This is a genomic window from uncultured Polaribacter sp. (assembly GCF_947497125.1).
In the GTDB taxonomy this organism is placed as follows: domain Bacteria; phylum Bacteroidota; class Bacteroidia; order Flavobacteriales; family Flavobacteriaceae; genus Polaribacter.
The window spans coordinates 1-115343 of record NZ_CANMFI010000003.1 but is presented as its reverse complement, the minus strand read 5'-3'; the positions used below and the strand labels follow the sequence as shown (position 1 = coordinate 115343).

At 32.1% G+C, this 115343-nt stretch carries 96 protein-coding genes, 3 tRNA genes and 2 riboswitches (1 of these 101 running past the window's edge); of the genes, 40 read left to right on the top strand and 59 right to left on the bottom strand.

Going from position 1 to position 115343, the window contains the following annotated elements; translation table 11 throughout:
• Positions 1-280, top strand: partial view of a porin family protein gene (locus Q0678_RS05840; protein ID WP_299055243.1) — the end only. 425 nt of this gene lie to the left of the window's left edge; the window shows 280 of its 705 coding nt (coding positions 426-705); the start codon falls outside the window, past its left edge; the stop codon is at positions 278-280.
• Positions 281-285: 5 nt separating this feature from the next.
• Here the strand turns inward: Q0678_RS05840 and Q0678_RS05835 are convergent, their stop codons facing one another.
• On the bottom strand, positions 286-1014 hold the full coding sequence (locus Q0678_RS05835) for an RNA methyltransferase (RefSeq protein ID WP_299055240.1): 729 nt from the start codon (positions 1012-1014) through the stop codon (positions 286-288).
• A 69-nt stretch (positions 1015-1083) separates the two neighbouring features.
• Between Q0678_RS05835 and Q0678_RS05830 the strand changes: the two genes are divergently transcribed.
• The 7 genes from Q0678_RS05830 to Q0678_RS05800 all read left to right on the top strand — a co-directional run bounded on the left by Q0678_RS05830 (position 1084) and on the right by Q0678_RS05800 (position 11483).
• A complete protein-coding gene (locus Q0678_RS05830) occupies positions 1084-3573 on the top strand; it encodes a BamA/TamA family outer membrane protein (protein WP_299055238.1) in 2490 nt (829 codons plus the stop codon).
• Positions 3574-3671: 98 nt separating this feature from the next.
• Entirely contained in the window at positions 3672-4739 is a 1068-nt protein-coding gene (gene fbaA / locus Q0678_RS05825) for a class II fructose-bisphosphate aldolase (RefSeq protein WP_299055233.1), read from the top strand.
• 232 nt (positions 4740-4971) lie between these two features.
• On the top strand, positions 4972-5832 hold the full coding sequence (gene accD / locus Q0678_RS05820) for an acetyl-CoA carboxylase, carboxyltransferase subunit beta (protein ID WP_299055230.1): 861 nt from the start codon (positions 4972-4974) through the stop codon (positions 5830-5832).
• 183 nt (positions 5833-6015) lie between these two features.
• A complete protein-coding gene (gene rpsO, locus Q0678_RS05815) occupies positions 6016-6285 on the top strand; it encodes a 30S ribosomal protein S15 (RefSeq protein WP_299055228.1) in 270 nt (89 codons plus the stop codon).
• A gap of 181 nt (positions 6286-6466) precedes the next feature.
• Complete coding sequence (locus Q0678_RS05810) at positions 6467-8713, top strand: polyribonucleotide nucleotidyltransferase (RefSeq protein ID WP_299055226.1); 2247 nt, start codon at positions 6467-6469, stop codon at positions 8711-8713.
• A 103-nt stretch (positions 8714-8816) separates the two neighbouring features.
• Positions 8817-9944, top strand: coding sequence for a 2-amino-4-hydroxy-6-hydroxymethyldihydropteridine diphosphokinase (folK, locus tag Q0678_RS05805; protein ID WP_299055223.1), 1128 nt, complete (start codon positions 8817-8819; stop codon positions 9942-9944).
• A 57-nt stretch (positions 9945-10001) separates the two neighbouring features.
• Positions 10002-11483: an OmpA family protein gene (locus Q0678_RS05800; RefSeq protein WP_299055220.1), complete on the top strand. Its 1482-nt coding sequence runs from the start codon at positions 10002-10004 to the stop codon at positions 11481-11483.
• Positions 11484-11576: 93 nt separating this feature from the next.
• Here the strand turns inward: Q0678_RS05800 and gldC are convergent, their stop codons facing one another.
• Both gldC and Q0678_RS05790 read right to left on the bottom strand, forming a co-directional pair.
• Positions 11577-11912, bottom strand: coding sequence for a gliding motility protein GldC (gldC, locus tag Q0678_RS05795; protein WP_299055218.1), 336 nt, complete (start codon positions 11910-11912; stop codon positions 11577-11579).
• On the bottom strand, positions 11912-12877 hold the full coding sequence (locus tag Q0678_RS05790; protein WP_299055215.1) for a gliding motility lipoprotein GldB: 966 nt from the start codon (positions 12875-12877) through the stop codon (positions 11912-11914). The genes gldC and Q0678_RS05790 overlap by 1 nt, the downstream gene beginning before the upstream one ends.
• Before the next feature lie 53 nt (positions 12878-12930).
• Here Q0678_RS05790 and nadE point away from each other — a divergent pair, with 53 nt between their 5' ends.
• On the top strand, positions 12931-13719 hold the full coding sequence (nadE, locus tag Q0678_RS05785; protein WP_299055212.1) for an NAD(+) synthase: 789 nt from the start codon (positions 12931-12933) through the stop codon (positions 13717-13719).
• A 52-nt stretch (positions 13720-13771) separates the two neighbouring features.
• Here the strand turns inward: nadE and Q0678_RS05780 are convergent, their stop codons facing one another.
• The 9 genes from Q0678_RS05780 to Q0678_RS05740 form a co-directional block, all read right to left on the bottom strand.
• A complete protein-coding gene (locus tag Q0678_RS05780; protein ID WP_299055210.1) occupies positions 13772-13903 on the bottom strand; it encodes a hypothetical protein in 132 nt (43 codons plus the stop codon).
• A gap of 94 nt (positions 13904-13997) precedes the next feature.
• Entirely contained in the window at positions 13998-16019 is a 2022-nt protein-coding gene (gene dnaG / locus Q0678_RS05775) for a DNA primase (protein WP_299055206.1), read from the bottom strand.
• 199 nt (positions 16020-16218) lie between these two features.
• On the bottom strand, positions 16219-17457 hold the full coding sequence (gene clpX / locus Q0678_RS05770; protein WP_299055202.1) for an ATP-dependent Clp protease ATP-binding subunit ClpX: 1239 nt from the start codon (positions 17455-17457) through the stop codon (positions 16219-16221).
• Positions 17458-17528: 71 nt separating this feature from the next.
• Positions 17529-18191, bottom strand: coding sequence for an ATP-dependent Clp endopeptidase proteolytic subunit ClpP (clpP, locus tag Q0678_RS05765; RefSeq protein WP_299055200.1), 663 nt, complete (start codon positions 18189-18191; stop codon positions 17529-17531).
• A 153-nt stretch (positions 18192-18344) separates the two neighbouring features.
• Positions 18345-19667 (bottom strand): trigger factor, encoded by a 1323-nt coding sequence (gene tig, locus Q0678_RS05760; RefSeq protein ID WP_299055197.1) that lies wholly within the window; start codon positions 19665-19667, stop codon positions 18345-18347.
• Positions 19668-19810: 143 nt separating this feature from the next.
• Positions 19811-20158, bottom strand: a complete 348-nt coding sequence (locus Q0678_RS05755; protein ID WP_299055194.1) for a phage holin family protein — start codon at positions 20156-20158, stop codon at positions 19811-19813.
• Positions 20159-20347: 189 nt separating this feature from the next.
• Positions 20348-22156 (bottom strand): lysophospholipid acyltransferase family protein, encoded by a 1809-nt coding sequence (locus tag Q0678_RS05750; protein WP_299055191.1) that lies wholly within the window; start codon positions 22154-22156, stop codon positions 20348-20350.
• 52 nt (positions 22157-22208) lie between these two features.
• A complete protein-coding gene (locus Q0678_RS05745) occupies positions 22209-23462 on the bottom strand; it encodes an aspartate kinase (RefSeq protein WP_299055187.1) in 1254 nt (417 codons plus the stop codon).
• A 2-nt stretch (positions 23463-23464) separates the two neighbouring features.
• The gene (locus Q0678_RS05740) at positions 23465-23944 is read right to left on the bottom strand and encodes a GNAT family N-acetyltransferase (protein WP_299055184.1); all 480 of its coding nucleotides are present in this window, start codon (positions 23942-23944) and stop codon (positions 23465-23467) included.
• A 210-nt stretch (positions 23945-24154) separates the two neighbouring features.
• On the opposite strand from Q0678_RS05740, the gene fbp reads away from it, so the two are divergent.
• From fbp to lipB, 3 genes are all read left to right on the top strand, one after another.
• Entirely contained in the window at positions 24155-25165 is a 1011-nt protein-coding gene (gene fbp, locus Q0678_RS05735; RefSeq protein WP_299055181.1) for a class 1 fructose-bisphosphatase, read from the top strand.
• Between the two features lie 109 nt (positions 25166-25274).
• Entirely contained in the window at positions 25275-25883 is a 609-nt protein-coding gene (locus tag Q0678_RS05730) for a superoxide dismutase (protein WP_299055178.1), read from the top strand.
• A 127-nt stretch (positions 25884-26010) separates the two neighbouring features.
• Positions 26011-26712, top strand: coding sequence for a lipoyl(octanoyl) transferase LipB (gene lipB, locus Q0678_RS05725; RefSeq protein ID WP_299055176.1), 702 nt, complete (start codon positions 26011-26013; stop codon positions 26710-26712).
• 46 nt (positions 26713-26758) lie between these two features.
• Here lipB and Q0678_RS05720 read toward each other — a convergent pair whose 3' ends face one another.
• Positions 26759-27811, bottom strand: a complete 1053-nt coding sequence (locus Q0678_RS05720) for a nucleoid-associated protein (protein WP_299055174.1) — start codon at positions 27809-27811, stop codon at positions 26759-26761.
• 153 nt (positions 27812-27964) lie between these two features.
• Positions 27965-28564, bottom strand: a complete 600-nt coding sequence (locus Q0678_RS05715) for a ribonuclease HII (RefSeq protein WP_299055171.1) — start codon at positions 28562-28564, stop codon at positions 27965-27967.
• Between the two features lie 156 nt (positions 28565-28720).
• Here Q0678_RS05715 and Q0678_RS05710 point away from each other — a divergent pair, with 156 nt between their 5' ends.
• Entirely contained in the window at positions 28721-30691 is a 1971-nt protein-coding gene (locus Q0678_RS05710; RefSeq protein ID WP_299055168.1) for a putative porin, read from the top strand.
• A gap of 36 nt (positions 30692-30727) precedes the next feature.
• Positions 30728-30964, top strand: coding sequence for a hypothetical protein (locus tag Q0678_RS05705; RefSeq protein WP_299055165.1), 237 nt, complete (start codon positions 30728-30730; stop codon positions 30962-30964).
• A gap of 9 nt (positions 30965-30973) precedes the next feature.
• On the opposite strand, the gene nhaC is transcribed toward Q0678_RS05705, so the two are convergent.
• A complete protein-coding gene (gene nhaC / locus Q0678_RS05700; protein ID WP_299055163.1) occupies positions 30974-32458 on the bottom strand; it encodes a Na+/H+ antiporter NhaC in 1485 nt (494 codons plus the stop codon).
• Between the two features lie 98 nt (positions 32459-32556).
• On the opposite strand from nhaC, the gene Q0678_RS05695 reads away from it, so the two are divergent.
• Positions 32557-33579 (top strand): metal-dependent hydrolase, encoded by a 1023-nt coding sequence (locus tag Q0678_RS05695; RefSeq protein WP_299055161.1) that lies wholly within the window; start codon positions 32557-32559, stop codon positions 33577-33579.
• A 103-nt stretch (positions 33580-33682) separates the two neighbouring features.
• Here Q0678_RS05695 and Q0678_RS05690 read toward each other — a convergent pair whose 3' ends face one another.
• The 5 genes from Q0678_RS05690 to rsgA all read right to left on the bottom strand — a co-directional run bounded on the left by Q0678_RS05690 (position 33683) and on the right by rsgA (position 37181).
• On the bottom strand, positions 33683-34321 hold the full coding sequence (locus tag Q0678_RS05690; protein ID WP_299055157.1) for a YceI family protein: 639 nt from the start codon (positions 34319-34321) through the stop codon (positions 33683-33685).
• A 78-nt stretch (positions 34322-34399) separates the two neighbouring features.
• The gene (locus Q0678_RS05685; protein WP_299055154.1) at positions 34400-35113 is read right to left on the bottom strand and encodes a tRNA threonylcarbamoyladenosine dehydratase; all 714 of its coding nucleotides are present in this window, start codon (positions 35111-35113) and stop codon (positions 34400-34402) included.
• Positions 35110-35754 (bottom strand): TatD family hydrolase, encoded by a 645-nt coding sequence (locus Q0678_RS05680; protein ID WP_299055152.1) that lies wholly within the window; start codon positions 35752-35754, stop codon positions 35110-35112. The genes Q0678_RS05685 and Q0678_RS05680 overlap by 4 nt, the downstream gene beginning before the upstream one ends.
• 5 nt (positions 35755-35759) lie before the next feature.
• The gene (gene dtd, locus Q0678_RS05675) at positions 35760-36212 is read right to left on the bottom strand and encodes a D-aminoacyl-tRNA deacylase (protein ID WP_299055150.1); all 453 of its coding nucleotides are present in this window, start codon (positions 36210-36212) and stop codon (positions 35760-35762) included.
• A 3-nt stretch (positions 36213-36215) separates the two neighbouring features.
• Entirely contained in the window at positions 36216-37181 is a 966-nt protein-coding gene (rsgA, locus tag Q0678_RS05670) for a ribosome small subunit-dependent GTPase A (RefSeq protein WP_299055147.1), read from the bottom strand.
• A gap of 204 nt (positions 37182-37385) precedes the next feature.
• Between rsgA and Q0678_RS05665 the strand changes: the two genes are divergently transcribed.
• Positions 37386-38027 (top strand): hypothetical protein, encoded by a 642-nt coding sequence (locus Q0678_RS05665; protein ID WP_299055145.1) that lies wholly within the window; start codon positions 37386-37388, stop codon positions 38025-38027.
• A 232-nt stretch (positions 38028-38259) separates the two neighbouring features.
• Here the strand turns inward: Q0678_RS05665 and Q0678_RS05660 are convergent, their stop codons facing one another.
• The 28 genes from Q0678_RS05660 to Q0678_RS05525 all read right to left on the bottom strand — a co-directional run bounded on the left by Q0678_RS05660 (position 38260) and on the right by Q0678_RS05525 (position 70783).
• Entirely contained in the window at positions 38260-39342 is a 1083-nt protein-coding gene (locus Q0678_RS05660) for a bifunctional 3-deoxy-7-phosphoheptulonate synthase/chorismate mutase type II (protein WP_299055143.1), read from the bottom strand.
• A 20-nt stretch (positions 39343-39362) separates the two neighbouring features.
• Entirely contained in the window at positions 39363-40214 is an 852-nt protein-coding gene (locus tag Q0678_RS05655; RefSeq protein ID WP_299055141.1) for a prephenate dehydrogenase, read from the bottom strand.
• A gap of 60 nt (positions 40215-40274) precedes the next feature.
• A complete protein-coding gene (locus tag Q0678_RS05650) occupies positions 40275-41417 on the bottom strand; it encodes an aminotransferase class I/II-fold pyridoxal phosphate-dependent enzyme (protein ID WP_299055138.1) in 1143 nt (380 codons plus the stop codon).
• Positions 41410-42240, bottom strand: a complete 831-nt coding sequence (locus Q0678_RS05645) for a prephenate dehydratase (RefSeq protein WP_299055135.1) — start codon at positions 42238-42240, stop codon at positions 41410-41412. The genes Q0678_RS05650 and Q0678_RS05645 overlap by 8 nt, the downstream gene beginning before the upstream one ends.
• Positions 42241-42535: 295 nt before the next feature.
• Positions 42536-44032, bottom strand: a complete 1497-nt coding sequence (locus tag Q0678_RS05640; protein ID WP_299055133.1) for an aminotransferase class V-fold PLP-dependent enzyme — start codon at positions 44030-44032, stop codon at positions 42536-42538.
• Positions 44033-44062: 30 nt separating this feature from the next.
• Positions 44063-46027, bottom strand: coding sequence for a cytochrome c biogenesis protein CcdA (locus Q0678_RS05635; protein WP_299055130.1), 1965 nt, complete (start codon positions 46025-46027; stop codon positions 44063-44065).
• A gap of 161 nt (positions 46028-46188) precedes the next feature.
• A tRNA-Asp gene (locus Q0678_RS05630) sits at positions 46189-46262 on the bottom strand.
• Positions 46263-46520: 258 nt separating this feature from the next.
• Positions 46521-46838 carry a thioredoxin gene (gene trxA, locus Q0678_RS05625; protein WP_299055128.1) on the bottom strand — a complete coding sequence of 106 codons (318 nt, stop codon included), beginning with the start codon at positions 46836-46838 and terminating at the stop codon, positions 46521-46523.
• A gap of 294 nt (positions 46839-47132) precedes the next feature.
• Positions 47133-48086 carry a methylenetetrahydrofolate reductase [NAD(P)H] gene (gene metF / locus Q0678_RS05620; protein ID WP_299055125.1) on the bottom strand — a complete coding sequence of 318 codons (954 nt, stop codon included), beginning with the start codon at positions 48084-48086 and terminating at the stop codon, positions 47133-47135.
• A gap of 291 nt (positions 48087-48377) precedes the next feature.
• Positions 48378-51080 (bottom strand): methionine synthase, encoded by a 2703-nt coding sequence (gene metH / locus Q0678_RS05615; protein ID WP_299055121.1) that lies wholly within the window; start codon positions 51078-51080, stop codon positions 48378-48380.
• 3 nt (positions 51081-51083) lie between these two features.
• Positions 51084-51437: a four helix bundle protein gene (locus Q0678_RS05610; RefSeq protein ID WP_299055119.1), complete on the bottom strand. Its 354-nt coding sequence runs from the start codon at positions 51435-51437 to the stop codon at positions 51084-51086.
• Between the two features lie 87 nt (positions 51438-51524).
• A complete protein-coding gene (locus tag Q0678_RS05605; RefSeq protein WP_299055117.1) occupies positions 51525-52520 on the bottom strand; it encodes a homocysteine S-methyltransferase family protein in 996 nt (331 codons plus the stop codon).
• Between the two features lie 121 nt (positions 52521-52641).
• Positions 52642-52736, bottom strand: a riboswitch (SAM riboswitch).
• Positions 52737-52809: 73 nt separating this feature from the next.
• Positions 52810-53703 (bottom strand): cysteine synthase CysM, encoded by an 894-nt coding sequence (gene cysM / locus Q0678_RS05600; RefSeq protein ID WP_299055115.1) that lies wholly within the window; start codon positions 53701-53703, stop codon positions 52810-52812.
• Between the two features lies 1 nt (position 53704).
• Positions 53705-54463 (bottom strand): serine O-acetyltransferase EpsC, encoded by a 759-nt coding sequence (gene epsC / locus Q0678_RS05595; protein ID WP_299055112.1) that lies wholly within the window; start codon positions 54461-54463, stop codon positions 53705-53707.
• 7 nt (positions 54464-54470) lie between these two features.
• Positions 54471-54803: a 2Fe-2S iron-sulfur cluster-binding protein gene (locus tag Q0678_RS05590; RefSeq protein ID WP_299055109.1), complete on the bottom strand. Its 333-nt coding sequence runs from the start codon at positions 54801-54803 to the stop codon at positions 54471-54473.
• A gap of 284 nt (positions 54804-55087) precedes the next feature.
• A complete protein-coding gene (locus Q0678_RS05585; protein ID WP_299055106.1) occupies positions 55088-56143 on the bottom strand; it encodes an NAD(P)/FAD-dependent oxidoreductase in 1056 nt (351 codons plus the stop codon).
• Between the two features lie 25 nt (positions 56144-56168).
• Positions 56169-56744: a bifunctional precorrin-2 dehydrogenase/sirohydrochlorin ferrochelatase gene (locus tag Q0678_RS05580; protein WP_299055103.1), complete on the bottom strand. Its 576-nt coding sequence runs from the start codon at positions 56742-56744 to the stop codon at positions 56169-56171.
• A 9-nt stretch (positions 56745-56753) separates the two neighbouring features.
• Positions 56754-57521: a uroporphyrinogen-III C-methyltransferase gene (cobA, locus tag Q0678_RS05575; protein ID WP_299055101.1), complete on the bottom strand. Its 768-nt coding sequence runs from the start codon at positions 57519-57521 to the stop codon at positions 56754-56756.
• Positions 57514-59619: a nitrite reductase gene (locus tag Q0678_RS05570; RefSeq protein ID WP_299055097.1), complete on the bottom strand. Its 2106-nt coding sequence runs from the start codon at positions 59617-59619 to the stop codon at positions 57514-57516. Before Q0678_RS05570 ends, cobA begins: the two co-directional genes overlap by 8 nt.
• Before the next feature lie 13 nt (positions 59620-59632).
• Positions 59633-60880: a GTP-binding protein gene (locus tag Q0678_RS05565; protein WP_299055095.1), complete on the bottom strand. Its 1248-nt coding sequence runs from the start codon at positions 60878-60880 to the stop codon at positions 59633-59635.
• A 58-nt stretch (positions 60881-60938) separates the two neighbouring features.
• Positions 60939-61844: a sulfate adenylyltransferase subunit CysD gene (gene cysD, locus Q0678_RS05560; RefSeq protein ID WP_299055093.1), complete on the bottom strand. Its 906-nt coding sequence runs from the start codon at positions 61842-61844 to the stop codon at positions 60939-60941.
• Positions 61845-61855: 11 nt separating this feature from the next.
• Positions 61856-62464 (bottom strand): phosphoadenosine phosphosulfate reductase family protein, encoded by a 609-nt coding sequence (locus tag Q0678_RS05555; RefSeq protein WP_299055091.1) that lies wholly within the window; start codon positions 62462-62464, stop codon positions 61856-61858.
• A gap of 4 nt (positions 62465-62468) precedes the next feature.
• Positions 62469-62732 (bottom strand): DUF2061 domain-containing protein, encoded by a 264-nt coding sequence (locus Q0678_RS05550; RefSeq protein ID WP_299055089.1) that lies wholly within the window; start codon positions 62730-62732, stop codon positions 62469-62471.
• A 223-nt stretch (positions 62733-62955) separates the two neighbouring features.
• Positions 62956-63369: an Rrf2 family transcriptional regulator gene (locus Q0678_RS05545; RefSeq protein ID WP_299055086.1), complete on the bottom strand. Its 414-nt coding sequence runs from the start codon at positions 63367-63369 to the stop codon at positions 62956-62958.
• Positions 63370-63401: 32 nt separating this feature from the next.
• Positions 63402-64607, bottom strand: coding sequence for a polysaccharide lyase family 7 protein (locus tag Q0678_RS05540; protein ID WP_299055084.1), 1206 nt, complete (start codon positions 64605-64607; stop codon positions 63402-63404).
• A 78-nt stretch (positions 64608-64685) separates the two neighbouring features.
• A complete protein-coding gene (locus Q0678_RS05535; RefSeq protein ID WP_299055081.1) occupies positions 64686-65855 on the bottom strand; it encodes an O-succinylhomoserine sulfhydrylase in 1170 nt (389 codons plus the stop codon).
• A 155-nt stretch (positions 65856-66010) separates the two neighbouring features.
• Positions 66011-69412 (bottom strand): bifunctional aspartate kinase/homoserine dehydrogenase I, encoded by a 3402-nt coding sequence (thrA, locus tag Q0678_RS05530; protein WP_299055079.1) that lies wholly within the window; start codon positions 69410-69412, stop codon positions 66011-66013.
• A gap of 96 nt (positions 69413-69508) precedes the next feature.
• Positions 69509-70783: an O-acetylhomoserine aminocarboxypropyltransferase/cysteine synthase family protein gene (locus Q0678_RS05525; protein WP_299055076.1), complete on the bottom strand. Its 1275-nt coding sequence runs from the start codon at positions 70781-70783 to the stop codon at positions 69509-69511.
• A 123-nt stretch (positions 70784-70906) separates the two neighbouring features.
• Positions 70907-71031, bottom strand: a riboswitch (SAM riboswitch).
• 393 nt (positions 71032-71424) lie between these two features.
• On the opposite strand from Q0678_RS05525, the gene metK reads away from it, so the two are divergent.
• The 9 genes from metK (at position 71425) to Q0678_RS05480 (ending at position 82963) form a co-directional block, all read left to right on the top strand.
• Positions 71425-72681: a methionine adenosyltransferase gene (gene metK, locus Q0678_RS05520; protein ID WP_299055074.1), complete on the top strand. Its 1257-nt coding sequence runs from the start codon at positions 71425-71427 to the stop codon at positions 72679-72681.
• A gap of 126 nt (positions 72682-72807) precedes the next feature.
• Positions 72808-75189 (top strand): chondroitinase-B domain-containing protein, encoded by a 2382-nt coding sequence (locus Q0678_RS05515; RefSeq protein WP_299055072.1) that lies wholly within the window; start codon positions 72808-72810, stop codon positions 75187-75189.
• Positions 75190-75570: 381 nt separating this feature from the next.
• A complete protein-coding gene (gene gndA / locus Q0678_RS05510; RefSeq protein WP_299055070.1) occupies positions 75571-77484 on the top strand; it encodes an NADP-dependent phosphogluconate dehydrogenase in 1914 nt (637 codons plus the stop codon).
• Positions 77485-77527: 43 nt separating this feature from the next.
• Positions 77528-78802, top strand: coding sequence for an Nramp family divalent metal transporter (locus Q0678_RS05505; RefSeq protein WP_299055068.1), 1275 nt, complete (start codon positions 77528-77530; stop codon positions 78800-78802).
• A gap of 25 nt (positions 78803-78827) precedes the next feature.
• Positions 78828-79529, top strand: coding sequence for a FadR/GntR family transcriptional regulator (locus Q0678_RS05500; protein WP_299055066.1), 702 nt, complete (start codon positions 78828-78830; stop codon positions 79527-79529).
• 12 nt (positions 79530-79541) lie between these two features.
• The gene (locus Q0678_RS05495; RefSeq protein WP_299055064.1) at positions 79542-80642 is read left to right on the top strand and encodes a polysaccharide lyase family 7 protein; all 1101 of its coding nucleotides are present in this window, start codon (positions 79542-79544) and stop codon (positions 80640-80642) included.
• 8 nt (positions 80643-80650) lie between these two features.
• Positions 80651-81421 (top strand): SDR family oxidoreductase, encoded by a 771-nt coding sequence (locus Q0678_RS05490; protein WP_299055062.1) that lies wholly within the window; start codon positions 80651-80653, stop codon positions 81419-81421.
• 19 nt (positions 81422-81440) lie between these two features.
• A complete protein-coding gene (locus tag Q0678_RS05485; RefSeq protein WP_299055060.1) occupies positions 81441-81875 on the top strand; it encodes an RbsD/FucU family protein in 435 nt (144 codons plus the stop codon).
• A 29-nt stretch (positions 81876-81904) separates the two neighbouring features.
• A complete protein-coding gene (locus Q0678_RS05480) occupies positions 81905-82963 on the top strand; it encodes a polysaccharide lyase family 7 protein (RefSeq protein ID WP_299055058.1) in 1059 nt (352 codons plus the stop codon).
• 273 nt (positions 82964-83236) lie between these two features.
• On the opposite strand, the gene Q0678_RS05475 is transcribed toward Q0678_RS05480, so the two are convergent.
• Positions 83237-84568 carry a RagB/SusD family nutrient uptake outer membrane protein gene (locus tag Q0678_RS05475; protein WP_299055056.1) on the bottom strand — a complete coding sequence of 444 codons (1332 nt, stop codon included), beginning with the start codon at positions 84566-84568 and terminating at the stop codon, positions 83237-83239.
• 11 nt (positions 84569-84579) lie between these two features.
• Complete coding sequence (locus Q0678_RS05470) at positions 84580-87714, bottom strand: TonB-dependent receptor (RefSeq protein WP_299055054.1); 3135 nt, start codon at positions 87712-87714, stop codon at positions 84580-84582.
• A gap of 448 nt (positions 87715-88162) precedes the next feature.
• Between Q0678_RS05470 and Q0678_RS05465 the strand changes: the two genes are divergently transcribed.
• The 13 genes from Q0678_RS05465 to Q0678_RS05405 all read left to right on the top strand — a co-directional run bounded on the left by Q0678_RS05465 (position 88163) and on the right by Q0678_RS05405 (position 105699).
• Positions 88163-89254, top strand: coding sequence for a T9SS type A sorting domain-containing protein (locus Q0678_RS05465; RefSeq protein WP_299055052.1), 1092 nt, complete (start codon positions 88163-88165; stop codon positions 89252-89254).
• Between the two features lie 234 nt (positions 89255-89488).
• Entirely contained in the window at positions 89489-91789 is a 2301-nt protein-coding gene (locus Q0678_RS05460) for a chondroitinase-B domain-containing protein (RefSeq protein ID WP_299055050.1), read from the top strand.
• A gap of 133 nt (positions 91790-91922) precedes the next feature.
• Positions 91923-93608 carry a T9SS type A sorting domain-containing protein gene (locus tag Q0678_RS05455; RefSeq protein WP_299055048.1) on the top strand — a complete coding sequence of 562 codons (1686 nt, stop codon included), beginning with the start codon at positions 91923-91925 and terminating at the stop codon, positions 93606-93608.
• A gap of 154 nt (positions 93609-93762) precedes the next feature.
• Positions 93763-96027 carry an alginate lyase family protein gene (locus Q0678_RS05450; RefSeq protein WP_299055046.1) on the top strand — a complete coding sequence of 755 codons (2265 nt, stop codon included), beginning with the start codon at positions 93763-93765 and terminating at the stop codon, positions 96025-96027.
• Between the two features lie 20 nt (positions 96028-96047).
• Positions 96048-96422 carry a cupin domain-containing protein gene (locus tag Q0678_RS05445; protein ID WP_299055043.1) on the top strand — a complete coding sequence of 125 codons (375 nt, stop codon included), beginning with the start codon at positions 96048-96050 and terminating at the stop codon, positions 96420-96422.
• 276 nt (positions 96423-96698) lie between these two features.
• Positions 96699-99752: a TonB-dependent receptor gene (locus tag Q0678_RS05440; RefSeq protein ID WP_299055040.1), complete on the top strand. Its 3054-nt coding sequence runs from the start codon at positions 96699-96701 to the stop codon at positions 99750-99752.
• Positions 99753-99766: 14 nt separating this feature from the next.
• Positions 99767-101209 carry a RagB/SusD family nutrient uptake outer membrane protein gene (locus Q0678_RS05435; protein WP_299055034.1) on the top strand — a complete coding sequence of 481 codons (1443 nt, stop codon included), beginning with the start codon at positions 99767-99769 and terminating at the stop codon, positions 101207-101209.
• 34 nt (positions 101210-101243) lie between these two features.
• Positions 101244-102233: a PKD domain-containing protein gene (locus Q0678_RS05430; protein WP_299055031.1), complete on the top strand. Its 990-nt coding sequence runs from the start codon at positions 101244-101246 to the stop codon at positions 102231-102233.
• Positions 102234-102346: 113 nt separating this feature from the next.
• Positions 102347-103051 carry a FadR/GntR family transcriptional regulator gene (locus Q0678_RS05425; RefSeq protein WP_299055029.1) on the top strand — a complete coding sequence of 235 codons (705 nt, stop codon included), beginning with the start codon at positions 102347-102349 and terminating at the stop codon, positions 103049-103051.
• Between the two features lie 145 nt (positions 103052-103196).
• A complete protein-coding gene (locus Q0678_RS05420; protein WP_299055026.1) occupies positions 103197-104471 on the top strand; it encodes an MFS transporter in 1275 nt (424 codons plus the stop codon).
• A 31-nt stretch (positions 104472-104502) separates the two neighbouring features.
• A complete protein-coding gene (locus tag Q0678_RS05415) occupies positions 104503-105267 on the top strand; it encodes an SDR family NAD(P)-dependent oxidoreductase (protein ID WP_299055023.1) in 765 nt (254 codons plus the stop codon).
• A gap of 257 nt (positions 105268-105524) precedes the next feature.
• Positions 105525-105596 (top strand) — tRNA-Gly (locus Q0678_RS05410).
• A gap of 17 nt (positions 105597-105613) precedes the next feature.
• Positions 105614-105699 (top strand) — tRNA-Leu (locus Q0678_RS05405).
• Between the two features lie 93 nt (positions 105700-105792).
• On the opposite strand, the gene Q0678_RS05400 is transcribed toward Q0678_RS05405, so the two are convergent.
• The 5 genes from Q0678_RS05400 to Q0678_RS05380 form a co-directional block, all read right to left on the bottom strand.
• Positions 105793-106065 carry a hypothetical protein gene (locus Q0678_RS05400; RefSeq protein ID WP_299055020.1) on the bottom strand — a complete coding sequence of 91 codons (273 nt, stop codon included), beginning with the start codon at positions 106063-106065 and terminating at the stop codon, positions 105793-105795.
• Between the two features lie 2 nt (positions 106066-106067).
• On the bottom strand, positions 106068-106343 hold the full coding sequence (locus tag Q0678_RS05395) for an ATP-dependent Clp protease adaptor ClpS (protein WP_299055018.1): 276 nt from the start codon (positions 106341-106343) through the stop codon (positions 106068-106070).
• 10 nt (positions 106344-106353) lie between these two features.
• The gene (prmA, locus tag Q0678_RS05390; protein WP_299055016.1) at positions 106354-107190 is read right to left on the bottom strand and encodes a 50S ribosomal protein L11 methyltransferase; all 837 of its coding nucleotides are present in this window, start codon (positions 107188-107190) and stop codon (positions 106354-106356) included.
• An 80-nt stretch (positions 107191-107270) separates the two neighbouring features.
• The gene (gene tpiA, locus Q0678_RS05385) at positions 107271-108029 is read right to left on the bottom strand and encodes a triose-phosphate isomerase (protein WP_299055013.1); all 759 of its coding nucleotides are present in this window, start codon (positions 108027-108029) and stop codon (positions 107271-107273) included.
• Positions 108030-108148: 119 nt separating this feature from the next.
• A complete protein-coding gene (locus Q0678_RS05380) occupies positions 108149-108640 on the bottom strand; it encodes a TlpA disulfide reductase family protein (protein WP_299055011.1) in 492 nt (163 codons plus the stop codon).
• Between the two features lie 116 nt (positions 108641-108756).
• On the opposite strand from Q0678_RS05380, the gene pyrF reads away from it, so the two are divergent.
• A complete protein-coding gene (gene pyrF, locus Q0678_RS05375; protein ID WP_299055008.1) occupies positions 108757-109575 on the top strand; it encodes an orotidine-5'-phosphate decarboxylase in 819 nt (272 codons plus the stop codon).
• Here the strand turns inward: pyrF and Q0678_RS05370 are convergent.
• From Q0678_RS05370 to Q0678_RS05355, 4 genes are all read right to left on the bottom strand, one after another.
• A complete protein-coding gene (locus Q0678_RS05370; protein ID WP_299055005.1) occupies positions 109572-109775 on the bottom strand; it encodes a hypothetical protein in 204 nt (67 codons plus the stop codon). The genes pyrF and Q0678_RS05370 overlap by 4 nt on opposite strands.
• Positions 109776-109955: 180 nt before the next feature.
• The gene (locus tag Q0678_RS05365; RefSeq protein WP_299055002.1) at positions 109956-110666 is read right to left on the bottom strand and encodes a DUF4197 domain-containing protein; all 711 of its coding nucleotides are present in this window, start codon (positions 110664-110666) and stop codon (positions 109956-109958) included.
• Between the two features lie 45 nt (positions 110667-110711).
• Positions 110712-110879 carry a DUF5522 domain-containing protein gene (locus Q0678_RS05360; RefSeq protein ID WP_299054999.1) on the bottom strand — a complete coding sequence of 56 codons (168 nt, stop codon included), beginning with the start codon at positions 110877-110879 and terminating at the stop codon, positions 110712-110714.
• 57 nt (positions 110880-110936) lie between these two features.
• Complete coding sequence (locus Q0678_RS05355) at positions 110937-111491, bottom strand: DUF4136 domain-containing protein (RefSeq protein WP_299054996.1); 555 nt, start codon at positions 111489-111491, stop codon at positions 110937-110939.
• A gap of 167 nt (positions 111492-111658) precedes the next feature.
• Here Q0678_RS05355 and Q0678_RS05350 point away from each other — a divergent pair, with 167 nt between their 5' ends.
• A complete protein-coding gene (locus tag Q0678_RS05350) occupies positions 111659-115111 on the top strand; it encodes a methylmalonyl-CoA mutase family protein (RefSeq protein ID WP_299054994.1) in 3453 nt (1150 codons plus the stop codon).
• The last annotated feature ends 232 nt before the right edge of the window (positions 115112-115343 follow it).

Here is a 115343-nt window from a genome sequence, read left to right as displayed (position 1 = left end):
TTTAGGAGGCTTTTCTTACAACTACAATTTTTCTAGCAACGAAAACAATAAAGATGATAATGCTGCAGGTCAATTTAGAACAACTACTAGCAATTTTATGTATGAAGTTGGCTTCGGAATAGATATTTATCTCTATTATTTTAAATTCTCTCCATCCATTCGTGGTATTTTTGCCATTAATAATGAAGTGAAATATGACAACGACCCTAATAGTAAATGGACAGCTCCTATAAACTACATGGGTACACGAGGTGTGTTTTTAACCTTTTCTTTCGAATAAAAACATTATCCTCTTTTAAACTCGCTTAACAAAATGGCTGTTGCTGTTGCTACATTTAAACTCTCTGTTTGTTGATGCACACCAAACCTAGGAATTGATATTTTATTAGATATAAGCTCTTTTATTTCTTTTGATACACCATTGGCTTCATTACCCATAATAAGAATTGCTGAATTTGGCAGCGTAGATTTGTAAACATTTTCTCCATCCATATCTGCTATAAAGGTTGGTAATTTCACCTCTTTTAAATACGATATTAAATCTACATAATGAACAGAAACCCGCGTTAAAGACCCCATACTAGCTTGTACTACCTTGGCGTTATAACAATCTACCGTGTCTAAAGAACAAACCAACTCTGTTACACCATACCAATCACATAAACGAATAATAGTTCCTAAATTACCAGGATCATTTAAAGCATCTAAAGCTACAACCAATTGATTGTTTTGTAAAGGTTTTAAAACTGGTATTTTAAAAACACCTAAGACTTTGTTCGCAGATTTTAAACTACTTATCTTTTGTAAATCTACTTCAGATATACGAACAATTTTGTCCTCTGCTAAAGAGGTAGAAAAATCATCAGTACAAAAAAGAGTAACAACCTCAAAACTAGAATCTAATAATTCGGCAACCACTTTTACACCTTCTGCAATAAATAACTGATGCTTTTGTCGGTACTTTTTATGCGATAAACTTGTAATTAATTTAAGTTGTTTTTTTGAGAGACTCATTAGTTGATTGTAATTGTAAATATACCAGCGAAAAATACTACTTTTGAACTTTATAGCAGTACTAAAATAATGAAAAAAAAATCTATAATCTTTTTATTACTTCTTGTATTGGTGTCATGTAACTCTACAAAACATGTTGCCAAAGAAGATTATATGCTAACGCAAAACTACATTATTGTTGATAGTATAAAAAATAAAAACAGTGATTTAGAAAAATACATTCTACAAAAACCAAATGCTCGTTTTTTAAACATGCCTTTTGGCCTATACATACATAACCTTGGTAATCATAATAAACCAAAAACAGTAACAGAATGGCGTAAAAAAAATAAACGCTCTTATAATTTTATCAATCGTATTTTTTCTAACAAACAAAGTATTGGGTATGCAAAAACTTTTATTGGTTTAAATAATTGGTTTTTAAATTATGAAGAGCCAGAAGTTATTAATGAATCAAAAATAAAAAGAACTGCAGATAATCTATGGGCATATTATAAAACACAAGGTTATTTTTCATCAAAAGTAGATACTGTAATAAAAAGAAATAAAGATAAAAAAGCCATCGTAGAATACCATATTACCAAAGGGAAACCTACTATTTTAGACACTATAAAGATAAAAACTGAAACTGCTGTTTTAGATAGTATCTACAAAAATAGCAATAGTTCATCTTTGTTATTGTCTGGCAACCAATACAATGACAAAACATTTAGAAACGAAGCAAACAGAGTACTTAAACTATATAGAAACAGTGGTATTTATCATTTTACAGAAGCAGCTTTAGGGTTTTATGTAGATTCTACAAGAGCTGATTACAAGACCAATGTCGATTTTTTAATTTCAGGAAAAAGAATCGAAGAAAAAAACGGCAACTATATAAGTACACCTTATAAGGTTCAGAAAATTAAAGAAGTAAGCATCGTTACAGATTATACTTTCACAAAAAAAGGAGAAACTTTTTTAGACTCTGTAAATTACAAAGGGATAAATTATTTTGCTCACGATAAAATTAAGTATAATCCGAAGTATTTATCGCAATCAATTTTCTTAAAACCAGGCGATGTTTATAAAGATACCCTAAGAAACCTAACAAGAAACCACTTAAAGTCTTTAAAAAACTTTAAATCTACCAACATACAATTTAGCCCAATAGCTGGCACCGATGACCAACTAAAAATGAGTATATTTTTAACCCCAATCGAAAAGTTTACGACAGGTTTAGAAACAGAAATCACCCATTCTAACATTCGGAATATTGGTACCTCTGCTAAGTTTTCTATCACAAACAGAAACGCATTTAGAGGAGCCGAATTACTTAAGTTTTCTTTTTTAGGCTCTTATTTTAATTCAAATAGCGGACCGGGTTGGGAGATTGGTGCAGATGCTTCTTTAGAAATACCAAGATTTATTGCTCCTTTCGGACTTAACAAATTAGTACCTAAAGAAATGTCTCCTAGAACCCTTTTTTCTATTGGTTCTAGTTTTCAAAAAAACATAGGATTAGACAGACAAGCCATTACTTTTTTATCGGATTATAAATGGCAGTATAATTCAAAGAAAACAATTCAACTAGAAATTTTTAACACACAATACATTCAGAATTTAAATATTGGTAGCTATTTTGATATTTATAGTTCTGAATTTAAATCACTTAACTCAGTAGGGAAAGTTTTAAACAATGATGCTAACTTTTCGCTTCCAGTTAATCAAACCAAATTTTCTGAAACTATTAAATTCATGAATGATGTTGCAGAGAACAGTAGTTTTCAAGCTTCAAATCCAGAAGAATATAACACAGCATTAAATATATTAAACAGATACAATATTATAACCTCAGATTTTTTAATTCCGGTTCTAGCCTATTCATTTACCTACAATGGGCAATCAAACTTTAATGATAATAATTTTTCATTTTTTAAGGCAAGAATTTCTAATTCTGGTAATATTTTAGGATTAATCTCTAACACCAAAAATGCAAACGATAAAAAAACATTTGCAAAAATACCGCTGGCTCAATATTTTAAAACTGATTTCGAATACAAACAGTTCTGGAATGTTGGCTCGAATGCTGTAGTTGGATTCAGATCTTTTTTAGGTGCCATTTTACCTTACGGAAATTCAGACATTCCTTTTACTAAAAGTTATTTTGCAGGTGGCTCTAATGATATTAGAGCTTGGCAAACCTATGAACTAGGACCAGGAAGTAGTAATACGGGCTTAGAGTTTAATATCGGTAGCTTAAAGTTTTTAACAAGTGCAGAATATCGTTTTAATGTAATTAGCAAACTTAAAGGAGCCTTATTTATTGATGCGGGAAACATTTGGGATATTTCTGGTTCTGAATTTGTAGAAAAATCTGCAACATTTAAAGGCATTAGCTCTTTAAAAAATATTGCTGTAGGAAGCGGTATTGGAGCACGTTTAGATTTTAATTTTTTAATCTTAAGATTAGATGTTGGCTTTAAAACCTATGAGCCTTATTTAGAAGGTAACAAATGGTTTAAAAATTATAATTTTAACAGTGCTGTTTACAATGTAGGAATTAATTATCCGTTTTAAAAAATGCTAATAACCGATAACGTTTTCGTTATTTTATTCATTTAATAAGCCCTAGTTTTAGTATTTTTGATGAGAATTTAATGTTAAAAAACACAACCATGAGTCATACAATAAAGCCAGGAGTTGCTACTGGAAAAGAAGTACAAGCTATTTTTAAACTTGCAAAAGAAAAAGGATTTGCTTTACCAGCAGTAAACGTTGTTGGATCTAACACAATCAATGCCGTATTAGAGACAGCAAAAGAGTTAAACGCTCCTGTTATTATTCAGTTTTCTAACGGTGGCGCACAATTTAACGCAGGAAAAGGCTTATCTAACGATGGTGAAAAAGCTGCTATTGCAGGTGCTGTTGCCGGTGCAAAACACATACATGAATTAGCAGTTGCTTATGGCGTACCTGTTATTTTACATACAGACCACGCTGCTAAAAAATTATTGCCTTGGATAGACGGTTTATTAGATGCCTCTGAGAAGCATTTTGCTGAAACAGGAAAATCTTTGTACAGTTCTCACATGATAGATTTATCTGAAGAGCCATTAAAAGAAAATATAGAAATCTGTAAAACTTATTTAGCTCGTATGAGTAAAATAGGGATGACTTTAGAAATAGAATTAGGAATAACTGGTGGTGAAGAAGATGGTGTAGATAACTCTGATGTTGATGTTTCTAAACTATACACACAGCCAGAAGAAGTAGCCTACGCTTATGAAGAGTTATTAAAAGTATCTCATCAATTTACAATTGCAGCTGCATTTGGTAATGTACACGGCGTTTACAAACCTGGAAACGTTAAATTAACACCAAAAATCTTAAAAAATTCTCAAGAATTTATCACTAAAAAATACGGAGTAGAAGAAAATCACATCGATTTTGTTTTTCATGGTGGTTCTGGTTCTACGCTAGAAGAAATTAGAGAAGCTATTGGTTATGGTGTTATTAAAATGAATATTGACACCGACTTGCAATTTGCTTTTACAGAAGGTATTAGAGATTACATGCAAGGTAAAGCTGCTTATTTAGCAACTCAAATTGGTAATCCTGATGGTGCAGAACAACCAAATAAAAAATACTACGACCCAAGAAAATGGTTACGTGAAGGAGAAAGCACCTTTAAAACTCGTTTAAAACAAGCTTTCGCAGATTTAAACAATGTAGATACTTTGTAAAAAGTTATTTATAAATACAAAAAAGCACTTTGACACTCTCAAAGTGCTTTTTAAGTTTAAAAATCTAAAGTTAGTTTGTAAATAACATCTTAAAAACAAGTGTTTATCAAACTTTACAATAATCACAAAAGAAGAAAGGATAATTAATAAAATTTCTTTTACATTTGTAGCTCAACTATTATTTTAAAATAATGTATTTTAAAGTGAAAAATTAAAACAAACACCTATTAACATGGCTTGGTTTAAAAGAACAGACAAAGGGATTCAAACCTCTACAGAAGACAAAAAAGACACTCCGAAAGGCTTGTGGTACAAAACACCTAGTGGCAAAATTATAGATACAGAAGAATTAAAAAGAAACTTATATGTAAGTCCAGAAGATGGCTATCACGTAAGAATTGGAAGTAAAGAATATTTCGAATTACTTTTTGATGATAATAAGTTTAAAGAACTAGACAAGACTTTAACCTCTAAAGATCCTTTAAATTTTGAGGACACAAAAAAATATCCAGACCGTTTAAAAGCTGCTCAAGAAAAGACGAAACTAAACGATGCTGTAAGAACAGCTGTTGGTAAATCTTTAGGAAAAGATATCGTAATTGCTGCGATGGATTTTGCTTTTATTGGAGGTTCAATGGGATCTGTAGTAGGAGAAAAAATTGCCAGAGCTATTGATTATTCAATAAAAAATAAGATTCCATTTTTAATGATCTCAAAATCTGGAGGTGCACGAATGATGGAAGCATCACTCTCTTTAATGCAATTGGTAAAAACATCTGCAAAACTAGCACAATTAGCCGAGGTTAAAATACCTTATATTTCTTTGTGTACAGATCCAACAACAGGCGGTACAACAGCTTCTTATGCTATGCTAGGCGATATTAATATTGCAGAGCCAAATGCCTTAATTGCCTTTGCAGGACCAAGAGTTGTAAAAGATACTACGGGTAAAGATTTACCTGAAGGATTTCAAAAATCTGAATTTGTTTTAGAACACGGTTTCTTAGATGCGATCTACGAACGTAAAAATCTAAAAAAACAAATTAACTTGTATATCGATTTAATTCAGAATATACCAGTTAGAGCATCATAATTTTAACTTATTAACTTAAGACAATATAATGATAATTAAATTATTACAAATAAAAAACTAGCACAACAAAAAGGTCTTTAATAATCTAATTGTTTGCGTTTTTTATTTGAAAAATAATTATATATTTGCAGCTTCAATGAAAACATCATTGACATACATAATAATCATTTAAATAATATTGGAATGTATTTAACTAAAGAAGTAAAAGAAAGCATTTTCGAAAAGCATGGTAAGGGAAAAAACGATACCGGTTCTTCAGAAGGGCAAATTGCGTTATTCACACACAGAATAAACCACTTAACATTACACTTAAAGAAAAATCGTAAAGATTTTAACACAGAGCGTTCATTAGTTATGTTGGTAGGTAAACGTAAAAGTTTATTAGATTATCTTAAGAAAACAGAAATCAATAGATATCGTGCAATTATCAAAGAATTAGGAATTAGAAAATAATTCTTACAAAAAGAGGTGCTTAAACGCGCCTCTTTTTTATTTTAATCAAATTAAATTCTGAAACTAACAACATCAGAAAACATATAAAAAATCAGGGTTACCAACAATAATTCTGTATTTCCATTGCAACAACAGACAACAACACAACAACAAACAAATTAAAAATTAGAATTAAAATTTTATGATTCCAAAAGTATTTAGAGAGGTTATAGACCTTGGAGATGGAAGAACCATCTCATTAGAAACCGGTAAATTAGCAAAACAAGCACACGGTTCTGTTGTTGTTCAAATGGGTAAAGCAATGTTATTATGTACTGTAGTATCTAGCTATAAAGCTGGTACTGTAGACTTTTTACCATTAACTGTAGATTATAGAGAAAAATTTGCTGCCGCAGGTCGTTATCCTGGAGGATTCTTTAAAAGAGAAGCAAGACCAAGTGATGGAGAAGTATTAACGATGCGTTTAGTAGACCGTGTTTTACGTCCATTATTTCCAAAAGATTATCATTCTGAAGTACAAGTAATGATTCAATTAATGTCTCATGATGAAGATGTTATGCCAGATGCATTGGCAGGTTTAGCAGCTTCAGCAGCGATACAATTATCAGATTTTCCTTTTGAATGCCCAATTTCTGAAGCACGTGTTGCTAGAGTAAATGGCGAGTTTGTAATAAACCCAACAAGAACACAATTGGCAGAGTCTGACATCGATATGATGATTGGTGCTTCTGCAGATTCTGTTATGATGGTAGAAGGTGAAATGGATGAAATTTCTGAAGAAGAAATGGCAGATGCAATTAAATTTGCCCATGAAGCTATAAAAGTACAGTGTGCTGCACAAGTTCGTTTGGCAGAAGCATTTGGTAAAAAAGAAACAAGAACTTACGAAGGCGAAAGAGAAGATGAAGCTTTGGCAATAAAAATAAATGACTTTTGTTACGACAAATGTTACGCAATTGCTAAAAAAGGAACTTCTAAAGCAGAACGTTCTGCTGCTTTTGATGAAGTAAAAGAAGCTTTAAAAGCTACATTTACTGAAGAAGAATTAGAAGATTATGGAGATTTAGTAGGTAAATACTTTAACAAGTCTCAAAAAAATGCTGTTAGAGAGTTAACCTTAGCAGAAGGTTTGCGTTTAGACGGTAGAAAAACAGACGAGATTAGACCTATATGGTGTGAAGTAGATTATTTACCATCTGTACATGGTTCTTCTATATTTACACGTGGAGAAACACAAGCATTAGCAACCGTAACTCTAGGTACATCTAGAGATGCAAATAAAATAGACATGCCATCTTACGAAGGCGAAGAAAACTTCTATTTACACTACAACTTCCCTCCTTTTTGTACAGGTGAAGCAAGACCTTTAAGAGGTACTTCACGTAGAGAAGTTGGGCATGGTAACTTAGCACAACGTGGTTTAAAAGGAATGATTCCTGCAGATTGCCCTTATACTGTAAGAGTAGTTTCTGAAGTATTAGAATCTAACGGTTCTTCTTCTATGGCAACTGTGTGTGCAGGTACAATGGCATTAATGGATGCAGGTGTTCAAATGACAAGACCCGTTTCTGGTATTGCCATGGGATTAATTTCTGACGGAGATCGTTACGCTGTTTTATCTGATATTTTAGGTGATGAAGATCATTTAGGAGATATGGATTTTAAAGTAACAGGTACTTCAGAAGGAATTACTGCTTGTCAAATGGATATTAAAGTAAAAGGTCTTTCTTATGAAATTTTAGTGAATGCACTAAAACAAGCAAGAAGTGGTCGTTTACATATTTTAGAGAAATTAACAGACACAATTACTACACCAAATGTAGAAGTAAAAGCGCATGCACCTAAAATGGTAAACAGACGTATCCCTAATGATATGATTGGTGCATTTATTGGACCAGGTGGTAAACACATTCAAGAATTACAAAAAGAGACTGGTACTACTATTGTAATTACTGAAGATGCTGTAACTGAAGAAGGAATAATTGAAATTCTTGGAACAGATCCTGCAGGAATAGAACAAGTAATTGCTAAAATAGAATCGATGTTGTTTAAACCAACTGTTGGTAGCGCATACGAAGTTAAAGTAATTAAAATGTTAGATTTTGGTGCTGTTGTAGAGTATGTAGAAGCACCAGGAAACGAAGTGTTATTACATGTTTCTGAATTGGCTTGGGAACGTACAGAAAATGTTACCGATGTAGTAAATATGGGTGATGTTTTTGATGTAAAATACTTCGGTTTAGATCCAAGAACTCGTAAAGAAAAAGTTTCTAGAAAAGCATTGTTACCAAAACCAGAAGGGTATGTAGCAAGACCACCAAGAGATGACAAACGCTCTGGAGGACGTGATAACAGATCTAGAGATAATCGTGGAAGAGATAACAGACGCGATGACAGAAAACCAAGAGAGCCTAAAACTGAAGAATAGTTTTATGTTTTCTTAAAAAGTATAAAAATCGTCAATTAATTTTGACGATTTTTTTTGTTTATGGGGTATTTGTAAAAAGCTTTTATTTTCTTTGTAAAATTATATGAAAACACACCATATCGCATATTTATCACTAGGAACAAACCAAGGAGATAAATTAAAAAATTTACAACAGGCAATTAACTTAATCGATGATAGTATAGGTAAAGTAGCAACAATATCTTCTATCTATACCACACCATCATGGGGATTTAAAGGTGAAGATTTTTTTAACCTTTGCTTAAAAATAGCTACTTCTAAAAAACCTAAAGAGCTCATAAACTCATTATTAAAAATTGAGGATAATCTTGGTAGAAAAAGAACAAGTAGTAAAGAATATGAAAATAGAATTATAGATATTGATATTTTATTATTTGATAATGAAGTAATTTTTTCTGAAGAATTAATAGTACCGCACCCAAGAATGTTGCAGAGAAAATTTGTTATGGTACCCTTGTGTGAAATTGCATCTAAAACAATACATCCTTTAGAAAAAAAAGAACTAATTAGTTGTTTAAAAAACTGTGACGATAGCTCGAAAATAGAAAAAATAAAAAATAAACTAGAAAGACCTATCTCAATTTCAGAAAAATACAACTACATAGCAATAGAAGGCAATATAGGTGCAGGTAAAACTACACTGGCAAAAATGATTTCAGAAGAATATAATGCTAAATTGGTCTTAGAACGTTTTGCAGACAACCCTTTTTTACCAAAATTTTATAGCGATAAAGAAAGATATGCCTTTCCTTTAGAGATGAGTTTTTTGGCAGATAGATATCAACAACTAACCGATGATTTAGCGCAATTCGACTTATTTAAAAACTTTATAATATCAGATTATTATATTTTTAAATCTTTAATTTTTGCGCAAGTAACTCTATCAAGTGAAGAGTTTGCTTTGTATCGAAAAATGTTTGATTTGATGTATAAAGAAATTACAAAACCAGATTTATACATCTACCTACATCAAGATACAAATCGACTTTTAAAAAACATAAAAAAAAGAGGTAGAGATTACGAGCAAAGTATTGAAGCTGAATATTTAGACAAGATACACAAAGGATATAAAAGTTTTATTAGCTCAGAAAAAAACTTGAATACGTTAATAATAGATGTATCAGAAATGGATTTTGTTGATAATTCAAGAGATTACAAACTAATAATCAGTAAAATAAAAGATTTTTTGTAAAAAATTAATAGATTTGCAAATAAAAACCCCAGATGTCAAGAAAAAAAAAAGAATAAAATGAAAAGAATTATTTTTACAATTTTAATAGGTATTATAATTACACCTATGTCTTACGGTCAATTTACTACCGATGAGGTTACCTATGGTAATAGAATTAACTTAGAAAACAGTAATAGCTGGGCCATTGGAGCAGGTGTAAGTAATTTTATAATGCACGGAGATTTAAGATCTATAGGGTCTGGAGACGACACAAATTACTTTAACCTTGGTGGTTTTGTATATGTAGATAAAATGTTTAACCCTCTCTTAGGATTAGAGCTTAAAGGTTTTTATACAAAAATGTCTGGTGGAGCACAATATTTTTCTACAACTGAAGATTATAGAATATTATATGCTGGAAGTGCTTTATTAAAAGACGAAATTTATTTTGAAGGTGCCGCTTATGGAGCAGAACTAAACTTAATTTTTAGTTTTACCAATCTATATAAAACTAAAAATACAAAGTGGAATGCCGCTGGTTATTTTGGTGTAGGTTACCAACAATATGATTCTAGGCTATATGAAAGAGATTTAACAGGTACCCTACCAGATAATTTATTGGTAGATTTTGGTAAAAACCCAGCTAGAGACGGAAACGACTTAGCTAGCTCTATCTATTTATCTGCACAGTTAGGTATTAAAAGAAGGCTAAGCAAACGTTTAGATTTAGAAATTAGAACAGGTATTTACTTTAACTATGAAGACCATCTAGATGCTACTATTTCTAACAAACAAGTATGGGAAACATTTTTTGTTTCAAGCGTTGGATTAGCATTTAAATTAGGGAAAAAGAAAGTATATAGCATCTGGAACGAACAAAATAGTGACGCTAATTCTTTTAAAATTATTGACACTGATAAAGACGGTGTAATGGACGAATTAGATATAGAACCAAACACTCCTGCAGGAATAATGGTCTATGGAAATGGTAAAGCTGTTGATGCTGATAAGGATGGTATACCAGATCATAAGGATAAATGTCCGTTAGAATATGGTTCGTTAGAAAATGAAGGATGCCCTACATTAATAGATTCTGATGGAGACGGTGTTTTAGATGATAGCGATTTATGCCCTTCTACAGTTGGCCCAATAGAAAATAAAGGATGCCCAGAGCAAGAAGCTGCTAAACCAGAAAATATTAATCAACAAATTGCAGTTTTAGCAACAAGTATTTATTTTGATACTAATAGCGATCGTTTAAAGAATATATCATATACAAACATTGATAATATTATTCGCTTAATGAAGAAAATACCAAACGCTAAATTTATTATTGAAGGCCACACAGATAATAGAAATAGTGATAGGTTTAACTTATTGTTATCTCAAAAAAGAGCTGAACAGGTTCGTAAATACATGATAAAATCTGGTATAGATATTAAGCGACTACAAGCTAAAGGTTATGGAGAATCTAGACCAAAATTCTCTAACGAAAATGCTGGAGGTAGACAATTAAATAGAAGGGTAGAAATTATAGCTACAGATGAGTTTTTTAATTAAAACCAATTCACTTCAAAACAAAAAAAAGACGATCTAAATGATCGTCTTTTTTTTGCTTTAATAGTACTAAAAATTCTTTAGAAAAAATAAAAGTTACTTTTTTAACTTAAGGTTCTCTGCAAAGTAGTCACAGAAATCTCTCATTGTAGCACTCATTTTTAAATCATCTGTGGCACGTTCAAAAGAATCTGCCATAGACACTAGTGTTTGATGATAAAACTGTTTCATTTCATCTATAGGCATGTCTTTTGTCCATAAATCCATACGCAAAGTGTCTTTTTTCTTATGATCCCAAACAGATAGCATGATAGCTTTAGAAGCTTCATCATTTACACCTCCATCTGCTGCAGTCCAAGAAATTTCTTCTGGCACTTTATTTTCATCTAAACTAATTTCGAAATTTATTTTTGATGTATGTTTTATCGACATTATTTTTTTGGCTTATATTTAGAGTGATTATATATGTATTCTGACTCTAAAGTTAATAACTTTTGCAAAGATACATCATTATTTTGCATAAACGAAGTCACTATTTGAAGTCCAATCCAAGCACCTACTCTACCCGGAGAACTGATATCATTTTGTAAATAAAATTTAGAAAAAGGCCCTTGGTCTAAAAACCTTTTATCCAATTTTGAATCAGTACTAAATAAGATGTTTTTTTCAATAAAATACTTCCAAACATCAATTTCATTCTCTAATAACCAATCATATTTATCTTTAGAACAACCCATTTTATATTCATTAGAAACTTTCGGTAAATACGAATCTAACAAATACATTTTTTTACCTTCATAAATCATTTTACTTATAAAAGTTCTGTTTAACTTTTTTAAAACCTGCTTATCTATGATAGAGTTTGCAGCTTCAACTATAACATTCTCTTTCTTATTATTTTGTTTGATATAATCAGGATAATCACTATAAAATGGATGCTCTTTTCCTAAAAAAACATCTAGAGAAACAAGTAATAAACTGTCTGCATATATAACCCGACTGCTGTAATCAATATTGGAAAGCATGGTAACAATATTTGGCGATTTAAATCTTGGATTATAATATTTTATGTGTTTAAAAAGATCTGTAAATAAAGCTTCTAAATCATCTATTTCTTTATATATTTTTTGAGTTTCATCATATAAAACCTGCTCATCAACATCATTTATTTTAAGTAAAGCAATACTATCTGTAAATTCCGAAGGAAATAGATAAGGGTAATTCTTTTTCAACTTAGGCAAACTGTCTTTTGTTGCGGTATAAAAATCAACATCAAACCGATATAAAGAAAATGAAACCGCTACATCTGAAACATTAATTTTTTCTGCTTCGGTAGATTGGCATGAACAAAACCCCAATAAAACACAAAAAACTACTATAAAAAATCTAATAAACATTGTATCTTGCTATTTGTAATAAGAAACGATAAAAATACTAAAATAGTTTATCAATGAAGACAGAAAAAGTAGCAGAACATATTATTGAATGGTTAAAAGAATATGCTAACAATGCACATATAAAGGGTTTTGTTGTAGGAGTTTCTGGCGGAATAGATTCTGCTGTAACGGCATCACTTTGTGCAAAAACAGGCTTATCTACTTTATGTGTAGAAATGCCAATTCATCAAGCAGAAAATCAAGTAAAAAGAGGGAGAGAATTAATTGATGCTCTTAAAAATAAATACAAAAATGTAAATGCTACTAGTGTAGATTTAACTGCTACATTTGAGAGTTTTAAAACTACTGTTCCTACTTCAGATAATACTTCAAAAGTAAATTTATCTTTAGCCAACACAAGAGCAAGACTGAGAATGACTAGCTTATATTATTTAGCAGGTTTGCATGGGTATTTAGTTGTTGGCACAGGTAATAAAGTTGAAGATTTTGGTGTTGGGTTTTACACAAAATACGGTGATGGCGGTGTAGATTTAAGTCCGATTGCAGACTTAATGAAATCTGAAGTATACCAACTAGCGTCATTTTTAGAAGTCCCAGAAAGCATCCAAAAAGCTGTTCCAACAGATGGGTTGTTTGGTGATAGCAGAACTGATGAAGATCAATTAGGTGCTTCTTATGACGAATTAGAATGGGCTATGAAAATGCAAGATTCAAATAAAAATGAAGAAGATTTTATTGGTAGAGAATTAGAGGTTTTTAAGATATATAGTAGATTAAACACCATAAACCAACACAAAATGGTACCAATCCCTATTTGTATTATTCCAAACAAAATAAAATAAAAAAATACCTTTATAGAAATATAAAGGCATTTTGTATTTTACAATAATTTAATTACAGCATATTAACTGCAATCATCTTCTTTTTAATTCTAAGATAAGCTTTCTTTTTAGAGCCTTTAGAAATCTCGAAAGGCAATAAAATAAACAGTTGAATAATTTTTAAAATTTGGAGGGACTTTTTCATATTTTTTCTTTTTTAGCATTTGCAATTTACAAAAAAATACTAAAACACCTAATTTATAGTTCTAAGAAAAACACCCTATTACTATGGGGAAAAACTATACTACCCTATTTAACTTTTCAAAAAGCCTCATTTTAAGACTTGTATAATTTTTTATAACCTCTAAATCTAAAGATAATTCTTTGCTTTTTTGGGCCTCTTGCATAAGCTCTTCAATTTTTTCGCCAATTAAAACCCGTCTTAAATTATAAACTACATCATTTACGTCTTTAGCTAAAACCTCTAATGCAGATTTAACCTCAATATTTTGACCTTCCCAATTACTTAATTGTCTATTTGGATTCTCTTTTTCCATTAAAATAGAAGTAACTACAGTAGCTATATTGTTGTTTTTATGGTTGATTAAACCATCTATATCTAATTTTTGAAGTTGATTGAGTTGATGTATAATTTCTGTGTAAATTTCTTGAAAAGTTGTATTAGAAAAAATAATTTCATCTTCATGCAGATGAACATAAATTTCTGCAGAAACAGTATTTACATACTTTCTAAGAGAAATCTCTTCTCGCCCTTCATCATCAACTTGCAATAATTCTTCTACAAATTCTACCTGCTCATTGCCATATAAGAGTAAAATTTTAATGATCTCATTTTCTAAAATAGAAAGCTGATCTATTTTTTGTATTGCTGTTTGACCACCTTTTACCAAGCCCATTTGCGCTTGTTCTTGCTGCATAAAATATTCGGGAGGCGGTTGATTAGGGTCTTCTGTTGATGGTTGATTTTTTTTAGCTGGTGTTTTACTTTTTTCTTGCAATTCTTTCTTTAACAACTGGGCTAGTTCGCTAAATAAAACACGTTCAGAAATATCCATAATTCTAGAACATTCTTGCACATAAACCTCTCTTTGTATACCATCTGGTATTTTAGAAATACTGGTAACAATATCTCTAATCACTCCTGCTTTTTTAATAGGATCATTGTTAGAATCCTTTAATAAAAGAGAAACTTTAAAGTTGATAAAATCTTGGGCAGCATCATCTAAATAGGCCTTTAACTCTGCCTCTGAGTGTGATTTAGCAAAACTATCCGGGTCTTCTCCGTCAGGAAATTGAACTACCTTAACGTTCATTCCTTGTTCTAAAATTAAATCGATACCACGAATAGAAGCTCTAACACCTGCTGCATCTCCATCAAAAAGAACCGTGATATTTTTAGTAAGCCTATTAACCAATCGAATCTGATCTGAAGTTAATGCTGTACCAGAAGAGGCAACTACATTTTCTACCCCAGACTGATTGAAAGAAATTACATCTGTATACCCTTCTACAAGATAACAATTATCTTGTTTTGCGATCTCTTTTTTGGCTTGATAAATACCGTATAAAATTTTACTCTTATGGTAAATATCACTTTCAGGAGAATTTAAATACTTCGCTGCTTTTTTATCTGCTGTTAATATTCTTCCTCCAAAACCTAAAATTCTGCCAGACATCGAGTGTATAGGAAACATAACTCGGCCTTTAAAACGATCGAATTGTTTATTTTCTTTTACAATTGTTAACCCTGTTGAGGCTAAATATTTTAAATCGTAGCCTTTTGCTAAAGCGGCATTCGTAAAATTATCCCACTCATCAATACAATAACCTAACTCGAACTTTTTAATAATTTCGTCTGTAAAACCACGTTCTTTAAAATAAGACAACCCGATGGCTTTCCCTTTATTGGTGTTTAGCATAAGATTGTGAAAATAATCTTTGGCAAAATTTGATACCAAAAACATACTTTCTCGCTCATTCATCTGTGCTTTTTCTTCAGATGATTGCTCTGTTTCTTCTATTTCTATATTGTACTTTTTTGCTAACCATCTTAGCGCTTCCGGATATGAATAGTGCTCATGTTCCATTAAAAATGATACCGAATTACCACCCTTTCCGGTAGAGAAATCTTTCCAGATTTGTTTTACTGGTGATACCATAAATGAAGGTGATTTTTCGTCTGTAAACGGACTTAACCCCTTAAAGTTACTACCTGCTTTTTTAAGCTGAACAAACTCACCAATAACCTCTTCTACTCTTGCAGATTCGAAAATACGGTCTATGGAACTTCTTGATATCATTTTTTTTTAAATAGGAATTACAAATATAGTAAGAAGTTCTTTCAATAAAAATAAAGACCTCACAGGTTTTAAAAAACTGTGAGGTCTAGAAAGTATTTTTAAAAAAACTTACTTTTAGCAAGCAATACACGTTAAGGATTAACGTCATTAGACTTTGCATAAAAAAGTCTAAAGCCCGAACTAAAAGGAACGCAAAAAACTATGACGCTGCTTTTAATTTCTTTAAAGCTGTTTTAGTTAACTTTTCTTCAGCATATTTTTTGGTTATTATTAGCTCTTTTAAATCAGAACTTGGCAATTCAAACATAGCATCTGTAAATATAGCTTCACATAAAGAGCGTAATCCTCTTGCCCCTAATTTATATTCTACCGCTTTACCAACTATAAAATTTAATGCAGCTTCTTTAATTGTAAAAGTTACATCATCCATTTTAAACAACTTTGTATACTGTTTTATAATAGAGTTTTTAGGCTCTGTTAAAATAGCTCGCAAAGTCTTAGCATCTAAAGGATTCATATAACTTAAAACTGGTAAACGACCAATTATTTCAGGTATTAAGCCAAAAGATTTTAAATCTAACGGAGTTATATACTGCAGTAAGTTTTGTTCGTCTATTTTGTCATCATCTAAAGAAGCACCATAACCTACAGCTTGCATATTTAAACGCTTACTTATCATTCTATCGATACCAGAAAAAGCACCGCCTGCAATAAATAAAATATCTTTGGTGTTTACTTCTATAAATTTTTGTTCCGGATGTTTTCTACCTCCTTTAGGGGCAACATTAACTACAGAACCTTCTAGCAATTTTAAAAGCGCTTGCTGCACTCCCTCACCAGAAACATCTCTTGTAATAGATGGGTTGTCTCCTTTTCTTGCAATTTTATCTATTTCATCAATAAAAACAATCCCTCTTTCTGCTTTGTCTACATCGTAATCTGCCGCTTGTAAAAGTCTACTTAAAATACTTTCTACATCTTCACCAACATACCCTGCTTGTGTTAAAACAGTTGCATCTACAATCGAAAAAGGCACATTTAACATTTTAGCAATTGTTTTTGCTACCAATGTTTTACCAGTTCCTGTTTCTCCTACTAAGACAATATTCGACTTTTCTATTTCTACATCATCAGTAGCGTCTTTTTCTTGTAATAAACGCTTGTAATGATTGTATACAGCAACGGCCATTGCTCTTTTAGTTTCATCTTGACCAATGATATATTCGTCTAAAAAACCCTTGATTTCTTTGGGCTTCTTTAACATTAAATCTTTAGAAATACCTGTTGTTTTTGCTTCAGAAACCTCTTCTTCTACAATACCGTGCGCTTGCTCTATACATTTATCACAAATATGGGCATCCATACCAGCAATAAGCAAGTCTGTTTCTGCTTTTTTTCGTCCGCAAAACGAACATTCTAAATTCTCTTCTTTTGACATTAAATTTGGTTTTTGGTTGCTAGTTTGTGGTTATTGGCAGAAACCAACACCTAAAAACCAACAACTATCAACTATTGCTTTCTTGCTAAAACTTCATCAATCATACCGTAAGCTTTTGCTTCATCGGCTTTCATCCAATAATCTCTATCAGAATCTTTATGAACTTTTTCTACAGTTTGCCCAGAATGATTTGCAATAATAGCATACAACTCATCTTTTAACTTTAAAATTTCTCTAGTTGTAATTTCTATATCAGATGCTTGTCCTTGTGCACCTCCTAAAGGTTGATGAATCATAATTCTAGAGTGTGGCAATGCAGATCTTTTACCTTCGGCACCTGCACACATAAGCACAGCGCCCATAGAAGCTGCCATACCTGTACAAATTGTTGCCACATCTGGCTTTATAAACTGCATGGTATCATAAATACCTAAACCTGCATATACGCCACCACCTGGCGAATTAATATAAATTGAGATGTCTTTATTTGCATCTACACTTTCTAAAAACAATAGTTGTGCCTGAATAACATTGGCTACTTGATCGTTTATCCCTGTTCCTAAAAAGATAATTCTATCCATCATTAAACGAGAAAAAACATCCATTTGAGTAATATTCATTTGGCGTTCTTCCATAATATAAGGCGTTAAACTACTAGTAATTTTACCTAAATATGTACTGTTAATTCCTTGATGTTTTGTTGCGTATTTTTCGAACTCTTTTCCGTAATCCATTTTCGTGTTGCTGTTTTATGTTTATTACTGTAAATATAAGAACTATTTACTTACTATTTTATGGATATAGTTGCTAAAAAAACCTGAATTGTTAAATTCAGGTTTTGATATGATAAGCTTCTGATTTTAAAAAAAAATCAGCTTAGCAGACTATTATTTATAAACCTCTTTGATAAAATCTTCGTAAGAAAGTTCTTTTGATTTAAAACTCATGTTTTCTTTATAAAAAGTAAGTAATTTCTGACTAATTAATTGAGATTGTAACTTTTGAGCTTCTTCTTGATTCTGTAAAATTCTACCAGCAATATCATCCAATTCTTTTTCTTCTGGATTCATATTACCAAACTGAGCCATTTGCGTGCGAATAAATCCTTTTGCATAGTCTACCAACTCTTTATAGTCTAATTTGATGTCATTATCTTTCATAATCTTTCCTTCGATTAATTGATAACGCAATCCTTTTTCAGACTTTTCAAATTCTGCATTTGCCTCTTCTTCAGTTAACTCTTTTTCACCTGCAGTTCTTAGCCATTTTTTTAAGAAACTAGCTGGTAAATCAAACTTTGTGTTTTCTACTAAATGTTCTGTAATTGCATTTAATAGTTGTTGATCTCCTTGCTGGTTAAACTGCTTTTCTGCATCTTCTTTTATTTTTTCTCTTAATTCTGTTACCGAACTAACAGAACCATCTACAAACAATTTATCAAATAATTCTTTGTCTAATTCTGCAGGGGTAGTTTCTGTAATTTCTTCTACTGTAAAAGAAACTGTAATCTCTAAATCTTTAGCAACTTCTGCAGAAATACCTAAAACAGGTTGTAACTTGTTATTGTTTTCAAATAATTTTTTGGTATCTAACTCAATTACATCACCAACTTTTGCTCCAATTACTTTCTTTTCGTTCTTTTTACCTTTTAGATCGTTTACTAAAAAAGAAGATTTTTTATTAATTTCATTCTCTTCATTAATAAAAGTACCGGTTACAGTTGCCTTTTCTGTTACTACTTCTAAAGGGCTAACTTTACCGTATCTGTTTTGAATGTTTTTTACTTCTTCATCCAATAATTCTTTGGTAGCAACAATACTATATTGTGTTACTTTCTTTTTCGACTTAAGATCTACATCAAAAATAGGTGCTAAACCTAATTCGAATTCGAAAGAAAATACAGCTGCATCCCAATCGAAATCTTCTGTCATTCTAGGAATAGGATTTCCTAAAATATCTAATTTTTCTTCTGCTAAAAATTTATTTAAAGACTCTTGTAAAAGCTTGTTTACCTCATCTACCATAATAGATTTACCATATTGCTTTTTAATCATACCCATTGGTACATGCCCTTTTCTAAAACCAGGAACATCTGCCTTTTTACGATAATCTGTTAACAATTTATCTACTTTTTCTTGATAATCATCTGCAACGATATCTACTTTTACAACTGCGTTTAACGCATCTACATTTTGTTTTGTAATCTTCATTTTTGTTCTATTATGCTTTAAAAAATCGAGTGCAAAAATACACTTTTATTTGTTTAGAAACAAGACAATTAGCACCAAGAATATAGACTTTTAAAAAGTACTTTTTTTGCCTTAACACCTGGTTATAAACTTCTTGACTCTTTTTACCTTTTTTCTTCTTTTAATAATGAAAATAATGCCGATCTAAATATTGATAGTAAAATACTAAAAAACAGCGCTGTCCAGAAACCAGCAACTACAAAGCCGTCTACCAAACTGTCTGCTAATAAAATAATACAGGCATTAATTACAAAAATGAATAAGCCAAAAGTTACAATGGTGGCCGGTAGTGTAAAGAAAATTAACAACGGCCTAACAATCATGTTTAAGACAGCAATAACGGCGGCTACAATAACTGCGGCAGCATACCCATTTACAGAAACACCTGGCAATATATTTGCTAAGACAATGACTGCTAATGCGGTTAATAAAATTTTTAATAGTGTTTTCATTTTTAATTCTTTTCTCTAAAGAAAGCGAAAACTGTACCAAGATTAAAAATGGCAATTTTGTCAGTTTTACTATTTAAACTGAATTTAACTACAACTACTTTGCGTTAGGGATTGCAGTGAAAAGCCCACAGGGAGAAACGACCGAGGACTTGTAACGAAAAGCCCGACCCTTTGGGGAACGCCCAAAAATTAATTACTCTTTTGCAGTTCTGTAGCCTTTTTTTCTAACTCTGCCTGAAACTCTTCCATAACAGGTTTTACAGTGCTATCTGGTATGTCTGACACTTTAATATACATTAAACCATCTACTGCATTGTTAAATTTTGGATCTACATTAAAAGCCACTAAACGAGCGTTTTGCTTAACGTATTTTTTTATTAAAACAGGTATTCTTAAAGCGCCTGGTTCTATTTCGTCGATAATTTTATCGAACTTTTGCATGTCTGCCTTGGTGGCATCAAAAACAAAATCTTTATCGCCATCTTTTAACTTTACCTTGTATTCTTTCTTCGGATGAATGTATTGCGCAATGTAAGGATCGTAATAATGAGACTTCATAAACTCGATCATTAATGATTTTGAAAAGTCTGAAAATTGATTGCTAATAGACACGCCACCCATTAGGTATTTATACTCAGGATAACGCAAAGTAACATGTACAATACCTTTCCATAACAGAAATAAAGGCATTGGTTTTTGCTGATACTCTCCGATAATAAATGCACGACCCATTTCTATGGTATTGCTCATCATTTGATGCAACTCTGGCTCGATACGAAACAACGTATGAATGTAAAAACCATCGACACCAAATTGTTTGTAAATTTCTTTTCCTAGACCCATTCTATAGGCGCCTGCCAAACAATTTGCTTCTCTATCCCAAAGTAACAAATGATGGTAATAGCTGTCAAAAGAATCTACATCTATTTCTTTGTTAGTACCCTCACCAACATCTCTAAAGGTAATTTCTCTTAAGCGACCAATTTCATGTAATAAATTAGGTATTTGTTTCGCATTTGCAAAAAATACTTCATAATTTTTACTCTCTAGCAATCTTGCATCACTGGTTCTTAAAGCTGCAATTTCTTTAACAAATAAATTGGTATTTCTTTGTGCTGTAATTTTTTTAACAGGCTTTTTTATTTTAATTGTTTGGGTTGATATTAACTTGTTTGCTTTTTCGAAGGGATTGGCTAACATGTATGTCTTTTTTCTTATGAATTCGTAAAAAGAAGCAATTTCTTCATATTTATCTTGATCGGCAACAGAGATTGGTTTTCCGATTCTTACCTTAATAACTCTGCCTTTTTGAGACATTACTTCCGAAGGTAGTTTGGCGGTTCTTAAGGTATCTGATATTTTTGATAGTATGTAAAATAGCCTACTATTTTTTGCATGAAAGTAAATCGGAATTACAGGCACATTTGCCTTTTTAATAAGCTTAACCGCTCCATCTTCCCAAGGTTTGTCTACTTTTAACTTACCGTCTTTATATGTAGATACTTCTCCTGCAGGAAAGATACCTAAAGGCATGCCTTGTTTTAAATGTAATAAAGCACTTTTTATACCTGCTATACTAGACTTTGCATCCTTTCTGTTTTCGAAAGGATTAACGGGCATAACATATGGTTTTAAAGGAGCTACTTTGTGTAGTAAAAAGTTGGCAATAATTTTATAATCGGCTCTTTTTTCTATTAATAATTTTAATAGTAAAACCCCATCTATACCACCTAAAGGATGATTAGAAACGGTTATAAAAGCACCTTCTTTTGGAATTCTTTTTAAGTCTTCTTCTGGAATTTCGAACTTTATATTACAGTCATCTAAAATTCCGTTTAAAAAATCTAGATCAGACTTTTCTTTATTATTGTTATAAATTCTATTGATGGCAGAGATGCGCAACACCTTGATTAACAACCAACCCATAAAAGTTCCTAAAAAACCAAGTCTCTGTAAACCAATAACTTGCGATATCTCTTTAGAAGTAACTAATGCCATACATTATAATTAATACGAAATGCAAACATACTAAAAAATAAATATTGTACTCTTAATTAGATGCCAAAACTATTTGCATGGTTTCTTTATTTACTTGGGTTAAAAGCGAATTTCCTTTTGCCTCTATACTAGCAACTGCCTGCTCATCAAAATGACGAACAGTAAATAAATCTACCTCTTTTAAAACCTCTATTTTAAAGGTTGTTTTTAACTCTTTATAAAATGCTTCAAAATTATTAAACTTATCATCTATACAAACAGAAAAGCTAATTGCAGAGTTTTGGATTAGGTTTACTTTTAACTGATAATCATGTAGTTTTTTAAAGATAAAACTGATGTTATTTTCTACCATAAAAGAAAAATCTAAAGCAGAAATAGAAATTAAAATCTGGTTCTTTTTAACTATAAAACATGGAATACTAGGCACTAATCTGGTTCCTTTTGAAACTTTTGTACCAGTTTCTTTCGGATTGATAAATGAACGCACCAATAACGGAATTTCTTTTCTCTCTAGCGGTTGTAATGTTTTAGGATGAATTACAGAAGCGCCATAAAATGCCATTTCAATAGCTTCTTCATAAGAAATTTGCTCTAATAAGGTAGTGTCTGAAAACACTCTTGGGTCTGCATTTAAAACCCCCGAAACGTCTTTCCAGATTGTTACACTTTCTGCGTTTAAGCAATAAGCAAAAATACCAGCGGTATAATCTGAACCTTCTCTACCTAAAGTTGTAGTATTTTCTGTATCATTAGCTGCAATAAAACCTTGGGTAATATTTAATTTAGTAGCCTCTACTTTACTAGTAATAAGCTCTTGCGTTAATTGCCAATCTACTTGTGCATCTCTATAGTTACTATCTGTTTTTATATAGTTACGTACATCAAACCAATTATTATTTAAACCTATTTTAGTTAAATAAGCACTTACAATTTTGGTTGAAAAAAGCTCTCCGAAACAGATAATTTGATCATACACATAATTATAACGTTGCGATGTATTTCTTGCTAAAAACCAACTTAACTCGCCCAAAAGAATGTCTATTTCTTTGTAAATAGCATCTTCTTTATCAAACAAATCATGCATAATGTTTTTATGAAAATCATCAATAGCACCTAATTTTTCTGGTAATTCTGATGTTTTATTGTAATACGCCTCTATTACATCTTCAAAAGCATTTGTAATTTTACCCATTGCAGAGATTACAACTAAGGTGCTTTCTGTACCTTCTGATTGTAATATGTTTGCTACATTTTTAATGCTTTTTGCATCTTTTACAGATGCGCCACCAAATTTAAAAATCTTCATTTTTAATTATTTTCAATAAATTTTGTTAAATTTTCTTTATTCATTTGTACAACAGACCAATCGTTTAGGTAGGTTGCTCCTGTACTTTTATAAAAATCAATTGCATTTGTGTTCCAATCAATCACTTCCCAAGCAACTCTGTTATAATTATTGTCTAATGCATATTTTAAAACCGCTGTATACAACGCTTTACCAGCACCAATTTTTTGCTTGCTTTGGGTTACAATTAAATCTTCTAAGTGTATGGTTCTGCCTTTCCAAGTAGAAAATCGTTCATAAAACAACGCAATTCCTATAATGTTAGACGTTTGCTCTGCAACAAAAACTTTAAATTTTGGCGATTCAGAAAAACCATCTCTAACTAAATCTGCAACCGTAATTTCTACCGCATCTGGTTCTTTTTCAAAAACTGCCAATTCGGTAATTAAAGCATGCACAGATTGCATGTCTTCTGGGGTTGCTAATCGTATAGAAAAACTCATTTTATATTTTTTGTTCAAAGATAGTTTTTTTGAAATCGACAAAAAATATTTAACTATTTTACACAGGTATTTTCTATTTGTTTAATTTTTTTGACTAAAAAATATTGTAGAATTCATAAATAAAGGAATGAATTATTATGAAAAAAAAAGCGCTACGAAAACGGTGTAGTACTGTATTTTTTAGCATCTTTGTAAAACAAATACAAAAAAATGCTACCCAAAAAACAAACTTTAGGCGAATTTATTATAGAAAATCAATCTTCTTTTAAATATAGCTCTGGCGAGTTATCTAGCCTTATTAACTCAATTCGTTTGGCTGCAAAAGTGGTAAATCACGAAGTAAATAAAGCAGGTCTTGTAGATATTATTGGTGCTTATGGCGATACAAATATTCAAGGAGAAGATCAGCAAAAACTAGATGTTTATGCAAATGATAAATTTATTCAAACCTTAACCCGAAGAAATATTGTTTGTGGTATTGCAAGTGAAGAAGAAGATAGTTTTATTTCGATAAACAGCATCGATGAAAATCATCAAAACAAATATGTTGTTTTAATAGATCCGTTAGATGGTTCATCTAATATTGATGTAAACGTTTCTGTAGGAACCATTTTTTCTATCTACAGAAGAGTTACTCCTGTGGGAACGCCTGTGCAATTAGAAGATTTTTTACAAAAAGGAAGTGAGCAAGTTGCTGCCGGATATGTTGTTTACGGTACTTCTACAATGTTAGTTTATACTACCGGAGATGGTGTAAATGGTTTTACTTTAAATCCTGCTATTGGTTCTTTTTACCTATCGCACCCTAATATGAGTTTCCCCGAAGATGGAAATATATACTCTGTAAACGAAGGCAATTATTTTGATTTTCCTTTGGGAGTAAAAAAATACATAAAATACTGTCAGGAAGAAGAAGGCGACAGACCTTATACCAGTAGATATATTGGTTCTTTAGTGTCTGATTTTCATAGAAACATGATAAAAGGAGGCATTTATTTGTACCCAAAAGGATCTAGAAATCCTAACGGTAAACTTCGTTTATTATACGAATGCAATCCGATGGCTTTTTTAGCTGAACAAGCAAATGGTAAATCTTCTGATGGTTATACCAGAACTTTAGATGTTGTTCCTACCGAGCTACACCAAAGAGTACCGTTTATCTGCGGAAGTAAAAACATGGTAGACCAATTAGAAAAATTTATGGAAAAGTACGGCGAATAAGTCTTCTTTATACCATTATCAATTTTCACACCTAAAACCACTTGTAAAACAACTGTATAATTGTTAATTTTACAACTCGAAACATAATATTAATTTTAAAACATAAAAAATGGCTTTTAAATTACCAGAATTAGGATATGCTTATGATGCTCTAGAACCAAATATAGATGCAAGAACTATGGAAATTCACCATACAAAACATCATAATGGATACACTTCAAAATTAAATGCTGCAATTGCAGGTACAGACTTAGAAAATAAATCGATAGAAGATATTCTTACAAATTTAGACATGAGTAATGGTGCCGTTAGAAATAATGGTGGTGGTTTTTACAATCATTCTTTATTCTGGACAGTGATGAACCCGAATGATCGTGGGTATTTATCTGGCGATTTAAAAGATGCTATAGAAGCTGCATTTGGCTCAAAAGAGGCTTTTATTGAAGCTTTTTCTAACGCTGCTGCAACTCAGTTTGGATCTGGTTGGGCTTGGCTATGTGTTTTACCAGGTGGTAAAGTAGAAATTTGCGCAACACCAAACCAAGACAATCCTTTAATGCCAGGTGTTTCTTGTACAGGAACTCCGATTTTAGGATTAGATGTATGGGAACATGCATATTACCTTAACTACCAAAACAGAAGACCAGATTATATTGATGCGTTTTTTAACATAGTAAACTGGAACGAAGTTGAAAAGCGTTATGCAGCTGCAAAATAATATTCAATTTTAATTGATTTACAAAAGAGAACATTCTATTTAGAATGTTCTCTTTTTAATTTAAAGCAATAAATGGCTTTTCTAAACCCTAAATTATTTTTCAAATAAGTACCTTTGTTTACGTATTATGAATAAGAAAATTTTACTAAAAGACTTATCGGTTAAAGACTATAAAGAAACCTGGGAATTTCAGACGGAATTGTTACAAAGTATTGTTGATACCAAAATTAGCAATCGTAAAAATAATACCGATCATAAAACCGACAACCACTTTCTTTTTGTAGAACACCCGCATGTGTATACTTTGGGTAAAAGTGGCGATGTAAGCAATTTACTATTAAATGAAAAACAGCTTGAAGAAAAAGGTGCTACTTTTTATAAAATAAATAGAGGCGGCGATATTACTTATCATGGTCCTGGACAAATTGTTGGCTATCCAATTTTAGATTTAGAAAATTTTTTTACAGACATTCACAAATACCTCCGTTTCTTAGAAGAGGCTATTATTTTAACCATTGCAGAATATGGTTTAAAAGGCGAAAGAAGCAAAGGCGAAACAGGTGTTTGGCTAGATCCAGAGACCCCTTTTGCACGTAAAATTTGTGCAATGGGCATTCGTTCTTCTCGCTGGGTAACCATGCATGGTTTTGCATTAAACACCAATGTTAACTTAGGTTATTTTGACCATATTATACCTTGCGGAATTAAAGGAAAAGCGGTTACTTCTATGCAAGCAGAGTTAGGCTATGAACTAGATTTAGAAGAAGTAAAGGCAAAAATATTAAAGCACTTTAAAGCATTATTTGAGGTTAATGAATTTATTAACTAAAGTAAAAAATTAGATCTTTTATAAACGATAGACTAAATTAACAGCACTATTTTTCTTCGTTAAAGTACACTTTGTAGTATTTCATTTTTTTCTCTTCATCATAACCTCTTTCTAAATATTCTGAAGCTGCCTCTGGTGCATCTACATCTAATTTTATGCTAATATTGGTATCTAATTTTATTTCTGTTTTTAACTTGCTCTTCTCTTTCTTTAAAACAACACCAGAAACATCAAAATTATTTCTAATCAATACATCGTTTAAATTCTCGAAGTGTTTTTTATACTCGTCAAACTGTTGTTTGTGTTTTTCTTCACCAAAAACTTCATCTTTAAAAGTGGCATAGTCTACCGTTTCATTTTCTTTAAAATAATCTACCGTATTTGCTAAAAAATTACCTTGCTCTTGCATGCCTAATTCTGGCTTAATTACTTCTTCAGAAAATTCTTTACACATCTCTAAATAACTCTGAGTATGCGAATTATAATCGTCTGCAAGTTGTACGCTTAAAAAATTCTTAATCCAATATTGTGCATCGTAATTGTTATTATCTACAGAAAAAACAACAGTACCTTCTGTATCTGATGTATTTAAAACCAAACAACCTTTGTCTATTCTTTTTGTAGAAATTCCTTTTTGTACTACCACATCCCAACTTTCATTATCGTCTAAATACGTTTGAAAAAAATCGACCTTATTTTCTATTTTAAAAAAACCTATAGCTTCGGTTAACACATCTTTGTATTCTATCCCTTCAATAAAAACAACCAACACATCTCCGGTTTTTATTTGTGCCGAATTAGACTGCTCATACAAATGATTGACCATGTTTTTAGAATACTCTACAAAAGTAGTTTCGTCTTTAAAAATTTCTGATGCATAGTTGTTCATTTCATTTAAACGCACATCTGCATGGTGCGAAAAACGATAACTCTGCGTAAGAGAACCAAAGGGTTTTAGTAGAAAATTTTTCATTAAATCGTAACTTTCTTGGTCAAAACGAATTAAATCTTCGGAAAAAACATTGCTTCCGCTATTGAATTTGTTAGCTACTTTATGTAAAATACATTTGGTAATCTCGGCTCTGGTCTTTTTAATCATTTTATAAAATTGAGATGGTAAAAATAGAAAAAGTTGTTGGCTATTATTCTAAAAGTTAGCAAAATATTTAGCCCTGATTGAACGGTCTATTTGAGCTCTCCCGATTTTTATCGGGAAGCGAGTAGTGAAAGCAGGAAATAGCTTCTAAAAAAATTATACTTTTAGTTTTATTTGCTCTAGTAAGAGCCTAAATGTTTTTCTGTGATAGGCTGTTGCACCAAATTCGCGAATGGCATTTCTGTGTTCTTTGGTAGGATATCCTTTGTTTTTTTGCCAATTATACACAGGAAACTCTTGATGAATTTTAGTCATGTACTCATCTCTGTAGGTTTTTGCCAACACAGATGCTGCGGCTATACTTAGGTACTTTGCGTCACCTTTTACAATGGTTTGATGCGGAATATCTTTATAATTTTTAAATTTATTACCGTCTACAATAATGTATTCTGGCGTTAATTTTAAGGCTTCAATGGCACGATGCATGCCTGTTATAGAGGCTTGTAAAACATTTATTTTGTCTACTTCGTCTTGCCAAACAAAAGAAACACCAAAAGCCAAGGCATTTTCTTCTATAATTGGCCTAAGCAAGTCGCGTTTTTTTTCTGAAATTTGTTTAGAATCATTTAAAAGTGGATGTGAAAAATTTTCTGGCAAAATTACTGCTGCTGCCACAACTGGCCCAGACAAACAACCTCGACCTGCCTCATCTGTACCTGCTTCTAACAAAAAACCACTGTAATTTAATTCTAACATTTTACAAAGAAAAGAAAAGTTTACTTAATATTTTTTATTAAAATAAATACTGTTTTTAATATTTAGAAAGCAGATTGTTAATTAACAATTTTCAGAGAAACTATTAACCAATATTTTAGTTAAATTATTTTACATTTGTAGCTAGAAATACTTTCTATGAATAAATTATTCTTTTTTTTATCTATCCTTTTTTTTCTTGTTGCAAACCAAACGTTTTCACAACAAGTAATTAAGCCTACTCAAAAAGGAAATGGATTTAATTCTTTAAATAATAGTGTAAATGATACGATAACAAATTCTGGCAGTATTAATGTAACACTATCTGGTACAACCAAGTACACAGACTATAAAATTTTCTCTCACCAAAGAGATACAACATATATCGATACTACTTTAAACATTAAAAAAGATTATAAATTCAACTATTTAAGAACCGATAATTTTGAATTGCTTGCCTTTCATAATCAGGGGCAAACTTTTAACAATCTTGGCTATAGTTTTAATGATATTAGTAATTATCCTGATATTGGATTTACAGCAAAACAGTTTAGCTTTTTAGACATAGAAGATATTAAATATTACGAAGTACCAACACCTACCACAGAAATAACCTATAGAACAGGCTTACAACAAGGACAAGTTTTAGATGCAATTTTCACTTTAAATTTCTCGAAACGATTAAACGTTTCTTTATCTTACAAAGGTATTAGGTCTTTGGGAGCATATAGAAGGTCTTTAGCAAGTCATGGAAATTTTAGAGGTACTTTTCAATATAGAACTACAAACAATAGATATGAAATTAGAGGTCATGTAACCTCTCAAGATTTTTTTAACGAAGAAAGTGGTGGTCTTCCTGATAGCGAGATAGAAAAATTTAAAAGTAATGACTCTAATTATACAAGCAGAGAACGTTTAGATGTAAATTTAACTGATGCTGAAAATAATTTTGAAGGCAAAAGAATTTATCTAGACCACAGCTACAAACTTTTTGCTAATAAAGACACCTTGGGTAATAAAGATTTTAGCAATCTAAAACTTGGTCATGTTTTTACCTATGAAACCAAGCAATATAATTTTAGCCAAACCAATGCAAATACTAGTTTTTTTGGTGAAGAGAACAGTACTAATGCTAATGAAGATGCTGCAAAATATCAATTTTTAAACAACGAATTTAATCTAGAATTTAACTCTAAATATGTATTAGGTAAGATTAAAGCCAACATAAACCTGATTAATTACTCATATGGCTATGATACTATCTTAAATACCAACAACCTTATAAGTAATACAAAATTAAAAGGCAATGTAATTTCTGCAGGGGCAAAATGGAATGCTAAAATTAAAAACTTTAACTTAAATGCTGTTGCAAACGTAACACCTGGCAATAGCAATTTAGGGGGCTCTTATTTAAAAGGAGAAGCCAGTTATAAAAAAGACAGTGTATTTAACATTAAAGCTAGTTTATTATTAAGCTCTAAAGCACCTAATTTTAACATGCAGCTTCATCAAAGTAACCACGATATTTACAATTGGGAAAATAATTTCAGCAAAGTGAACACAAGAAATTTAGGGTTTGATATTGCTTCTAAATGGATAAATGCAGGAGTTAATTTTACCAATATAGACAATTACACTTATTTTGACGCTAACTATCAGCCACAACAATTTAATGATCAAATTACTTATTTAAAAGTAAAAGCCAATAAAGAGTTTAAGTATAAAAAAATAGCTTTAGATAATACTGTAATGTATCAAAATGTAAGTAACGGAGGTAGTGTTTTTAGAGTACCCGAAATGGTTACCAGAAACACTCTTTACTATCAAGATTATTGGTTTAAAGGAAAACCAATGCTGGTTAATATTGGCGCTACTTTTAATTACTTTACAAAGTATAAAATGAATGCTTACAACCCATTACTTGCAGAATTTACATTACAAGACAACCAAGAAATAGGCTTTGCATCTTTAGATGTTTTTTTTAATGCTCAAGTAAGAAGAACTCGTTTGTATTTTAAAATTGAAAACGTTACTTCTGGCTTTACAGAAAAAAATTATTTTTCTGCACCTAATTATCCGTACAGAGATTTTACCATACGTTTTGGTTTGGTATGGAACTGGTTTATTTAAATAATAACTTTTTTCACAATTTAAAAATAAGTTACAATGAAAAATCAACTTAAAAATAATTGGAAACTTTTTCTAATTGCAAGTTTTACTTTAGGATTAGCGCCTTTTAACCCACCACATATTTGGGATAAAATTCAATGGATTGTTGGCGGAAATGCTTTTACCGGAGCAAATAGTATGCAGTTTCAAGATTGGTTTGATGTGGCGATGCACGGAACTCCATGGGTTTTATTATTCATTTCAGGAATATTAAACATCCCTAGAAAAAAATAAAACAATTCTTTATTTTTTTACCAATTGCTTAATTTTAATATTAAAAGCTGCAAAAAGTAAGGTTGTAAAAGGCGACAACCAGTTAAATATTGCATAGAAAAAGTACTCTCCTACACCAACACCTAATACTCCAGATTGATAAGCACCACAGGTATTCCAAGGAATTAAAACCGACGTTACTGTTCCTGAATCTTCTAGAGTTCTACTTAAATTTTCAGGAGCCAACCCTTTGTCTTCATAAGCTTTTTTAAACATTTTACCTGGTACAACAATGGCTAAATATTGGTCTGATGCTGTAACGTTTAATGCTAAACAACTTGCAACTGTACTTGCAAATAAACCAAAAACAGAAGAAGCCAAACTTAACAACGCTTTACTAATCGTTGCTAAAGCACCAATTGCATCCATTACTCCACCAAAAACCATGGCACAAATAATTAACCAAATAGTCCCTAACATACCACTCATTCCACCCGCAGAAAATAAGTCATTTAACTCTTTACTTGAGGTTTCTACTGCAGAATCTACCGTAATTGCATTCATAACCCCTTTATAAGCCGTTTTAAAATTTAAAACATCTGCACCCGCAACATTTTGCACAATCTCTGGCTGCGCAATAATTGCTGTAACACCTGCTAACAAAGTTCCTATAAGTAAAGCAATTAGAGGTTCTGTTTTTTTAATAATTAAAACAATCACTAAAACTGGTACAACAAACAACCAAGGCGAAATATTAAAGGCCGCATCAATTGCTGATAGTTTGTCTGAAACATCTGGCGAACCAGTTGTTTCAATAGAGAAACCGATAATTAAAAATACCAAAAGAGTAACTATAATTGTCGGTATTGTAGTGATAGACATGTATTTAATATGCTCAAACAACTCTCCACCAGCCATCGTTGGCGCAAGGTTTGTAGTATCTGATAGTGGCGACATTTTATCTCCAAAATAAGCCCCAGATAAAACTGCTCCTGCAGTCATCCCTGCAGAAATACCTAAAGTATTTCCAATTCCTATTAAGGCAATTCCTACTGTCGCAGAAGTTGTCCAAGAGCTTCCTGTGGCAATCGAAATAATAGCACAAATAACTACTGAAGCTGCCAAAAATATTGTCGGATTTAAAATTTGTAATCCGTAATAAATCATTGAAGGTATAATGCCACTAATCAACCATGTTCCTGCCAAAGCACCAACCATCAATAAAATTAAAATTGCCCCTGTAGTAGATTTTACGTTCTCTGCTACTTCCTCCATCATTTGTTTGTAAGATACTTTATTTCTAAAACCAACAATGGCTGCAACTGCTGCTCCAATTAACAACACAAACTGATTACTACCACTTAACGCATCATCTCCATAGACAAAAAATACATTAAAAAATAAAATAGCAACTAACACAAAAACTGGCACTAGTGCTTCTAAAATACTAAGTTCTTTATTCTCTATAATATTTTCGTCTTGTGGGTTTGTTGGGCTTATATTTTGACTTTCCATTGATTGTAAAATTTGGTACTGTAATGTTACGATTTTAAGTGAAGTTACGCAAATTGATAACTTGCTGAGTTACAGAAAACATCTTTATATTTGTAGGTATGGATTCATTAACTCAGATTGTTTTAGGCGCTGCTTGTGGCGAATTGATACTTGGAAAGAAAATAGGCAACAAAGCGTTATTATTTGGCGCTATTGGTGGTACCATACCAGATTTAGATGTTTTTATAGGTAAAATTTTCTATGCAAATGAAATACAGGCAATGGCCTTTCATCGGGGTTTTATGCACTCCATTTTCTTTGCTATTTTGGGTACCTTTCTATTTGGTTGGCTTGCATTTAAGTTATACAATACAGGTAAAAGGACACACACAAGTTCTCTAAAAGATTGGCGCTTACTATTCTTTTGGTCCATTTTTACACATCCGTTATTAGACTGTTTTACACCTTACGGAACGCAATTATTTGCACCTATTTCTGATTACAGGGTTGCTTTTAATAACATTTCGGTAGTAGATCCTCTCTATACTGTTCCGTTTTTAATTTGTTTGATGGTCGTACTGTTTTTTAAACGAACAAATTCTAAAAGATCAAAATGGACAAAAGCAGGAATTTACATAAGTTCTTTTTACATGCTTTTTACCATTGGAAATAAATTGTATGTAGATGCTATTTTTAGAAAATCGTATGAAAAGGCAGGCCTTAAAATTGATCGTTTTTCTGCACAGCCTACCATATTAAACAATATCCTTTGGTATGCCGTAGCAGAAACTAAAGACAGATACCATATTACTTTTTATTCTTTATTTGATACAAGTAAAACCGCTAACACAATTATTTCTATTGATAAAAATCATGGTTTAATTGACATGACTGATAAAAACCTACAAACTTTAGCTTGGTTTAGTAACAATTATTATAATATTTCTAAAAGCGAAAAAGAAGATACTTATAAATATGTTGATTTGCGTTACCCGATTTTGAACCCAGAAGATCTAAATACCGCTCTTTTTAAATTTACCGTTATCAATAAAAATAATGAGTGGGATATGTTACCTTTTCAAGGAAATCCTCCAAATAAAAAAGATTTTACAAAGTTTACAGAACGTTTTTGGGGTATTTAGCTCCTTTTTAAATTTGAACAACATTATTAATTTATTAAAAACAAAAAAGGCTAAAACAAAATGTTTTAGCCTTTTATAATTGTATTAACTTTTAAAAAGTTACCTATGCTTTTGTTTTTACAACAAAAGATATTTCCATTAAATCGTTGATAAACTTGTCTTTTAAAGCTGCATCAAACTTTTTAGAACTGTAAGTAATACCAAAATCTGTTCTGTCTACACTAAATTTTTCACTTGTAAAAGTTGTTACATTATCTACTGTTGCAATTGCTGCAGCTATTGTAATACTTTTTGTAGTTTCTTTTAGCGTTAAATTACCAGTTACATGTAATTTACCTTCTTTGTTTTCTACACTTGTAATTACAAATTTAGAAGTTGGAAAAGCAGCGACATCAAAAAAGTCTGGAGAAGACAAATGTCCTTTTAATTTTCCGTTTCCTTCATTATCTGCAGGAATGTCTAAAACATTAATAGAAGTCATGTCTATTACAAACTCTCCACCAGTTAAAGATCCGTTGTCTAAAACTAAAGACCCTTCTTTTAACATAATGTCTCCATTATGAGTACCTGTTGGCTTAGAACCTAACCATGTAATTGTAGAACTTGCAACATCTACATTGTTAGTGCTTGCTACTTTTGCTACTTGTACAGCTTCTTTTACTTCTACTTTGTCTTTTTTGTTTTCTTTACAAGCAGTTAAAACTGTTGCCACTACTACTAATGATAAAATTATTTTCTTCATTTTATTTAAATTAATTGTTTTTAGAATTATTTTCCATGGCAAATATACATGCTTTTTATTTTCCTTGGAAACTATTTTTTACTTTTTTAATAAAAAATTAACAACATGCGCTGCAGCTTGCAAGCCAAAAGCTGCTGGCATATAGCTAATAGTGCCATAATACGATTTTTTAAAATTGGTACCGTCTGTAATTTTAACACTCGAAGGTATTTGTACCTCATCAGAATATACAGCTTTTACACCTTTATCTACTTTGCGTTCTTTTAAGCGTTTTCTTAACACTCTTGCCATGGTGCAATTTTTAGTTTTCGCTATGTCTTTTACTCTTATTTTAGTAGCATCTAACTTACCTCCTGCTCCCATAGAAGATATAATTTTTACTTTTTTTCTTCTTGCGGCAACTATTAAATTTATTTTTGGAGTAATAGAATCAATACAATCTAAAACATAATCAAACTCTTTGGTTACAATTTCGTAAGCTCTTTCTGGCGATAAAAACTCAGTAAAAACTGTTAGTTTTATTGCTGGATTAATGTCTTTAATTCTTGTTGCCAAAACTTCTGTTTTTAATTGCCCTACTGTTGAATCTAACGCTGGTAATTGTCTGTTTTTGTTGGTTGCATCAAAAACATCACCATCAACTATTGTTAATTTACCCACGCCTGCTCTAGCAATAAATTCTGCAGCATAACTGCCAACACCACCCAAACCTACAATTAAAATATTGGCGTTCTGTAGTTTTTCTAATCCTTCTTTTTGCACTAACAATTCGGTACGTTCTAACCAACTCATCTTTTAAAAATCTTTGTAAAATTGTTTTTTATTTCTTTTTGAAGTGCTATAACTTCAATGTTTTTTATACCCGCTAATTTTTGATACACCGCTTGAATTTTAACTTCTGCAGTATCTGTTTCAAGAAAAATTGAGGAAATTGGTGTTTTAGAAACAACCTCTTCTAGTTTTATAGTATTGATGATTGCTGCTCCGAAAGATAAAATCAGTTTGTTTTTAAGTAAACTTTCTGCGATGTGTATATTTTTATTAAAACCATGTAAAACCCAAGGCTGTGTTGGTTGTAACTCTTTTTTGAATTCGATAACTTCCTGGTGACTTTTTACACAATGAATTAGTAATGGTTTTTTATATTTTTCTGAAAGTAGAATGTGTTGTCTAAATACTTTTTGTTGAAGCTCAAAATCTGTTTCCGTAAGTTTATCTAATCCACATTCACCAATAGCAAGACAATTTTTGTGTTGTATTTTTTCTTCAATAATTAAAAATTCTTCATCAATTTTATTTTTATTGATAAACCAAGGATGTATTCCGATTGAAAATGGATTTGTAAAATTAGTAGCAGTTGGATACTTATTTACAATAGAAAAAACATTTTTAACAGGTTTGTTATTATGCGTATGAATATCAAAAAAGTCCATACAACTTACTCTTTATTTTTAGAATCGATACAAATTGTAACTGGCCCATCATTTAAAAGTTCTACTTTCATATCAGCACCAAACTTACCTGTTTGCACTTTTTTGCCAATTTCTTTTTCAAGCGAAGCTACAAATGTTTCATACAAAGGGATTGCAATTTCGGGTTTGGCTGCTTTTATATAACTCGGCCTGTTGCCCTTTTTGGTAGCTGCTTGTAACGTAAACTGACTGACAACTATAACATCACCAGAAACCTCTTTTAAAGATAAATTCATTACCAAATTTTCATCATTAAAAATACGAAGGTTCGCAACTTTTCTTACCAAATAATCAATATCTTCTTGTGTATCTTCTGCAACAATACCTACTAAAACCAATAGACCTGTTTTAATTGCTGCAACTTTATTTTGCTGAATCGTTACACTTGCTTTAGAAACTCTTTGAATAACAATTTTCATCTTTTATTCGGTATCATCTTCGTTCCAAACATCCGTTCTAAAATGCGAAGTTTCATCTTCTCCTTCTAAGATTTGAAGGTAACTTTTGTAACGAGACCAAGAAACGCGTTCTTCTTCTAAAGCTTCTTTAACGGCACAATTGGGTTCTTTGGTGTGTATGCAATTGTTAAACTTACAATCTTGTTTAAGGGCAAAAAACTCTGGAAAATAATCTCCCAACTCATATTTATCAATATCTACAACACCAAAACCTTTAATACCTGGCGTGTCTATAATTCTAGCATTAAAAGGCAAATCGAACATTTCTGCAAAAGTAGTGGTGTGTTTTCCTTGGTTGTGCTGGTCAGAAATCTCTTTTGTTTTTAGGTTTAAATTGGGCGCTATTGCATTTACCAAAGTAGATTTTCCAACACCAGAATGACCGACAAACATAGATGTTTTGTCTGTCATGATTTCTTTTATTTCAGCTACATTTTTATTTTGAGTTGCAGAAACTTCTACACATCTGTACCCAATAGCTTCGTATATCTCTTTTAAATATAGAATTTCTGCACGCTCTTCAATTTCATAGGCATCTATTTTATTAAAAACTAAAATAGTCTCTATTCTATAGGCTCTTGTAGACACTAAAAAACGATCTATAAAAGCGGTAAATGTTGGTGGATTATTTATCGTAATTAACAAAAAAACCTGATCTATGTTTGCTGCAATTACATGAGTTTGTTTAGACAGATTTACAGATTTACGAACTATAAAATTATCTCGTTCTACAATGGTCTTGATCACCCCAATTTCTTCGTCTCCCTTTTTTTCTAAGTCAAAAACAACAGCATCGCCAACAGCAATTGGGTTGGTACTTTTAATTCCTTTAATTCTAAATTTCCCTTTAATTCTACAAGTATGAAAATTACCATCAGTAGATTTTACCAAATACGAACTTCCTGTAGATTTGTAAACGATTCCTGTCATTAGTACAAAGATGCTGAATTTTATATAAATATAAGAATGTCAGTTTAAGTGATTTTCTATTTTTAATAATTTTGTAATTAAATAATACTTTTAAATTCCCTGAAATTCTATATAAACAACTAATAAAATCAAGTTTTAAAACTTAGAATTTTAATGTTTTGATGAAAAAAAACTATATTAGCTCATAAATTTTAAAATATCATAATGAAAAAATTAATTACTTTTTTAACCCTTATTGTTTGTATATCTACTATTAAAGCACAAACAAAACTTTATGTTCATTCAGATGCTAAAACTTATGTTGCAAACACTAAAACAATTGCTATTTTACCATTAAATGTACAAGTTAAATTAAGACCTAAACAGTTAAAAGATTTTACCCCAGAACAAATAATTGATATGGGAAAAAACGAAGCTATAGATATACAAAATGCAATGTATACATGGTTTTTAACTAGAAAAAAAAGAGGAACATTATTAGTGGATGTTCAAAGCCCAAAAAGAACAAATGCTTTATTAAAAAAGAAAGGAATAGATATTCATTCTTATGATGAATATTTACCAAGTGAATTAGGTGAAATTTTAGGCGCAGATGCTATAATTACAGGATCTTATGAAACCTCTAAACCAATGTCAAATGGAGCTGCAATTGGACTTGCTGTTTTAACAGGTGGACTGTTTGCAACAAACAGCGCAACAATCAATATGGATATCACAAACACTTCAGATGATGAATTGGTGGTGAATTATCTTAAGAAAATAAAAGGAACTCTTGGTTCTGATGCACAAGATCTAATTAATGTTTTAATGAGAAAAGTGTCTAGAAGAATTCCTTATACAAAATAATATTTATTTTGTGTAATGTCCTAAAATAGAATTAGAAATTAATAAAATACAAGGTAGTGATTTTTATCACTGCCTTTTTTTTAGAAAAAAAATACAGCGAAAGCCTGACCAAGCTTTTTTGCTTGGTAAATCCCAAAAAAAATACCTTCAAATTTTAAAAACTTGAAGGTATTTGTAAGAATATCAATTTATAAAACCGAAATAAATTTAGTAATACAATCTTATATGATTTTTATCCGTTGATAATTTTTTCTTGATGATTGATAGATTCTTGGTGAATTGCCTTGAACATTTTTAGTACAAACTCTTCACTTAGTCCTTTACTTTCACCTTCTAAAATCATGTTTCCTAAAATTTCATTCCATCTTTTAGATTGTAAAACGGCTACATTTTTATCTTTTTTAAGTGCCCCAATTTGGTCTGCAATTTTCATTCGTTTTCCTAACGTTTCTAACAATTGATTATCGGCAACGTTAATTTGAGCACGTAAATTTTCTAAAGAACTTGTGTATTCTGCCTCAGAATTGGTTTCTTTTTTAATTTTTAAATCTACCATAATCTGCTTCAACTTTGCTGGCGTTACTTGTTGTGCAGCATCAGACCAAGCATTTTCTGGATCGAAATGTGTTTCGATCATCAACCCATCAAAGTTTAAGTCTAAAGCAGTCTGAGAAACTTCTTGAATCATTTCTCTGTTTCCTGTAATATGAGAAGGATCGCAGATTAAAGGCAAATCTGGAAATTTATTTTGAAACTCAATTGCCAATTGCCATTCTGGTATGTTTCTGTATTTCGATTTTTCATATGTAGAAAAACCTCTATGAATGGCTCCTAAATTTTTAATTCCGGCAGTATATAATCTTTCAATACCACCTAACCATAAGGCTAAATCTGGATTTACAGGATTTTTAACCAATACAATTTTATCGGTTCCTTGCAATGCATCTGCAATTTCTTGCATTATAAATGGCGACACTGTAGAACGTGCACCAATCCATAATAAATCTACATCATTTTCTAAGGCTAATTTTACATGCGCAGCATTTGCTACCTCTGTACAGGTTTTCATACCTGTTTCCTCTTTTACTTTTTTCAGCCATCTTAAACCAATTTCTCCAACACCTTCAAACATACCTGGTCTTGTTCTTGGTTTCCAAATTCCTGCTCTAAAATAGTTTACATCAGAATCTTTTAATTCGTGTGCAATTTTTAAAACCTGTTCTTCGGTTTCTGCACTACAAGGCCCTGCTATTACTAGTGGATGTTCTAATTTCATATCATCCAACCATGTTCTTAATTCTTTTGTATTCTTCATTTTTCTACTTGTTTTGGCGTTTATTTTATGCCGTTTAAAATTTGTTTAATATAATTTGTGTTCTCCATTTCGTTAAAAATTTCAGAGAAATTATCTTGTTGCATCAACTCTTTAAAATGTTGTAAATTGTTAATGTATTCTTCTAATGTTTCTATAACATTGTCTTTGTTTTGCTTAAAAATGGGTGTCCACATTGCAGGACTACTTTTTGCCAAACGAACGGTAGATTCGAAACCAGAACCTGCCATGTCAAAAATATCACGTTCGTTTTTCTCTTTATTTATGACAGTTTTACCTAACATAAATGCACTTATGTGAGAGAGGTGCGAAACATACGCAATATGTTTGTCATGCGATACGGCATCCATATATCTAATACGCATTCCAATAGCATTAAAAAGTGCCAACGCTTTTTCTTGCAACTTAAAAGTTGTTTTTTCTACTTCGCAAATAATATTCGTTTTCCCTTTGTATAAGCCAGAAATTGCAGCTGTTGGCCCAGATTTTTCTGTACCTGCAATAGGATGACATGCTAAAAAATTTCTTCTTTTTGGATGATGTTCAACGGCCTTACAAATTGCTTCTTTTGTTGAACCCGCATCTACCACCAAGCCATTATCTGATATTTTATCTAAAATAGTTGGTAATAATTTTACGGTTGCATCTACAGGAATAGACACAATAACCAAATCTGCATTTTCTAAATCATCTAAAGTGGCTTTTTTATCAATTAGATTCAATTCTAAAGCCTTGTTTAAGGTTTCGTCTTTTCTACTAATTCCGTGAATTATAACTTCTGGATTGTAGTTTTTTATGTCGATAGCAAAACTACCGCCAATTAAACCGACCCCAATCATGTATATATTTTTCATTTTCTGTTTGCTTTGTACTTTATGCTTTAGGAGATATTCCTGTAGCTTAAAGCTTATTGCTTATAGCCTTGAAATTGCTTCTTTAATTACAGCTTCTGTTACACATAACGAAAACCTTATATATCCTTCTCCTTGAGAGCCAAAAATGGTTCCTGGTGTTATAAATATATCGTTGTCATACAAAATTGCATCTGTAACTGCTTCCGATTTTTTGCCTTCTGGTATTTTAGCCCAAACAAATAAACCCGTTGCATTTTTATCATACACTGCATCTAACTTATCTGCCAATTGCCAAACCAATGCTCTTCTGGCTTCATAAATTTTATTCTGTTCTACAAACCAAGCATCAGATAAATGCAATGCTTGTATGGCTCCTTTTTGAATGCCGTAAAACATACCAGAATCCATATTAGATTTTACTTTTAAAATTTCTGTAATATAATCTTCGTTTCCTAAAACCATTCCTACACGCCAACCTGCCATGTTAAAAGTTTTACTTAAAGAATTTAATTCTAAAGCAATGTCTTTTGCACCATTAACTTGTAAAATACTAATAGGATTGTTGTTTAAAATAAAGCTATACGGATTGTCATTGATAATTAAAATGTTGTGTTTTTTTCCGAAAGCAATCAACTTTTTAAAGGTTTCTAAAGTAGCATTTGTTCCTGTTGGCATATGCGGATAATTAACCCACATTATTTTTACAGCACTTAAATCTTGCGCTTCTAATTCCTTAAAATTTGGTTGCCAATTATTTACTGCATCTAAATTATAAAAAAGCGGTTCAGCGCCTACTAACTTTGTTACAGAAGTATAGGTTGGATAGCCTGGATTGGGAATTAATACTTGATCGCCTTCGTTTAAAAAAGCCATAGAAATATGCATTATTCCCTCTTTGCTTCCCATAAGAGGTAAAATCTCTGTTTCTGAATTTGCAACTACAGAAAACTTGTTTTTGTAAAAAGTTGCAATGGCAGTCCTTAACTCGGGTAACCCTTGATAAGATTGATATTTATGAGCAGATGCATCTCCTAAACTAGTAGAAATTGCTTCAATTACTGTTGCTGGCGGTCGCAAATCTGGCGAACCGATTCCCATATTAATTATTGGTTTTCCTGCAGCAACTAAACCACGTACTTCTCTTAATTTTTTAGAGAAATAGTATTCTTTTACGGTCTCTAACCTTTTCGCGGGTTTAATCATTATTTCTTCCGTTTTTATAGGTTCCTAATATTTTAAATTCTTCTGCCATGATCTCTAAGATTGCAATGGCTTTTTGATACTCTTTAAAGTCATCAAAAGTAACATCTACAAAAAACGAGTATTTCCAAGGTGTTTCTATAACTGGCAACGATTGTATTTTGGTTAAATTCATTTTACAATCGCTTAACACATTTAAAATTGCCGCCAAACTACCTCTTTTATGATTTAATTGAAATTTTAAAGAAGCCTTGTTAACACTTGTGTCTGTTTCTGGCTTGTTTGTTTGTACAATTACAAAGCGCGTTGCATTGTCTTTTATCGTTTGTATGTCATCTTCAATTACATGCAAACCAAATATCTCTGCCGCTATTTTTGGCGCTATTGCAGCAATACCTGTTAAATTTTCTTTAGCAATTCTTTTGGCAACTTCTGCAGTATCTACATCTTCTACCAATTTAATATGCGGATGTTTTTTAAAAAACGCTTTGCATTGTAACAACGCCATCGGATGCGACCAAACCTCTTTAATATCCTTAATTTGTTGGCCCTTTAATGCCATTAAATGATGATGAATATTTAAATACTCTTCATCTATAATATGTAAATTATTACTATCGATTAAGGCATAATTAGGTATAATAGAACCTGCAATGGTATTTTCTAAGGCCATTACTCCGAATTTTGCAGAACCTTCTAATAACTTTTGCACCAAGGCATCAAAAGACATGCACTCAATCAACTGAATGTTACTGCCGTAAAAGTTGAGTGCAACTTTATGATGATTAGAGCCTTCTGCTCCCTGTATAGCGATAATTTTGTTCATGTATATTCAAAAAAAAAGTCCCGAATTATATTCGAGACTTTATATACTTAATATGTTTTTAGGAACACAATACAAAGCCTCTTCTCTTACTAAAGAAGTAAAAATAGAAACGTGTAAAATAGTTCTGTAACATTTGTTTATATTAATTGTAAGAAGCAAATCTAAAGAATAAATTGAAATAAACAAATTATAGAACATTATTTATAAATAAAATAACAGATTATTAAAAACATCCTAAAATAACACACATATAATTATGTAATTATCTAATCGCTATAACATTTAAAATCATATTCTAAATTTCAAACCATCTTTCTACCAACTCTTTTTCAATTGGCGCAACTGTTTTGTGAATAAAATCGTTTTTAATAGGATCGTATTCATAATCAATAGCCCAATCTTTTATATGGATAGAAAGTTCTTTTAAAGAATTACAGATAAAAGAAAGTTCTTTATTTGTAACCGTTGGATGCAAGGACAAACGAACCCATCCTGGCTTTTTGGTATTGCATCCGTGCAAAATTTCATCTTTAATTTTATTAGAGGTCTCTTGGTCTACGTTTAATAAAAAATGTCCGTAAGTACCTGCACAAGAACAACCACCTCTGGTTTGTATTCCAAAACGATCGTTTAATAACTTTACCACTAAATTAAAGTGGTACTCTTCAAAATAAAAAGAAAAAATACTCAATCGCTTTTTATGATTTGGTGCCAAAATGACTACACCGGGCAAGTTTTCTAATGTCTTAAAAACAACTTTATTAATTTCTTCTTCTCTTTGTTCAATGTTATCAACACCCATCTTTTCTTTTAACTGAATAGAAAGTGCTACTCTAATTGTCTGTAAAAAGGCTGGCGTACCACCATCTTCTCTAGTTTCTACATCATCAAAATAATCATGCTGCCCCCAAGGATTTGTATAACTTACCGTTCCTCCACCTGGGTTATCTGGTATGGTATTTTTATATAATTTCTTGTTAAAAACCAAAACACCTGCACTACCTGGCCCTCCTAAAAACTTATGCGGAGAGAAGAAAATAGCATCTAAGTACTCATCTTCATTTGCTGGATGCATATCTATTGAAACATAAGGCGCACAACAAGCAAAATCTACAAAACACAAACCATTGTACTTATGTATTAATTTTGCTACCTGATGATAAGGTGTTTTTATACCGGTAACATTAGAGCAAGAAGTAATTGCTGCTATTTTTATTTTTCTATCTTGATGCTTTACAATACACTTTTCAAATGTTTTTAAACACACCAACCCTTCATTATTACAAGGCACTACCTCTACATCTGCAATGGTCTCTAACCAAGATGTTTGGTTCGAGTGATGCTCCATATGACTTACAAAAACAATTGGTCTTAAATCGTCTGGTATTGTTGTATGATCTTTTAAATTCTCGGAAACTTTTAAACCTAAAATTCTTTGAAATTTATTAACAACGCCTGTCATACCAGAACCAGAAGTAATTAAAACATCATTTGCATTTGCATTTACATGCGCTTTAATAATTTGCCTAGCTTTATGATAAGCCAATGTCATTGCGGCTCCAGAAGTAGCAGTTTCTGTATGTGTATTGGCTACAAAAGGGCCAAACTGATACAACATTTTATCTTCTACAAAACTATGCAATCGTCCACTAGCTGTCCAATCTGTGTAAATTAGATTTTGAGTACCGTAAGGAGATTCAAAAGTTTGATCAATTCCAATAATCTGTTTTCTAAATTGATGAAAATAACTTTCCAAATCTAACTTTTCTATATTTTCTTTTGATGAAGCCATATCTATAAAACGTTAATCAATGTTGAGTAATTATTTAAAATTAGAAATCCCTGTTTTAAGCCAATTGTAATAAACATTTACATCTGGTGTATAAGCTACTGGCCTATTCAAAGGCTCTTCATTATGATTTAACAACACATAAAAAGGTTGTGTATTTGTCTGATACTTTATGGTTTGTAATTCACTCCACTTCTGACCTATATACTTTAATTTTTTACCTGGTTTTAATTTAGATTCAGTAATTTCTGCTTCTTTTAACGGTCGTTTATCATCAACATATAAAGAAATTAAAACTACATCATTTTTAATTACCTGCAAAACAGTTGGCTTAACCCAAACATTTTGCTCCATTTTTCTACAATTTACACAAGCGTGACCTGTAAAATCTAACAGAACAGGTTTTCCAACTTTTTTTGCATATGCCATGCCTTTATCATAATCATTAAATGCCAAAATATTATGTGGCGCCATTAAATGAGCTCCTTCGGGAATTGCAGTATTTAAAGTTGTTTTTCCGTTTGATGAATTTGTAAATCCTACCCCATACGGCGACTCGCTATAATGCTGTGGTGGTGGAAAAGCACTAATAATATTTAGCGGTGCACCCCACAAACCAGGAATCATATAAATGGTAAATGTTAAAGAAACTAAGCCTAAAAACAACCTACCAACAGAAATATGTTTTAAGGGTGTATCATGTGGTAGTTGTATTTTACCAAAAAGATAAACTGATAAAACACCAAAAATAGCAATCCAAATGGCAATGAACACTTCTCTTTCTAAAAGGTGAAGTTGTAAAACCAAATCTACATTTGATAAAAATTTAAAAGCCAAGGCTAACTCTAAAAACCCTAAAACAACTTTTACCGTATTTAACCAACCACCAGATTTTGGTAATGAATTTAACCACCCCGGAAAAGCAGCAAATAAGGCAAACGGCAATGCTATTGCTGTAGAAAAACCTAACATGCTAACTATTGGCGCTACTCTCTCGCCAGTGGTTGCCGCAGCTACTAATGCAGAACCAACTAACGGACCTGTACAAGAAAAAGAAACAATTGCCAACGCTAACGCCATAAAGAAAATACCTACATAGCCTCCTTTATCTGCTTTTGCATCTATTTTTGTCCCCCAAGAACTTGGTAAAACAAGTTCGAAAGCACCTAAAAAAGATGCTGCAAAAAATACTAGTAATAGAAAGAAAAGGAGGTTGAACCAAATATTGGTAGACAAGGCATTTAAGGCAGATGGACCAAAAATAGCACTAACAGCTAAACCAATTACAACATAGATTATTATAATAGAAAACCCAAAAAAAATGGCATTTCTAATACCGATTGCTTTTGTTTTACTCTGTTTTGTAAAAAAACTAACCGTCATTGGTATCATTGGAAAAACACAAGGTGTTAGCAAAGCCGCTAACCCTGCAAAGAAGCTTAATAGAAATAATGACAACAAATCTGAATTTTCATTCTCCTGAGCAGTATGATCTAATGCTACAGACAAATTACTTTTTTCTAAAGACTTACTATTTTCTTTATTTGCCTTTATTTTAAGGTCGAAAACTAAATCTACCTCTGTTGGTGACAAACACTTGGTATCATCACAAACCATAAATTCTACAAATGCATTTATCGTTTCAATACCTTTTAAGACCTTTACTTTCTGCTTAAAAACAGTCTTTTTTTCAAAGAATTTAATTTTCATTTGAAAAACAGCATCATCTACCACAACGCCATTTTCTTCTTGTGTTTTACCTTCTAGTAAAAAACCTCCTTGACTTGTATCAAAAGAAAAAGAAGTAGGTATCGGTCCATCTTGTGGAACCTCTTGTGCATACAAATGCCAACCTTCTTCTATAATTGCTTCTGAAACTAAAACAAAGGTACTATCTGATAGCTTTTCTACTGAAGTAGACCATTTAATTGGGTCTTCTATCTGAGAAAACACATTTAGACTACTAATAAAAATAAAAAGTGATAATAAATACTTCATACTAATTTCTTAAATAATAACAACTCTTTTAAATTAAACAGTTATTTTGTCTCAAAGATACTTAATAAAGAAGATAAAATAAAAGGCTTTTAATTAAATTCAAATTCTAAGAAAATAGCTTGTAAAACAAAAAAAGCACCTCATAAATGAGATGCTTTTTGCGGTCTGGACGGGACTCGAACCCGCGACCCCCTGCGTGACAGGCAGGTATTCTAACCAGCTGAACTACCAGACCGTTGCTCTTAGCGGATGCAAATATAGTATAGATTTTGATATCTGCAAACTTATATTGAAAAAAAAATCAGAATTTTATCTAATTAACAACCAATTCTTAGAAAAACTCAATAAAAAAGAAAGCACATTTACGCTAAACACTTACTTACCAGATTATTAAAAATTACGTCATAAAATTATTATTTTTTGCTAATTTTAATAAATAAAAAAAAGGTTTAGCAATCGCTAAACCTTTTTTTATACTAAAAGTTAAATACTACTATATAGCAGCATCTATTTTATCTGTATATGTTTTTTTAGGTGCTACACCCACTTGCTTATCTACCACTTCTCCGTTTTTAAATACTAAAACAGTTGGTATGTTTCTTACACCATACTTTGCAGCAAATTCTTGGTTTGCATCTACATCTATTTTACCTACAACAGCTTTACCGTCGTATTCTGTATGAATTTCATCTACAATTGGTCCAACCATTCTACAAGGTCCGCACCATGCTGCCCAGAAATCTACCAATACTGGCTTGTCTGATTTTAATACTACTTCTTCGAAATTTGCGTCTGTGATTTCTAATGCCATTTTATATGTTTTAAATTATTGATGTCTTTTTAAGACTTCAAAAGTAAACAAATTATTTAAGTTCGATATTTTTAAAAAATTACTTTTTACTATTTATCTATCAATTGTATTTATTGTTAGCATATAAGAGACTAGCTGATTAAATATACTTCTGTTGGCTACAGAGGTGCGTTAGGGATTGAAACGACATCCTTTTTAGGTGACAATAAGATGATATTTGCTAATTAATAGCGCAATTAGTTTTATTGTCACCTAAAAAGATATAGTGGAAAGCCCGCTCGAACGCCCAAAAAATTAAAACAATTCTTTTGCAATTGCCTGTATATTATCGCTTTTACCCATAGAATAATAATGTAAAAACGGCACACCAGCTGCCAACAACTCTTTAGATTGCTGTATGGCAAACTCTACACCAACTTGCCTAACAGCTGCGTTAGTTGAGCATTTTTCTACCTCGTTTATTAAATTTTCTGGAATATCTATTCTAAAAACCTGTGGTAATAATTGCAAATGACGCTTAACTGCCAAAGGCTTAATTCCGGGTATAATAGGCACCGTAATTCCTATTTCTCTGGCTGCTTTTACAAACTCGAAATACTTATTATTATCAAAAAACATTTGTGTAACCACATAATCGGCACCAGCTGCTACTTTTTCTTTTAACCTTTTTAAATCGGTTTGCAAAGAAGGCGCCTCTAAATGTTTCTCTGGATACCCAGCTACACCAATACAAAAATCGGTTTTATGATCGGTTTCTATAACATCATGCAAATATTTACCAGAGTTTAAACCCTGAATTTGAGCAACCAAATCGCCGGCATATTGATGCCCGTTTTTATTTGGTTCAAAATACTTTTGATGACTCATAGCATCTCCTCTTAACGCCATTACATTATCGATACCCAAATAATGGCAATCTACTAAAAGGTATTCTGTTTCCTCTTTTGTAAAACCTCCACACAACACATGCGGCACCGTATCTACATTGTATTTGTGCTTTATGGCAGCGCAAATTCCTAGAGTACCAGGACGCATTCTTGTTAGTTTTCTATCTAACAAACCCGATTTTTCTACATACACAAACTCTTCTCTAGAAGTGGTTACATCTATAAACGGAGGCTTAAACTCCATTAAAGGATCTATATTATTGTACAATTCCTGAATGTTATTCCCTTTTTTTGGCGGAATAATTTCGAAAGAAAATAATGTTTTTCCGTTTGCTTTTTTTATGTGATCTGTAATTTTCATGTATGCTGAATTTATTTCAGTAACTATTAATATGTATTTTATTTTGGGCGTTTCCTAAAAAGGTCGCGCTTTACGTTGTATCTTTTTTTCGTTCCTCTAAAAAGGATGCCACTTCAATCGCTAACGCATCCTAGTAAGCAACTTATTTATAATATCAAACCTTGTTTCATGTTTAACAAAACAACCACTTTTTACGCTTGTAATCACAAATTATTACCTATTTCAATGCCAACCGTAAACTTACTCTGTTAATTAGACCTCACAGGTTTTAAAACCTGTGAGGTCTCTTCTTTAATTTTCAGCAAGTGTAGGATGCAACCACTTTCTTGCCTTTTCTTTTGTAATTCCTTTTCTTGTTGCAAAATCTGATACTTGGTCATCGGTAATTTTACCCAAACCAAAATACTTGGCTTCTTTGTTGGCAAAATAATAACCAGAAACAGCTGCTGCTGGCCACATGGCTAAACTTTCTGTTAAGGTAACTCCTATCTGTTTTTCAACCTCTAAAAGAGACCAAATGGTTTCTTTTTCTAGATGATCTGGACACGCAGGATAACCTGGTGCCGGTCTTATGCCTTTGTAACTTTCTTTAATTAAATCGTCGTTTGTTAAAATTTCATCTGCAGCATATCCCCAATGTTTGGTTCTAATTTGTTTGTGCAAATACTCTGCAAAAGCTTCCGCAAATCGATCTGCAATGGCTTGTGCCATAATTGCATTGTAATCGTCTTCTTTTGCCTTGTAATTATCTGCTAACTCTTGGGCCCCAAAAATAGCCACACAAAAAGCACCCATATAATCTGTTTTTCCAGTTTCTTTTGGTGCTATAAAATCTGCTAATGCATGGTTTGGTATTCCTTCTCGTTTACTTAATTGCTGACGTAATGTTCTAAAAATAGCAATTTCTTCGCCTTTTTTCTGAACAGAAATATCATCTTCATTGATTGAATTTGCTTCAAAAAGACCAAAAATTGCCTTGGGTTTTAACGATTGATTCGCAATAATTTCTTCAATCATTACTTGTGCCTCTTTATACATAATGGTTGCTTGTTCACCAACCACAGCATCTGTTAAAATATCCGGAAATTTACCATGCAAATCCCAACTTCTAAAAAACGGACTCCAATCTATAAAAGGCACTAATTCTTTTAAACTCAATTGCTCTAAAGTTTGTATGCCTAATTCTTTTGGTTTTACAATTTCTGATGCTTCCCAATCAATTTTATACTTGCGCTTACGAGCTTCAGCAATAGAAATATATGCTTTTTCTTTTCCTCGTTTTAAAAACTTGGTTCTAAACTCATCATAATCTTTCTTCAACTTTGCAACATATTCGTTAGATGATTTCTTGTTTAACAAATCGCCCACAACCGTTACTGCTCTAGAAGCATCATTTACATGCACCACCGCATTTTTATATTGTGTATCTATCTTAACTGCTGTGTGCGCCTTAGAGGTTGTTGCACCACCAATTAGTAACGGAACAGTAAAATTTTGACGTTCCATCTCTTTAGCCAAATACACCATTTCATCTAACGAAGGCGTTATCAATCCGCTTAGACCAATAACATCTACATTTTCTTTTTTAGCAGTTTCAATAATTTTTTCTGGCGGAACCATCACTCCTAAATCTACAATTTCATAGTTATTACACCCTAAAACCACAGAAACAATATTTTTACCAATATCGTGTACATCGCCTTTCACTGTTGCCATTAAAATTTTACCCAAAGTTCTTTGCTCGTCTCCTTTTTCAGCTTCAATAAACGGATTTAAATATCCTACCGCTTTTTTCATTACTCGAGCAGATTTTACAACCTGTGGTAAAAACATTTTTCCGGCTCCAAACAAGTCTCCAACCACATTCATACCCGCCATTAAATTCCCTTCAATAACTTCTATTGGCGCAGCTGCTAGTACTCTTGCTTCTTCTACATCATCTATAATAAACGCATCTATTCCTTTAACCAAAGCATGTGTAATTCTTTCTTGCAAGGTGTTTTCTCTCCAAGATAAATCTACACCTGCTTCTTTTTTAGACCCTTTTACCGTTTCTGCAAAATCTAACAAACGCTCTGTTGCATCTTCTCTTCTATCTAAAATTACGTCTTCTACATGTTCTAATAAATCTTTCGGAATGTCATCATAGACCTCTAACAAAGCAGGGTTTACAATACCAATATTCATTCCGGCCTGAATGGCGTGGTATAAAAAAACCGAATGCATTGCCTCTCGAACACCATCATTTCCTCTAAAAGAAAAAGACACGTTACTTACACCTCCACTAACAGAAACGTTTTCTAAATTTTGCCTTACCCATCTTGTAGCTTCAATAAAATCTACAGCATTTTTTCTATGTTCATCCATTCCTGTGGCTACAGGAAAAATGTTTAAATCGAAAATAATGTCTTCACTTGGAAAACCAACTTTGTTTACCAAAACATCATAAGAGCGTTTAGCAATCTCAATACGTCTCTCGTAATTATCTGCTTGTCCAACTTCATCAAAAGCCATCACAATTACTGCCGCTCCGTATCTTTTTATTTGTTTTGCTTCCCAAATAAATTTTTCTTCTCCTTCTTTTAAAGAGATAGAGTTTACAACACATTTGCCTTGCACCACCTGTAAACCAGCTTCAATAATTTCCCATTTAGAACTATCGATCATAATAGGAACTCTACAAATATCTGGCTCTGCTGCAATTAAATTTAGAAAACGAACCATGGCTTGCTTGCCATCTATTAAACCGTCATCAAAATTAATATCTATAATTTGTGCGCCACCATCTACTTGATGTCTTGCAATCGCAAGTGCCTCATCAAATTTTTCTTCTTTTATAAGGCGTAAAAACTTACGAGAACCTGCAACATTTGTTCGCTCGCCAACATTTATAAAATTGCTGTTTTCATTTAGAATCAGAGGTTCTAACCCAGAAAGTTTCATAAACTTTGTTTGGTTTATAGTTGTTGGTTCTTGGTTGTTGGTCTTACTCATACTTTATAACTTCTTGTAATAATTAATAAAACCATTTAACAATTTTTTATTTGAAATCACTTTTTCTAAAATATTTTTTAATGCTATTTCTGATATATAACCTAAATCGAATGATAAATACAACTGTGTTTCTACTTCTTGTAAAGACCCTTTAGCTATGTATAATAAATGAATTGTTTCTTTATTGGATTGTCTACCTATACCTTCTGCAATATTTGAAGGAACTGATATTGAACTTCTTCTAATTTCATTCGTTAGGGCATAAAGTTCTTCATTAGGAAAAGATTTTGTTAGTATATATACCAACTTAACCAATTCTCTCGAATATTTCCAAACATCTAACTCTGTATAATTCATTTTTTTAGTTCTTTGTTTTAGTTGATAGTTGTTGATCTTATTTCTAAATTTATTTACCTTTAGATGTAAACCATCAACCAAAAACCATTACCCAGCAACTACTCTAGGTTTGTATTTGGCGGCAATATTTGCAATAACTCGAATATGCTCTGGACTTGTACCACAACAACCACCAATAATATTTATTAAATTTTTCTTTAGATACTCTTCTATTTGCTCGCCCATTTCCTCTGGCGTTTCATCATACTCACCAAAAGCATTTGGCAATCCTGCATTTGGATGTGCAGAAATTGCAAAATCTGTTTTATTGGCTATTGCCTCTAAATGCGGCTGCAATAAGTTGGCACCAAGTGCGCAATTAAAACCTACAGACAATAATGGAATGTGAGAAACCGAAATTAAAAAAGCTTCTGCTGTTTGTCCAGATAATGTTCTACCAGAAGCATCTGTAATTGTACCGCTTAACATTACAGGTATATCCATATTTCTTTCTTCTTTAACCTCTTCTATCGCAAATAATGCTGCTTTTGCATTTAAAGTATCAAACACCGTTTCTACCAAAAATACATCTACACCGCCATCTACTAAAGCTTCTACTTGTTGTTTGTATGCAATTCTTAATTCATCAAAAGTTACAGCTCTATAACCAGGGTCATTTACATCCGGAGACATGCTTGCCGTTCTATTTGTTGGCCCTACAGAACCCGCTACAAAACGAGGTTTATGAGGTTCTTTTGCAGTATATTCATCGGCAACTTCTTTGGCCAATTTTGCAGATTGATAGTTAAGCTCATACACCAAATCTTCCATTTGATAATCTGCCATAGCAATAGTTGTCCCTGAAAATGTATTGGTTTCTACTATGTCTGCACCCGCTTCAAAATATTTACCATGAATGGTTTTTATAGCCGCTGGCTGGGTAATAGAAAGTAAATCGTTATTACCTTGAAGTGGAGTTGGATAGTCTTTAAAGCGTGCTCCTCTAAAATCTTCTTCTGTAAATTTATAGGCTTGTAGCATGGTACCCATAGCACCATCTAAAACCAAAATTCTTTCTTGTAAAGCTTTGTAAATATTAGACATATTTTTTTTGATAATTTTTATCAATATGTCATCAGGAAAAGGGAAGTTTTCTCTGTTATCTGTCGAATGATATAGCTCTTTTCAATAAAGATTGAAAGAACTAAAAAGATACTAGAAAAATCTAATATCTATTCGTAGAATGTAGCACCTTTCTCATAACTTGAGAGGTTGCCAAGGCTTCACTGGGTCTAATCCCTCTGCCTTTCGTGATAACGAATTAATAAGTTTATGAACTGCGTTACAAAGTAACGGATTATTTTTTATTTGTGGTAGTTTTATGTGATAAAATCTACTCTTTTTCATAAAGTGATGAAGACAAATATCGATCTCCTCTATCACACACAATAGCAACTACAACTCCTTTGTCTAATTGCTGCGCAACTTTAATTGCACTCGCCACAGAACCACCACTACTCATGCCAGCAAAAATGCCTTCTTCTTCGGCTAACTTTTGCGTCATTGCTTTTGCTTCTGCCTCATCTACATCTATAACTGCATCTATTTTTCTTCTATTAAAAATTGCTGGCAAATATTCTTCTGGCCAATTTCTAATTCCAGGAATTTTGGCACCTTCTTTTGGCTGAACACCTGTAATTACAATGTCTGGGTTTTGCTCTTTTAAATAGTCTGAAACTCCCATAATAGTTCCTGTGGTTCCCATAGTACACACAAAATGTGTTACTTGCCCTTCTGTGTCTCTCCAAATTTCTGGACCAGTACCTTTGTAATGTGCTTTAGAATTGTCTGTATTATCAAACTGATTTAAACGGTAATACCCTTTTTTATATTTTAGTTTTAAGGCATAATCTCTTGCACCTTCCATTCCTAATTTCTGATCTGTTAACACAACCTTTGCTCCGTAAGCACGCATTGTTTTAACACGCTCTACAGTCGCATTTTCTGGCATTACCAAAACCATATGCACACCTAAAACTTTTGCCATTAAAGCCAATGCAATTCCTGTATTACCACTTGTTGCTTCAACTAAAGTATCGCCTTTTTTTATGTTTTTTCTCTTTAAAGCTTCAGAAATCATGTTGAAAGCAGCTCTATCTTTTACACTTCCTCCGGGGTTGTTGCCTTCTAACTTTAATAACAAAGTAACTCCTTCTTTTTTAAAGATATTTTGCACTTCTACCAATGGTGTATTTCCTACAAAATCTATAATACTTTTTGTTTTCATTTTAATTTCTTTTTTGAAAAATGTTATTTTCAGATTGTACTGTAACTATAGAATTTTCTGTAATTGACTCTGTAACACATACATTGGCGCCAATAATAGAGTTTTGTCCAATAATTACATCTCCTCCCAAAATAGTAGCATTTGCGTAAATAATAACATTACTTTCTATGGTTGGATGACGTTTTGTAAACGCCATACTTTTTTTAACTTGAATACCTCCCAAAGTAACTCCCTGAAAAATAGTTACATTGTCTTTTATAACAGTCGTTTCTCCGATAACAATACCGGTAGCGTGATCTATAAAAAAAGCATCGCCAATTTGTGCTCCAGGATGAATGTCTGTCCCTGTAACTCCGTGAGCAAACTCGCTCATCATTCTAGGTAAAACAGGTATTTCTTGTTGTAATAATTGATGACTTAATCGATATACTGCAATGGCATAAAAACCCGGATACGCTAAATAAATTTCTCGAATACTTTTTGCTGCCGGATCTCTTTGCAAAGCTGCCTGCGCGTCTAAATCTAATTTTTTTCTAATTTCTGGAAACGACTTTTCAAAATCTGACCAAAAACCAGGCTCTTTCCCTAGCTCTAAACGCTCTAATATTTTAAAAAATTGAATCTGCGTTTCGGTTGCTTTTTGTTTTTGATAATTAGTATCAAACAAGCAATTAATTAATTCTTTTGTAAAAATAGCTACCGCATCTCTTAAACACATGCTATAATTTTTTAAAGCCACCATTTCATCTACCTCTTTCATTTTAATCTTACATTTCTGGAGCTAATGCCACTTCTAATCCATCCATTTCTGGAGTCATTTGTATTTGACACCCTAACCTACTGTTGTCTTGCACGTTAAAAGCTTCTGCTAACATGGCATCTTCATCATCAGAAATTTCAGGTAATGCTGTGTTTGATGTTACATAACATTGGCAAGAGGCACACATTGCCATACCGCCACAAACACCAATGGTACCTTCTTCTGCCAGTTCATAAGAACGCACAACCTCCATTAAATTCATGGCCATGTCTGTTGGAGCAACTACCTCATGTGTTACACCATTTCTGTCTGTAATCTTAATATTTATATCTACACTCATTATCTACATTTATCAAACATCAAAAGTAAGAAATTTGATTGGTTAGACCTCATTGATACTGAATCAAATTCAGCACTAGAAAGCTGTAAAGTCTTTTGTTTTTAAATTAACTACTAATTACCAGTCAGCATTTAGTTTCAAACTGGTTTAGCCCAGATAGAAGCATTTGTTTGAGCTCTTTTTGCCTTTTTAGCAAAAAAGCGAGTGCTGAAAGCTGGAAATAGCTTCTAATAATACTTACTATAGAAAATCTAAAACATTTTTAAAAAACTAATTAGCAATCTTTAATTTATCGCTTTTACAACTGCTTTTGGCGCTTCTTTTTTAGTTCCATCAAAACCTTCTACACCGCCAACAGTGGTATATTTCATTACATATTTTTTGTCAGGAAAAATTCGCTTATAAGCACTTTGGCACATTAAAGTTGCCTCGTGAAAACCACAAAGAATCAATTTTAATTTACCTGGATACGTGTTTACATCTCCAATTGCATACACGCCTTCTATGTTGGTTTGATAATCTAAAGCATTGTTTACCTTAATGGCATTCTTCTCGATTTCTAAACCCCAATTTGCGATAGGCCCCAATTTAGGTGAAAGTCCAAAAAGCGGAATAAAATGGTCGGTATCTATGATAAATGCATCTTCACCTTCTTTTTCTACGGCAACACCCGTTACTTTATCGGTTCCTAAAATTCCTTTTACTTCAGCTGGAGTTATGATATTAATTTTCCCTAAGTTTTTTAATTCTTGTGCTTTTTCAACAGAATCTAAAGCTCCTCTAAACTCATTTCTTCTATGAATTAAAGTTACCTCTTCGGCAACATCAGACAAGAAAATTGCCCAGTCTAAAGCAGAATCTCCACCACCAGAAATGACAACTCTTTTGTTTCTGTATAGTTCTGGTTCTTTAATAATGTATTCAACACCATTATCTTCAAACTTCTCTAACCCTTCAATTTTAGGTTTTCTTGGTTCAAAAGAACCTAAACCACCTGCAATTGCAACAATTTTAGCATGATGTTTTGTTCCTTTATTAGTGGTTACAATAAAAGTACCATCTTCTTGTTTGTCTATAGTTTCTGCTCTTTCTCCTAAAGTAAAACCTGGCTCAAACTGTTTTGTTTGTTCTAACAATTTATGGGTTAAATCTCCTGCTAAAATCTCTGGATATGCAGGTATATCGTAAATTGGTTTCTTCGGATAAATCTCTGAACATTGCCCGCCAGGTTGTGCCAATGCATCTATTAAATGGCATTTTAACTTTAACAATCCTGCTTCAAAAACGGTAAATAATCCTGTGGGTCCTGCTCCAATAATTAATATGTCTGTTGTAATCATTTTTTTTGCTTTTTACGCTTCGCTTTTACTTTTCTACCAAACTCTTTGTAAACTCGTTTAGCTTTTCTACTTTTTCTTCAAAGTTCCCTTTGATTGTTTTTCTGTATTCGTTTAAATTTTTCACTAAATCGTCTACATTTTCTGGAATTACATCTTCAAAAAACTGACGCAATCTTTTGGCTGTTGTTGGCGATTTTCCGTTGGTTGAAATGGCCACTTTTACATTGCCTTTGGTTACAATTCCGCCCATATAAAAATCACAAAAAGGAGGATTATCGGCAACATTTACCAAAATACTTCGCTTTCTACAATGTTTGTAAACAGTTTCATTTACTTTAGGAATGTCTGTAGTTGCAACCACAATATGTTTCCCTTTTAAATATCGCCTGCTATACTTTTTATTGATGAGTTTTACATTTCCTTTTTTAGACAAAGCAATAGTATCTTCTCTAAACATTGGCGAAACCATGGTTACATTGGCATCTGGACTCGATTTCAACAAAAAAGTTAGTTTTTCTTCTGCTACAAAACCTCCGCCAACAATTAAAACTTGTAAGTTTTTAGTTTTTAAAAAAATAGGATATAGATTATTTCTTTCCATCACAAATAATTACACAAATACTTCTTCTAAGTATTCTTGTTGAACATTTGCCAAAATAGCTTTGTGTCTTACAACTTCTCCTAAAACAATAATTGCAGGATTGCTTAACTCTTTTTCTTTAACAATTTCTAAAATAGTATCTACAGTACCAATACCAACTTTTTCGTTACTTCTTGTTCCGTTTTGAATGATAGCAACTGGCAAATCATTTTTATTTTCTTGTTGAAATAAAGCTACAATTTCTGCTAATTTTCCCATGCCCATTAACACCACAACAGTTGCATTAGATTTCGCTGCCAACGCAACATCATCAGACAATTTGTGTGCTTTTGTGGTTCCTGTTATCACCCAAAAACTCTCTGCACTTCCGCGTTTTGTAACTGGTATGTTTTGAGAAGCTGGTACCGCTAAAGAAGATGAAATTCCTGGCACCATGGCTGTTTCTATTCCAAATTTTGCTGCATATTCCATTTCTTCTGCACCTCGTCCGAAGATAAAAGGGTCGCCCCCTTTTAAACGAACTACATGACCATCTGTTTGTGCTCTTGCTACAATTAAATCGTTAATTTGTTCTTGTTGATAGCTGTAACAACCTCTTCTTTTTCCAACAAAAATAAGTTCTGCATCAGGGTTTACATACTCTAATAACGCTTCATTCACCAAAGCATCATATAAAACTACATTGGCATTTTTTAACGCTTTAATTGCTTTTAACGTAATTAAATCTTCGTCTCCTGGCCCAGCGCCAACTACTGTTAATTTTGGTGTTTTATACATGACTTACCTCTAATTTTCTAAAAGCAGCCACTTTTTTGTAAAACGATTTTGCATCGTTTATATAGCTTTCTGCAAATGCTTTTGTTGGTTTCTCTTTTTTAATCTGATACACTAATGCTTCAAAAGAACCATTCAATTCAATTTTATTGGTTTCAACAAAATGTTTTTGAAAGTCTGAAACAATTACAGCTTGTGTATTTGTCTTGATATTTTCTGCGATTAACAATGCTTTTGCCGTATTTACAAGCGATGTATAGGCATGATAAATGCTATCTGAAAATTGATTTTCTTGCAATGCCTGCTCTGCATTGGTTATTTTTTCTTCACTTTCAAACAATAAAGTGGCAATTAAATCGATAACCACACCAGCACATTCACCTACTCCAATTGCTTTTACATAGTTTTCAGAATGCCCCCAATCTATAAAATCATTCGGTTCTAAATTTGTAGTATCAGAAAGTGTTTTTAGCAAGTCATAAAAATAAATCTTCCCTTGCCTATCATAATACTCTAAAAAAGTTTCTTTTGATTGCTGATTTTTCTCAACATCATTTAAAAGAACACGCAAAGCTTCAGGACCTCTCTTACTTGGTATTTTTATCAATTTATCAGAAAAACGTCCTTGTCCATCTCCTAAAATACCACCACCAATTAAAATTTGTAAAGCGGGTGCTTGTAAATTACCAACCTTGATAGACATTCCTTGAAAACCAATATGCGCCATGTTGTGTTGCCCACAAGCATTCATACAACCACTAATTTTAATGGCTATTTCTTTGTTATTTAAATACTTTGGATATTCTTCTTCTAACACCTTTTCTAAAACAACAGCAATACCAGTACTACTTGCAATTCCTAAATTACAGGTATCTGTACCCGGGCAAGCCGTAATATCTGCAGTAGAATTGTAGCCAGAATTGGCAAATCCTAATTTTTGTAACTCAACATAAAAGAAAGGCAATAGTTCTTCTCTTACATGACGGATTAAAATATTCTGACGCAATGTTAAACGAATTTCATTTGCAGCATACTTATACACTAAATCTGCTAGCAAACGTGCTTTTGGTGTATAAAAATCTCCTAAATGTACTTTTATTCCGATAGCAAACAAACCAGCTTGTTTTTGTTGGATAACGTTGGTTTCTTTCCATTTATTAAAACCAACTTCATCATCTATTGCTACAGAAGGTATTGTGTTTTCTATAAAAGAAATTGGTTGTTCAAAATCGGTAGTATCTACTTTAAAAGTTTTGTTTTCTAAAGCTGCTACTTCTTCTGATACTAATTGTAAAAAAGCATTGATTCCTACATCCTTTACCAAAAATTTTAATCTTGCTTTTGCTCTTTTTGCACGTTCTCCAAAACGATCAAAAATTCTTAAAACTCCTTCTATAGTTGGTATTAAAAGATCTTCTTCTAAAAAATCATAAATAACATCTGCATGTCTTGGTTGCGATCCTAAACCACCACCTAACAATACTTTAAACCCTTTTTTTACAACTCCGTTTTCTGTTTTTATTTTTGCAATAAAGCCTAAATCATGAATAAAACTAATCGCAGTGTCACTCTCTGTTCCTGAAAAAGACATTTTAAATTTACGTCCCATTTCTTGACAAATTGGGTTTCGTAAAAAGAATTTAAATGTAGCATCTGCATACGGCGAAACATCAAAAGGTTCATCAATATCTATACCAGCAGTTTCAGATGCCGTTACATTTCTAACTGCATTGCCACAAGCTTCTCTTAAAGTAATATCATCTTTTTCTAATTGCGCCCATAATTCTGGCGTTCTGTCTAAACTTACATGATGAATTTGAATATCTTGCCTTGTGGTAATGTGCAATCTTCCACGTGAATACTCGTCTGAAACATCTGCAATTCTATGCAATTGTTGACTTGTAACTTTTCCGTAAGGTAATTTTATACGAATCATTTGCACACCAAACTGACGCTGACCATATACACCTCTTGCCAAACGAAGACTTCTAAAACGTTCTTCGTCTATTTTTCCTTCTTTAAAAAGTTGAATTTTTCTTTCTAATTCTAGAATGTCTTTTTCTACAATCGGATTTTCTATTTCTGTTCTAAAACTTTGCATGCTTCTTATTTTTTTATCGGATAAAACCGACACCAACTGTATTGTTTGTTTTCGGATTGATTAAAATAAATGAACCGTTCGATTTATTTTTATTATAAGCATCCACTAATAGAGGCTTGCTTAATTTTAATTGAATGTCTCCTATTTCATTCAATTTTAATGCTGTAGGATTGTCAATTTTTCCAGAAAAATCTGTTTTTATAATACTCGATAATTGAGTGATTTTTGCCTGCGCATCATTAACACCATGTTTTATGTAATATTTCTGAGAAGCTTGCAAAGGCTCTTTATCCATCCAACAAACAGTTGCATTTAATTGTTTTGTAACCGTTGGTTGCTCTGCTACTTTAACCAACATATCTCCTCTACTTACATTTACATTGTCTTCCAAAGTAATGGTTACAGAACTACCGTTTTTAGCCTTTAGATATTCCGTATCAAAAAAGTGTATTGTTTTAATTTTTGATTTAGTCTGTGATGGCAATACAGAAATTTCATCTCCTACTTCTAAATCACCACCATAGATTTTACCTGCATAGCCTCTAAAATCATGAAATTCTGCTGTTTTTGGTCTGATAACTGTTTGTACCGGAAAACGTACTTGAGATACTTCATTAATATCTGTTGCTTGTAAATTTTCTAAATGATGTAACAAAGTTTCTCCTGTATACCAAGGTGTATTTTCAGATTTATCAACCACATTATCTCCTTGTAAAGCAGACAAAGGAATAAATGTTAACTGCTGATTTTTATAACCACTTTTACTTGCTAAATACTCTATTTCACCTTTTATGGTATTGTATTTTTCTTCAGAAAAATCTACCAAATCCATTTTATTAATAGCAATTACAACATCTTTAATACGTAATAAATTATTGATAAAAAAATGTCTGTATGTTTGCTCTACAACACCGTTTCTTGCATCAATTAAAACAATAGAAGCTTGCGCTGTTGAGGCACCAGTTACCATGTTTCTTGTATATTCTACATGCCCAGGCGTGTCTGCAATAATGAAACTCTTTTTTCTTGTAGAAAAATAAATATGAGCTACATCTATGGTAATTCCTTGCTCGCGTTCGGCAATCAAACCATCTGTTGCAAGAGAAAAATCTAAATAATCGAAACCACGTTGTTTGCTTTTTTCTTCTATTGCAGTTAACTTATCGTCTGTTAATGATTTTGTATCGTATAAAATGCGCCCAATTAAGGTGCTTTTACCATCATCTACACTACCTGCTGTTGCTATTTTTAGTACGTTCATATTTTTTTACTGTAGGCTATATGTTGCTTATAACATAAAGCTTATTACTTAAATGATTTTAAAAATACCCTTGTTGTTTTCTTTTTTCCATAGCGGCTTCAGAACGTTTGTCGTCTATTCTAGCACCTCTTTCTGAAATAGAAGAATCTCTAATTTCTTCTACTACTTTTGCAATATCTACTGCATCAGATAAAACGGCGGCAGTACAACTCATATCGCCCACAGTTCTAAAACGCACCATTTGTTCTACAACCTCTTCTTCTTCATCTCGATACACAACAGCATCGTCTGCAGACCAAATAAACCCATCTCGGTAAAAAATGTTTCTTTTGTGAGCAAAATAAATCGATGGTATTTCGATAGCTTCTTTTTCTATGTAAGACCAAACATCTAGCTCTGTCCAGTTAGAGATTGGAAAAACACGAACATTCTGTCCTAAATCTATTTTTCCGTTTAACATATCAAATACTTCCGGACGCTGGTTTTTTTCATCCCATTGTCCAAAATCATCTCTAACAGAAAAAATTCTTTCTTTTGCTCTTGCTTTTTCTTCATCTCTTCTTGCACCTCCAATACAAGCATCAAAACCAAACTCTTCTATAGCATCTAACAAGGTTTCTGTTTGCAGCATATTTCTACTGGCATATTTGCCCGTTTCTTCTTTTACAGAACCATTGTCTATATTGTCTTGTACATTTCTAACAATTAATTCTACCCCCAATTCTTTGGTTAATCGGTCTCTAAATTCTATTGTTTCAGGAAAATTATGCCCTGTATCTATATGCATTAACGGAAAAGGTATTTTTGCGGGGTAAAAAGCTTTTTGAGCCAATCTTACCAATGTAATACTGTCTTTTCCACCAGAGAAAAGCAATACAGGTTTTTCAAACTGTGCTACTACTTCTCTAAGGATATAAATGGCTTCACTTTCTAAAGCATCTACTTGTATTGTTTTTTGATTCATTATCATGTCTTTTAGATATGCAAACCACATTCTCTGTTGTTTTCTACTTTTGTAGGATCGAAATACGTAAATTCATTCGGCAAATTCAATTTGGCTAAATACGCATCTAAATCAGTATCTATCCAGTTATAAAACGGACTCACTTTTACAATTCCGTCTTTACTTTTAGAAACAATATCAATACCATCTCTAAAAGCAGTTTGTCCTTTTCTCAAATTAGTAAACCAAACATCTGGTTTGTGTTCTTGCATGGCTCTTGTAAAAGGTTCTAATTTTACTTGTTGGGTAAAAACAGCATGCTTTGGGTCTTCTATAGAAGGTACACCTAACACAATATTTCTATGTGCAACTGTTTGTTTTGGAACATACAATTGAACGTTTAACTGTAGTTTTTTAATAATTTCTTCGGCATGTTTATAGGTTTGCGGTGTGTTGTAACCAGTATCGCACCAAATAACTTTTATGTTTTTTTGCACTTCTGAAACTGCCTGTAAAATTGCAACTTCATAGGGTCTAAAATTGGTAGTAACTATTGGCTTTTCTGATATAGAAATGGCCCAATTAATTATTTCTTTCGGACTCTTATCTTTTAATTCTTTATTTATCTGCTCTAAATTCATCTTCTTATTTTCCCCATTTTATTTTGTTCCATATTCTTTCATGAAAAAAATACAATACTAATTTTGTTATAAAATCTATGGATGCAATTGAGGTTGCTAAACCAATTTTACCTGTAAGTATATAAGACACCACCAGCGTATCTAGCGTTCCAATAACTCTCCAACTCAATGCTTTTATAACACTTCGCAAAGGTTTTTCTGAAGCAATATCTTCTTCAAAACCTTTACGTCGTGTTTTCCTACTAAAAATGACTTGATTTAAAATCATAGCAAATTAATTCAAAATAATACCCTATTTATTTAGTAGGATAATGCAAACCTACATTAAATTTTAAGTCTACAAAACAAATGAGCGCTAAAAAATCTAACTACCCTATCGATTTAATAGATTAATAATAATAGTATAAATTATTTGCGAATATGAAACTACAATAAGGTGATTATTGAAAATATGACTTTACAAAAAAAACGAAAGAATTACAAGGAGAGTTTTAGTCTTTGCAAAGGTCTGCTAAAGAAGTGTTTTTAAATATTTTAAGGGTATTGTCTCTTACCTGAATCATTAATTTATGCACAGAGCACGCATTTTCATCAGGGCAATCATCACACTTTTCATAAAAATTTAAACTTACACAAGGCACCATAGATATTGGCCCTTCTAAAATTCTCATTACAGAGGTCATAGGTATATTTGATGGGCTATTTAACAAATAATAACCGCCACCTTTTCCTTTTTTAGATCCTAAAATTCCGTTTTTACGAAGTGTTAAAAGAATACTCTCTAAAAATTTTAATGATATATTTTCACTTTTAGAAATTGTAGCAATAGCAACAGGAGTTTTATCTTCTTGTTTTGCAAGAAAAGTAAGTGCTTTAATACCGTATTTCGTCTTTTTAGAAAGCATAGCGCTAATATAAGTGTTTTAAAAAGACTGTCTTAATTTGTATGACTTTTTTCTAAGGCATAAAAAGTTGCTTGTACATAATCATCTGCATCACCAGAATTATTACCCTGATACACACCTGCTTTAAAATACATATATTGCCCACCAACATTGTAACCACTAGTTGCCATATTTACAGTTTTTACAACATTACTTTTATCCTCTCTTCTGATTGTTACTGTCAAAGTATCTCCAACAACTTTAATGGTGTAACTAAACTTTTCGTTTAATGCAATTCCGTCTGATGGGTTAGAAGCTGTATTACTTCTAGAGCCAATCATTTCATGCCATTGCTCTGCACCAAAACCATCTCTAGGTTCGTGTGCAAAATAAATAGACCCAAGTTGGTTGTTAGGTAATTTTCTGTAATAAATACGTATCGGCTCATCATCATTGGCATGAATTTGCCCTATAATTACGCGACCAACATGGCTATTACTCCCTGTTGTTGTTACATGATTTACCGCAAGTGTTGCATTCATTTCGCCATCATAACCTGCAGCCGCATTGATATCTGCTGCTGGTGCTGTACCAAAAACCCAGTTATTTTTATTAACGCCTTGGGTATTAATATTGGTATTGTTACCTCTAAGCATTTCTCGCAATTCTACTCTAGTATAACTTGTATTTGCAGAAGTTTTAAAACCATTAACCGGACATTTAAAAACCATTCCACCGTCTGCTGCCGTGTAAAAATAATTGCCATTTTCAAAATCATCATTTAGCTGACTAACAGTAATTGTAGTTGCTGTTCCGTTTCCTTTATCAACAGGTATGCTTAAGTTCCAGGTAGATAAATCGAAATTTTCAGAAGGTGCTTTGGTAGCATCTAAAACATCAGTACTTTCATCTCTAGCCAATTGTGTAATTGTAATTGTTTTTGAAATAATACCACCTATAACCGTGACAGTTCCGGTTCTATTTTGGTCTGATAGATTTTCTGCTACAGAAATCTCAATTTCACCATTATTTGTTCCAAAAGTAGGACTAACAAAAATCCAATTATTCGTATTGTTCGTATACCAATACATGTTAGCAGTTACCGTAACAGATTGAGAACTTTGCCTAGAAGAAAACTCAGACAATAAAGAGACTTCTAAAATTTCGTTTATAGCTTCTTCATTGCTGTCTTTAGAACTGCATCCAAATAAAAAAACACCAACTATAACTGTACAAGTAAATTTTAATAGCTTAACCATGTCTGAACAATAAAATAAATACTAAAGATAGCAAAAGAGATACTAATTTTGCAAATAAAAGAATGTGATACTTAAAATTTAGTATCCATTTAAAGCTTGCTCTAAATCGGCAATAATATCTGCTACATTTTCTAAACCAACAGAAACCCTTACCAATCCTTTTGTTATGCCAACCTCTAACCTATCTTCTTCAGACAATTTACCATGAGTTGTAGAGGAAGGATGTGTAACAATGGTTCTTGTATCTCCTAAATTTGCAGATAATGAACACATTTTTATGTTGTCTAAAAATTTTCTGCCAGCTTCAATACCTCCTTTAATTTCAAAAGCAACAATATTACCACCTAAACTCATTTGTTTTTTAGCAATATTGTATTGTGGATGGGATTGTAAAAAAGGGTATTTAACCAGCGAAACATTTTTTTGAGTTTCTAAAAATTCTGCAACTTTTAAAGCGTTTTCTGCATGTTTTTCTACCCTAACGGACAATGTTTCAAGACTTTTAGACAACACCCACGCATTAAAAGGAGACATGGCAGGTCCTGTATTTCTTGCAAATAAGTAAATTTCTCGCATTAAAGTTGCTTTCCCAACAGTTACACCACCTAAAACACGTCCTTGCCCGTCTATTAGTTTTGTAGCAGAATGAATAACTAAATCGGCACCAAACTTAATTGGCTGCTGTACGTAAGGTGTTGCAAAGCAATTATCTACAATAAAAATAAGATTGTGTTTTTTGGCAATTTTACCAATCAATTCTAAATCTAAAATATCTACTGCCGGATTTGTAGGGGTTTCTATGTATAAAATTTTTGTGTTTGGTTTGATCAAACTTTCAACCAAATCAACTTCATTCACTTTAAAATAAGAAGTTTCTATGTTCCATTTTGGCAGAAACTTGGTAAACATACTATGTGTAGAGCCAAATACAGATCTACAAGAAACCACATGATCGCCAGCATTTAATAATGCAGCAAATGTTGAAAATATAGCAGACATTCCGGTTGCAAAAGCATATCCTGCCTCGGCACCTTCCATCTGAACTATTTTTTCTGTAAATTCTGTGGTATTCGGATTTGTAAACCGACTGTATAAATTACGTTGTTTTTCTTCGGCAAATGAAGCTCTCATTTCTTCAGCATCTTCAAAAACAAAACTAGAAGTTAAATATAAAGGTGTAGAGTGTTCTAAAAACTGACTTCTTTCAGTTTGATTTCTAATTGCTTGTGTTTCGAAATGTTTGTTCATTTTGGTATGTGGTTTTTGGTTGGTGGCTAATGGTTGAAAGTTACAACCAACAACTATCAATTAAAACTTTTTTAATTCTTTAATTATCCTCATTTTTGAAAATAAAGATTGTTATATTTTGCTTTCATTTTTTAGTGTCTGTGTTCAACCAAAAACTATAAACCGTTTTTAGCCAATCGTAAAATATCGCCAAAAACCCCTCTTGCCGTTACCTTACTTCCTGCTCCTGCGCCTTGTATAACCAATGGCTGTGAGCCATAAGACTCTGTATAAATTTCGAAAATAGCATCTGAACCTTTTAAAGAACCCAAAGGCGAATTTTTAGGAACAGAAACTAGTTTTACTTCTAAATTTCCTGTGTCTTTAGATAAATCGCCACTTAATTCGCCAATATATCTTAATACATGCTCTTCTTTTTGTGCTTCTTTTACCTGTTGATATTCAGTATTCATCAAGTCTAGACTAGATAAAAAACGCTCTGAAGTTCCTGCTCTTAAAGATTCTGGAATTAAATTTTGAATGCGAACATCAGACAGTTCATTTTCTAACTCTAGCTCTCTGGCTAAAATTAATAACTTTCTTGCCACATCATTTCCACCTAAATCTTCTCTAGCATCTGGTTCTGTATATCCTAACTCTATTGCTGCCGTTAATACCTCAGAAAAAGGTTTATTTTCTTCTGAAAAAGTATTAAATAAATAGCTTAAACTTCCTGAAAAAACACCTCTAATTTTAGTGATATTTTCTCCGGATTCATGCAACAAACGAATGGTATCGATTAAAGGTAAACCAGCACCAACATTGGTTTCGTATAAATACTGTTTCTTGTATTGTTGTAACTTATTACGTATTTCTTTGTAAAAATCAAAAGACAATGTATTGGCTATTTTATTACATGAAACCAAGTCGAAACCAGCAGCAATTAACGGAATGTAATTTTCTACAAAAGAAACACTTGCGGTATTGTCTACGGCAATTAAATTTTCTAAATGATGTGTTTTGGCATAACTAATAACACTTTCTATAGAAGGTGTTGTTGATTCAGAATTTTGAAGCGCTTGCTCCCAATTATCTGAAATACCTTGTTTATCTAACAACACTTTTTTTGAACTGATAACCGCAAAAATAGTGAGCTGTATATTTCTTCTTTCTAATACAGACGCTGCGTTTTCTATAATTTGATGAATAAGCGTTCCGCCAACCAATCCTTTGCCAAAAACGGCAATATTTATCTTCTTTGCAATACCAAAAACCTGACCATGAATGACATTTACAGCCTTGTTTAAATCTTCTTTTTTAACCACCAAACTCACGTTTTTTCCGGTTACGGTATTGTTAAATAATAACGGTACAATTTGATTTTTAATCAACGCATTGTATGGCAAATGAAAGGCACTTAAATCTTGACCAATTATAGAAATAACGGCCACATTATCTACAATAGAAATGTGATTTACATCTTGCGAATAAAAATCACTTTCAAAAGCAGCTTCTAAAGCCAAAACAGCCTCTGTTGCTTTGTCTGAATTGATAATTAAACCGATACCTCTTTCAGAAGAACCTTGCGAAACAATACTAACACTAATGTTTTTGTCACTTAACGCCTTAAAAATTCTGGCATCTACCCCTACTTTACCTAACAGACCTCTACCTTCAAGGTTTAACAACGAAACATTTTCTATTGTAGAGATAGATTTAATCCCTTTTTCTGATGTTTCAGCGGTTATTAAAGTGCCCTTATCTTCTTTATCAAACGTATTTAAAATTCTTAAATTGATGTTTTTCTCTAATAAAGGTATGATGGTTTTTGCGTGTAAAATTGTAGTACCAAAATTTGCCAACTCATTGGCTTCTGAAAAAGATAATTTTTCTATTTTTTTGGCATCGGCAACCAAATCAGGATTTGCCGTAAAAATACCACTTACGTGCGTGTAATTTTGAAGCTCTTCTGCATCTAAATAATTGGCCAAAAGCGCAGCAGAATAATTGCTACCATTTCTGCCTAAAGTAGTGGTTTCTCCTTTTTTATTTGCCGCAATAAAACCAGTTACAACATTAACTTTGTTGGTATTCTTTAAAAAATAAGAAATCACATTTTCTGATGATACTGCATTAATAGGCAATGCATTGCTAAAATTATCATCTGTAATAAGTAGCTTTCTAGCATCGACTGCATTGGCTAAAACTCCTTCTTTTTCAAGTAAGCTAACAACCACTTTTACAGCGAGTAATTCTCCTTGTGCTAAAACTTCATCTTTAATTTTAGAACTGTAATCACCTAACAAAGACACCCCTTCAAAAATAGTTTGTAAAGTGTTAAACTCTGTAGATAAATCTACTGAATTATTGGGCAATTGTTGGTATTCTTTAAACGAATGAAATGCGGATTTATAGTCTTGTTTAATCCTTGCTTTTTCTAAGAGTTCCTCTAAATCATCAGTAGTATTTCCTCTTGCAGAAACTACAACAGTTATTTTTTGGTTATTTTTAAGCTTCTCTAAAAGAATTGCTATGGTATTTTGCAACCCAAGTCCGTTTGCTAAAGATTTGCCTCCAAATTTTAGTATTTTCATTTTCTGTTCTCTGTATTCTTTGTTAAAAATAGGTGCTATCATTTTATGCAATTGATCGTACTCTATTAAAAATGCATCATGCCCGTGTACCGATTTAATTTCGTGATAGGTAACATTTTCTTTTGTTAACGCTAACTTTTTAAACGTTTCTCGGTTTTCTTCCGCAGTAAAAAACAAATCAGAATCTACACCAATTATGTGAATACTAGCTTCTATTTCATCTAAAACATCGATACTTTTTTCCTCATTTTGAGTAACATCGATGGTTTTTAATAGTTGATTCATCAACTTGTAAGATGATAACTGATAGCGTTCTTGTAGCTTTTCGCCATGATGTAACAACCAACTTTCTACATTAAAAATGGTAGAATTGTCTTTTTTAGATCGGTGAAAACGCTCTTTAAAAGATGCTGGCGTTCTGTAACACAACATGGCATGCATACGCGCATCATGCACAGGATTGCTAGAGTTTACCAAAAATTGTTCTTGAATTTGACAGTTCGCAATTAACCAATCTGTCGATTTCCAATCGGTTGCAATTGGTAAAAAATGTTGCGTTAATTTTGTATTTAAAACTAACATTTCCCAAGCAATACCACCACCTAAAGATCCACCAATCAATGCAAATAAAGTGGTTACTTGTAGCTGATGCAGACCTTCTAAAAAAATACGAGCTACATCTCTTGCAATAAAATCTTTATAATTTTCAATCAAAAAACCATCAAAACCATTGCCAGGTATATTAAAAGAAAGTATCGTATAACTATTAGTGTCTATTGTCTTTTCTGCTCCTACAATATCTTGCCACCAACCATCAGAACCTGCAACATTACTATTCCCAGTTAATGCATGATTTATTAAAACAACGGGCGCAGTGCCTAACTTTTGCCCAAAAACCTGATAACTCAAATTAATTTCAGCAATAGAAACCCCCAGTTCTGTGGTAAAGTTTTTTATGTTGATATGTTGCAACGGATGTTCCAAGATACTTTTGTGTTTTATAGATATTTGTCTGTCTGAGCATAGTTTCGAGAACTTAAACTCTCTAAACTACGCTCAAATAAACACTTTTAAACTATTTTAAATTTCTGAAAAAGCTGCTTTTAAATCTGCTTTTAAATCTTCTAAATCTTCAATACCAACAGACAATCTAATTAAATCTTGCCCAACACCAGCGCTTGCTTGCTCTTCTGCATTAAGTTGTTGATGTGTAGTACTTGCTGGGTGAATTATTAACGATTTGGTATCGCCAATATTTGCTAACAAAGAAAAAACTTTTGTTTTATCTGCAATTATTTTTGCAGCTTCAAATCCTTTTTTTGGTCCGAAGGTAACAATACCACTTTGTCCTTTTGGCAAGTATTTATCTGCTAATTTTTTGTACTTATTACTTTCTAAACCTGGGTAGTTTACCCATGCAACTTCATCTTGTTGCTCTAACCATTTTGCCAATGCCAATGCATTTTCTGAATGTTGTTTGATACGAACTGGTAAAGTCTCTAATCCTTGTATGATATTAAAAGCGTTGGTAGGACTTAACGCGCCACCAAAATCTCGTAAGCCTTCTAAAATTAATTTAAACGTAAACGATGCTGCGCCTAAAGTTTCGTAATATTTTAAACCATGATACCCTGCAGATGGTTCTGTAAATTCTGGAAACTTACCATTTGCCCAATTAAAAGTACCCGCATCTACAATGGCACCTCCTAAAGAAGTTCCTTGTCCGCCAATATACTTTGTAAGCGAATGAATTACAATATCTGCACCGTGTTTAATTGGATTTAATAATACCGGAGTTGCTACCGTATTGTCTACAATAAAAGGAACTTCTGCCTTTTTTGCTTGTGCAGAAATTGCTTCTAAATCTAACACATCTAGCTTTGGGTTCCCTAAAGATTCAACAAAAAACGCTCTGGTATTATCTTTAACAGCTGCTTCAAAATTAGCAGGATTAGAAGCATCTACAAACGTAGTTGTAATTCCGAATCTTGGTAAGGTTACGCTTAACAAATTATAGGTTCCGCCATACAAGCTGCTAGAAGCTACAATATGATCTCCTGCTTTTAAAAGAGTTAATAATCCTGTAGAGATTGCTGCGGTACCTGATGCGAAAACTACGGCACCAATTCCGCCTTCTACAGCTGCCAAACGGTCTTGTAAAATTTGATTTGTTGGATTGTTTAAACGGGTGTAAATAAACCCTAATTCTTTTAATGAAAAAAGATTGGCTGCATGTTCTGAGTTGTTAAAAACATACGAAGATGTTTGATAAATAGGTACCGCTCTTGTTCCTCCGTTTGCTTTTACATCATGCCCTGCATGTAATGCGTTTGTTGCTAATTGTAATGTACTCATTTTTCTGTTTTTTTTTGAGTTAATAAATAAGTCAAAATGCATCAGTTTCGTTTTTTACTGATGTACTTACTAGAAAAATGTTATTAAGAATTTTTACAACTACACGGCTGTGTACTTGTTTTTGAGTTATCTATCCAATTTTAAATAAATGAATTTAAAATTAAGTAGAATTTAGCACCTTCTTTTCCTCACGAAAAGGGTTGCTAAGGCTTCATTGGGTCTAATCCCTCTGCCTTTCTTGATAACATTTCAATAAGTTATTGAACTTTGTGAGTGCAAATATATGTTCAGAAAATTTTAATATCCTAATAAAAAGCAAATTATTTTAAATTTATATCGATTTCACATTTTTATCAAGTTCGTTTTAACTATTCTATAAAATGATGTGAAATTTAGCACTAAAAATATTTTATCGATGATGTCATCACAAAAAATTATTAAAAAAAATATTGGGTATTCAATTTATAACGTAACTTTGCAAAGAATTATAGAGGAAAAATTTGAACTGATTGCAACCTCTTTCTACATGTTTTAAAAAACTAAATCATGTTAGTAGAACAAAATGCTAAAGCAGTAATAATCTACTCCTTTTAGCTATTTGCAATCTTTTTTAGAGTTCCTAATACAAAACAACAATAGTTATGTCATATTTATTTACGTCAGAAAGTGTTTCTGAAGGACACCCAGATAAGGTAGCAGATCAAATTTCTGATGCTTTAATTGATAATTTTTTAGCCTTTGATAAAAGCAGTAAAGTTGCTTGCGAAACGCTAGTAACCACCGGACAAGTTATTTTAGCCGGAGAAGTAAAATCTGAAACTTATTTAGATGTTCAAAAAATAGCCAGAGATGTTATTAATAAAATTGGCTACACAAAAAGTGAGTATATGTTTGATGGAAACTCTTGTGGTGTGCTGTCGGCTATTCACGAGCAATCGCCAGATATAAACCAAGGTGTAGATAGAAAAAGCCCTGAAGAACAAGGTGCCGGAGACCAGGGAATGATGTTTGGGTATGCAACCGATGAAACAGAAAACTACATGCCTTTGGCTTTAGAGTTATCGCACAGACTTTTAATAGAATTGGCTGCAATCCGAAGAGAAAACAAAGACATAACGTATTTAAGACCTGATGCAAAATCTCAAGTAACGATTGAGTATTCTGATGACAATGTACCTCAAAGAATAGATGCCATTGTAATTTCTACACAGCACGATGATTTTGATAGTTCTGATGAAGTAATGCTTGCTAAAATTAAAAAAGATATTATTAGCATTTTAATTCCTAGAGTAGTTGCAAAATTACCTGTACATATTCAAAAATTATTTACAGATACAATTACCTATCACATCAATCCAACTGGTGTTTTTGTTATTGGAGGACCACATGGAGATACTGGATTAACAGGAAGAAAAATTATTGTAGACACCTATGGTGGTAAAGGCGCTCACGGTGGTGGTGCTTTTTCTGGTAAAGACCCAAGTAAGGTAGATAGATCTGGTGCGTATGCAACCAGACATATTGCTAAGAACTTAGTTGCAGCAGGGCTTTGTAAAGAAGTATTGGTACAAGTTTCTTATGCTATTGGTGTGGCAAAACCTACTAGTATTAATGTAGAAACGTATGGCACAGCCAACGTAAATCTAACAGATGGAGAGATTAGTAAAAAAGTAGAAGAAATTTTTGACATGCGTCCGTTTTTTATAGAACAACGTCTAAAATTAAGAACACCTATATACTCAGAAACTGCTGCTTACGGGCACATGGGTAGAACTCCAGAAATAAAAAAAGTAACATTTACAAACCCAATGGGAGAAACTGTTTCTGAAGAAGTAGAAACTTTTACTTGGGAAAAATTAGATTATGTTGCTACTATAAAAGAGGCTTTTAATTTATAAACTCTTCTTTGACATACAACAAATACCTGTAAACAAGATTTACAGGTATTTTTTTTTACAAAAAAATAATCTTATTTTTGGTTTACCAAATTGGTTTACCAATAAACTAGTGTTAATTTAATTCCCATGAAAAAAACAACTCTTACTGCTATCCTTTTTACAGTCTTAATTAACGTACAACTAAATGCCCAAGAAATTAAGGTAGCTTCGATAGAAGCATTTAATGCAGCTGTAAAATCTGTAAAACCAGGAGAAGTTATTATCTTAAAAAATGGTGTTTGGAAAGATGTTAAATTAAATGCTGGTGGTTTTGGCACAGAAGATGCGCCAATTATTATAAAAGCAGAAACCCCTGGCGAAGTAATTATTTCTGGTAATTCTACTTTAAATATTTACGGAGAACATGTAATTGTAAGTGGTTTATGGTTTAAAGACGGTACTTCTACTTACAAATCTGTAGTACAATTCAGAAAAAACTCTAAAGAATTTGCAAATAATTGTCGTTTTACAAACTCTACCATTTCATATTATAAAGTTGCCGAAGGTATTAAAGACCATTGGGTAGATATCTGGGGAAAAAATAACCGAGTAGATCATAATAATTTTACAGGCAAAGTAAGTCCTGGAACTACTTTAGTGGTTTGGCTAAAAGGCGAAGAACACACAGAGAATAATCATAGAATTGATAACAACTTATTTGGCGCAAGACCAGAATTAGGAGTAAACGGAGGAGAAACCATTCGTATTGGTACAAGCGCCAATTCTAAAAAATCTTCAAATACTTTGGTAGAAAGAAATGTTTTTGCGGGTTGCGATGGTGAAATTGAAATTATTTCAAACAAGTCTGGTAATAATGTTTTTAGAGACAACTTGTTTATTGGCAGCAAAGGATCATTAACGCTACGTCATGGCGATAATGCTTTGGTAGAAAGAAATGTGTTTTTAGGGAATGGATTATCTAAGACTGGCGGAATTCGTGTTATCAATTCTGGACACATTATTAGAAATAATTTAATGATTGGTTTGCAAGGTGATGGTTATAGAGGTCCTATTGTTCTTATGAATGGTGTGCCAAACTCGCCCTTAAACAGATATGAACAAGTTACAAATGTAGATATCCAAAATAATACCATTATAAATTCAGGTCCAATTTCTTTTGGCGAGGGTAAAGATGAAGAAAAATCTCTTGCACCCAAAAACGTGAATTTTTCTAATAACTTGGTTTTTAACAATACAGCACAAAAAAATGTACTTATTCTTGATGAGAATACTGATGTGAATTTTAATTCTAATTATCTAGATGCATTGGGTACTTCCGAAAATGGTTTTTCGGCTACCAAAGTGAGTTGGAAAGAGATAGGTACTGTTCCTGTACCAACAAAAGAAAATCCAGATTTGTTAAAAGCCACTAAAAATAACCTTAGTTTTTCTGAAGATATTACTAAAACAAAAAGAGTTGTTTTTAATGTTGGTGCCTTTAATTTAGATGCTAAAAAATTACCAAAAGCGTTAAGCTTAAGAGCAGGTACCGGTTGGAAACCAAACATTGTTGCACCAATTGTAAAACCTAAAGATATTGTAGTAGAACCCGGTATTGAAACATTAAGAAAGGCAATAGACAAAGCTAGTGCTGGTTCTAAAATTATTTTAAAAACAGGCGAGTATGTTTTAGAAAAAACAATAAAAATATCTAAAAACATAATTATAGAAGGTGATAAAGGTGGTGCTTCTATACTTACATCAAAAGAAAATTTAGACAAACCGTTGACCTATTTTTTCAGGGTAAATGAAGGTTTTAAACTAAATCTACATAATTTAATTTTAGACGGCGAAGCGTCTAGTCCAAAATATGCCATTGTTTCTCCTGATAAAAAAGAAAATGGCTTGTATAGTGTTTTTGTTGATAATGTAATTTTTAAAAACTTCACAAATACAGACGGAGGAAGCATCTTTAAAGCATATAACGGTACAAAAGCAGATACATTAAGCTTTGTAAATACTAGGTTTGAAAACAGTTATAGAGGCTTAAACTTGTCATATGACAAAGATGAAGTTGGTTTTTACAATGCAAACACAATCATTCTAAAAAATAGTGTTTTTAAAGATATTGAAGAAGCTGCTATAAACTATATTAGAAACACTCCAACGGTAGAACTCCCTGGAGGAAAATTAGTGATTGAAAACTGTGTTTTTAGCAATGTTTACAATCAAGAAAAAGGTTATACAATTAGAGCAAACGGAATTCATATTGTAGAAATTTCTAACACTGTTTTTGTAGACAGCTATAGAGTAGAAACTCCAGTTTCTTTAAAAGGAAGCAATCATTTTATTAAAAACTCCTTGTTTCATGATGCTGGTTTTCCTAAAATAAGTAAGAATGCAAAAGAAACAGCTCTTTTGTATAAAAATCCAAAATGGGAAGATAATCTTTTGTTTATTCCAAGTAAAAAATCGGTATTGTTAAAAGAAAATAACGATACTGGTGTTCAGATTGGTTTACAATATTAAAAAGTATAAAAACCTTGTTATAAGCTTAGTTTTGCCCTCTTTATAAATGAGTGGTTATTTACTTTTATACAACTAAAAAAAACCAAATTACTACATACAAGGTTTCGGTTGGTTATTTCAGTTTGAATTAAAAAAATTCTAATTGAACTATCCGTTAATTAAATCATACTATTTTTTTACCCAAAAATAATAACAAGATACGTCGTAAACTACACTCCGATGTATAATGAACTGATTATTACAACTTACAGAAACTGTTTTTTAATCACTAAAATCACTATTCTTTTTTAAGACATAAAATGCTTAATAAAGCTTCACACATAAATTTCGAATAGGTTTTATAAATTATTAAATAAATAACACTATATTTGGTTAACCAATTTGGGCACCCAAAAAAATCAAACGGATATCGAAGCTAAAATTATATTTATTATGGGAGTTTCTGGTTGTGGTAAAAGCACTATCGGAAAACTTCTTGCCAAAGAATTTAACATTCCTTTTTTTGATGGAGATGATTATCATCCAAAAGAAAATATAGAAAAAATGGCTAATGGAATTCCTTTAAATGACAATGATAGAAACGGGTGGCTAAAAACACTAAATCTATTAGCCAAAAAACAACTAGCAAAAAATAGTTGTGTAATTGTATGTTCTGCTTTAAAAGCATCTTATAGAAACCTATTAAATAAAGATATTAAGCAACAAACTGTATGGGTACATTTGGCAGGGTCTTTTGATAAAATTAATGAGAGATTAAATAATAGATCGAATCATTTTATGCCATCAAAATTACTTAAATCTCAATTTGAAATCTTAGAAAACCCTGAAGATGCTTTACAAATAGACATCAATTTATCACCAAAAAAAATTATTGCAATCATAAAAAGTAACTTAATGAATACATCAGAATTCGGACTCTTTGGTTTAGGAGTTATGGGAAAAAGTTTGTGTAGAAATTTAGCCAATAATGGTGTTAAAATTTCTATGTTTAACAGACATGTAAACGATACCGAAGAAAACGTTGCCAAAAATTTTAAAGCAGCTCATGCTGAATTATCAAACGCAAAAGCTTTTGATGATATTGCAAGTTTTGTATACTCATTAGAACAACCAAGACGAATAATGTTAATGGTTAATGCCGGTAAAACAATCGATTTAGTAATAGAAGATTTACTACCGTATTTATCTAAAGGAGACGTTCTAATAGACGGCGGCAACTCTAATTATAAAAAAACAAAAGAGCGGCTAGATTATCTACTTTCTAAAGGCATACATTTTATTGGTACGGGAGTTTCTGGTGGTGAAGAAGGTGCCCTAAAAGGACCTTCTATTATGCCAAGTGGTAATATAAAAGCCTATAAAAGCATACAGTTATATTTAGAAAAAATTGCAGCAAAAGACAAAAACGGATTGCCTTGTTGCACCTATGTTGGCCCCGAAGGCAGCGGGCAATTTGTTAAAATGGTTCATAATGGCATTGAATATGTAGAGATGCAGTTACTTGCAGAAGTTGTTACCATTTTTGAAGCCATGGGTAAAAACCTAGACGAAATTGCAAGTATTTTAGAAAGCTGGAAAGAAACTGCTGGAAGTTATCTGTTAGAAATAACTAATATTATTTTAAAAAAGAAAGAAGGTAAAGATTGGCTTGTAACAAAAATATTAGATAAAGCAGGAAATAAAGGTACAGGTAATTGGGCTACAATAGCTGCAGCAGAATTAGGTACACCAAATACATTAATAACCTCTGCTCTATTCTCTAGATATACGTCTTTTTATAAAGAGGAACGTTTGCAATTGAGTGAAAAAATTACTAAAACTGAAATACCAAAATTACAACTAAGCATAAATGATGTTTATGAAGCGTATCAATTTGCAAGAATTATAAACCATTATCAAGGTTTTAAGTTGATTAATGAAGCAGCAAAAAAACACTCTTGGAACATTCAGTTAAGTGAAATTGCAAGAATATGGACGAATGGTTGTATTATAAGATCTACACTAATGGAAAACTTAGTTGAAACCCTTAAAGAAACTAATAATATCTTAACAGATACGACATTACTAAATTCATTAAATTCATATAGATACGGAGCTAAAAAAGTGGTGTCTCAAAGTGTCTTAAACGATGTAAATACACCTGCTTTATCAGAAGCTGTTCAGTTTTTTAATGGGATAACTACTGCATATAGCTCTGCAAATATTATTCAAGCACAAAGAGATTTTTTTGGCGCACACACCTATCAAAGATTAGACGATGAGTCGAAAAAAAATCATCATACAAACTGGAATTAAAATTAGAATGAACATCAAATAAAACAAACCTAAAACAACGATTATGAAAATAACGAAAGAAAAAAAGTCTATCATAGCAAAAATAATCGCAATAATATTAGGTTTCGGTCCCGGTATTTTTGCAATTGGCTATACGATTGGCACAGGCAGTGTAACCTCTATGATTGTCGCGGGTAGTAAGTTTAACATGCAACTTTTATGGGTATTGTTTTTAAGTTGTTTTTTTTCAGGAATTTTAATGTTCGCATATGGTAATTACGGTTTAATTACCGGAGAAACGGCACTCTACGGATTTAAAAAACACATAAAGTTTGGCAAGGCATTAGCCTTATTAATTATTGTTGGAGTTACCTTTGGCCAATGGAATTCTTTAATGGGAATTTTAGGCATTTCGGCAAATATTATTTATGAAATTCTAGCACTAAACTTTGACAACCTAACAAACTTTAAATATGAAACTGTCTTAACAATAGCTATCTTGATTATTGTAGTTTTTTATCTATTAATGTTAGTCGGAAAATATAGTTTTTTCGAAAAAATACTAGTCATATTTGTATCCTTAATGGGCTTATCATTCATTTTATCTTTATGTTTTGTACAACCATTAACAACAGATGTTATCAAAGGACTTTTACCAACAATACCAAATGTAACCGGCGGCAAAATGTTGGTTGCTGCTTTTGTAGGTACTACCATGGCTTCTGCAACTTTTCTATCAAGACCATTATTTGTAAAGGGAAAAGGTTGGGGAATTAAAAATTTAGGACAGCAGAAAAAAGACGCTATTACAGCAGCTATTTTAATATTTATTATTAGTGGCGTTATAATGGCAGTAGCCGCGGGCGCTCTGTATTATGAGGGCAAAGAAGTAACCCAAGTTTTAGATATGGCAAATACATTAGAGCCTGTAGCTGGTAAATGGGCAGTATCAATCTTCTTTTTTGGAGCATTAAGCGCCGGCTTATCTTCAATTTTTCCTTGTTTATTAATTGCTCCTTTATTAATTGCAGATTATCAATCTGGCACTTTAGACACCAACTCTAAACAATTTAGAATTATTACAGCCATAGCTTGTTTAGTTGCGCTTATTGGCCCTGCTTTTGGCGCAAATCCGATAGAAATTCAAATACTATCGCAAGTATTTAATGTTTTTGTACTACCAATTGTAATTTTTGGTATTCTAATAATGATAAACAGTAAAAAAGTAATGAAAGAATATAAAACCAATTTGTTAGTAAACATAGGTTTAATAGCATCACTTTTATTTGCCTGTATCATCTCTTACAACGGGGTACTGGCTCTTTTAGAATATTTTTAGAAATATTAATTAAAAAAAATTATTCATGAAAATTAGTTTAATAGACAATAGCACAACTAAAATTTTACAAAATGAAATTATTTTTAAGATTAAAAATCTTATCAATAGTAAAAATTTAGAACGTGGAGATAAATTACCTTCTGAAAGAGTAATGTCTGAAAAATTTGACGTTAAAAGAAATCATATTAGAGAGGCAATTAGAAAATTAGAATTTTATGGTGTTGTTAAATCGATGTCTCAAAGCGGTACCATTTTAGCAATAGGTTTAACAGGTTTTAATGGTATTGTTGATGAAATTATCGCTTTAAACGGCCCCTCTTTTAAAGAATTAGCAGAAACAAGAATTTCTCTAGAGCTTAAAATAGTAAAATTAGCCGCACAAAGAAGAACAACTGATGATTTAATTCGAATTAAAGAAGCCTTAAATGCCTTTAAAGCAAAAATAACTATTGGTGATGATTATTTAGAAGAAGACCTACTATTTCATTTGGCAATTGCAAAAGCTAGTAAAAATAACACAATGGTTTCTTTAATGTTATTAATAACACCTCCGATACTATCTACTTACGAAAGAGGCGACGTTTGTGAGGGTGATAAAGTAGTAACCGAAATTAAAAAGCACGAGGATATTTACCTAGCTATTGAAGCAAATGATGAAATTTTAGCATCAGAAATGATGAAAAAACATTTTTATAAATTATCTAATTACATAGAAAACAACAACTAAAACAAACACAATATGAAAATTTTAAACACTAAACGTATTCTTTATGTATTGCTTTTTGGCCTACTTATAACATTTAGTAATTGTAAACAAAAAACAAAAAAAAGTGAAGAAAAAAATGAAGAGAAAACAATGTATGCTAGCAATGTTATTCCCTTTTTTGATCATTGGAAATTAATTTTAGGCAACGCAGCTAACGTTGGAATTGCAAATAATTTTGAAGATAAAAATTACTTTTATACCACGACGGATACTCAAGGAGATTGGGTGGTCTTTAAATCGCCAAATGGCGGAGATACTCATGGTACATCAAACAATACAAGAACAGAATTGGCGCAAGCAAAAAAATGGTATCCAGAAACAGCCAATGACAAGTTAACAGCAACTTTAAAAGTAATGAATGTTTCTGCAACTGGAGATGAAACTGTAGCCGCTTCGCATTCGGTTGTTGTTGGGCAAATACACAGTGCCGATAATCATGAAAACGAACCGCTAAAAATATTCTATAAAATTTATCCTGGTCATACAAAAGGCTCTGTTTTCTGGCATTATGAAATTAATACAGCCGGAGAAGACAATTCATTAAGGTGGGATTTTTCTACTGCAGTTTGGGGCAATGATTTTTCTGTAGTTGGTTCTAATGCCAACACTCCGCCAGAAGAACCAACAGAAGGCATTAAACTTGGAGAAGAATTTAGTTATGAAGTAAATGTTAAAGACGGCATTATGACATTAATATTTTCTAGTCCAGAACATGAAACAAAGACTTTTACAAAAAACTTAATCGCATCAGAATATACAAATCCTAAAAGCATACCCGCACAAACACAAAAACTTTTTGTACCAATAGGCCAAAACGGATTAGAGAAAAAAAACGCATACAAAGGCGAAGGATGTTTTTTTAAATTAGGATGTTACAATCAAACAAACGGAAAATCGCCATCAGTTAATAAAAACTGGTGTTCTGGTGCAGAAACTCATAATGGAGACATCGAAAAACAATACAAAGATGGTAATTATGCAGAGGTTTGGTTTAAAAAAGCAAGTTTAAAAATTAGTAAAGAGGCAGTATCTAATGATGGTTATTTTGCTAAAAATGATTTACACAAAAAATAAAAAAACAAATGAAAAACAATAACAAACTAGCCGGAAAAAAGGTACTAATAACTGCAGGTGCACAAGGAATAGGAGAGGCAATTACACAACATTTTATCGATCAGGGAGCTCATGTTGCAATTCATTATTTTTCTAGTGCAACTAACGCAAATCAACTTAAAAAATACGCACTAAAAAATGGCGTTAAAGCAATAGCTATAAGTGGCGATCTAACAAAGGAAGCAGATGCAATTAACCTTGTAGAAAAAACCGTTAGCTTTTTAGGTGGTTTAGATATTTTAATAAATAACGCCGGATCTTTAGTCGCTAGAAAAATGCTACATGAAATGGAGGCAGATTTTTGGCACAAAGTTATGGATGTAAATATGACGTCTATGTTATTTGTAACCAAAGCTGCAACACCATATTTAGCAAAAAATAAACATAGTAGCATTGTTAATTTGGCTTCGCTAGCAGGACGAAAAGGCGGTCATCCTGGCTCTTTAGTATATGCTACAAGTAAAGGTGCTATTTTAACCTTTACAAGAGCTCTTTCTACAGAATTAGGTGCACAAGGTACTCGAGTAAACGCTGTTGCACCAGGTTTAATACTTGGCACTTCATTTCATAATACTCACACAACCAAAGAGTCGGCTGCTAAAACAATTTCTGGTATCCCTATTCAAAAAGCTGGTAATGCTGCAGATGTTGCAAGAGCTGTTTTATACTTAGCATCTGAATACGATGGGTTTATTACAGGTGCAACTTTAGATATTAACGGTGGGGTTTACAATATGTAATTTCTGATAAACTAAATTTATGCTAAAAACTGCCGTAATACATCCAACTATTTTAGAAGTACTTGCTAAATCTGGCCATTTTGCACAAATTGTAATTGCAGATGGCAATTTGCCTGTTGTAGCTATGGCTGGTAAAAATGCAACCACTGTTCATCTTAATTTTAAACCAGGATTGTTAGATTCTTTAACCGTTTTAAAAGGCATCTTAGAAATTTGTCCTATTCAAGGAGCCACAGTAATGGAAAAACCTGCAGCAGCTAATGCAGAAATACACAATACTTATAAAAAATTATTGGGAGATGTAACTTGGAATGAAATGGAGCGTTGGGCTTTTTATGATAAAATTAGAGATTTAAATACAACTCTCATAATTCAAACAGGAGAACAAAGAAGATTTGCCAATATAATATTAACTATAGGAGTTGTAAAAATGGCAGAGGAAAGTAATTTTTAAAAAAAACTTACAATTAATTTTACGCAAAAATGAAACTAATAATTACTAAAACAATCTTAAGATCTACTTTGATATTAAGCTTAAGCATATTAACAAATAGCTGTACTAATACTAAGAAAAACACACCTGCTAAAGAGCAAACAAACATCAAATACCCTAGTGATGTTATTCCATTTATGGACAAATGGAAAATTCTTTTAGGAGATGGTGAATACTCTGACGAGCTGATAAAATTTGATAAAAAAGATTTTTTTTATGTTGCCAACGATGAAAAAACAGACTGGGTAGTTTACAAAACACCCAATTCTGGTATTACCTCTAAAACATCAAGTAACACAAGAACAGAATTGGGTCAAAAAAAACATTGGATACCAGAAACAGGTGGTAAATTAACGGGTACATTAAAAGTACAACACGTATCTACCTCTGGCGACGCAAGAGTAGCTGCCTCTTACTCTGTTGTAGTAGGGCAAATTCATAGTGATGAAGGCCATGAAAACGAACCAATAAAGATTTTTTATAAGAAATTTCCTGGTCATCAAAAAGGATCTGTTTTTTGGAATTATGAAATTAATACCAAAGTAGATAATTCTAAAAGATGGGACTACTCTACTGCTGTTTGGGGAAACGATATGTCTGTGGTTGGACCAAATGCAACAACATTTCCTGAAGAACCAAAAGATGGGATTGAATTAGGTGAAGAATTTAGCTATACAATAAATGTATATAAAGGAATGATGTATCTTACTTTTTCAAGCAAAAATCATGACACTGTTAAATTCACTAAGAATTTATTAAAATCAGACTTTTCTAAAAAATCAGATATACCTCAACAAATTTGGTCTTTATATGCTGCAATTGGAAGAGATGGTATAGAACGTAAAAATGCCTATGCAGGAGAGATTCAGTATTTTAAACAAGGTGCATACAACCAAACTAACGGTAAAAACCCCGAAGATAATATTGTTTGGAGTACTGGCTCTGAAACTTACAATGGAAATATAGCTAAGCAATATGCTAATGGCTGCTATGCCGAAGTTTGGTTTAAAGAAGCTACTGTGGGTGCCGGTACAAATCCTAATGAATAAATATTTATTAATCACTCAATAAATAATTTAAATACAATCTAAAAAATCAAAGTTTTTTTAGTCTTTTCACAAGATTAAAAAGACTTTTTTTTTGTAACCACAACAGTAGTTAACAAGTCTATCAATACTAAAATAAAGCCTTAAAACAACTGTTTAATCATAACAAAAGAGGCGCTAGCAATAACTAATTGGCTGTTGATTTATAGTAATAAAAAATGGGCCTACAACATTTTGTTGTAAGCCCATTCAAAACTAAATTCAAATATTTATTTTTTAGTAACCTGCATTTTGCGTGATTACTCCGTTTGTAACTAAAATTTCAGAAACAGGAATCGGGAAAACTAAATAGTTAGCATCTGAAAAACCTAATTCAGATTGAGCCATACCAGTTCTAACTAAATCGAACCATCTGTGACCTTCAAAAGCTAATTCTAATCTTCTTTCATTAGCAATTGCCTGAGCAACATCTGCTTGTGAAGTTACTGTACCTGTAAGACTTGTTAAACCTGCTCTAGTTCTAATAGGATCTAATAAAGGCAAAACAGTTGATGCTGCAGTACCGTTTGCATTAGCAGCTTCGGCATGTAATAAAATAATATCTGCCAATCTAATGTCAATCCAATCATGTTCTGTCCCTAAACCACCTGTTTTTGGGTACTTTACTGCTGTCTTACCGTCTGTACTAAGAGTAAATTCTCTTCTTAAATCTGTACCTCCTCCGTTAGCATCACTAGCATCAAAAGCAGCAACTAAATCTTGATCTACAGGGAAATCTGACTTAGAATCATCACCTACAAACCAGTTCCAGAAATCAGAAGCATAAGTATATTCATCGGTTATAGAACCAGTTATTCTTGTAGCGTATATAATTTCAGAGTTTCCTTCATTAGCAGCGCCAACAACTTCACTAAAGTTTGTTTTTAAACTTACACCTGCACCAGCCGCTGAACTTAAAACAGTAGCAAGTATTGGTTCTGCTAAAGTATAGTTACCCATTGCTGCATATACTTTACCTAATAATGCTTGTGAAGCAATTTTAGAAGCTCTTGATAAGTTTGAGTTATCTAAAGCGGCAATTGCTGCTGTTAAATCTGGAATGATAACATCATTATAAATAGTTGTTTTTGGTTGTCTTTCATATATTGAAGGATCATTAAAACTTGGTGCATCAGATAAATTAACAGGTACATCTCCAAAAACTTGTACCAATTTAAAATATGATAAGGCTCTTAAAAATTTTGCTTCTGCGATATCATCATTAGAAGTAGAATTTATAATTACGTTATTTGCACTTAATATAGACTTAAATGAAGCCTTATAAAATGGAAGAAAAAACTGATCTTCCATAGTTGTTAACCCATTATCATACTCATCAAACTCTGTGTAAGGCTCTTCAAACATAAAAGCATTGTCTGATCTAAACTCGCCCATAACAGCCATTGGAGTAACAGTACCTAATTGGTAGTAATATGCTGCATTTAAAACTCCTGAAAAGTCTGTTAAAGAATCTGCATTTGCAATATTTGGTGGAGATTGATCTAAATCTGTAGAACATGCTGAAACAATCAACAATAATCCTAATAATTTTATATATTTATTTTTCATTTTTATTCTTTTTAAAAGTTAACATTTAAACCTAAAGTAAAACTTCTTACAATTGGACTTGCACCAACTTGAGCACCATAAATTGTTGGATCTGTAGTGTTTGTACCTTCTGGGTTATATGATGTATAATCATCTCCCATGATATATAATAAGTTAGAAGCAGCACCATATAATCTTACAGAACTTAAACCTATTTTGTTAGCTATATCAGCATCAAGAGTATACCCAATTGTTAAGTTTCTTACTGCTATGTATGAAGCATCTTGAATTGTTGCATCAGTCTGGTTTCTATTACGCTCGTAGTGTAATCCATTATGATCTGCAATTCCATCACCATTTGCATCAAAGCTATCTACTAATCTACCTCCCCATTGAGAGCCATAATAAAGTGGATCTACATTGTAAACTTCTGCTCCTTGTGAACCTTGAATTTGAATAGACATGTCAAAATTTTTGTATGCTAAATTATGACTCATACCCCAGTAAAAATCTGGTGTGTTTTGCCCTATCTTAACTAAATCACCTCCATCTTCAACAGATTTTGTTCTATCTATTATACCGTCTCCATTTTGGTCAACAACATAAGATTCTCCTGTTTGGTTGTTCGGGCTTCTTGTACCATCTTCTAAGTAAATCATTTCAACTTCACCTGTAGTCTCTAATCCCCACATTTCACCAATTTGACCTCCAACATAGTTTCTAAATACTGCACCTCTACCACTTTGTCCGTGAATTACTTGAGGCAATTCATCTAAACCATCTAAGTCTTTAATTTCTGTATTTACTGTAGATAGGTTAGCTGCCATATTCCAAGAAAAATCATCTTTTCTAATTAAGTTAGCTCCGAATTCAAATTCTAAACCAAAACTTTGAATATCTCCGGCATTTAAAACTACATTATCTGTACCATGTAATTGAGAAACGCTTTTTGCTAATAGAATATTTTCGATATTAGAAGTATAGTAATCTACACCCATAGTAAAACGATTATTTAAAAAACCAAAGTCTATACCATAATTAGTCTCTGTGTTTGTTTGCCAAGTTAAATCAGCATTTGCAACATTAGTTGGTATTAAAAACCCTGTACCATCTATTGTTGCCGATGGGCTTAAAAGACTTAAAGCATCATAAGATCCTAAAAAAGAAGTAGTACCTAAAGATCCAGTACTTGCTCTTAATTTTAACTTACTTAAAACCTCATTATTTTCTAAAAAAGCTTCGTTATGAGCATTCCACCCTAAAGAAACTGCAGGAAAAGTTGCATATCTTTTGTTAGAACCGAACTGAGAACTACCATCTCTTCTTAATGAAACAGATGCTAAATATTTATCGTTATATGCGTAGTTTACTCTACCAAATACACTTTCTCTTGCTCTAGTTTCATTTCTTTCGGTTACAGTTAAGTCTGCCGGAGTAAATAAATTATAATTAAGGATCGCTTCATCTGGCACATTATTACCATCTATGTTTGTTCCTCTATAAGAAGTCGTTTGAAATTCTACACCAACTACGGCAGATATATCATGATTCCCTATTTCTTTTGAGTAGTTTAAAGTAGTTTCACTTAAAACAGAAGAAACTTTTAAATCGTATTGGTCTCTGTAAGTTTGAGATGTTCTTGCTCTAGAGTCAAAACCAATCAATCTATGACGATATGCTTGTGTGTCTCTAAAATCCCCACCTAAAACAGTCTTTATGTTTAAGCCTTCTATAATTTGGTATTGTAAATAAGAGCTTACGTTACCAAAAAAAGTTTTTTCCCAAGCATCAGTATTGTCAAGTTTTGCTGCAGGACCTGCATCACCAGAACCACCAATACCATTGTTAGCTCTACCATAATGCCAATCTTGTGCAGCCATACCTGGCTCTAGAGTATAAATACTATTTGCTTCATAACCAGAACCTCTATATCCATTGTCAAAAGCAGCAAGGCCTAAACTTTGTGCTTCAGCATCTAAAGCTTGTACAAACGCGATAGACTCTGCAGTATGATATATAGGAGAAACAGGTGTAGCTCTTAATAAATCTCTCATATCATGACCTAAAATATCTCTGTCAGATACAAAACCATTAAAACTTACTCCTGCTTTAAACTTATCTCCGAGATTTGCATCTACATTTAAACGTGCGTTTAATCTTTCGTAAGCTTGAGTAATTACAACACCTTCTATGTCTTGATAACCTATAGAAGCAAAAACTTTAACATCTTCAGATCCACCGCTTACACTAAAATCGTGACTTGATGAAAATCCATTTTGAAAAAGCCAGTCTTCTGGACTAATAGAACCTGGAGAGTTTTCGTAGGCATTTAATCTATATTCTACAAAATCTGGATCAATTTGAGTAAGATCCCAATTACCTGCAGCAATTTCTGATCTTGCATGAGCTGCCCATTCTTGGCCAGACATAAGTATATTGTCTCTGTACTTACTAGAAACACTTGTGTATGCATTATAACTAAAGCTAGCTTTACCAGACTTTCCTTTTTTAGTAGTAACTAAAACAACTCCGTTTGCACCTCTAGAACCATAAATAGCAGCAGAAGCAGCATCTTTTAATATTTCTAAACTTTGAATATCATTTGGATTCACAGTTTCGATACCTCCAGAAATAGGATAACCATCTACAACTATTAAAGGGTTTGAAGCTCCTGAAACAGAAGAAGCTGCTCTAATTTGAATTTTTGGAGCTGCACCTGGAGAACCATCTTGATTCTGAATTAAAACCCCTGATAACTTTCCTGCCAATGCATCATCGACACGAGCCGCTTGAATAGCTGCAACAGCTTCACCACCTACTTTAGCAATAGCACCAGTTAAATGACTCTTTTTACGAGTACCATAACCTACAACTACTATTTCTTCTAAAGAACTAGCATCTTCTACCATCTGTACGTTAATTACTGTCTTACTACCAACGGTAATTTCTTGTGTCTTATAGCCTAAATAACTAAAGACAAGAATGTCTGTGGCATTTTTTGTGGTAATTGAAAAATTACCATCAAAATCTGTTGCGGCACCAATTGTGGTTCCTTTAATTTGAATGTTCACTTGAGGAATTCCTCCTCCTTGACCTTCATCCGTTACTTTACCTGTTACTTTTTGTTGTGAAAAAGCACCAAAAGATGCAAACAATAAAAAGCTCAAGATAAATTTTCTAATTGAATTGTTTTTAAGCATGAATTTAAAATTTAATTATTTTAACTGGTTTTCCAGCTTGGTTTACCAAACTGGTTTACCAAATTGGTTGCCCAAATATACACATTAAATTAAATTTAACCCATTTTAACATAAAAAAAAGTTAAAATAACACATAAAAACTTTACTAAATTAACCCAAACCCCAGTAAAATAGGGGTAAAATGGATGTGTTTTTTTCTGAAAAAAAATGTAAAAAATATAAAAGTTTATTTATCAGAAGAATAAAGAGGTAACTTCTTTAAAAAAAGAATAAAATGTGTCTTAAATTACCATTTAAAAATAATGATTGCAAATAATGAATAGTTTAAACAAACTCTATTTTAAGTTATTTCAAAATAAACAAAAAATATTTTTACCTATATTTGAAGACCTAAATTGGTTAACCAATTATAATTATGAAAAATACACTTTTTTTTGCATCATTTTTTTTATTAATAACCAATGCTGTAAACTCGCAAATAACCTTAAGTGCAGATGGTGTTTCTGATACTTATGAATTAATTAACTCTGTACTAGCTAACCCTAATAGAAATGTTGTAGAAGTACCAGATTGCAATCATAATTCTTTTGGGAAACATATTACGCAGGCTTTTGATAACGAATTGAATAAAAATATTTTCTTGTTTCATTTGCATGTTTCTCCAGACAATGACCGTTGTAAAGAAGGTGTAGACGATAGGCAAAGAAACGAGATTAAAACCTATGGTGACTCTCCAGAAAACTTAATTGCCAGAAATGGCGAAACAGTGCAATATAAGTGGAAATTTAGACTATCAGAAACTTTTAAACCTTCCGCTAGTTTTACACACATACATCAAATAAAATCTGTAGATGGACCCTATGCTTCTATACCTATGATTTCTTTAACTGTGCGTAAAAGCAATCCTGATAGGTTAGAGCTGCGATATACAGCAACTTCAGACCAAAACACCATTGCAACAAAAGAGTTAGACGTCTTTAGAGGTGCTTGGGTATCGGTAACAGAAACTATAAAGTATAGTAATTATGGAAGTTATGCTATCGAAATTAAAAATAGTGCAACAAATCAGGTACTTTTAAGTTATTCTGATGCTAATAAAGATATGTGGCAAGATGGCGCCGATTTTTCAAGACCCAAATGGGGCATTTATAGAAGCTTAAACAATGCACAAGATTTACAAGATGAAATTGTGAAGTTTGCAGATTTTAGTATAGAAGAAAACCCTAGTACACTTTCTACAGATATCGACATTAAAACATTAAAAGACAAGGCAGAGAATATTTTATTATACCCAAATCCTTCATCTAATCTTGTAACTTTTAAAAATGCTAATTCAGAAAATTACAATGATATAAAAATGTACGATTTTTCTGGCAGAAAAATAGAAGTTCAAAAAAGAATTGAAAAAGAGACACTAGATGTTTCTAATCTTTCTAAAGGCCTATATTTTATTGTCTTTAAAAAAAACACTGCAACTGTTAAAGTTTTAAAGTGTTTTGTAAAGTAACTATTTTTAAGTTAGACATAAAAAATAAAGCAATTTATAGAAAAACATCAACCAAAGAATGGTTAAGTAACAACTATTTTTAAGCAAGCATTAAGTCTGAATTTTATAAATTACAAGCATATAAATACAAGACTATTTAATGTTTATCTTGTAAATATTTTCTAATTCCATTTGATCTCTCTATATTTGGTAAACCAATTTGGTAAACCAATTAAAAATTTAAGTCTTTTTTCCATGAAAAATTTTATACTAATCGTCAGTTTACTTTTCTTATTTTCTTGTAATTCAACTGTAAACAACAACATATCTGTTAATAATTCTAAAGCACTTACAGAAGCGTTAAAAGACTTACAACCAGGAGACAATATTGTTTTAAAAGAAGGGGTTTACAAAGATATAGCCATACAATTTACAGGAGAAGGAACCAAAGAAAAACCGATTACTCTAAAAGCAGCAACTCCCGGAAAAGTATTTATTGAAGGAACCTCTAGTTTAGAAATTAGTGGTAATTATTTAGTAGTAGATGGACTTTTCTTTAGAAACGGGCACTCTCCTAAAACGAATGTAATTGCGTTTAGAACTAGCGCAAAAAATGTGGCAAACAATAGTAAAGTTACAAATTGTGTTATTTTAGATTTTAATAATTTAGAAAGAGATCAAGACAATTTATGGGTACAGTTGTATGGAAAACACAACGAATTTAGCAACAATTATTTAGCAGGAAAAACAAATGGTGGACCTACTTTAAGAGTAGATTTAAAAGGAAACCAAAGCATTCGTAATTACCATAAAATAATCAACAATCATTTTGGACCAAGACCAAGAAAAGGAGGTGCAAGAGGCGAAACAATTCAATTAGGAAGTAGCTTTACATCTATGAGCCCAAGTAACACCCTAATTGCAAACAATTTATTTGAAGAATGTAATGGTGAAGTAGAAATTATATCGAGTAAGACTAATTTCAACATTATAAAAAACAATGTCTTTTACAAAAGTGAAGGCTCTGTGGTTACCAGACACGGTAATTATGTTACTATTGATGGCAATTATTTTATTGGCGATGGCGTAAACGAACAATATGGCGGAATTAGAATTATAAACACCGGGCATTGGGTTACTAATAACTTATTTTACAAAATAAAAGGAAAGAATTTTAGGAGTCCGATTGCAGTAATGAACGGAATTCCGAAATCGCCTTTAAATAGATATAACCAAGTTACAGACGTAGTTGTTGCTTACAATACATTTGTAGATTCTGATGCGCCTTTTCAGTTTGGTGTTGGTCAAAATTTAGCACAAAAAGATGTATTGCCAAAATCTGAAATTAGATCTGCAAGAGCCTTAAGAACTGAAGTTGTAAACAATGTAATATACAATTCTAAGGGCGATGCAACACCAATTATAGAGCACGACAAAGCAGATGGTGTAACCTTTGCGAGTAATATTATAGACAATAATAGTGTCTCAATAGAAAATGACCACGGTTTTATTTCTAAGGAGTTAGCATTGACAAATGTTGGTTCAGACATTGCGATACCAACTGCTGGTTTTTCTGATGTTGAGATCTATAAAGGATTCGATTTTGATATTATTTCAACCGATTTATTGGGTAATTCGAGAATTGCATCAAATCAAATTGGTGCAGTTGCAAACGCTGATAAAATTAACTTAGACGTTTTAGATAAAACGAAATATGGTGCTAGTTGGTTCTCTAATGAAGTGCAAGCAAAAGAATCTAAAATACATGTTGTAAATTCTACGACAGAATTGATTACCAAATTAAAAGAAGCGGCAAACGGAGATATTATTGAATTAAGTGCTGCTACTTTTAATGTAAGCGAATCTTTGGTTATTAATAAAACAGTTACAATTCAATCTAAAAACAAAGCAGAAATAATTTTTTCTGGTGCAGATAACACGCCTGTTTTTGAATTGAATCCTTATGGGATATTAAATTTAGACAATATCAAACTAACAGGAAATCGTAAAAATCACGCTTTTGCAACCTTAAAAAAGAACATGTCTAATCACTTTGGATTGAATGTTTTAAACGCTGAAATCAGTAATTTCAACTATACTTTAAAAGTATACAAACAAGCATTTGCAGAACAAATTACGTTTAAAAATACTTCTGTTTTAAAATGTGAAAATGGTTTAGAATTATCAGAAGAAATTAATGATAGAGGGGATTACAATACAGAATACCTAACAATAGACAATTGTAATTTTGACAATGTAAAACAAAATGTGATTGATTATTATAGAGGTGGTTATGACGAATCTACAATTGGCGGAAACTTGCTAATCACCAACTCGACTTTTACAAACTGTGCTGCTTTAGAAAAGAATAAAAGACTATTGAATCACAATGGTATTCATAATGTAAACATTAACAACAATACTTTTAAAAATAATAGCGTGAAGTACGTTTCTATTTTATGGGGAGCCAAAAATAACAAGGCGTCAAACAATGTTATTTCTAATTCTGGTATTTTAAAAACCGAAGAGAATTTAAAACAAACGTTGATGTATTAACATGTAAGTCGCTTAAAAACAAATAGTTTAATTAAAACAACTTTTTTTTCTAAATTTATTTCGTTACTTTTGGAAAACCAATTTGGTTAACCAAATTAAAATTTAGTTAATTATAACCCTTAAATCTATTTTTATGAAGACAACATTACTTTTTACAAAAAAAACAAAATTATTATACTCTTTGTTATTCCTTTGCTTTTTTTATACTGCTGGTTATGCACAAACAGAGCTTACTCTAAATGGTACAGCAGATGAATATACAGCAGAAACTGGAGATAATGCAGACGCATGGGATATGACACCCCCATCTACAATAAAGGATAATACTGGCGCAACAATTGATAGCCCTTATAAAGCTTTGTGGAATAATACAGATTTAGAAACCTACATTTCAAATACTTATGCAGGTGGTAATAACCCTGATGAGCAAGCAGGCTCTAGTTCTGATGGAACATATAATACTAATGGAGATAAAACAAGAGGCCTTAAAATATATGATGATGGAAATCCTGTAGTCTCAGCTTCTACTCGTAGATTGTATCAAAAAATAGCAGTAGAAATTGGCTCTGAATACACTTTTTCTATTGATTCTCGTTCTGAGTCAGCTGGAACTCCATCTGAAGTATTTATCCTAAACGAAGAAATAACAACTGAAGTTGGCTTAGAAAATGGTGCTTCTGATAGTAGAGTTGATGCTTTTTTTGAAATTACAAATGACGAAAACCCAAGCAAGGGATCTGCTTCTAACAACACATTTACAACTAGTACTTTTACATTTACAGCCACTACAACTACGGCCGTTATTTATGTGAGAGCCTTGGCTGCAATAGACGCATCTACAGAGGTTTTTTACGATAATATAAGTATGGTAAAAAACACTCCTCAACAAACCATTACTGTTTCTGTAGATGTTTCTGCGGATCCGGGTGGTGTAAATATAGTAACACCAACCGTATCTGGAAACTGGGAAGAATATGCTGCTACAGTAGACCCAAATGATGCAAATAAATATAGCTATACTTTTGCGTCTGGCGTAACTGAAGCTGAATTTGTTTGGAAAGTTTACGGAACTTCTGCAGGTGATGTTCAAGAAAATTTAATACCGCTAGTTGGTGGTGGTGCTTTAGAAAATAATATAGCAGCTTATTTACCGACAGGAAATACTATAAACACAGATTATAATTCTTATTGTAACAGAAAAGTAGCGGCTACTGAAACTTATGTTGCTCCAACATTTATTTTTAACTCATTTAAGCAAGTAGGTGTTACTTATACAGAATTAGTAGTAACTGCACCTGTTGGAAATACTATTGTTATGGATTACAGCCTTAATAATTGGAGTGAATTTCATGGTCCTGGCGCTAAAGATAATGGAGACGGAACACATACTGCAATAGTAACTCCTGAAAGTGCCTTTGAATATAAATGGTTTAATGTAACTACAGATACTTCAGAAGATTTACTTTCTTGCACAAACGGAAATGGTATAAACACAGATAACAACTCCTATGCAAACAGAATACATGTAGCAGGTGAAACGGGTGCAGATGTTTTTGGAAATTGCCCTGCAGTTGCAAGTATTAATAGCAATAACTTACTTAATGTAAAAGTGTATCCAAACCCTGCAAACGATTATATATTTGTTAATTCTGTAGATGAAATTACTAACATAGAAGTTTATAATTTAATTGGTAAAAAGGTTGCTAATTCTTACAGAGAAACAAATAGAGTTGATATTTCTAAACTATCTAAAGGTATTTATATTGTTAAAGTAATTAGCAATAACCTTGTTGGAACAAGAAAGGTTATCATAGAATAAAAAGTTAAATATTTTATTTTAAAGTCCATTTTTAATTAAATGGACTTTTTTTGTGCTTATAATTTGTTAATTGCAACACATAATTTTGTTAAAAAGGGAAATAAACCTATATTTGGTAAACCAAATTGGTTTACCAATTTTAAATCACACACAAATGATTCAAAAAAAATACAGTTACCTTCTAATTGCTTGTTTAATTTTAGTCTTTATTTCTTGCAACAATTCACCTGAAAATAAAGAATTGGATCAGCATCCAAACTTAATTTTAAACGCAAAAAGTGTTTCAGAAATAAAAGCAAACTTAGGTAACGTTCCTCTTTTTGATGAAACTTTAGCACAAACGAAAGAAGATGTAGATGCGGCAATTGAAAAAGGGATTGAAGTACCAGTACCAAAAGATATGGCAGGCGGTTATACGCATACACAACACAAATTAAATTATGCCAACATGCAAAAAGCAGGGGTGTTGTTTCAGCTTTTAGGAGATGAAAAATATGCAATTTTTGTTAGAGATATGTTGTTAGCATATGCGAAAATTTTTCCAACATTTGAAACCCATCCAGAACCTAGAAGCTATGCAACTGGTAAATTTTTCTGGCAATGTTTAAATGATTCTAATTGGCTAACCTATACCAGTCAGGCATATGATTGTATATATGATTGGTTGCCAAAAGAACAAACAGACTATTTAAATACAAACTTATTTAGACCTTATGCAGATTTTTTATCTGTTGGCAATCCGAAGTACTTTAACAGAGTTCACAACCACTCTACTTGGGGTAATGTTGCCGTTGGTATGATTGGTTTGGTAATGGATGATGAAGAGTTAATTAACAGAGCTTTGTATGGTTTAGATAAAAGTGATGTAGATTTAACTGAAAAGGACAATGATGGTGGTTTTATTTATGACAAAGAAGGAAAAGCAGGTTTTTTAGCGAATGTAGATTCTCCTTTTTCACCTGATGGTTTTTACACAGAAGGGCCTTATTACCAACGTTATGCAATGTATCCTTTTTTAATTTTTGCAGAAGCACTTCAAAACAAAAAACCCGATTTAAAAATATTTGAATACAAAAACGGAGTATTGATAAAAGCTGTAGACGCTTTGTTGAATTTAACAGATGTAGATGGCGAGTTTTTTCCGTTAAATGATGGTCAGAAAGGAATGTCTTACTACACTTCTTCTTTGGTATCCGCAGTAGATATTGCCTATTTTTATGGCAAGCAAGACGCAAGATTACTATCTGTTGCAAAAAAACAAGGTGCTGTTCAGTTAGATGCTACAGGCTTAAAAGTAGCACTTGCTCTTAAGAATGGTGCAGAAAAACCTTTTGTAAAAGAATCTATGGAGTTGTCTGACGGTTCTAAAGGAGATGAAGGTGGTATAGGTATCTTACGTTACAATAATCAGAAGCAAACAATGGCATTGGTGTATAAGTATGCGGCACAAGGCCTTAGCCATGGACATTATGATAAATTATCGTTTTCTATGTACGAAAATGGCGATGAGGTACTGCAAGATTATGGTTTGTCTAGATTTGTAAATGTAGAGCAGAAAAATGGCGGTGGTTATTTAAAAGAAAACAAAACCTATGCAAAACAGACCATTGCACACAATACAATTACACAAAACGAGACTTCTCATTTTGGGTATGATTTTGAAACAGGAAGCAAATACCATCCTGAGAAATATATTTTTGATGCCAGCAATGCAAATTTTCAATTGGTTAGTGCCAAAGAAAAAAACGCATATCCAGGAACCGAAATGCACAGAACTTTTATGATGGTAAAAGATGCAGATATAGAAAAACCTTTTATTATCGATATCAATAAAGTACAATCAAACAAGAACAATCAATACGATTTACCTTTTCATTATTTTGGTCAAATTATAGCGACTAGTTTTAGCTATAATGTACCCAAAACATTATCCCCTTTAGGCGATAAATACGGTTACAACCATATTTGGAAAGAGGGTGTTGGAACAGCAAATGCAGAAAGCATTCAGTTTACCTGGTTAGACAATAAACGTTTTTACACAATAACTTCGGCAACAAATAAAGACGATGAATTAATTTTGGCAAGAGTTGGCGCCAATGATCCTGAATTTAACCTTAGAAAAGATCCATCGATTATTATTAGAAAGAAAAACACACAAAACACAGTCTATGCCTCTATTATAGAATCTCACGGAAATTATGATCCTGTAAAAGAAGTTGCAAAAAATGCGTACAGTAATTTTTCTAAAATTGAAGTTTTAACTGATACCGTAGATTATACCGCTATTAAAATTACATTTAAAACAGGCAAAGAGAAACTTTTGATCTTAGCGAATACCAATAATAATTCTCAAAAAGAACATACTGCTACTGTTAAGGGAACAAATTACACCTGGACAGGAACATATTATTATAAATAAATCATAAAAAAGTAAAAACAATGAAACGATTTAGCGAAAAATACATCAATGCAAACGAGTTAGAATGGGAAAAACTAGGTGGTGGAGTCTCAAGAAAATTTTTAGGATACGACAATCAAATCATGATGGTAAGTGTTAAATTTGATAAAGGAGCTTTAGGAGCGCCACATCAACATTTTCATACGCAAGCAACCTATTGTGTTTCTGGTAAATTTGAATTTGAAATTGATGGCGTAAAAAAAATTGTAGAAGCTGGAGATGGTGTTTATATAGAACCAAATTTATTACACAGTGCTGTTTGCCTTGAAGAAGGACAGTTGATTGATACTTTTAGCCCAGTTAGAGAAGATTTTTTAACAGGTGACGGGCCTTCTTATTTTAGTGACAAAAAATAGACAATAATAAATTTTTTGATCTTAAAAAACTCTCAGAATAAAGTTTAAAATACTTTTGTTTTAAGAGTTTTTTTTGAAATAATTAACATTTTTTTTTATTAGTAAAATAAAAAAACTATATTTGGATAACCAGATTGGTTAACCAAACCGTGAAAATAAATTATTATTCCTTAAAACATAGGGTAAAACAGCGTTTTTTCACTAAAATCTAAAAAAGAAAAGATCATTAGAGATCTTTATAAATTAACCTTAAAGTATAATTCAAAACAATTAATTATGAATTTAAAAATGAAGTCTACCTTTATTGTTTTACTTTTATTTTGCGCAACAGCTAGTGCTCAAAATGAAGTAACCATTAAAGGTACTGTTACATCGCAATCTGACGGAGAACCTATTTTAGGGGCTAATGTTATTATTATTGGCACAAATAAAGGAACCAGCACAGATTTTGATGGTAATTATCAAATCAAAATAAAACAAGGAGAAATTATTCAATTTTCTTATTTAGGTTTTAAAACTAAGAAAGTACCATTTGTAAATCAAAAAACAATTAATGTTTTTTTAGAAGACGATGATAATGTCTTAGAAGAAATTGTAATCGTTGGGTATGGTACTCAAAAGAAAAGCCATTTAACAGGTGCAATCTCCAAGGTAAAAAGTGAAAAATTAGACCAAATTGCTGTTGCTAGAGTTGATGAGGCTTTAGTTGGGCAAGTATCTGGTGTAAATATTCAGGCAACAGAAGGAGAAGCAGGATCTGCACCTACCATTAGAATTAGAGGAACAGGCTCTATCTCTGGTAGTTCTGACCCAGCAATTGTTGTTGATGGTGTGGTGGTTGGTAGTGATTTTTTAACCAATATTGACATGAATGACGTTGAATCTTTTGAAGTATTAAAAGATGCTGCTTCAGGTGCCATTTATGGGTCTAGAGGTGGTAATGGTGTGGTTTTAATTACTACAAAAAGTGGTAAAGAAGGGAAAACAAAATTTAGCTATAACACTTTTACAGGTTTTAAAGAAGCAAGACAAAGTAGTAAATATTACTTCTCTATAGCAGAAAGTGCAGAAAGAGAATTAGCTGCTGTTGGGTCTTTATCAGACAAAACTAAATACAAACAATTAATAGGTATAGATAGAGATTGGCAAGATGTTATTTTTGACGGAGGTATCATAGAAAGCCACTCTTTTGGAGCTAGAGGTGGTAGTGAAAATACAAAATTTAGTGTTTCTCTAGGATACCAAAAAGATGAAGGTGTATTACTAACAGATGAATTTAGCAAGTACTCTATGAGAATAAAAGTAGATACTAAGTTAAATGACAGATTGTCTTTTGGAGCTAATATAGCACCTTCTTACTCAGACAGAAGACGTTTTGATGGTTCTACTCATGATATTTTAAGACAAACACCTTGGTTGCCAGTATATCATGATGAAAACACAATACAGTATGTAGATAGAAATATTTATCCTGATGTAAAAGTAGGAGATTATGCAACACAACGTCATTTTGACAACTATGATTTGTATGGAGACGGAAGTACTTTGGTAGATATCAGTAATACATCAAATACAAATCCTGCTGCAAAAGTTTTAGAAAGAAATAGAAACGACTATAAATTTAAATTACTAAGTAGTTTTAATGCCAAGTATAAATTAGCAAAAGGACTTAATTTTAAATCGAGTCTTTCTGTAGATTTTGGTAATACAAAAAGAGATCGCTGGCAAGGTGTAAAAGCAAGTAGAAATGGTGCAGCAGCAGCACAGCTTGATTTATCTTCGGAAAACAGAATTCACTATGTATTAGATAATTTGTTAACTTATAATAAAGAATTTGGTAAGCATGAAATAAATGCTATAGCTGGTATTTCTAGAGAAAAATGGAACTGGGAGTTCGAGAGCTCTAGAGGTACAGGATACGAATCTGATTTAATTCAAACTATCTCAGGAGCAACCTTAATTGCTGATGCACAATCTTATAAATATGAAAGAGCTTTACAGTCTTATCTTGGTAGATTTAATTATGCTTTTGATGACAAATATTTAGTATCTCTTAGTTTTAGACGTGACGGATATTCTTCTTTTGGTCCCAACCAGAAATATGGTAATTTTCCTGCAGTTTCTGCTGGATGGACAGTTACTAAAGAAGATTTCTTAAAAAATAGTAAAATATTAAACTTTTTAAAATTAAGATTTAGTTACGGTACTACTGGTAACCCTAATTTAAGAACTGGAGATCCGGTTGTAGATAGTTACCCATATTTATCATTAATTCAGTCCTCTACAGCTGTTATCGATAATAATATTGTTGGAGGATTTAATCCAATTAATATTGAAAATGCGAATTTACAATGGGAAAGATCAATTGAAATTAACCCGGCGATAGACTTTGGCTTTTTTAATAATAGAATTTCTGGTTCTATAGATTACTACCAAAGAACAAGTGATCAGTTATTACTTTTTAATCCAGTTTCTGCTACAACAGGATTTGTAGAAGCAGTGTCTAACCTGGGTGAAGTGAGAAATAGTGGTGTTGAATTAGAAATAAGAACAAAAAATATTTCGAAACAAAACTTTAAATGGGGTACAACTTTAATAGCTTCAAGAAACAAAAATGAATTATTAGATTTTGCTGATTCTAATGGTCAAATTCAAAATGTAGATACGAAAAGAGCAGCAGAATGGATAAATCAAGTAGGAAACCCAATTTCTTCTTTTTATGGTTGGGTAGTTGATAGAGACATCCCTTTAGAATATATCTCTGATCCATATCATCCAATCGGCGCAGAAGCTCAAGATGTATATGTAAAAGATTTAAACGGTGATGGTGTTATTGATAATGACGATAAAACAATATTAGGAGACCCTTATCCAGATTTAGTTTGGAGTGTTACCAATGAGTTTAAGATTGGTGGCTTTGATGGTAGCTTTATGTTTCAAGGAAGCCATGGAGCAGAAGTAAGAAACATGGGTGATCAATATTTATTTAATCAGTTTGGTTCTGCTCAAGATTTTATATCTTCTACTCCAGATCAACATCTAATTAAGCAAAAAATATTTACTAATGATATTATTCAAGATGCTTCATACATTGCGTTAAGAACTGTTAATTTAGGATATACTTTTAATAGTGATATTACTTCAAAATTAAAAATATCTAAACTTAGGTTATTTGCTTCAGGACAAAACCTTATGTATTTAACAGCAAGTGATTATACAGGTTTTAATCCAGAATCTATTAATACAACATCAGCAACAACTTTTGGATATCAAAGAGCTGGTTCTCCAATTAACAGAACAGTTACTATTGGGTTAAATATCGAATTTTAAAAAAATCAATACAAATGAAAACAATTAAAAAACAAATAAAAATTATAGCATTATTAGGAGTTTTGTTTAGCACAGTTTCTTGTAGTGACGATTTTTTGAATCCAGTGCCAACAGCAGCTGTTAGTGGTGCAAACTATTACAATACAGAAGAACAAGTTTTTTCTGGTATTATTAATATGTACGATGGTATACAAGGTGTTAATGACACACGCTCTGACACAAACCATGGAATTCAAATGGAATTTTATGTGACAGAAATGAGAAGTGATAATACAAGAACAAAAAGTGGTGAAGGAGAAGCTTCTGATTTTGATTTCTTTAGAGTTCAACCAGAAAACGGCTTGGTTGCCGATCATTACAGAAGTTTTTACAATGTAATTTTTAGAGCAAATAAAGTTTTAGAAAACTTAGACGTTGTTTCTGCAGCTAATAAAAATAAATATGAGGCTGAAGCAAGATTTATAAGAGCATATACATACTTTAACATGGTTCGTTTATACGGAGATATACCTCTGGTAGATAAAGTATTAACTCCCGAAGATCTTGAGATTCAATTTACAAGAGTACCTACAAATCAAATTTATGATTTTATTATTGAAGATTTTAAGTTTGCTGTAGAACACCTTGAGAATGGTGGATCTAAAAATAGAGCTTCTAAAGCTGGTGCTCAAGGCTTACTTGCAAAAGTGTATTTAACAACAAAAGAATATATAAAAGCACAGTTACTTTTAGAAGATGTAATGGAAAGTGGTTATATTCTTGAACCAAATTATAGTGATGTTTTCTATAAAGAAGATAATAATGAAGTTATTTTTTCGATAGGTTTTATTCAAGGAATTACGCAAGACAGTCAAAATTTTTCTGCAGAATTCTTAAATGGAGTTGGGCGAACTGTCGGAGTAAATTATGTTACCAATGATGCAAAAGCAGCTTTAGATCTATTAGGCGGTGATAGAACAAGTGTTTCTTACAGAAATGATCTTGTTCAAATTACGCAAAACCAAGTAGCAAAATATTTACCAAACGGTGAAGATGGTGGTGCAGATGGTAAAACATTTGATGGAATTGATCCAAGATTAGCAGGTAATGATTGGATCGTTTTAAGATATTCAGACATATTACTAATGCATGTAGAAGCTATTTTAGCGGGCGGAACAGAAACTAGTTCGGGAGCAGCAATTACTTCTTTTCAAAAAGTTAGAAATAGAGCTGGCTTACCAACACCGGTAACAGAAATTACTTTACAAGAATTATTAGACGAAAGACGTGTAGAATTAGCATTCGAAAACCACAGGCTATTCGATCTAATTCGATTAGGAAAAGCACAGGAAGTACTTTCTGCTTTTTCTGCAGCAACTGGCGGAAGCTTTAGTTCTACGGATTTGTTATTGCCAATACCACAAAATGAAATTGGTTTAAGTAATGGTGTTTTAACTCAAAACCCAGGATATAACTAGACTTTAATAAAAAAATAATTAAAACAATATAATTATGTCAATAAATAAAAAAATAATTTACGTAGCAGCAATAGTAGCAATTACTATTTTTCAGGGTTGCGATATTATAGAGAAATATGAATTACCTGAGGCAGGTTCTATTGCAGATGCTACTCCACCTGAAGCAAAATTTACTTATGCACAAGGTGAAGGTAGTCCAGACGCATGGAAAACTTATAGCTTTAACAATCAATCTATAAGCGCTACAAGTTATGCTTGGAATTTTGGTGATGGAAATACTTCAACCGATTTAGAACCTAATAATATTTACTCAGGTGAAGGAACTTACACCGTTTCTTTAACTGCAAAAGATGATTTAGGTGTAGAAAACACAATCACTGAAGAAATTACAGTTGTAGAACCAGAAGCTCCTGCCGTTGCAGACCCTATTTTAATAAATGCTGATTTTGATAAACAAGCTAAATCATCTGGTTCTGATTGTTCTTGTGCAGGATGGATAAATAAAAGTATTGGAGATCAAGGAGAATCAAGTTCTGGTAACGGTGGATCAGACAATGTTGTTAAATTTGATAATAACGAACCAGATCTTGCTTATCAAGAATTTGCTGTAGCACCTAATGCAGATTATACTATCACAATTGTTACATCTTTTAAAAGTCCATCTGGCGGAACATACCCTTCTCAATTTGAATTAAGAGTTTTAGCAGGAAATGGTTATATCAGTGGTTACACACCTGTATATTTTACAACAGCTGCAGAATACCCACAAGATGATTTTGGCTACACTTCAATTAGTCAAGTTGAAGATACTGCTAATAACCTTTATGTAACCGTACAAAGTAACCCAGACGATACTGGATATTTAACGAACACCTACTCTTTTAATTCTGGCGCAAACACAAGTGTTGCACTTTTATTAAGAGGTATTGGCGGGCCATCAACTGGTGGCGGTGGCGGTGATTTTGGTTATAATAGTGGTGATGAAGAAATAAGAGTAGACTCTGTTGTTATTGAAGCAATGTAAATACACAAATACACACATTATTATACATATTAAAAAGATAATAATGTGTGTTTTAGAATAAAATGTAAAAAAAAAAAATAATATCTTTGCTTGTTGAATGTGAAGCTTACAATATGAAATTAGAAGTATTAAATAAAATAGACAACTCTAACACACAAAAAGAAATTATTTCTAAAATAGGAGAGTTAATTAATTTTAAAAACCTAGAACCAGGAGACAAATTACCTTCTGAAAGAATGTTGTCTGATAAATTTGAAGTTTCTAGAAGTAGTATTAGAGAGGCTATACAAAAACTAGAGTTCTATGGCATCTTAAAATCCATACCACAAAGCGGTACGTTTGTAGCTAATATTGGTGTTATTGCAATGAACGGAATGATAGAAGACATTCTTCGTTTAGATGAACCAGATTTTAAATCTTTGGTAGAAACAAGAATTCTTTTAGAGTTAAAAACTGTTCGACTTGCTGCAACCAGAAGAACAGAAAAAGATTTAAACTATATTGAAGAAGCTTTAATAGCATATAAAAATAAAGTACTCAACGAAGAAGACGCTGTACAAGAAGATTTACTTTTTCATCTAGCAATATCAAAAGCAAGTGGTAACAGCACTATGAATAATTTTATGTTAATCATAATCCCTGAAATTATTACAAACTTTCAAAAACATCATGTTTGTGATGCTGGGCTTTCTAAAAGAGGTATTGCAGAACATCAAGCAATATTTGATGCCATAAAAGAGCAAAACCCTCAATTGGCTAAACAGAAAATGAAAGATCATTTTAAAGAGCTGTATCAATATTGCTATCAATCATCTTAAGCATCGTAAAATAGTCTCCTTTTTTATCATTCTTGTAAAAATCTAAAAATAACAACTTTATAGGTCTGTTATGTCGTATTAATTACTTATTTTTGGTAAACCAAATTGGTAAACCAATTTAACAAATATAAAATCAGTTCATACTATGAAAATAAAAGGTTTAAGATGGTGGATAATTGTATTAATATTTATTGCAACTGTAATAAATTATATAGATAGAACTGCATTTGCTCTTTTGTGGCCAGAAATGGGTGAAGATCTTGGAATGGATAAGGCAGACTATGCGATTATGCTGAATATATTTATGGCATGTTATGCGATAGGTAAATTTGCTTCAGGTAAATTATATGATAAAATTGGAACAAGGCTTGGTTTTACAGTTTCAATAATAATTTGGTCTGTTGCCTCTGCTTTTCATGCATTTGCCAGAGGAATTGTATCTCTATCTATTTTTAGAGGTTTGTTAGGTTTAGGTGAAGCTGGTAATTGGCCAGGAGCGGTAAAAAGTAACGGAGAATGGTTCCCTGTTAAAGAGAGAGCGATAGCTCAAGGTATCTTTAACGCAGGTGCTTCTATAGGAAACGTAATTGCTCCTTTTGTTATTGTTTTTTTGTATACAAGATTTGGATGGAAAACTACTTACATCATATTAGGTTCTGTAGGGATTCTTTGGGTTATTCCATGGTTATTTTTAAATAAATCTACACCAGAAAAACATCCTTGGGTTACACAAGAAGAGAGAGACTTAATCATTTCTGATAGAATAGAAAAGCCAGATAATGTAACTGAGGTAAAATCTAAAAGTTTACCTGTACTTAAAATATTAAGTCATAAAGAATCTTGGGGTGTATTAATGTGTAGGTTTTTTATTGAACCAATATGGTGGTTCTTTGCAGGTTGGATGCCAATATATCTAAATAGCAAATACAATTTAAGTATAGAACAGATTGCAGATACAATGTGGATTTCTTACTTAATGGCAGCTGTTGGTAGTATATTAGGTGGAGTATTTACAGGTAAGTTGATGAAAAAGTTAAGTGTTGATATCTCAAGAAAAATAACAATTTCTTTAGGTGGTCTTATGATTCTAATCGCTTTCGTATGTATTATTACTTTGGTAAAAGCAGATGATTTTATGATGTTTATCTATTTTGCAGGATTAGCTTTATTTGGTTTTCAATTTGCAATTGGTAATATTCAAACAATTTCTAGCGATTTATTTAAAGGACCTTCAGTAGGCACACTAGCAGGTTTAGCAGGAACTGTTGCAGCAGTATCTCCGATGATTATGAACTGGTTTGTTGGTCAAATAACAACTAGTTCTTATACACCAGCGTTTATTGCAATTTGCGTATCAGTCGTTTTAGGAGTTTTATCAATATTTTTCTTCATAAAAAATATTGGCCCAGTAAAAGAATAAAATAAATTATTAAAGTATAAATTATATAATTATGAGTAATACAAGTAGTAAAGTAGCAATAGTAACAGGAGCAACAGGAGGTATTGGTTTTGAAGTAGCCAAAAGACTAGGTCATGATGGATATACCGTAATAATGAATGGTATAGATGACGCAGCAGGTGTTGAAAGATTAAAAGAATTAAAAGACGCTGGTATTAACGCAGAATATTATGGTTTTGATGTTACTAAAGAAGATGAAGTAACTGCTAACATTAATAAAATAGGAGAAAAATATGGTAAAATTGATGTACTTGTAAACAATGCAGGTGGATTAGGGGGTAGATCTCGTTTCGAGGAAATGACTACTGAATTTTACAGATTTGTAATGGCATTAAACTTAGATTCAGCTTTTTTTGCATCTAGAGCGGCAATTCCTTTTTTAAAGAAAAGTGATAATGCATCTATCATTAACTATACTTCTAACGCAGGTTGGAATGCAGGTGGACCAGGGGCAGGTATTTACGGAACTTCTAAAGCAGGTGTTCACGCAATTACAAGAGCTTTGGCTAAAGATTTAGCAGAATATGGTATTCGTGTAAATGCAGTTTCTCCAGGAACTATAGACACCCCTTTTCATGCACAAATTAAAGCTACAAAACCAGAAGTTTTTGCTTCTTGGGCAAACAATATTATGTTAGGTAGATTAGGTAAACCAGAAGATGTAGCAGGTGTTGTATCTTTCTTAGCAAGTAAAGATGCTGCTTTTATTACTGCAGAAACTATCCAAATTGGTGGTGGACAGGCGTTGGGTATCTAAAACGTTAGCATTATCAAATGATAAATCATTAAAAGAGGGATTTCTTTAAATAGAATTCCCTCTTTTATTTTAATTAAAAAAATAAAATATTTTTTAGCAACTCATAAAGAAGTACTTATAAAAAACTTCATTTATTTTTAAAAAAAAGTAAAAAAATAATTTGCAAAAGACACAAAACTTACTATATTTGCACCGCTCTAATAATTAGATATTCTAGTTTATCTTTTTTAAGAGTTTAGTTCATAAAAATAAAGACTGCGAAAGTAGCTCAGGGGTAGAGCATCACCTTGCCAAGGTGGGGGTCGCGGGTTCAAATCCCGTCTTTCGCTCTATTCAAAATACCAATGCTGAAGTGGTGGAATTGGTAGACACGCTGGACTTAAAATCCAGTGGTCAGTAATGGCCGTGCGGGTTCAAGTCCCGCCTTCAGTACTAAAAACCGTAACATTAATTTGTTACGGTTTTTTTGTGCTTAATATTTATAAATTACAGCAAAGAAATTGGTTAAATTTTCCCTAGAATTACTTAATATAAGTATTGCTTAATCATTAAACGATGTTCTGGTAAACTTTTATCATAGTCTTCTACCAACAACTCTAAAATTAATGGCTTTTCAACACCGATATCGCTTCTCTGCAGGTATTTAGATACGTAAAGTACGTATGAAGTATTCTTTTTTTCAAAAATTAAAAAATGAGTGTCATTTAAAGAAGTGTAGCTTATTTCATTTCCTGAAAAAGCGCCAGAATTATCTTTAAAAAAAGTAGAAAACTGGTAATATTTAAAAACATTATCCATCCCTAAACTAATTCTGCAGATAAACCCAATTGCAACAATTTAGAACATCTTGGCTCTAAATCTTTATACTCACCAGATTTTACGGTACATTTTCCTTTATAATGAACCAATGTTGCACATTGTTCTGCCTGCACCAAGGTATGATCGCAAACATCAATTAAAGAATCTATCACATGGTCAAAGGTATTTACATCATCATTATGCAAAACAATCTCATGCTGATTAACTTGCTGTTCTAAAACATCTACCTGTTCTTGTTTTTTTTCTTTTGTACTCATACTTACAAAATTACAATTTATTATATTTTAAAGCAACCCAATTATTTCGTTCAATAAAAGTCTCTAATTTTAAATTGTATTTAGATACCTCTGCATCAATGATAGTAATATCGTCTTGATAGAATCCACTTAAAAGTAAAACACCATTTTCATGTAAACAGTTTGTATAGATTTGCATATCCATTAATAAAATATTTCTATTAATATTGGCAATAATAACATCGTACTTTTTATTTGTTAATAAAGATGAATCTCCTTCATAAACACTAATGTTAGTACACTTATTACGTGTTACATTCTCTAAAGAGTTTTCATAACACCAGTTATCAATATCAATAGCATCAATTGGATTCGCACCTTTCATTTCAGCAAAAATTGCCAAAATACCAGTACCACAACCCATATCTAAAACTTTTTTATCTTCTAAATTTAATTTTAAGAGATGCTGAATCATCATGTGTGTCGTTTCATGATGCCCTGTACCAAAACTCATCTTTGGCTCTATAACAATATCATATTTTAAATTAGGATTCTGATGAAAAGGAGCTCTAACACTTACCAAATCATCTACTTGAATTGGCGAAAAGTTCTTTTCCCACTCTGCATTCCAATTTGTTTGCGCAACTTCTTTCTGATTGTATTCTATAGAAAACTCATCAGAATTTAAAATAAAAATATCATCTAAAATAGTTGTTTTCCAAACTTCTTTCTGAATATAGGCTGTTACACCATTTTCATTTTCAACAAAACTCTCAAAACCAACATTGCCAAGTTCTGCAATTAAAATTTCTGTTGCGGGTTCCTTTGGGGTTGCTGTAAAATTATATTCTATATAAATATTGTCCATAAAAAATGTGATAAAAAAAATGCATCAAGATAATTAGTATCTTGATGCAAATTTATTGGTTTTCTTTTAGAAAATACGAATTAGATTGCTTTAATAATTCCTGTAAAATCGTTTACGTTTAATGCTGCTCCACCAATTAAACCACCATCTACATCTGGTTTAGAAAAAATTTCTTCTGCATTTGCTGGCTTTACACTACCACCATATAAGATAGAAACAGCATCTGCTACCTCTGTTGTGTATTTTTTAGCAATAATGCCTCTAATAAAAGCATGCATTTCTTGAGCTTGTTCTGCACTTGCTGTTTCGCCAGTACCAATAGCCCAAACAGGCTCGTAAGCTAAAACAATACTACTCCATGCAGATGCGTTTAAGTGAAACAATGCATTTGTTAATTGACTTTCTACAACAGCAAAATGATTGTTAGCTTTTCTGTCTTCTAAAAGCTCTCCAAAACAAAAAATAGTTTCTAATTCATTCGCTAAAACAGCATCAACTTTTAAAGCCAAAGAAGCGTCTGTTTCGTTAAAATAAGTTCTTCGTTCAGAATGTCCTAAAATAACAGTCTTAATTCCGATTGACTTTAACATATCTGCAGAAATTTCTCCAGTATATGCTCCGTTTTTTGCATGATGCATATTTTGTGCAACTACCTCTACCCTAGATTTTTTAGCCGCTTTTATTGAAGATGATAAATTAACAAAAGTTGGCGCAACAATGACACGTGTATTTTTAAATTTCAATCTTTTGATCGATTTTTTTAAATCTTTTATAAGCTGCTTACTTTCTTTCTTATCATTATTCATTTTCCAGTTTCCAGCTACTATTTTTGCTCTCATAATTATATTTTTTTTACCCTAAACAAGGTTTTTACTACTATTTTATTTTGATGTAAATTTAAGAAATGAAAAAAGAAAAGAAACTGATTATCTCAAATAGTTACTAAAACGTTTTATATTTAAGATTTTAAAGCTTTTGTAATTTGAGAATCTTTTGCGTTTGTTGCTTTAAAAACAAGGATTTTACCATTTTCATCAATTACTAAATACCTAGGAATCCAACTTACTTTTAAAAAACGGACTAAATCACCCTTTTTCATTCCCTTGGGTAAATTATAATGTTGCCCACTTATGTTATACTTTTCTACGGTTCTTTTCCAAGAAGCTGTTCGCTCATCAACAGATAAAAAAACATAAGCAACCTCAGAAAAATCTTGCTGTATCTGCTTTATTTTGGGCAAACCAACCAAACAATCTCTGCACCAAGAAGCCCAAACATCAATTAAAATCTTTTTTCCTTTATTTTTAGCTAGAATGTCTTTAAAAAGAAAAGATTCATCCTTTAAATTATATACTTTTTCACTTAAAGCTTCTTCTGTAAAAATTGTTGGCGAGTTACAATTACAACTTACAAAAACAATTGTTAATAGGAAACATACTTTTTTTATCATCTGTTATTCTCTTTAAAAAATTAGTCTTGCAAGATATTAAATACTTACAGCACAATTTTATTTTTAAAAACAAAAAATAAGTACTTTTGCATAACTATTTTTTTTCAGCAAACAAAATGACAACACAAGCACTTATTGATCAAATTAAGCAAAAGAAATCTTTTCTATGTATTGGTTTAGATGTCGACTTAAACAAAATTCCGGCACATTTACTAAAAACAGCCGATCCTATTTTTGAATTTAATAAAGCAATTATTGATGCAACTCATCAATTATGTGTTGCCTACAAACCAAATACTGCTTTTTACGAAGCTTATGGTATTAAAGGCTGGAAATCTCTAGAAAAAACAATTAACTATTTAAATGAAAAGCACCCAGAAATATATACTATTGCAGATGCAAAACGTGGTGATATTGGCAACACTTCTTCTATGTATGCGAAAGCTTTTTTTGAAGACTTAGCTTTCGATTCTGTAACAGTTGCACCATACATGGGTAAAGATTCTATAGAACCTTTTTTAGCTTTTAAAGACAAGCACACCATTCTGTTAGCCTTAACTTCTAATGAAGGAGCTTTCGATTTTCAAACAAAAAAAATAAACGGAAAAGAAGTATATAAAGAAGTTTTAGAAACTTCTAAAAACTGGAAAAATAGTGAAAATTTAATGTATGTGGTAGGGGCAACTAAAGCCGAATATTTTAAAGAAATTAGAAACATAGTTCCTACTTCTTTTTTATTAGTTCCGGGTGTTGGTGCTCAAGGTGGTAATTTACAAGACGTTTGTAAATATGGATTGAATGACAATGTCGGACTTTTAATTAACTCTTCTAGAGGAATTATATACGCCTCTAATGGGTTAGATTTTGCAGAAAAGGCTGCAACAAAAGCAAAAGAACTTCAAAATGAAATGGCAGAAATTTTAAAAAAACATTAAAATTTACTTTTTGAAATACCGTTCTCTAAAAAACTAACTTTATTTAGTTTTTCAAGAATTTTCATAGCTCTAAAAGCTGCCATATCACTTTTAACCTCATCTACAAATCTATAATTATCAGACTCTTCAACCAATCTGATGTAATCTTCTTTTAACTTTTTTTCACTAACGCATAAATACAAACGGTTTAAATAAAACATTGGTCATCAATTTTAAAGTTTCATCTAAATTTATTTGAATTATCGTATGCATCCTAAAAAAGGTTGTGAAATTGTTTTTTTTTGTTGTAAAACCGAAACTACCTGTTAATAAATGTAAAAACAAAAAGGCAAAAAAAAGGTGTTACATATTGTAACACCTTAAATCTATTTTATAAATAATTATTTCGAATCTTGAAGCGCAAAAACCTGCTGCAACAATTTTGTATTTCTAAGTCCTGTTTTTTCACGAATTCCTTTTTCTTCTAAAGCAATCATCGTAAAAACACCTTTTAAAGCCTGATCTGTAACATATGATGTTAAATCTGGATTTGCTTTTTTAACAAAAGGAATTGAATTATACTTTGCAATTAAATTAGACCAAATCTTATCAGCACCCACTTTACCAAAAGACTCCTTTATAACTGGCATAAAACTTTGTTGCAAGTCTTGCTGTGTTTTTGATTGAAGATAATTTGTAGCTGCATTGGTTTCTCCTAAAAGAATATTTTTTGCATCTGTAAAAGTCATTTCCTTTACAGCATTCACAAAAATAGGTGTAGCTGTTTTTACAGCATCTTCTGCAGCATTATTTAAAACCTTAATCCCTTCATCTGCTAAATTACCTAAACCTATTTTACGCAAACCTTTATCTACCGCCTGTAACTCTTCTGGTAATAAAATTTTTACCAAATCATTATTATAAAAGCCATTTTGGGCCGTTAGTTTAGATACCTGATTTTTAATACCATTGTCTAAAGCTTGTTTTAAACCATTGCCTATTTGTTGCTCAGACAAGCTAGCTCCATTTGGCAAATTACTTACCACCTTGTGTAATTCTGCACAACCTACTAGTTGAATTGCAAACACTAAAACTATTATTTTTTTTATCATTGTATTGAATTTGTTTACTTCTTTGAAACTAAATTAGCAAGAAAGTCACTTAATAAAACTATCTGTTTTTTTATCATAACCATACGGGCAATGTTTACAACCACTTTTACAACAATAACCTCTTTTTAGATGAAACTGAGCTGTAAAAACACGATACCCTTGTTCATTAAAATAGAAATCGCCATCTTCTAAAGGAATTCTTTTATTATACATACTGCAAAAATATCATTTTAAAACATAAAAAAAGCGCTCTAAACGAACGCTTTTGAATTATTTGTTTTCAGCTCCTGGTGGAAATTTAGCTATAATTTCTTTCACAAACTCTTTTATTCTCGCTTCTTTCTTTTCTCTATTCTGAATCTTTAAAGCTCCTGTACCTATCCCCTGCCACACTAACTCTTTCTTTTCTTTGTCTATAAAATCTACAAATAAAGTTCCTTCAGAATATTGAGAGATATTTACGGTATTGTTCATACCTCCTCCAAACATCCAAGGATTCCAACCCCAACCCCATCCAAAGCCATAACCTAAATTGTTCTGATTGACGTTTACACGCTCTCTAGATTTTGTGAAAATACTTACCAAAACGTCTGGGTTTTCAGATTTTACAAATCCTTTTGCTGTCAATTCAAATTCTATTGCTCTTAAAATTCTTTTTTTATCTAAATCAGAAATTTCGGCCTTGTCAATACCTGGTTTGTAAAATGCAAATGTTTTGTATTGATCAAAATCTACTTTGGCATCGTAATCTGTGACAACTTTAACAGTATTACATGACGAAAAAACTACTACTGCAATTACCAATAACATTTTTATATATTTCATATCTAATCGTTTAAAGATTCTACTTTTTATTAATCAATAATTATGCCACACCATTAGTATAAAATTAAGTTAAAAATCACGAATTACAATTAATAAAAAGACAAAGATTCATGTAAGTTTTTAAGATTTCCGTAAATTGCAAGACTAAAAATAAACATTTATTACGAATGGAACAAATACCGACTTACAAACCCAAACATAAAGTTAGAATTGTAACTGCTGCTGCACTTTTTGATGGTCATGATGCTGCCATAAATATTATGCGCAGAATTATTCAATCTACTGGGGTTGAAGTGATACATTTAGGACATGACAGAAGTGTAGAAGAAGTGGTAAACTGTGCCATTCAAGAAGATGCAAATGCCATTGCAATTACCTCTTACCAAGGTGGGCACAACGAGTATTTTAAATACATGTTCGATTTATTGAAAGAAAAAAATGCGGAGCACATTAAAATTTTTGGTGGCGGTGGCGGTGTTATTCTTCCTGAAGAAATTAAAGAATTGATGGACTATGGAATTACACGTATCTATTCTCCAGATGATGGACGCGAACTTGGTTTGCAAGGGATGATTAACGACTTGGTAAAGACTTCTGATTTTGCCGTTGGTGACAAACTAAACATAACTATTGATGATTTAGCAAAAAAAGAAATTGGCAGCATTGCAAGAACCATTTCAGCTGCAGAAAACTTTCCTGAAGTTGCAAAAAGTACTTTAGAAAAAATTCATACTAAAAATAAAAACTCTAAAACTCCTGTTTTAGGAATTACAGGAACTGGTGGAGCAGGAAAATCTTCTTTGGTAGACGAATTGGTGCGTCGTTTTTTAATCGATTTTCCAGAAAAAACGATTGGGTTAATTTCTGTAGATCCGTCAAAAAGAAAAACTGGTGGCGCACTTTTAGGTGATAGAATTCGTATGAATGCCATTAATAACGAGCGCGTTTACATGCGTTCTTTGGCAACACGTCAATCTAATCTAGCGTTGTCTAAATACGTAAATGAAGCTGTACAAGTTTTAAAAGCAGCTGAGTTTGATTTAATTATTTTAGAAACTTCTGGTATTGGGCAATCAGACACAGAAATCATAGAACACTCTGATACTTCTTTGTATGTAATGACCCCAGAATTTGGCGCTGCTACACAATTAGAAAAAATTGACATGCTAGATTTTGCAGATTTAGTTGCCATTAATAAATTTGATAAACGTGGTGCTTTAGATGCTATTCGCGATGTAAAAAAACAATACATGCGCAATAACAATCTGTGGGATATTCATATGGATGACATGCCTGTTTTTGGAACAATCGCATCACAATTTAACGACCCAGGAATGAATACGTTGTATAAACGTATTATGGACAAATTGGTAGAAAAGACAAATGCCGACTTAAAATCGAGCATGGAAATTACCAAAGAAATGTCTGAAAAAATCTTTGTAATTCCGCCAAGTAGAGTCCGTTATTTATCTGAAATTGCAGAAAACAACAGAGGTTATGATGCGCAAGTTGATGCACAAGTTGTAGTAGCTCAAAAACTATATGGAATTCATCAAACTATTTTATCTTTAATTGATGTCACTTCGAGCGCAGTCGAGAAGTCTTTTATTACTAAATCTGGTTTAGATAACGATGAGATCCTGTCTTTCGACTCCGCTCAAGATGACAAAGACTTTTTAAAATTATTAATCGCACAATTCGAAAAAGTAAAATTAAATTTAGATCCATACAATTGGGAAATCATTTTAAACTGGGCAGAAAAAGTTCAGAAATACAAAGATCCTATTTACACATTTAAAGTACGTGATAAAGAAATTAAGATAGACACACATTCAGAATCGCTTTCACACAGTCAAATTCCGAAAATTGCCCTACCAAAATACAAAGCTTGGGGCGATTTATTACGTTGGAATTTACAAGAAAATGTTCCGGGAGAATTCCCATTTACAGCAGGATTGTACCCATTTAAAAGAACAGGTGAAGATCCTACAAGAATGTTTGCTGGTGAAGGTGGTCCAGAAAGAACCAACAGACGTTTTCATTATGTAAGTTTAGGAATGGATGCAAAACGTTTATCTACTGCGTTTGATTCTGTTACTTTATACGGAAACGATCCTGGTGAAAGACCAGATATTTACGGAAAAATCGGAAATGCAGGAGTTTCTATTTGCTGTTTAGACGATGCTAAAAAACTGTATTCTGGTTTCGATTTAAGCCATCACATGACTTCAGTTTCTATGACCATTAATGGTCCTGCACCAATGTTATTAGGTTTTTTTATGAATGCTGCCATCGATCAAAATTGTGAGAAATACATCAAAGAAAACAAGTTAGAGAAACAAGTTGAAGCGAAATTTAAAGAAATTTACGATTCAAAAGGATTAGAAAGACCAACTTATCAAGGAAATTTACCCGAAGGAAATGATGGCTTAGGTTTAATGCTTTTAGGTTTAACTGGTGATTTAGTGTTGCCTTCGGACGTATATCAACAAATAAAAAAAGACACCTTAGCACAAGTTAGAGGAACGGTACAAGCCGATATTTTAAAGGAAGATCAGGCACAAAACACCTGTATTTTTTCAACGGAATTCGCGTTGCGTTTGATGGGTGATGTACAAGAATATTTTATTGAAAAACAAGTTAGAAACTTTTATTCGGTTTCTATTTCTGGATATCATATTGCAGAAGCTGGTGCCAACCCAATTACACAATTGGCGCTAACATTATCTAACGGATTTACCTACGTAGAATATTATTTATCAAGAGGAATGGATATTAATAAATTCGGACCGAATTTATCGTTCTTTTTCTCAAACGGAATTGACCCAGAATATTCAGTAATTGGTAGAGTTGCTCGTAAAATTTGGGCAAAAGCAATGAAAAATAAGTACGGAGCAAACCCAAGAGCACAAATGTTAAAGTATCATATTCAGACTTCAGGGCGTTCTTTACACGCACAAGAAATCGATTTTAATGATATTAGAACAACGTTGCAAGCGCTATATGCAATTAACGATAACTGTAACTCTTTGCATACAAATGCGTATGATGAAGCGATTACAACACCAACAGAAGAATCTGTAAGAAGAGCGATGGCAATTCAGCTAATCATCAATAAAGAATTAGGATTGACAAAAAATGAAAACCCAATTCAAGGTGCTTTTATAATTGAAGAATTAACCGATTTGGTAGAAGAGGCTGTTTTAAATGAATTTGATAGAATTACAGAACGTGGTGGTGTTTTAGGTGCGATGGAAACGATGTATCAACGTTCTAAAATTCAAGAAGAAAGTTTATATTACGAGACCTTAAAACACAATGGAGAATTTCCGATAATTGGTGTAAATACTTTTTTGAGCTTTAAAGGATCACCAACGGTTCAACCAGCGGAAGTAATTAGAGCAACTGAAGCGGAAAAGCAATATCAAATTAAAACCAAAGAGTTGTTAAACAAAGCAAATCCAAACAAAGTTGTAGAGCAAATTGCTATTTTACAAGAAGCTGCAATTCAGAATAATAACTTATTTGAAAAGTTAATGGAAGCAACAAAATATTGTTCTTTAGGGCAGATAACAGAAGCGTTGTTTAAAGTTGGCGGGCAATACCGACGAAACATGTAAGCAGAGAACCGCTTTTCATTTTTTATGAAAAGCGTGTGAATCGCTTATGCCGCTTTTTAGCGGTATCTTCTATATTAAAAAAGACTAGAGCATTAATATCTGAACTATTGTTTTAGATAAATACCCATCTAAACAAAAACACTTTTCACTTTTTGTGAAAAGCGTGTGAATCGCTTATGCCGCTTTTTAGCGGTATCTTCTATATTAAAAAAGACTAGAGCATTAATATCTG

Excerpts from the sequence above, each read along its gene's own strand:
- Q0678_RS05835 (WP_299055240.1), bottom strand. The coding sequence starts at position 1,014 with ATGAGTCTCTCAAAAAAACAACTTAAATTAATTACAAGTTTATCGCAT.
- Q0678_RS05830 (WP_299055238.1), top strand. The coding sequence starts at position 1,084 with ATGAAAAAAAAATCTATAATCTTTTTATTACTTCTTGTATTGGTGTCA.
- fbaA (WP_299055233.1), top strand. The coding sequence starts at position 3,672 with ATGAGTCATACAATAAAGCCAGGAGTTGCTACTGGAAAAGAAGTACAA.
- accD (WP_299055230.1), top strand. The coding sequence starts at position 4,972 with ATGGCTTGGTTTAAAAGAACAGACAAAGGGATTCAAACCTCTACAGAA.
- rpsO (WP_299055228.1), top strand. The coding sequence starts at position 6,016 with ATGTATTTAACTAAAGAAGTAAAAGAAAGCATTTTCGAAAAGCATGGT.
- Q0678_RS05810 (WP_299055226.1), top strand. The coding sequence starts at position 6,467 with ATGATTCCAAAAGTATTTAGAGAGGTTATAGACCTTGGAGATGGAAGA.
- folK (WP_299055223.1), top strand. The coding sequence starts at position 8,817 with ATGAAAACACACCATATCGCATATTTATCACTAGGAACAAACCAAGGA.
- Q0678_RS05800 (WP_299055220.1), top strand. The coding sequence starts at position 10,002 with ATGAAAAGAATTATTTTTACAATTTTAATAGGTATTATAATTACACCT.
- gldC (WP_299055218.1), bottom strand. The coding sequence starts at position 11,912 with ATGTCGATAAAACATACATCAAAAATAAATTTCGAAATTAGTTTAGAT.
- Q0678_RS05790 (WP_299055215.1), bottom strand. The coding sequence starts at position 12,877 with ATGTTTATTAGATTTTTTATAGTAGTTTTTTGTGTTTTATTGGGGTTT.
- nadE (WP_299055212.1), top strand. The coding sequence starts at position 12,931 with ATGAAGACAGAAAAAGTAGCAGAACATATTATTGAATGGTTAAAAGAA.
- Q0678_RS05780 (WP_299055210.1), bottom strand. The coding sequence starts at position 13,903 with ATGAAAAAGTCCCTCCAAATTTTAAAAATTATTCAACTGTTTATTTTA.
- dnaG (WP_299055206.1), bottom strand. The coding sequence starts at position 16,019 with ATGATATCAAGAAGTTCCATAGACCGTATTTTCGAATCTGCAAGAGTA.
- clpX (WP_299055202.1), bottom strand. The coding sequence starts at position 17,457 with ATGTCAAAAGAAGAGAATTTAGAATGTTCGTTTTGCGGACGAAAAAAA.
- clpP (WP_299055200.1), bottom strand. The coding sequence starts at position 18,191 with ATGGATTACGGAAAAGAGTTCGAAAAATACGCAACAAAACATCAAGGA.
- tig (WP_299055197.1), bottom strand. The coding sequence starts at position 19,667 with ATGAAGATTACAAAACAAAATGTAGATGCGTTAAACGCAGTTGTAAAA.
- Q0678_RS05755 (WP_299055194.1), bottom strand. The coding sequence starts at position 20,158 with ATGAAAACACTATTAAAAATTTTATTAACCGCATTAGCAGTCATTGTC.
- Q0678_RS05750 (WP_299055191.1), bottom strand. The coding sequence starts at position 22,156 with ATGGCATTAGTTACTTCTAAAGAGATATCGCAAGTTATTGGTTTACAG.
- Q0678_RS05745 (WP_299055187.1), bottom strand. The coding sequence starts at position 23,462 with ATGAAGATTTTTAAATTTGGTGGCGCATCTGTAAAAGATGCAAAAAGC.
- Q0678_RS05740 (WP_299055184.1), bottom strand. The coding sequence starts at position 23,944 with ATGAGTTTTTCTATACGATTAGCAACCCCAGAAGACATGCAATCTGTG.
- fbp (WP_299055181.1), top strand. The coding sequence starts at position 24,155 with ATGCTACCCAAAAAACAAACTTTAGGCGAATTTATTATAGAAAATCAA.
- Q0678_RS05730 (WP_299055178.1), top strand. The coding sequence starts at position 25,275 with ATGGCTTTTAAATTACCAGAATTAGGATATGCTTATGATGCTCTAGAA.
- lipB (WP_299055176.1), top strand. The coding sequence starts at position 26,011 with ATGAATAAGAAAATTTTACTAAAAGACTTATCGGTTAAAGACTATAAA.
- Q0678_RS05720 (WP_299055174.1), bottom strand. The coding sequence starts at position 27,811 with ATGATTAAAAAGACCAGAGCCGAGATTACCAAATGTATTTTACATAAA.
- Q0678_RS05715 (WP_299055171.1), bottom strand. The coding sequence starts at position 28,564 with ATGTTAGAATTAAATTACAGTGGTTTTTTGTTAGAAGCAGGTACAGAT.
- Q0678_RS05710 (WP_299055168.1), top strand. The coding sequence starts at position 28,721 with ATGAATAAATTATTCTTTTTTTTATCTATCCTTTTTTTTCTTGTTGCA.
- Q0678_RS05705 (WP_299055165.1), top strand. The coding sequence starts at position 30,728 with ATGAAAAATCAACTTAAAAATAATTGGAAACTTTTTCTAATTGCAAGT.
- nhaC (WP_299055163.1), bottom strand. The coding sequence starts at position 32,458 with ATGGAAAGTCAAAATATAAGCCCAACAAACCCACAAGACGAAAATATT.
- Q0678_RS05695 (WP_299055161.1), top strand. The coding sequence starts at position 32,557 with ATGGATTCATTAACTCAGATTGTTTTAGGCGCTGCTTGTGGCGAATTG.
- Q0678_RS05690 (WP_299055157.1), bottom strand. The coding sequence starts at position 34,321 with ATGAAGAAAATAATTTTATCATTAGTAGTAGTGGCAACAGTTTTAACT.
- Q0678_RS05685 (WP_299055154.1), bottom strand. The coding sequence starts at position 35,113 with ATGAGTTGGTTAGAACGTACCGAATTGTTAGTGCAAAAAGAAGGATTA.
- Q0678_RS05680 (WP_299055152.1), bottom strand. The coding sequence starts at position 35,754 with ATGGACTTTTTTGATATTCATACGCATAATAACAAACCTGTTAAAAAT.
- dtd (WP_299055150.1), bottom strand. The coding sequence starts at position 36,212 with ATGAAAATTGTTATTCAAAGAGTTTCTAAAGCAAGTGTAACGATTCAG.
- rsgA (WP_299055147.1), bottom strand. The coding sequence starts at position 37,181 with ATGACAGGAATCGTTTACAAATCTACAGGAAGTTCGTATTTGGTAAAA.
- Q0678_RS05665 (WP_299055145.1), top strand. The coding sequence starts at position 37,386 with ATGAAAAAATTAATTACTTTTTTAACCCTTATTGTTTGTATATCTACT.
- Q0678_RS05660 (WP_299055143.1), bottom strand. The coding sequence starts at position 39,342 with ATGAAGAATACAAAAGAATTAAGAACATGGTTGGATGATATGAAATTA.
- Q0678_RS05655 (WP_299055141.1), bottom strand. The coding sequence starts at position 40,214 with ATGAAAAATATATACATGATTGGGGTCGGTTTAATTGGCGGTAGTTTT.
- Q0678_RS05650 (WP_299055138.1), bottom strand. The coding sequence starts at position 41,417 with ATGATTAAACCCGCGAAAAGGTTAGAGACCGTAAAAGAATACTATTTC.
- Q0678_RS05645 (WP_299055135.1), bottom strand. The coding sequence starts at position 42,240 with ATGAACAAAATTATCGCTATACAGGGAGCAGAAGGCTCTAATCATCAT.
- Q0678_RS05640 (WP_299055133.1), bottom strand. The coding sequence starts at position 44,032 with ATGGCTTCATCAAAAGAAAATATAGAAAAGTTAGATTTGGAAAGTTAT.
- Q0678_RS05635 (WP_299055130.1), bottom strand. The coding sequence starts at position 46,027 with ATGAAGTATTTATTATCACTTTTTATTTTTATTAGTAGTCTAAATGTG.
- trxA (WP_299055128.1), bottom strand. The coding sequence starts at position 46,838 with ATGGCATTAGAAATCACAGACGCAAATTTCGAAGAAGTAGTATTAAAA.
- metF (WP_299055125.1), bottom strand. The coding sequence starts at position 48,086 with ATGAAAATTACAGATCACATAAAAAAAGCAAACGGAAAAACATTATTT.
- metH (WP_299055121.1), bottom strand. The coding sequence starts at position 51,080 with ATGAGTAAGACCAACAACCAAGAACCAACAACTATAAACCAAACAAAG.
- Q0678_RS05610 (WP_299055119.1), bottom strand. The coding sequence starts at position 51,437 with ATGAATTATACAGAGTTAGATGTTTGGAAATATTCGAGAGAATTGGTT.
- Q0678_RS05605 (WP_299055117.1), bottom strand. The coding sequence starts at position 52,520 with ATGTCTAATATTTACAAAGCTTTACAAGAAAGAATTTTGGTTTTAGAT.
- cysM (WP_299055115.1), bottom strand. The coding sequence starts at position 53,703 with ATGAAAACAAAAAGTATTATAGATTTTGTAGGAAATACACCATTGGTA.
- epsC (WP_299055112.1), bottom strand. The coding sequence starts at position 54,463 with ATGAAAGAGGTAGATGAAATGGTGGCTTTAAAAAATTATAGCATGTGT.
- Q0678_RS05590 (WP_299055109.1), bottom strand. The coding sequence starts at position 54,803 with ATGAGTGTAGATATAAATATTAAGATTACAGACAGAAATGGTGTAACA.
- Q0678_RS05585 (WP_299055106.1), bottom strand. The coding sequence starts at position 56,143 with ATGATTACAACAGACATATTAATTATTGGAGCAGGACCCACAGGATTA.
- Q0678_RS05580 (WP_299055103.1), bottom strand. The coding sequence starts at position 56,744 with ATGGAAAGAAATAATCTATATCCTATTTTTTTAAAAACTAAAAACTTA.
- cobA (WP_299055101.1), bottom strand. The coding sequence starts at position 57,521 with ATGTATAAAACACCAAAATTAACAGTAGTTGGCGCTGGGCCAGGAGAC.
- Q0678_RS05570 (WP_299055097.1), bottom strand. The coding sequence starts at position 59,619 with ATGCAAAGTTTTAGAACAGAAATAGAAAATCCGATTGTAGAAAAAGAC.
- Q0678_RS05565 (WP_299055095.1), bottom strand. The coding sequence starts at position 60,880 with ATGAACGTACTAAAAATAGCAACAGCAGGTAGTGTAGATGATGGTAAA.
- cysD (WP_299055093.1), bottom strand. The coding sequence starts at position 61,844 with ATGAATCAAAAAACAATACAAGTAGATGCTTTAGAAAGTGAAGCCATT.
- Q0678_RS05555 (WP_299055091.1), bottom strand. The coding sequence starts at position 62,464 with ATGAATTTAGAGCAGATAAATAAAGAATTAAAAGATAAGAGTCCGAAA.
- Q0678_RS05550 (WP_299055089.1), bottom strand. The coding sequence starts at position 62,732 with ATGATTTTAAATCAAGTCATTTTTAGTAGGAAAACACGACGTAAAGGT.
- Q0678_RS05545 (WP_299055086.1), bottom strand. The coding sequence starts at position 63,369 with ATGCTTTCTAAAAAGACGAAATACGGTATTAAAGCACTTACTTTTCTT.
- Q0678_RS05540 (WP_299055084.1), bottom strand. The coding sequence starts at position 64,607 with ATGGTTAAGCTATTAAAATTTACTTGTACAGTTATAGTTGGTGTTTTT.
- Q0678_RS05535 (WP_299055081.1), bottom strand. The coding sequence starts at position 65,855 with ATGAACAAACATTTCGAAACACAAGCAATTAGAAATCAAACTGAAAGA.
- Q0678_RS05525 (WP_299055076.1), bottom strand. The coding sequence starts at position 70,783 with ATGAGTACATTACAATTAGCAACAAACGCATTACATGCAGGGCATGAT.
- metK (WP_299055074.1), top strand. The coding sequence starts at position 71,425 with ATGTCATATTTATTTACGTCAGAAAGTGTTTCTGAAGGACACCCAGAT.
- Q0678_RS05515 (WP_299055072.1), top strand. The coding sequence starts at position 72,808 with ATGAAAAAAACAACTCTTACTGCTATCCTTTTTACAGTCTTAATTAAC.
- Q0678_RS05505 (WP_299055068.1), top strand. The coding sequence starts at position 77,528 with ATGAAAATAACGAAAGAAAAAAAGTCTATCATAGCAAAAATAATCGCA.
- Q0678_RS05500 (WP_299055066.1), top strand. The coding sequence starts at position 78,828 with ATGAAAATTAGTTTAATAGACAATAGCACAACTAAAATTTTACAAAAT.
- Q0678_RS05495 (WP_299055064.1), top strand. The coding sequence starts at position 79,542 with ATGAAAATTTTAAACACTAAACGTATTCTTTATGTATTGCTTTTTGGC.
- Q0678_RS05490 (WP_299055062.1), top strand. The coding sequence starts at position 80,651 with ATGAAAAACAATAACAAACTAGCCGGAAAAAAGGTACTAATAACTGCA.
- Q0678_RS05485 (WP_299055060.1), top strand. The coding sequence starts at position 81,441 with ATGCTAAAAACTGCCGTAATACATCCAACTATTTTAGAAGTACTTGCT.
- Q0678_RS05480 (WP_299055058.1), top strand. The coding sequence starts at position 81,905 with ATGAAACTAATAATTACTAAAACAATCTTAAGATCTACTTTGATATTA.
- Q0678_RS05475 (WP_299055056.1), bottom strand. The coding sequence starts at position 84,568 with ATGAAAAATAAATATATAAAATTATTAGGATTATTGTTGATTGTTTCA.
- Q0678_RS05465 (WP_299055052.1), top strand. The coding sequence starts at position 88,163 with ATGAAAAATACACTTTTTTTTGCATCATTTTTTTTATTAATAACCAAT.
- Q0678_RS05460 (WP_299055050.1), top strand. The coding sequence starts at position 89,489 with ATGAAAAATTTTATACTAATCGTCAGTTTACTTTTCTTATTTTCTTGT.
- Q0678_RS05455 (WP_299055048.1), top strand. The coding sequence starts at position 91,923 with ATGAAGACAACATTACTTTTTACAAAAAAAACAAAATTATTATACTCT.
- Q0678_RS05450 (WP_299055046.1), top strand. The coding sequence starts at position 93,763 with ATGATTCAAAAAAAATACAGTTACCTTCTAATTGCTTGTTTAATTTTA.
- Q0678_RS05445 (WP_299055043.1), top strand. The coding sequence starts at position 96,048 with ATGAAACGATTTAGCGAAAAATACATCAATGCAAACGAGTTAGAATGG.
- Q0678_RS05440 (WP_299055040.1), top strand. The coding sequence starts at position 96,699 with ATGAATTTAAAAATGAAGTCTACCTTTATTGTTTTACTTTTATTTTGC.
- Q0678_RS05435 (WP_299055034.1), top strand. The coding sequence starts at position 99,767 with ATGAAAACAATTAAAAAACAAATAAAAATTATAGCATTATTAGGAGTT.
- Q0678_RS05430 (WP_299055031.1), top strand. The coding sequence starts at position 101,244 with ATGTCAATAAATAAAAAAATAATTTACGTAGCAGCAATAGTAGCAATT.
- Q0678_RS05425 (WP_299055029.1), top strand. The coding sequence starts at position 102,347 with ATGAAATTAGAAGTATTAAATAAAATAGACAACTCTAACACACAAAAA.
- Q0678_RS05420 (WP_299055026.1), top strand. The coding sequence starts at position 103,197 with ATGAAAATAAAAGGTTTAAGATGGTGGATAATTGTATTAATATTTATT.
- Q0678_RS05415 (WP_299055023.1), top strand. The coding sequence starts at position 104,503 with ATGAGTAATACAAGTAGTAAAGTAGCAATAGTAACAGGAGCAACAGGA.
- Q0678_RS05400 (WP_299055020.1), bottom strand. The coding sequence starts at position 106,065 with ATGGATAATGTTTTTAAATATTACCAGTTTTCTACTTTTTTTAAAGAT.
- Q0678_RS05395 (WP_299055018.1), bottom strand. The coding sequence starts at position 106,343 with ATGAGTACAAAAGAAAAAAAACAAGAACAGGTAGATGTTTTAGAACAG.
- prmA (WP_299055016.1), bottom strand. The coding sequence starts at position 107,190 with ATGGACAATATTTATATAGAATATAATTTTACAGCAACCCCAAAGGAA.
- tpiA (WP_299055013.1), bottom strand. The coding sequence starts at position 108,029 with ATGAGAGCAAAAATAGTAGCTGGAAACTGGAAAATGAATAATGATAAG.
- Q0678_RS05380 (WP_299055011.1), bottom strand. The coding sequence starts at position 108,640 with ATGATAAAAAAAGTATGTTTCCTATTAACAATTGTTTTTGTAAGTTGT.
- pyrF (WP_299055008.1), top strand. The coding sequence starts at position 108,757 with ATGACAACACAAGCACTTATTGATCAAATTAAGCAAAAGAAATCTTTT.
- Q0678_RS05370 (WP_299055005.1), bottom strand. The coding sequence starts at position 109,775 with ATGTTTTATTTAAACCGTTTGTATTTATGCGTTAGTGAAAAAAAGTTA.
- Q0678_RS05365 (WP_299055002.1), bottom strand. The coding sequence starts at position 110,666 with ATGATAAAAAAAATAATAGTTTTAGTGTTTGCAATTCAACTAGTAGGT.
- Q0678_RS05360 (WP_299054999.1), bottom strand. The coding sequence starts at position 110,879 with ATGTATAATAAAAGAATTCCTTTAGAAGATGGCGATTTCTATTTTAAT.
- Q0678_RS05355 (WP_299054996.1), bottom strand. The coding sequence starts at position 111,491 with ATGAAATATATAAAAATGTTATTGGTAATTGCAGTAGTAGTTTTTTCG.
- Q0678_RS05350 (WP_299054994.1), top strand. The coding sequence starts at position 111,659 with ATGGAACAAATACCGACTTACAAACCCAAACATAAAGTTAGAATTGTA.